Genomic DNA, 113,932 nt, shown 5'->3' with positions numbered 1-113,932 from the left:
GGGCAGCCGGATCCCTGGCGTCAATCCGGAAGGGCAGATCGCAACCGGCGTCATGGTCGCCTCCAACAGCCGCAAGATCACCCGCGATCAGCTGCAGAGTGCGGAAAATTATGAAACGCGGCCGGCCAAGGTGCCGGTGCCGTTGTCGGCAACCTCCTATGCCGGCTCGACGCCGAGCGCGCGCTCCAATGCGGCGCCCGGCCTTGCGCCGGCCGCCCATGTCCTAGTGGCGCCATCGGCTCCTTCCTCCGCCGCTGCGCCGGGCTTCGATCAGATGGTCGTGTTGCCGGAGATCGGTCCCGTGCCCTATGAGCGGCCCTATGGCGGGTCTCAGCCTTCCCTCGCGCTCGGCTACCAGAACGACGCGGTGAAAACGGTGACGGTCGATCTCGCATTCGACGCGGTGATGGCGCGCAATGATGGGCTGACGCAGGCCTCGATCCTTGCCTCGGCCAAACGCCAGCAGGCAAAATTCGCAGCGCGCTAGCATGGCGATTGCATCGGATTTCGCCGCGCTCTAACCTTCTCAATATGCCGTTGACCGATGGGAATTGCGATGCTGAGGCCTGTGCTTCGCCTGCTTGCATGTCTGATGCCACTCGCCGCCAGCGCGCATGCTGCCGACGGGGGCGCAGCCGGTTTTGCCACCAAGGCGGCGCAGGCTTATATGATCGAGGCCTCAACCGGCACGGTGCTTCTCGCCAAAAACGCGGATCAGGGCTTTTCGCCGGCATCGCTCGCCAAGCTAATGACGATGGATCTGGTCTTCGAGGCACTGACCAAGGGCCAGATCACGCTCGATACCGAATACCCCGTTTCCGAATATGCCTGGCGGACCGGTGGCGCGCCGTCGAGGACGGCAACGATGTTTGCCGCGCTGAAGTCGCGCGTGCGCGTTGAGGATCTGATCAAAGGCGTCGCGATCCAGGGCGCCAATGACAGTTGCATCATCCTTGCCGAGGGGATGGCCGGAAGCGAACAGCAGTTCGCTCAGTCGATGACCCGCCGCGCCCGCGAGCTCGGTATGGAGAACGCGGTGTTCGGCAATTCCACCGGCCTTCCCGACGGCAAGAGCAAGGTGACGGCGCGCGAGATGGTGACGCTTGCTGCCGCTCTCCAGCAATCCTATCCCAATCTCTATCCCTTTTTCGCGCAGCCGGATTTCGAATGGAACAAGATCTTCCAGCGCAACCGCAACCCGCTGCTCGGGCTCGATCTGGGCGCCGACGGCCTAGCGACCGGCTTTGCCGAGGGCGAGGGTTATTCAATCGTCGCTTCGGTCCAGCGCGACGGCCGGCGCCTGTTTTTGACGCTTGCCGGCATCGCCTCCGACAAGGAGCGGACAGAGGAGGCCAAGCGCGTGCTCGAATGGGGACTAACCGCCTTCGAGAACCGACAGATTTTCGGCGAGCATGAGGTGATCGGCTCAGCCAGCGTCTATGGCGGCATGGCGCGCACCGTCGATCTCGTCGCCAAGGTGCCGGTCAGCGTCTATATTCCAATCAGCAATCCCGACCGGCTGTCGGCGCGCATCGTCTATCGCTGGCCGCTGACGGCGCCGGTGAAGCCGGACTATCAGGCCGGCACACTCAGGATTTTCGCCGGCAGCCGGCTGCTCAGGGAAGTGCCGCTCTATACCGCGCAGGCCGTCGGAAAGGGCTCGCTCAGCAGCCGGGCGGTCGACGCCATGCTGGAACTCGGCGAATCGCTGTTCTTCTCCTGGCTCTGGGACAAGTCCGCCCCTGGCTGAACGCCTTATGCGCACCGCAATTTCTGCAGATCGGGGAGTTGCGCACGGCGCTTTCTTACACGCGTGTCGTTGCCGCACAGTCATCTCCAGACTTGAACGCCCGATCTTCTGATACAATTTGCGGGAAAGGTGATTGTGTCGCCGCGGCGAAAGGTTTTCCTTCCCGGTGTCTTCGGATAGATAGAAGAGGCAGGGCGCGCGTGCGTGCGGCGTCCGGAATGCGGGAAGTTGTCATTGTCATCCGGTACGGGACTGTTCGTTACGTTTGAAGGCGGGGAAGGCGCGGGGAAGTCCACGCAAATCCGCCGGCTCGCCGAGGCGTTGGAAGGCGAGGGGCGTGAGGTGCTGGTGACCCGGGAGCCCGGTGGGTCGCCGGGCGCGGAGGCCGTGCGCCACGTGCTCCTGTCGGGCGCTGCCGAGGCCTTCGGCACTCGAATGGAGGCAATCCTCTTTGCGGCAGCGCGCAACGATCATGTCGAAGAGGTGATCCGGCCTGCCCTTACGTCAGGTAAGATCGTGCTCTGCGATCGCTTCATTGATTCCTCCCGCGTCTACCAGGGCATCACCGGCAATCTCGAGCCCGATTTCATCGAAACGCTGCAGCGGGTGGCCATCAACGGCGTCATGCCGGATTGCACCTTGATACTGGATATTCCAGCAAAGGTCGGGCTGGAGCGGGCGCAGAAGCGCAGCGCTTCGGAGGGTCCGGACCGCTTCGAGAAGGAGCGGCTCGAAACGCATGAAAAACGGCGCGAGGCCTTTCTCGACATCGCGGCTCGCGAGCCGGAGCGCTGCCACGTGGTCAATGCCATGCAGACGGAAGAGGCGATCGCCGCCGAGATCCTGGCAATCGTCAAGCGGCTCATATCACCCGCAGACCGCGCGCGGATGCCCGAAGCCGCCCACCATGAGTGATGCCCATTATGAGTGAAGAAAGGCCGGGACTGCTGGACGGCGCCATCTGGCCCGCGGAAAATACCAGGCTGTTTGGCCATGAGGAGGCAGAGTCCTTCCTCGCGCAATCCTATCGATCCGGCAAGGGCCATCACGCCATCCTGATCGAAGGCCCGCAGGGCATCGGCAAGGCGACGCTCGCCTTCCGCTTCGCCAATCACGTGCTCTCGCATCCCGATCCCGACGCGGCGCCGGAGATGATCGGCGATCCTGATCCCGGTTCCGCCGTCAGTCGGCAGATTGCCTCCGGAGCCTCGCACAACCTCCTGCATCTCGCCCGGCCGGTGGACGAAAAGACGGGCAAGGTGAAATCGGCGATTACCGTCGACGAGGTGCGCCGTGCCGGCAAGTTCTTCTCGCAGACCTCAGGCACCGGCAACTGGCGAATCGTCATCATCGACCCGGCCGACGACATGAACCGCAACGCGGCCAACGCCATTCTGAAGATTCTCGAGGAGCCGCCGAAGCGGGCGCTGTTTCTGGTGCTGTCGCACGCACCAGGCCGGCTGCTGCCGACGATCCGCTCGCGATGCCTGCCGCTGAAGCTGGCGCCGCTTGCCGACCAGGCACTTGTTGCGGCCCTTGCCCATCTCGGCATATCAGGCGAGGGCGGCGTGCTTTCGGCAGCCAAGGGTAGCGTCGGCGAAGCCTTGAAGCTCTTGAACTATGGCGGCGGCGAAATCATCGCCTGTTATGACGAGGTGCTTTCGGCCGAGGGGCCTTCGGCGCGCAAGGCAATGCATCGGCTGGCCGAGGCACTTTCGAGCAAGGAAAGCGACACGATTTTCGATTTCTTCGTCAGCCACGTCGGCGACGACATCATGAGCCGCGCTCGCGCGGCTGCAGGCGAGGGGCAGATCGCCACGGCCGAACGACTGGCGCGGCTCTATTCGGAAGTTACCGAGCGGCTTACCATTTCCGACGCCTATAATCTCGACCGGAAGCAGACGATCATCGGTATTCTCGCGGATATCAAAAAGCCGGGTCCGTAGCCAAGATTTGGGCGGATCAGCCGGCCAGCAGCTTCCATGCGACGACGCCAAGCGTCACGGCGAGAACGATGCGGATGGTGCGTTCGTGCAGTTTCGGCGCCAGAAGGCTTCCCAGAATGATGCCGGGGATCGAGCCGACGAGCAGGGCAAAGAGCATCGGCCAGTCGATCTCGCCGATCAGCCAGTAGCCGGTGCCGCCGATCAGGGTGAGGGGTACGGCGTGGACGATATCGGAACCGACGATCTCGCGCACATCGAGCCTGGGATAGAGGACCAGCAGGATCGTCACACCAAGCGCACCGGCACCGACTGAGGTCAAGGTGACGAGCACGCCGAGACAGAATCCGAAAATGACGGTGATGGCAAGAATGGTCGCGGGTCCTGGCGGCGTTCGTTCGCCCATGGCGCGGCGCGCCAATTCGAGTATCGGACCGCGAAAGATCAGCATGATCGCGGTCATCACCAGAAGCCAACCGAGGGCTGATGTGATGGTGTTGGTCACGCCGATGCTCTTGCGATCGACGCCTGCCAGCAGCCAGAGCATCAGCAAGGCAGCCGGCACACTGCCGGCGGCGAGACTGCCGACGATCTTCCAGCTGACACGCCCATGCACGCCGTGAACGGCGGTGCCCGCCGTCTTGGTGATCGCCGCATAGAGAAGGTCGGTACCGACGGCGGTCGCGGGATGAACGCCGAAGAGCAACACCAGCAACGGTGTCATCAGCGAACCGCCGCCAACGCCGGTAATGCCGACAAGGGCGCCGACGAACAGGCCCGAAAGCGAATAAAGAGGCTCGAATGTCAAGCAAGCGCCTCCAACGGCGTCCGTCCACGACGATCGCGATAGATGAAAACTGGCACTTCGTTCGGTCCTGCCCCTCTTTCTGACGACCGGTAAATTGCGTGCGAAATGGAGTCAAGTTCACGAGCCCGTGTCTCGGAAATCATGGACGGCAGCAAAACTTGATGTTTCGCTTGACGGTTACATGCGCTAAGAGCGGCTGACCATTGATAGAATAAGCCGGACATTGGCCGCCATGACAGACAAGACACCCTTCTACATCACCACCGCGATTTCCTACCCCAACGGCAAGCCGCACATCGGCCACGCCTATGAGTTGATCGCGACGGATGCGATGGCGCGCTATCAGCGCTTGGATGGCAAGGACGTCTTCTTTCTGACGGGCACCGACGAACATGGCCAGAAGATGCAGCAGACGGCGCGTGCCGAAGGGATCACCGCACAGGCGCTGGCCGATCGCAACTCCGGCGAATTCGAGGCGATGGCGAAGCTGCTCAACGCCTCGAACGATGATTTCATCCGCACGACACAGCAACGTCATCACGAGACGTCGCGGAATATCTGGAACCTGATGGCCTACAACGGCGACATCTACAAGGACAGCTATGCAGGCTGGTATTCGGTGCGCGATGAGGCGTATTACCAGGAAAGCGAGACGGAGCTGCGCGCCGACGGCGTGCGCTACGGCCCGCAGGGCACGCCCGTCGAGTGGGTGGAAGAGGCGAGCTACTTCTTCAAGCTCTCCGAATATCAGGACAGGCTGCTTGCGCATTACGAGGCCAATCCCGATTTCATCGGTCCGGCCGAGCGGCGCAACGAGGTGATCTCCTTCGTCAAGTCAGGCCTGAAGGATTTGTCGGTCTCGCGCACAACCTTCGACTGGGGCATCAAGGTGCCGAACGACCCTTCGCACGTGATGTATGTTTGGGTGGACGCGCTGACCAACTACATCACGGCGACCGGCTATATCGAGGACCGCAACGGCCCGCGAGCGAAATACTGGCCGGCCGACGTGCACATCATCGGCAAGGACATCATCCGCTTCCACGCCGTCTATTGGCCGGCCTTCCTGATGTCCGCGAATCTGCCGCTGCCGAAGCGCGTCTTTGCCCATGGCTTCCTGCTCAACAAGGGCGAGAAGATGTCGAAGTCGCTCGGCAACGTCGTCGATCCCGTCAATCTCGTAAACCATTTCGGTCTCGACCAGGTGCGCTACTTCTTCCTGCGCGAAGTCTCCTTCGGCCAGGACGGCAGCTACAGCGAAGAGGCGATCGGCACGCGCATCAATTCCGACCTCGCCAATGGCATCGGCAACCTCGCCAGCCGGTCGCTGTCGATGATCGTCAAGAATTGCGACGGCAAGATCCCGGAATGCGGGCCGCTGACCGACGAGGACAAGGCGATGCTGGCCCAGGCCGACGCGCTGCATGCATCGACGCGCGAGGACATGGGAAAGCAGCTCATCCATCGTGCGCTTGCCTCGATCATTGCGGTGGTTTCGGAGGCCGATCGCTATTTCGCCGGTCAGGCGCCCTGGGCGCTGAAGAAGACGGATCCGGCGCGGATGGGAACAGTGCTTTACGTCACGGCCGAGGTGGTGCGCCAGATCGCCATCCTGCTGCAGCCCTTCATGCCTGATTCATCCGGCAAGCTGCTCGATCTCGTGGCCGCGCCGGCAGACAAGCGCGATTTCGCCGCCCTTGGCGAGGCGGGCCGCCTCGTTGCCGGTACGGCACTCGAAGCGCCGACGCCGGTCTTTCCGCGCTATGTGGCTCCGGAGGCCTGAGGCCGTGCTGATCGATACCCATTGTCATCTCGATTTCGCCGACTTCGAGGCGGAGCGCGATGAGATCGTCACGCGCGCCCAACAAGCCGGCGTCAAGCAGATAGTGACGATCTCGACGCGCGTGCGCAAGCTCGACGGGCTGCTCGCCATCACCGAAAGATATCCGTCGGTATTCTGCTCCGTCGGCACGCATCCGAACAATGCCGGCGACGAGCTGGACATACAGACAGAAGAGCTGGTGCGCCTTGCTAACGCTCATGAAAAGATCGTCGCGATCGGTGAAGCCGGTCTAGACTATTTCTACGATACGCAGAAGCCGGAGGACCAGCAGACCGGCTTTCTCCGCCATATCGCAGCGGCGCGCATCACGCAGCTGCCGCTGGTCATTCACAGCCGCAGCGCCGATGAGGACATGGCTGCTATCCTGACCGAGGAGGCGGGGAAGGGGGCCTTCCCTTTCATACTGCACTGCTTCTCGGCTGGTCCGGAGCTAGCAAAAACCGGTGTCGAGCTTGGCGGCTATGTCTCCTTCTCCGGCATCCTGACCTTCCCGAAGTCGGAAGAGCTGCGTGAGATCGCCAAGACCGTCCCGCATGAACGGCTGCTGGTGGAAACGGACGCGCCCTATCTCGCGCCGAAACGCTGGCGCGGCAAGCGCAACGAGCCGTCCTATGTCGTCAACACGGCCGAAGTGCTCGCCGAGACAATCGGCCTTTCCTATGCGGACGTCGCCCGGATCACGACGCAAAATGCGTTGCGCCTGTTCTCGAAAATGCCGAGGATCTAGCGGCGTGCTCTACCGGCGGCGTTTCACCATTCTCGGCTGTTCGTCGTCACCGGGGGTTCCGCGCATCACCGGCGACTGGGGCGCCTGCAATCCTGACAACCCAAAGAACCGGCGTACGCGCGCCTCTTTCATGGTGCAGCAATTCGGCCCTGACGGGGTGACAACGGTCGTTATCGACACCGGGCCGGATTTTCGCGAGCAGATGATCAGGGCAAGGGTCGACCATGTCGATGCGGTGCTCTACAGCCATCCGCATGCAGACCATATTCATGGCATCGACGATCTGCGCGGCTATTTTCACAATACGCGCCGCCGGGTGCCGATCTTTGCCGACCAATTTACGATGGACAGGCTTCGTGAAGCCTTCGGCTATTGCCTGGAAACGCCGCCCGGCAGCAATTATCCGCCGATCGTGCTGCCCGTTGTCATCGAAAATCTCGACGAACCCGTCGAAATCCGCGGCCCCGGCGGAAAGATCGATTTTTCACCGCATATCCAGCAGCATGGCGATATCCATTCGCTCGGCTTCCGGATCGGCGATGTGGCTTATTGCAGCGATATCAGCGATTTCCCGCCGCAGACCGTCGAGAAACTGCAAAACCTCGATGTGCTGATCATCGACGCTCTGCAATATAGCTATCATCCAAGCCATCTGTCGCTGGAACAGTCGCTCGACTGGATCGACCGGCTGAAGCCGAAACGGGCGATTCTCACCCATATGCATACGCCGCTGGACTACGATTCGGTGATGGATCAGACGCCGAACCATGTGGTGCCGGCGTTTGATCAGATGAGCTTCGAGACCGAGTTTCTCGTATAACTCAAGCGCTGCGGCGTCCCTTCTTATCAAATGACTGTCAAAGCGGGATCGGGGTTGAACCCGACCCCTGACGCAGCTCACTGCATATAGGGAAGAAGCTCGATCGCGCCGCGATAGATCATGTCAAGCGAGACGTAGAGGATGATCAGCAGACCGACATACGCGATCCAGCGATGGCGGCTGAGCAGCCGGGCGATAAAGTGCGCCGCGATGCCCATCAGCGCGATCGACAGGCCGAGGCCGATGACCAACACGCTCGGATGTTCGCGCGCAGCGCCCGCAACGGCGAGCACGTTGTCGAGCGACATCGAAACGTCGGCAACGACGATCTGGGTCGCTGCCTGAAAGAAGGTCTTTTTCGGAACCCCTTCGCCGCTTTCGGCGACCTCTTCCTCGTGGTGGCCGTTGCGAAGCTCGCGCCACATCTTCCAGCAGACCCAAAGCAGCAGCAGGCCGCCGGCCAGCAGCAGGCCGACGATCGCCAGCAGATAGACGGCGATACTGGCAAAAAGAATACGCAAAATCGTCGCGGCAAGAATGCCGATGACGATCGCCTTGCGCCGTTGCGTGGCCTCGAGGCCGGCTGCGGCCAGACCGATGACCACTGCGTTGTCGCCGGCGAGAACAAGGTCGATAGCAATGACCTGCAGCAAAGCCGTCAGACCGGCTGCCGTGAAGATATCCATATGAAATGTCCCCTATGCGTCAAGAGCCGTGCTAGCGTCTCGGCGGTTTGACGTCAACCGCTGAGGAATAGAACAGACGGTGCAATTCACTGCCCGGTGCATCCGAAAAGATAAGCGGCAACGTTATGGAACTGCAGGTGGAATAGCGCCAAGCCGTTGCCGTTGGGTGGAACATTCATCTCGGCTGCCGGTTCTTCAAGTCAGAAAACCAGGCGTCGGGTCGACGGCTGGAACGAGACATCGAGAGGAGCGTTCCGTGAGCAACATTCACAACGATACCAATCCGGCTTCTTCAGGCCCGATGGGCGGCGGCAGCCTTACCGCATTCTTCGACAGCCGGTCCGAAGCCGAATCCGCGGTCTCCCGTCTTGAGGATGCGGGCGTGCCGGTCGCGAGAATAAGATTGATGCCCGGATATGAGGCGGATGAAAAAAATGCGGGCGTCATCAGCGACGACCGTAGCGGCTTCTTCGACGCGCTGGCCGACTTCTTCTTCCCGGACGAGGATCGGGCGATGTATGCAGAAGGGCTGAGGCGAGGCGGCTTTCTCGTCCAGGTCAATGACATCGACGACGCGCTCTATGAAACCGTTCACGATATTCTGGACGACGAGGGCAGCATCGACATCGATGAGCGGGCGGATCTCTGGTTATCGGAAAGCGGCCGCCAAGGTGGGTCCAATACGGGTTTTGCAGGCTCGGCCCATGGCGGCAAAGCCGCGGAGGACCTGGCCGTGTCCGAAAGCGCGTTCGAAGGATCTCCCGCCGGCGATGCACGATGGGTCGCGGTGCGTGATACCGCGCACGGGAGCGCCAAGGTGCGTGCCTATACCTTCAGCGAAGGATCCACATCATCCAATGACCAGGATCGGCAATCACAGACTCAGTCGCAAGGCGGATCTCACCAGAGCCAAGGTTTCCGGCGCGACCATTGATATCTAAATTGCCGGCGCAATACCGGGCATCCTTTGCGCTCGCTTAATCGAGGAGATGTCCATGCAATCCTCCATCAACCGCGACGGCTTTCTTCCGCTCGACCCCGACGAACTGGTCGAGGAAGGCGAACTTCCTTTTCCCGATGCAGCCGCCGACACTGCACGTGAAAAGGCCGAACAAAGCCTGCACCACCTGCAGCGGGAGCTAAGACTGCTGCGCGCCCGCATGGGCCTGCTGCGTGAAGATGCGGAAGCGGCGCTGAAAGCCAAGGCAACATCAGTCGATGCAAATGCCCATGTGCAGCTCGGCAGCTATCCGTGGCTCAAACTTGCCGTCGCCACAGGTATGGCCTTCGTAGTAGTGCGGGCGATCAGAAGGATGCCATTCGGCGTGTTGCTGGGCGGTCTTGCCGGTCATGTCTCGCAGACGAGACGGTGGTGAACGATCTGACGAGTTCGAGTGAGACGGCGAAAAGCGAGATGTCGGAACGCGCAAGGACCGAAGTCTTTGGCGCGATTGGCAAAGGCTTTTGTTCCATAATCTGTCTTATGCCACTTTTCGCTGTAGCCGCAAAGTTAAAGTGTCCTGTTTCTGCAAAGTAAGAATGTCACTCTCCCCGGGTTTTGATGACCTGGGAGATTGCGGATGGGACTGATAGCGATGAGCGAGCGTGATGTGCAGCGGATCGAGATTTTGTCGAAGGTGATTGCCGGCCGCATGACGCTGGTGTCGGCGGCACATGTGCTTGATCTGAGCACACGTCAGGTGCGTCGTCTGCTGGAGCGGATCAAGACTGACGGCGCAGCGTCGATCCGGCACAAGGCGATCGGCCGGCCGTCGAACAACCGGATCAGTGATGGTGTGCGCGATTACGCGGTGACGCTGGTTCGCGAAGGCTATGCAGACTTCGGCCCGACGCTGGCGGCCGAGAAGCTTGCCGAGCGAGATGGATTGCGTGTGTCGCGCGAGACGTTGCGCAGCTGGATGGTTGATGCCGGGCTGTGGCTGTCGCGCAAGCAGCGCCGAACGTTTCATCAGCCGCGGTTGCGGCGCGAAGCCTGTGGCGAGCTGGTGCAGATCGACGGCTCCGAGCACCGCTGGTTTGAGGGCCGCGGTGATCCGTGTTCGCTGCTGGTGTTCGTCGACGATGCGACCGGCAGATTGATGCAGTTGCGCTTTGTCCGCTCGGAAAGCGCCTTCAGCTATTTCGAGGCATTGGCGCTCTATCTGAAGGCGCATGGTGCTCCGGTTGCCTTCTATTCCGACAAGCATTCGGTGTTCCGGGTGGCGAAGAAGGACGCCAGAGGCGGCCAGGGCATGACCCAGTTCGGGCGTGCACTCTCGGAACTAAATATCGAGATTCTTTGCGCAAATTCGAGTCAGGCCAAAGGCCGTGTCGAGCGGATGAACCGGACGCTGCAGGATCGGTTGGTCAAGGAACTGCGACTGGCCGGTATCGACACCATGGAGGCGGGCAACGCGTTTCTGCCTGGCTTCATGGCGGATTACAATGCGCGGTTTGCGATTGCCCCTGCCCGGTGCGATGACCTGCATCGGCCAATGAATCTGGCGCCGGATCGATTGCAAGAGATCCTGTGCAAGCGCGAGCAGCGCTATGTGGGATCGCAGCTGACGTTTTCGTTTGAACGCAAGCGGATCATGCTGGAGGAGACTGAGGTGACGCGCGGTCTGGCCGGTCGCTATGTTGAGACCTACGCCTATGCCGATGGCCGCCTGGATGTGCGCTGGAAGGGGCACTCCCTGCCCTACAAGACCTTCGACAAGGACCAGCGGGTGACGCATGCGGCGATTATCGAGAACAAGCGATTGGGGGATGTTCTGGCCTATATCAAGGAGCGCCAGGAGCAGCAGTCGAAGCCGGCTGTGAAGACCAACAGCGAGAAGAACGGCTATGTGCGACGTGCTCACGGACCGGGACGGCGGAAGGATTTCATGAACGATCCGGCGGTCCTTGCGCGGCGCCAGAAGGCACTGTCGCGGCTTGATGCTGCGGAGTGAATGGTCGATTGAAGAGACTCAAAGCTAAAGCCGAAGAGGTGTGCTTCACCCGCCCCCTCCTTCCCTTGCAACCCGGCCCAGCCGGTCCGGTCGGGGGCTTGCCTCAGTGCAAGTGGAGATGTCGAGTGTCGCATTTCTAAATGGCTGAAGACGCCCCAAAGTGACATTTCTACTTTGCGCAACAGCGGACATTTCAACCTAGCCGCCACATTCGCTGTAGCGGCTATTTAGCAATGCGACAGTTGGGCCACTTAGAGATGCGACAGTCTCGCCTCTCGACGTTCTGGTAAATGGCGTGCGGACTGAAATTCGATCGTACTCGGTTTCCCAATTGTCGCTGGTCGATTTAGCGTTGCCTTAAAGAAACTGTGCAAGGATGAGTTCTATCGCACACCGGCGATCTGATGAAGTTTCGAGGAGGTCCAAAGATATTGCGCAGCCGCGCGGGCTCCCTAACCAGCCATGTGAGCGCCTTCGCTCCGGCGATATTTGCGGCCATTATTGCAGTCATCGTCGTCTGGATGGCGACGAACTGGCGGCTGGAGCGCGCTCTGGCGAATGAACGGTCGATTGTCGCCGGTGAACTCGCCACCATATCATCTCGGCTGCAGACGAACCTCAACAGCAATGTGAAACTGCTGCAAGGGCTGGCGGCGGGCATCGCGGTCGATCCCGCGATGGGTCAAAACGAATTTTCCAAGCTTGCGGCACAGATCCTGCAGCCCGATTCACAATTGCGAAGCTTCGCTGCTGCGCCGGACATGGTGGTCAGGTGGGTTTATCCGGAAAAAGAAAATGAAAGAGCGATCGGGCTCGACTACCGGAAGAATGAGAAGCAACGAGCTGCCGCGATGCTGGCGCGTAACACCCACAATATCGTTTTGACTGGCCCAGTGGAGCTTGTCCAGGGCGGAACGGCTTTCGTGGTCAGGTGCCCAGTCTATATCAACGACGGAAACAGCCAGATCTTTTGGGGCCTGCTCTCGGGAATCATAGACATTCCGAGGCTCTACGGCGACAGCGGTCTCGCTTCGACCGATCTTGAGATTGCCATCGGCACTGTACCGGAGCCGACTTCGTCCAATCAGGTTTTTCTCGGCGGCCTGGAGACCTTTCAGAGGCAGCCGGTCGTGGCAAATGTGGATATGACCTACGGCCGATGGACCCTCGCCGCGCGTCCGAAGCACGGATGGGGCCAAGGAAACGGAATCGGTGCCTTCGAGCTCTATGCGAGCCTGTTGGCTTTCTGTGTCGTTGCACCCATCATCTGGGTCGGGTTCCTGACCAGATCGCGCCAAAGAACCATCGAAAAGCTTCGCCTGCACAAGAAGAAGCTGGTTCGCGCGCGGCAACGGCTGGAATACCTGTCGCTGCACGACGCGCTGACGGGACTTCCCAATCGGCGGTTCGTCGACCAGATGATCTCGCAACCGCCGCGACCCGCTCCGGAAGATTGCTTGATCCTCATTCATATCGACCTTGACCGATTCAAGGAGATCAACGACACCAAGGGGCATGCCGGAGGCGACGTCGTCCTGCAAACAACGGCTTCGCGGCTCGCCGATCTGACCGGTCCAAACGATGTCGCGGCCAGGATCGGTGGCGACGAGTTCATCTTCGCCAGCTGGAGCGCCAATCCCGGGCCTAAAGCAAGCGAGTTGGCCGAACAGATTGTCGATACGCTCCAGCGGCCCGTCTTCATCGATGAAGCAGCATATGTGGTCGGCGCAAGCGTCGGTGTCGCCTGGGAGGCTGAACCTGCTCGGCGGGACCTCGGCCAATTGCTTCTGAATGCCGATCTGGCTCTGTACGAGGCGAAAAAGGCGGGTCGCGGCCGCGCGGCCGTTTTCACCGAAGAGCTTCGCAGCGCCGCAATACGTTCGAAATATTTGGCGAATGAGTTCAACCAAGCGCTCGAACGCGATGAACTCGTTGCATTCTTTCAGCCGCAGTTCGATGCCAATACCTTGGCGATCGCAGGCGTCGAAGCCCTCGCCCGCTGGGATCATCCGCAAAGAGGTCTGCTCGGCCCGAGCGCGTTTCTTGATGCTGCGGAAAGGCTCGGGCGTAGCGGAGACATGGATAGGCTGATCCTTCACAAGGCGCTGTTCGAGCTGACGAGATGGGACAGCTTGGGAATACAAATCCCAAGAGTCTCGGTCAATATTTCAGCGCGCCGACTGGCGCAGGCAAGTCTGCTTGCCGAGCTTACTGAGCTTCGCGCAGCGAGGGGCCGCTTGTGTTTCGAGCTGCTTGAAACGATCTCGTTCGACGAGCTTCAGCCGGCTATGAACGAGGTGATTCCTGCAATCAAGGCGCTCGGCATCGAAATCGAAATCGATGATTTCGGCACGGAACATGCCAGTATCGTCAGCTTGCTTCGATTTGAGCCCCGAAGGCTCAAGATCGATCGAGAGATTGTGAAACCGATTATCGCCTCTCCTTCTCAACGCCGTCTGGTTTCCTCGATTATCGAAATCGGCCGGTCACAGAACATCGACATCGTCGCCGAAGGCGTGGAGACGATGGAGCACGCGAAGATCCTCAAAGATCTCGGTTGCCATCTGTTGCAAGGTTACGCTCTGGCACAGCCAATGACCTCGGAGCAGCTGATCGAATTTTGCCGTCGGACGAATAAAGGAACGGCAGAGGCTGGGAGATAAGGTGGGCCGCCGGCTGTTTGTGCTTGCGGGTCTTCGTCGTCAGGTTCATCCTATCTCTATTGTGAAGCCCGCCGGCTGCGGCTGCCATGGCCGTTGCACATCGGGTTGCGTGAGATGCCTGCGATGGAATGCGCCGGCTGCGGTTTCGATATTCAGAGTGGTTTTGCTTTCTGTCCGCGATGCGGCGCAAGGCAACCCCTCTCCTGCGCCGCCTGCGGCTACCCGTGTCAGGCGGATTTCGCCTTCTGCCCGAAGTGCGGCGCATCGATCTCAAGCAAAGCCCAGCCCGCCGCGAAGCCAGCCACCGCGGCAATACCGACTCAATCCGATGGTGATGCCGATCGACGGCCGGTGACGGTGCTCTTTGCCGATCTTTGCGGCTTTACGACACTGAGCGAGCAAATTGACCCCGAAACCATGCGGGTGCTGCAGAACGAATTGTTCGAAGAAATGACCCGGGCGGTGGAAGCCTATGGCGGCTTCGTCGACAAATTCGTCGGCGATGCACTCCTGGCGCTGTTCGGTGCGCCGTTCGCCCACGAGGACGATCCGGCGCGGGCACTTGGCGCCGCACTTGATATGATAGACCGGGCCACCGCCGTCGGCACACGCTGGCAGTCGCGCGCCGGCGCGCCGCTTCGCCTGCATATCGGCATCAATAGCGGCCCTGTCGTCACCGGCGGCTTCGGCGCCGCCAGTACAAAATCCTATTCCGTGACCGGCGACACGGTGAACACCGCCCAACGCCTGCAATCAATGGCCGGCGAGAACGATATCCTCGTCGGTCCGCTGACCTATCGCCTCACCCGCCACGCCTTTGCCTTCGACAATCTTGGCGCGCAGACCTTGCGCGGCAAGAGTGGAAACGTGCTCGTACATCGGCTAACCGGGCTGCTCGAAGCGCCGCATAAGGCGCGCGGGCTCGAAAGTTTCGGACTTCACGCGCCGATGGTCGGACGGGACGCGGAATTGTCGCGCCTGCTGACCTGCCTTGATCTTGCCTGTGGCGGCGCCGCCCAGCTTGTCCGCCTGATCGGCGAAGCGGGAATCGGCAAGTCGCGTCTGGCCAGCGAATTCGTCGGAGTCGCCGCCAATGTGGACCGTTTCCCCGGCCTTGCCATCCGCAGGGCCACCTGCTCTCCCCTCGGCGAACAGTCCTACGGCACACTTGCTGCGGTCGTGCGGAGCGCCTACGGCATCGGCGAGCGCGACGATCCAGACAGGATACGACAACTTCTGACGACTGGATTCCGTTCGCTCGATCTCAGGCCTGACGATGTCGAGGCGCTTTTGCCGTTCTTCCTGCATGTCCTCGGCCTTGGCGATCCCGATGGCGCGCTACGGCATATCGAACCGGAACAGTTGCGGCGCCAGATCTTCCATGCGGTCCGGACGGTTTTCGAGCGGCGGCTGGCGCAAGGCCCGCTCCTGCTTGTCATCGAGGATCTCCACTGGGCAGACTCCGCTTCGCTGGAGGTGCTCCGCTTCATGATGGACCGGCTGGAGCGCAGCCGGCTAATGCTGCTTGCCATCTATCGGCCGACGTCACAGACCGACCCGCTGAACTCCAATCGCGTCAGCGTCACCGTGCAGCGTCTCGGCCCCCTCCTCGCTGCCGATGGGCAGAAGCTGCTCGCCGCCTTTTTTGGCGAGGGTCAAGGCAAGTTGCCGGTGCCGATGCGCAAGCGCATACTCGAGCGTGCCGGCGGCAATCCGCTTTTCATTGAGGAAATCCTGCGCGGACTGATCGACATGGGCACGCTGCATCATGACGGCCAGCGCTGGCATGTTGCGGCCGAAGACACCGATGTCGATATACCCGTCAACCTGCAAGCCCTGTTGCTTGCGCGCGTCGACCGCTTGCCCCAGGAGATCAGGCGTTTGGCGCAGGAGGCGGCCGTCGTCGGGCCGAAGTTCGATACCGCCCTGCTCCGCACGGTCGCGACCGATCCTGCCGCCGTCGATGCGGCGCTGGACTATCTCTGCGATGCCAACATCATCGAGGAACTGCGCGGACCGGATGCCGTGATATCGCCGGGTTATCGCTTCAGCCAGACGCTGATGCACGACGTCATCTACCATAATCTTCTGCTGCAAAGGCGCATGGAGCTTCATCGACGGATCGGCCAGGCGCTGGAACACCAATATGGCGTGGCGCCGGATCGAGCAGAGCATATGGCGCAGCTTGGCCATCATTTCAGCCTGACCACCGAAAGGGCCAAGGGCGCCAGCTATCTGATGGCGGCGGGCGATATGGCGCGCAAGACTTACGCCAATGACGATGCCATGCGTCTCTATCGTCAGGCGCTTGCGGCCTTCGCCAACGAGCCACAGGTGACGCCGGAGCAATCGGCCGTACTGGAGCGCCTCGGTGATCTCTGCGGTCCCGCCGGCCGGCGCGACACCGCCTTGAACTACTATCAGCAAGCGCTTGCGGCCCATCGCGAGAAAGACGATCGGATCGCCGCTGCAAGGATCTTGCGCAAGATGGGCCGCCTCCATCTCGATGCGGGGCGCCGCGATCAGGCGGAGGTCCATTGCGCAGAAGCCGAAGCGATGATCGCCGCGATCGATGCGCCAGTCGAACATGCCCATCTCCTGCAGGAACGCGGCCACCTCGCCTTCCGCATGGGCGACCACGCCGCCGCCGCCGAGTGGGCGACACAGGCGCTGCAATGCCTGCAATCGCTGCCGGTCGACGGAACGACGGAGGCCGGGCGGGAGGCAGCGCGGGCGATGGCCGAGGCGCTGAACACCAAGGGGGCAGCGCTTGCGCGGCTCGGACGCCGCCGCGATGCCGTGCAGGAAGTAGAGCGCAGCCTCTCAGTCGCCGAAAAGGCCGATCTGCAAAGCGCCGCCTGCCGCGCCTATTCCAACCTCGGGGTTCTCTACACGATCGTCGATCCGGCCAATGCCATAAAGATCTGCCGGCGCGGATTGGAGGTTGCCACGCGTATCGGCGATCTCGGATTTCAAGCGCGTCTTCTCGCCAATCTCGCGGTCTCGTGCTGCACCTTCACCGATCGCTGCGGCGCCGAGGGGGTGCCGGCGGCGGAAAGGGCTGTGGAAATCGACCGGGCGCTCGATCAGCGCGACCATCTCTCCGTGCCGCTGATCGTGCTCGGGCAGATACATCAATGCCATGGGCAGCCGAAGCTAGCTCGTAAGTATTACGAGGAAGCCCTTGAGGTTGCGGAGGAAATTGACGAGCCGCAACTGCTCTTTCCGTGCTATGATGGCTTGGCGACACTGAGCCTTGAACACGACCACATGGATGAAGCGGAACGGTATTTCGCGCTGGCGCAGGACGTATGCATCCGCCACAAGCTAGACCCAGGCACATTCGTCGTCTTGCCGTTTCTCGACTAAAGGCTCAGCGTCTCATTGGTCGCTCTGCATCAATTAGGCTAAACATTCAGAGGCATAAAGGGAGAAGCTAACAATGCAGGAGAACCACGCCGATAGACCATTACAGCCTGGAGATCGCGCGCCCAACGTGGTGCTGGATGCGATTACCCGCCATGGCAAGATCGCCATCGATGATTTTCGCGGTCAGAAGCCGGTGCTCGTTGGCTTGTTTCGCGGCCTCCACTGCCCCTTCTGCCGCCGGCAGATCGCCGCCATGGCCGAACTCACCGATGCGTTGCAGGAGAAAGGCATCGACAGCCTGACGGTCGTCAATACGCCGATCGAACGAGCGCGCCTCTATTTCCGCTACCATCCGCTTCCCAATTTGCTGGCGGCATCCGACCCCGAGCGGGTATCGCACAGAGCCTTCGGTCTGCCCAATATCGAGTTCACCGAGTCCGAGAACGAATGGCCTTACAAGGTCAGCATGAGCACGATGTCGTCAATGCGGATCGACATGCCGGGCGAGCTGCCAGAGCCTATGGATGTGATGGCGGCGGTGGAATATCTCGACAAGGCCGATGGTTATGAATTCACCGAGGATGACACGCGGATGATCGCCACGGGCCATGGCCAGCTTGTCGGCGAATTCCTGCTCGACCGCGATGGCGTCGTGCGCTGGTGTTTCACCGAAGTGGAGGAAGGTGGCCGAAATCTCTTCGGCGGTCCCGCCCCTCGCGATGTGATGTCAGCCGCGGCGAACGTGGCTATTTGAACCGGACGCCAAGTCATCAGGAGATGCGACGCGAAGCCAGCCACTTGTGAAACGCCCGCAACCTCCTGCCGGCGCAGCGCCTTGGGTGCAGCAACGATGTAATAGGCCCCACTTTACCGGCCGGCGGATATCCGGCAACAGATGAGCCAGCCTGCCGCCGTCGAGTTCCTGGGCCACGAGCGCCTTCCGAACGAGGGCGACGCCCCTCGCCGCGAACGCCGCCTGGATCACGGCGGCGGTAGAATTGATCTTCAATTCGCGATCTCGTGGAGGCTGGTTTGCGCCGGATCTCGCCAGCCATTCCGCCCAAGTCGGAAAGTCCCGCCGGGATGTGGCGTGCCGTCATGAATCAGCGTCTGTTCGACAATCCATGCGGCGGTTACGTCTCGATCGCCCGGCAGCAGCTGATCGTGACAAACCGCGTTGATCTCCTCGCTCATCATGAATGTCGGCTTCACGCCTTCCAGGAGCCCGGACCGCAGCGCATCCGATATCGGCCTTACCCTGTCGCAATATAGGCAGACTGGCCTCAAATCATTCAAGCCGAAAGCCACGGCTTGTCGGCCAGTCACCGCTGCGGCGGTCTATTCCGGAAGGCCTGCCTTGCGGTAGCCGTCCATGAAATGGTGAAGGGTCTGGGCGTCGCGAAATGGTTCGGTCGCCGCCCAGTGGCGGCTGGAAAAGCCAGGGTTGGCGACAAGGAAGAGTTTTGTCTCCACCCGCGCCTCGTCGATCCGGCCGAGCTGCGCCAGGCTTGCCGCCAGGAAACGACGGGAGCTTGTTCGATAGGTTTCGTCGTGACGCAGCGTCTCGACAGCGGCCTCATATTGCCCGGCTGCATATTGCGCCTGTCCAAGCGCCAGATAATACCAGCTTGCAGGAAAGGGATTCAGCCGGAAAGCCTTGCGAGCATGCTCGAGACCTTCCTCAATTCGCCCGGCCAGGACCGTGACGTCGGATAATGCGGCAAATGTATCCGCTTCGTTCGGGTCGAGTTCGATTGCCTTGGCGAATTGCGCATCCGCCTCATCGAAATCGCGTGCGTAAGCAAGCAGGTAGGCGAGGACCCAACGGCAGCCGGCATCGTTGGGATCGATCGAGACGGCCTTTCGAGCCAGTTCCTGAGCAGCGTCGCGATCCAATTCCGTCGGGCCGCCGCTATGAACCCATCCCATCCAGTGGTTCATGGCAAGCCAGCGATAGGCCTCGGCATAGTCAGGGTCGAGGGTGACGGCGCGCGTCAGCATCAGATGCGCTTCCTCAGCCGCCTGCGGGGCATCGTCCATGAGCTTGCGCGCCCGCACACAAAGGTCGTAGGCATCGAGGCTCTTCGGCCGATTTCGCGGCGGCGGTGCGCGCAGTCGGCCGAGCAGCGCCTCGACGATCCTTGTCGTCACCTCGTCCTGAACGGCGAAGATATCATCCAGGCCGCGATCGAAGCGTTCCGCCCAGAGGTGATCCCCGCTTACGGCGTCGATCAGCTTGGCGTTGATGCGCACGCGCCCGGCGGCACGTCTCGCGCTGCCCTCCAACAGGTAGCGCACACCGAGCTCGTCGGCGATACCTCGGACCTCGATCGCCTTGCCCTTATAGGCAAAGACCGAGTTGCGGGCGATGACGAACAGACCGGGCATTCTGGAGAGGTCGGTGATCAGGTCTTCCGTCAACCCGTCCACGAAGGACTGCTGTTCGCGATCGTTGCCGATATTCAGGAAAGGCAGCACAGCGATCGACGGCTTGTCAGGCAGCGGCAAGGTTTTTCGCTTCAAGCCGCTGAGCCGATGCACCGCTCCAGTGAAGCGGTAGCCGATGCGCGGAACCGTTGCGATCCATTCACCGCCGCCGGTGGACGGGCCGAGCAGCTTGCGCAGCTGCGCGATCTGGACGGTGAGGTTGCCTTCCTCGACCGCCATGCCCGGCCAGGCCGCGTCCATCAGTTCGGTCTTGGCAAGGATTTCGCCTGTTCGCCCGACGAGCGCCGCGAGCAGCTTCAGCCCGCGGTGGCTAATGGCGATGGGATCATCGTTCCGAAGGAGCGTTCCCGCATCCGGATCAAGCACGAACGGACCAAAGGCAAAGCGCAATCCCTGCATGATGCGGATCTATAGTCCGTTTGGAAGTTTTTGAGAACGTTTTGGCTAGGCTTAATCACGGCGCTCCCCCGATTCCGCAGAATTCCCCACTTCAGCTCATGGCCCGGCCGTCCCGACCGAAGAGGAGATCTGCATGACCGCCGCAAGCACGACATCACCGGGCGAGGATCGGATTCCATGGGCGGCGATGATAGGCATTATAGCGACGGTGACAGTGTTTGCCGTGGCGCAGGGGCTGACCTATCCACTGCTGAGCTTCGTCCTGGAGCGGCAGGGACTGACATCAGGTCTGATCGGCCTCTCGGCAGCGATGACGCCATTGGGTTTCGTCATATCGGCGCCGCTCATTCCGGCGCTGTCGCGACAGCTAGGCGGATCGCGGCTTGCAGTACTCTGTTCGATCCTGGCCGCCCTTACCCTGATTGCGATCGCCTGGACCCAGCACGTCTTGGCCTGGATGCCGCTGCGCTTCCTGCTCGGCTTCTTTGCCAATCCGCTCTACGTGATCAGCGAAACCTGGCTGATCACGATCACGCCGGCGTCGCGCCGCGGCCGCATCATGGGCCTCTATTCATCGATCGTTTCGGCTGGTTTCGCCGTCGGCCCACTATCCCTTGGCCTCGCCGGTACCGAAGGCTGGCCGCCCTTCATGATTGGTGTGACGGCCCTCCTTGCCTGCGGCCTGATCGTGCTTGCCGTGGCCCCACGCCTGCCTGACATGCCTGTTGAAGGTGAGGCAACGTCGGTCGGCGGTTTCTTCCGGCTGGCGCCGCTGCTGCTGTTTGCGGTTTTCACGGCCGCCGCCTTCGAGCAGATCCTGCTTTCCCTGTTCGCCGTCTATGGAGCGGCCCTCGGCAGCGCCGAGGGGCGGATTGCTTCGCTCATCACCTGTTTCGTCGCCGGCAATGCCGTGCTGCAGATCCTGCTGGGGCGAGCGGCCGAGCGGTTCGGCGCGACTCTGACCATGTTGTTTTGTGTGCTGGCTTGCCTCAGCGGCTGCCTGCCGCTGGCGTTCATCTTCGACACCTGGCTCGTCTGGCCGCTGGTTTTCGTCTGGGGCGGCGTATCCTTCGGGCTCTACACCACGTCACTGATTCAGCTCGGCGAGCGCTTCACTGGCCAGACCCTGATCGCCGGCAATGCAGCCTTCGCCTTCGCCTGGGGCACCGGCGGCATCGCGGGCTCACCCGCGGCCGGACTGGCAATGCAGCTGATCGGGCATCAGGGCCTGCCATTATCCCTCGGCCTGCTCAGCAGTGTCCTGGCGGTGCTTCTGTGGACTGAGAAACGGCGCGGCTGATTGAACAGCCGCGCGTCAATTCACCGCTTTCGCCGCCGGTGATCCCCTGACCTTGAAATCGCACTTCCCGGATATATATAACGCGTTATATAACGCGCTATCCAACTGGAGGTCGGCATGGTCGAGGATGTGGTTCGAACGCTCGGCTTTTTGTGCCTTGGCAGCCGGCTCCGGCGCATCGGCGAAAGATTGCAGGCCGATACGCAGCAGATCATCGACGGCGCCGGGCTTGGAATTCAGGCCGGCCAATATCCATTCCTTGCCGCGATCGACCGCGGCGGACCGCTGACGATCGGCGAGCTGGCCCAGTCGGTGGGCATCACGCAACCCGGTGCGACGCGGACCATTGGCCAGCTTCTCGAACTCGGCTTCGTCGATATGCAGCCTGCGCCGGACGATCAGCGCCGCAGACTGGTGTCGCTGACCGACCAGGGGCAGGAACTTGTCGATTATTCGAAGACGACGATCTGGCCGCGCGTCGCGGCTGCCGTTGCGGATCTCTGCGGCGATCTGGACGGGCCTATCCTCGGGCAATTGGCAACAATCGAGGATGGGCTTGCGGCGGCGCCGCTCATTCGCCGGGGCACGACTGCTGCGTCGCGCGTCCTTTCAGACGCTGAGCAGGAGGAAGGACGATGAAACATGTGCTAGACCGGCCGATCTGGAGCGCGCTGCAGACGGCGCACGCCGATCTCGCCGAAGGCGGCAGATACGCGCGCCGTTATCCGCCGTCGATCGCTCCCTTCGCGGCCTCCGCGGACGATGGTCCGGAAAGCCTCGGAGCCCTCGAGAATCTACCTTCCGGCGATGAGAGAATGTTTCTCGTCGAGGCTGGACCAATCGCGCTTCCGTCAGGTCTAGTGGTCGTCATGGAGGCCTCGGTGACCCAGATGGTTGCCGAGCGCCCTCACGAGCGAATTTCGGATCCCCGCATCCAGCCACTGACCGAGGCTGATGCCGCTGAAATGCTCGATCTGGCGAGCTTGACCAAACCGGGGCCATTCACCTTGCGCGCCCAGAGCCTTGGCCACTTCTGGGGGATAAGGCATGAAGGCCGTCTCGTGGCCATGGCCGGTCAGCGTATGCGGCAGACGGGCTTCATCGAGCTCAGCGGACTTTGCACCCATCCCCATTTCCAAGGGCGCGGCCTCGGCAGCCTGCTCTTCCGTTTCGTTGCCGGTGAGATCGCATCCGGCGGCGACAAGGCCTATCTGCATGCCTACGCGGCGAACACGTCCGCCATTTCGCTCTACAAGGCGCAGGGCTTCGTGGTTCGGTCGGAGATGAACATGCGGGTGGTCAAACGTCGCCCTTGACCGGCCCTCCCCATCGTTCGCAACGCAGTGTCAGATCAATGTCATCGAAACCCTCTAAAGCGCGGGAATGAATTGACTGACGCGAGGTGCTTTCGATGGCGACATTGCAGCAGGTCGCATTCCGGGCAGGATGTTCGCTGGCGACCGCAAGCAGGGTTCTCAACCGCAACGGGCCAGCCAGCGATTTGATGGTGCGAAGGGTGCGCCGCGCTGCCGCGGAGCTCGGCTATCACGCCGCCGGGCGGTTCGGACGCAGGCCTGTGGTCGGCGTTTTAATCCCGAGCATCACCAATCCGGTGTTTGCCTCGTCGCTGGCAAGCATCCAGAACCGCATGCTGGTGGCCGGCCATGGCGTGTTGATCGCACAGTCGAACTACGATCCGGCGCTCGAGGCCGATGCCGTTGCCGCACTTCTGAACGACCGGCCGACTGGGCTCATCCTCACCGTCTGCGACCCGTCGACGAGCGAAGCGCTGCTCGCCAGGCTGCCACCGACCGTGCTTCTCAACAATCTGCCGACGGCGCAGTTTCCGGCCGCCGTAACCGCCGACAATCGTGGTGCCGGCCGCAGGCTCACGACCTTCCTGATAGGCATGGGCCACCGCCACATTCTCTTTCTCTCCGGCAATTTCGCCGCCTCCGACCGCGCCCGTCTTCGCTACCAGGGCTATCTCGACGCCATGGCCGAGAACGGCCTGACACCGCCTGATGCGATCCAGATCTCCTTCGTCGGCGACTATGACCAGCTCGATCTCAGCACCGCCATGAATTCGATTTCGCCGACGGCGATCATCGCCTCCAACGATCTGCTTGCGCTCGGGGTGATCGGCGCACTGAAGCGCGAAGGGCTTTCGGTGCCCGGCGATGTTTCGGTCGCCGGTTTTGACGGCATCGCCATCGGCCGGCTGATCGATCCGCCTCTGACAACGATCGAAATGCCGGATGCCAGCATGGGGGCGACGGCTGCCTCGCTACTCCTCGACATGGCGGAAAACGCCGCCCCTGCCCGCCACCTCGATGTCGCTTATACGCTGCGCCGCGGCGGCACGGTGCGCGCCATCTGAAGCCCGGCAAAACAAAAGGGCCGCCGCGCGCTCGGCATGGCGGCCCCTGCCATTCGGAAGAGGACTATCAGCTGCGCGGCAGCATGCCCTCGACGTCGGCGGCCGCGTCGTCGAGCGCTTCCTTCGGTTCAGCCGATTGATCGACGATGCGCGAGAGGTTGTCGACGATCGTCTGCGTGACCTTGACGCCATTCGAGCCGGGGAAGGCATACCAGGGGATCATCACCGGCATCTGGCTGAGGCCCGCCTGGAACAGCGGGTTCTGCTTGTAGAAGTCGCCGAGATATTCGGGCGACTTGGCGGCGAGCTCGTTGTTCGGCATATAGCCGGTGCCGGGGACGACGACGGAGGCGCCGTAGGGGCCGGCGGCGAATTTGGCGAACTTCCAGGCGGCATCCTGCTTGGCTGCGTCATGCGTCAGGATGACGACCGCGTTGCCGCCTGTGGGGAGACGGCCGTTCACCGGATCGATCAGCGGGATCTTGGCCGTGCGCAGATCGAACTTGTTGCCGACATTCTTGATCGTGTTGCGCAAGGCACCCGTTGTCTGGAACTCGAAACCGACTTTGCCTGCGGCAAAAGCCTGTTCACCGGCGGGCTTGGTGAAAACAGGCATTCCGCCTTCGGTGGCCATGCGATGCAGGACCTCGACGGCTTTCTGGCCCTCGGGACCGTTAAAGGCAACCTTGGTTTCGTCCTCGCTCAGCATCTTGCCGCCGGCGCCGAACAGCAGCGCGGAAAACATCCAGTCATCACCCTGCCAGCGGAAATCGATGCCATCGACGCCGTTGCCGAGCGCCTTGATCTTGCCGCCGAGCGCGATGGCCTCATCCCAGGTCTTCGGCGGATTGTCCGGATCGCCGCCGGCCGCCTTCACGAGATCGGCATTGTAATACATGATCGGGTTGGAGGTCGCGAAAGCGAGACCCACCTGCTTGCCCTTGACCTGGGCGAGCTTGAGGATCGTATCGGAGAAGCCCTGCTCAGCCATGTTGCCGTCCTTCTGGACGAGCGGGCCGAGGTCGACGGCGACATCGCGTTCGTCGAGCATGCGCAAGCGGTTCAGGCCGATGAAGGTGATATCGGGCATTTCGCTGGTGCCGACCTGGCGAAGGATCGTCTGGATGCCCTCTTCATAGGTTGCCGAGGGGCTGGCGAACTGGATCTTGATATCGGGGTTTTCTTCCATGAACTTCTTCGAGATCGTGTCCATCACGTCCTTGAAAAAGCCCGGCATCGGGTAATGAACCGTCAGCGTCGTCTCAGCACGCGCGGGAAGCGCGATTGCCAAGGACAGGGCCGCTGCGGCGAGAAGCTGGGTGACACGTTTCATCGCTCATTCTCCTTGATAAAAGCCGGTCAGCCTTTGAGACCGGTCATGGTGATGCCCTCGACAAAACGCTTCTGCGCAAGCAGGAAGGCGATGACGAGGGGAAGGGTAATGATGAGGGTCGCCGCCATCAGCGCGCCGTAGTCGTCGCCGGCCTCGGCGGCGCGGAAATACATCAGGCCAAGCGGCGGCGTAGCGTAGTCCTGCCGGCTGATGACAATCAGCGGCCAGTAGAGGTCGTTCCAATGGGCTACGACTGAGAAGATGGCAAAGGCGGTGACTGCCGGCCAGGCATTCGGCACGATGACACGGGCGACAATACCGAGCTCCGACATGCCGTCGAGACGCGCCGCATGAATGAGGTCGTCCGGCATGGCGCGAAAGAACTGCAGGAACATGAAGATTGCGAAGACTGAGATGGTAAAGGGTGCGACGAGAGCGGCATAGCTGTTGAGCAAGGCGGCGCGGTCGAAGGCGACATAGAGCGGCAGCGCCGTCGCATGGATCGGCACCAACAGACCGAGCATGACAAGCACCATCATGGTGCGGGCAGCAGCGAAACGCAGCTTCGCCATGGCATAGGCGCAGGGAATCGCCACCAGCACCTGAAAGACGAAGATCAGCCCGCAGACGACAACGCCGTTCCACAGCAACTGCGCCATCGGCACGCGGCTCAAGGCCTTGGTAAAATTCTCGGCAAAGGCGAGATGCGCCGGGATCAGCGACAAGGACGAGGTGAAGATATCGCTCTGCGTCTTGCCGGCCGCCGATATCATGAAGATGTAAGGCGCCAGGAAGACGATGGCCCCGAGGGAAAGCAGCATCAGGCGGATGATCCTGCCGAGGGAAAATGCGCTCATCGTCATGTGTAATGCACCCGCCGGTCGATAAGGCGGTACTGCAGGAACATCAGCACCACCAGGATGAGGAGGAAGACCACCGTCATCGCCGAGGCATAACCGACGCGCAGATAGACGAATCCCTCCTGGTAGATGGTAAAGAGCAGCACTTCCGATGCCTTGTTCGGGCCGCCCTCCGTCAGAGTCTTGACCGTCTCGAAGACCTTGACCGCATTGGTGGTGCTGATGGTGATGACGAAAAGGGTGGTCGGCCCGAGCATCGGCCAGGTGACCAGCAGGAAGCGGCCAAGGGAGGACTTGGCGCCATCTACCTCGGCAGCCGCGTAAAGCTCGCGTGGGATCGCCGTCAGCCCGGCCAGGAAAAGAACCATGTTGAAGCCGGTCGATTGCCAGACGCCGATGATCGAAAGGCTGTAGAGCACAGTTCCGGAACTGCCGAGCCAATTCGGGCCGGACAGTCCCGCAAGCGCCAGCAGCGCGTTGAGCGGGCCGATGGTCGGGTGAAACATGTATTGCCAGACGGTCGCCATGGCGACGATCAGCGAGGCGACCGGCAGGAAATAGGCGGTGCGGAAGAAACTGCGCGCCTCGGTCTCGCTTTCGATCAGCATGGCGATGCCGAGACCGAGAAGGATCGAGACGGGCGCGACGATTGCGGCATAGACCGTCGTATTCCAGAGCGACTTGCGGAATGTGCGGTCGGTGATCAGATGAGCGTAATTTTCGAAACCGATAAAGCGGAACTTGCCGTAACCGAGTTCGAAATCGGTGAAGCCGAGCAGAATGACCGCCGTGACCGGCAAAAGCACAAAGAGGAAAAGCAGCACGATCGCCGGCAGAACAAGCATCCACGCGATGCGGGCTTCGCTGCGCCTGTGCGCAACAGCGGAATCGCGGGGCACGGCCACGGAAATGACGCTAGCCATGCGCGCGCTCCCGCTGTGCTTTGTCGGCAATACTATCGTCCAGACCGGCATCGGCAGAGCCGAGCCCGGCATCGCCAGAGCCGAGCCCGGGATCCCCCGTCGCAACTGTACCGGCCAGCCGGCTGCCGTCCTCTGCAAAGATCAGCGTACGGCCAGGCGACAAGCGAAGTCCGACCGAATCGCCGGCGACAAGGCCTGCCGCTTCAGAGGGCTGAACCTTGGCGATGACGGTCTCGCCGATCGCTTCGAGCCGGCAATGGAGGATCACTTCGGAGCCCAGGAACTCGATGCGCTCAATTCGAGCGGCAAGGCCGTCATGCCGGCTCCTGGAAAGAAAGACGAATTCGGGCCGGATGGCGAGCGTGACCGGCATCTTGCCGGTGGGTGCATCGTCGAGCATCAACCGCAGGCCACCGCAGAGGATGACGCCGTTTTCGGAAAAGGCGGGAAGCAGGTTGATACGCGGCTGGCCGATGAAGCGGGCGACTTCGATATGGGCCGGATCGTCATAGATGACCTCAGGTCTTGCGATCTGCAGCAATCGGCCGCCCATCATCACGGCCACCCGGTCGGCCATCGACAGCGCTTCCGCCTGATCATGGGTGACATAAAGCGTCGGCACGCCCGCGCGCCGATGAAGGTCGACGATTTCGCCGCGGGCATGGACGCGCAGGTTGGCGTCGAGATTGGAAAGCGGCTCGTCCATCAGGAAGACGCTCGGCTGGCGCACCATGGCGCGGGCGAGCGCCACGCGCTGGCGCTGGCCGCCCGACATCTGGCCGGGCTTCCGGTCGAGCAGATGGTCGATCTTCAGCGAGGTCGCCATATCGCGGACGTCGCGGGCGATCGCCGCGCGCGTGGCACGCTGACCTGGCAGCAACGAACCGATGAATGGCAGCCGCTGCATCTTTGACAGCCGGCGCATCGCCAGGGGCACGGCAATATTCTGCGACGCCGTCAGATGCGGATAGAGCGCGTAGGACTGAAAGACCATGGCAATGTTTCGGTCAGCCGCGGCCACGCCGGACATATCATTCCCGCCGATCAGGATCTCGCCGCGGTCGGCATGATCGAGGCCGGCCAGGACGCGCAAGAGCGTGCTCTTGCCGCAGCCGGAGGGACCCACCAGCGCGATGAATTCGCCGGCATCGACATCGAGGCTGACGCCGTTGAGGATCTGATTGCCGGCGAAGGACTTCGTGATGCCGCGAAGCGAGAGCGCGCTCATTCCACCGGTTCTCGCTGCTTGACTGCCTGGGGATAGACCTCGTGGACGACGTCGTCGAGCACATGCGCGGTCATGCCCGGCACCGCGACGATCGTGCTTTCGACCGATGTATCGAAGTCGTGGACAACGGCGCCGATCAGGCGCTCGCCTGGCATTTCCCGCTCCATCTTATCGATGATGAAGGCGGCCGATGGCCCCCATGTCAGCCGAGTATTGCCGAAGCCGCCCTGCCAGGCCCAATGGAGGTGGCCGCTTGCGAAAAGAGCCACGTCATGGGCAGCGATCAGATCGTAGAGCCGCTGGCGCTGAACCGGCCGAACGCTCCAGTAACCGGTATCGCCTTCATCGGGTGCATCCACGAACAGCGGCTTATGAGCGAAAAGCGCCACGCACCGCCCGCCCCTGTTGGCAAGCGCTCGCTCGAGCCATTCGAACTGCGCCTCCTCCTCGTCGTCCTCGTGGCCGAGAAGCAGCGCGTTCAAGCCGATGAAGCGCCAGCCGGCTGCATCCTCCAGCCAGCGATCGGCGCCGGCAAGGCTGCGCCAGCGGGTCAGCCGCTCGGCGGTGACAGGCTGGTCGGAGCCCTTGAGGTGGCCGACATCGTGATTGCCGGGAACGATCAGCATCGGGATCGATACCTGGCGCATGAGATCCATTGAGAAGACGATGTCCTCGTCCTTGTCGGCGCCGTCTACGGTGAGATCGCCGGTATGGATGATCAGATCGGCGCCGGTGTCTTCGATCCAGGTCAGAAGCGGCGCCCAGTTGCCGTTGAAATGCGGCTTGCCGGGGCTGAAATGGGTGTCCGTAATCTGAATGATTTTCATGGGGGCGCGCGTCTCCGAGACCTTGGAAGCGTGTCATGGACGCTCCCTTCTCCGGCCCTCTCTAGAAGGCTCCCATGTCAATCAGACATCTCAGGTTTTCAGCTGTTTTTCAGTTTTGTCATCAATCCGTCATGCAGACGCAAGCCGGCCCCGGGAAGGAGCCGGCCAATCTGCGGGATCGGGCGAAGATCAGTGCCGCGGCGCGTTGGCGGGAATGGAGGACACCGTCGCCGAAACGGGGTCACTTGCCGGAAAGGTGTCTTCGAGGCCTTCGTTCAGCTCCTCTTCCAGCGTCTCGCTATCGTGGGTCGAACGTGCGCTCGGCTGCCCGACGAGACCCTTGCTGCCTTCGTCGAAGTTGCCGTTGCTCAAAGCGTCGTAACGGTTGATGCTGCCGTCTGCGTCACGGCCGGGAAAGGCGGTCAGCTGAACCATCATCACCTTGGCGCGGTCGAGCGCCGTCGAGTTGTCGAGCTCGCCGTGAGAATTGTCGATTTTGACGGCAATCGACTCCCCTCCCTCGCCCAGGAATTCCACGGTGAAGAAGTTGCCGGACTGTGTCACGCGCGTATCGATCAACTGCATGAGAACCTCCTGTGTTCATGCCAAGTCAACGGTGATCAGCATCAGGAGTTCCACGACAGCGGCATTTCAATGCGGATGCATGGCGCGTCGGTTTGCATGGGCTCGACACCCAACCGGCAGTTATGGTTAATTTATTAATAATTCCGGGTTTATGATCGGAACCATGCGGCCTTTCCGAGTGTTGATGCTGCGCCGTGGAGGAACCCCCGATGATCCTGAAAATCCTTGCTCCAAAAATCGACGCCGACTGCCATGATACCGGCACCTACCCCGACGGTATATTCGTCGAAAACCGAATCGACCTTTCGTCGCGCCGTGACGGCCGCCGTCGCTCGCCGCATGAACGCGACTACGGCGCCGACAGGAAATTGGAGAACCTGCCGCTGGGCTTCGTCTAAGCAGCATGCGAAAGGCCAGAACCTTCCCTTGCCGGCCGGATAGTTCCGGCCACATTCTCGTTTGACGCCACTCATACAGGCCGGAAGAAGCCTTTTCCCTGGATTGCCTACATCCCAATTTCATCGCCGCGCAATCCTAGCCAACGGCATGTAGCATTTCGTCAAAGGCATCAGCGACCGGCCCTTCCGCACGCCTGGCCTGGGCGAACTTCCTCACCGCTCTTCTCTTCGGCAATCGGGTCGCTCTATATCGGCACATCAGGCGAAAGGATCTTTGTCGCGGCCAGCATGCTCGCCACCGGCATCCTGCTCGCCCGCTTTTTCGAAGGCGGCGCGGCCTGGAGCTTTCTGGCCTAGGTGACTTGCATGATGATAGTTACTAATCTAGTGACATCCGCCATGCAGCGGACGAGTTTCAGCCAGTTCAAATGCCCGGCAGCGCGCGCGCTCGACAGCGTCGGCGACTGGTGGAGCATTCTGATCCTTCGCGATGCCTTCCAAGGGCTGTCGCGTTTCGACGAGTTTCAGAAAAGCCTTGGCGTGGCCCCGAACATCCTGACGCGGCGGTTGAAACATCTGACGGACCAGGGCCTGTTCGAACGGCGGCTCTACCAGCAGCGCCCCGCCCGCTATGAATATCTGCTGACCGAGAAGGGCCGCGATTTCTTCCCTGTGTTGATGGCGTTGTTTTCCTGGGGGAGCCGGCACATTCCGGAAGAGGATCTCGCCTTTCTGCTCAGCGACGCCGCTTCCGGCAAATTGCGCAAGACAGTGCTGGTCGATGCCGCAACCGGCGAAGAAGTAACGCCCGAAAACACCAGCCTGATTGCTGGCCCCGCAGCCGACGATGAGGTGCACGAGCGGATCGCCCGCATGCGTGCCTGGTATCTCGGCATCGACGCATAGAGAGGAGAATGCCATGGATCGCATCGTTGTCACCGGAATGGGACTTGTCTCGCCGCTCGGCACCGGCGTCGAGCCCGCCTGGAAACGCCTCATCGACGGCGCATCCGGTCTCAGGGTGCTGCCGGAGGATGTCGTCGGCGAGCTGTCAGCCAAGGTCGGCGGTATTGTTCCCCGCGCCGTCGAGGATGCCGAGGCTGGCTTCGACCCCGACCGTTACATCACGCCCAAGGACCAGAAGAAGATGGACCGCTTCATCCAGTTCGCCATGGCGGCGACGGAGGAAGCGGTGAAGCAGGCCGGCTGGATACCGACCGACGAAGCTGCGCGCGAACGCACCGCAACGATCATCGCCTCCGGGGTCGGCGGCTTTCCAGCGATCGCCGAAGCGGTGCGGATCGGCGAAGCTCGGGGCGTGCGGCGGCTATCGCCCTTTACCGTGCCCTCCTTCCTCGTCAATCTCGCCGCCGGACAGGTCAGTATCCGTTACGGTTTCAAGGGGCCGCTCGGCGCGCCGGTGACGGCCTGTGCCGCAAGCGTCCAAGCGATCGGCGATGCGGCGCGGCTGATCCGCTCCGGCGAAGCCGATGTGGCGATCTGCGGCGGTGCCGAGGCGTGCATCGACAAGGTGAGCCTCGGCGGCTTTGCCGCCGCGCGTGCGCTTTCCACCGGCTTCAATGAAACACCGGAGCTTGCCTCGCGTCCGTTCGACACGGCGCGCGACGGTTTCGTCATGGGCGAAGGCGCCGGTATCCTGGTGATTGAAACGCTGGACCACGCGCTGGCCCGCGGGGCTACACCGCTTGCCGAACTCGTCGGCTACGGCACGGCGGCGGATGCCTACCACATGACCGCAGGCCCCGAAGATGGCGACGGCGCGCGCCGCGCGATGGAGGCGGCACTCAGGCAGGCGAAGATTCCGGCTTCACAGGTCAAGCACCTCAACGCACACGCGACGTCGACACCGGTCGGTGACAAAGGCGAGATCGCTGCGATCGGGACGGTCTTCGGCCGCGCCGGCGGCATCGCCGTCAGCGCGACGAAATCGGCGACAGGCCATCTGCTCGGGGCGGCCGGCGGTTTGGAAGCAATCTTCACCATTCTTGCGCTGCGCGACCAGATCGCGCCCCCAACCCGCAACCTTGATGAAGCCGATCCGGTCACAGAGGGCATCGATATCGTCGGCAAGACGGCGCGGCCGCTGGCGATGGATTATGCCATCACCAACGGCTTCGGCTTCGGCGGCGTCAATGCCAGCGCGCTGTTCCGGCGCTGGTCTTAAGGCGTTGCCCAGTTTTGCTGGAATTACGCCAGAAATCGCCTACACTTCGCTGCCGTCGGGGATCTTCTCCGATAGAGCCGGAGATAATCCATGCGCGCCTTCTTCGCAGTTTTCATCCTGTGTGCCGCGTCCCTCCTCTGCACCGTCTCAGCCCGCGCCGACGACCCGATCGACACGACACGGACGATGATCGAGGAGCAGATCAAGGCCTTCCTTAAAGACGATGCTGAAACAGCCTATTCCTTCGCCGCCCCCGGCATCAAGGCCATGTATCCCGACAAGAACCTGTTCTTCGCCATGGTGAAGAAGAGCTACGAACCGGTCTATCATCCCGGCAATTATGCCTTCGGCCGCAGCCAGTCGATCGACAATGGCGCGCTGATCTATCACGAGGTGCTGATATCTGGCCGCGACGGCAAGGACTGGACGGCGATCTACCAGATCACGCGCCAGCCGGACGGCACCTACAGGATCAACGGCGTACAGATCATGCCCGATGCGGACAGCAAGGGTATCTGACGCGGTGTGTCGCCGTCAGAAGCCGGCCGGTTACACGGCGACGTTGCGCTAACAATTTCGAAATCCTCCCAAGGTAATAAGAGCCACCGGAGGGTCGTTACCGTGAACACTGGCAAGCAATTTTTCACAGCTCTTGAAGCGTTGCGGGGAATTGCAGCGATCATGGTCATGTTCCTGCATACGGGTGGCACCCTTGGCCCGCTGCCGGCAAATATCAGCTATCTAGGCGTAGACTTCTTCTTTCTTCTGAGCGGCGTCGTTCTCGCAAATTCATACGAAAAGCCATTGTTGGCGGGAGAGATTTCGCCTGCAGGATTTCTCCTGCAGCGCATCATTCGGCTTTATCCGCTCTATCTTCTTTCGCTTCCGATTGGCCTTCTCAGTTATGCGCTTCAATTCGGCCTGGAGCCGCTGGCAGGCCTTCTTCCGAGGGCGCTCCTGTTCATCCCAAACCCAAATCCAGAAGGGCCGTTCCCTTTGAACGGGCCTAGCTGGTCGCTCTTCTTCGAGCTCTGGGCCGGATTGCTGTTCGCCCTTGTTCTGATCAGACTATCGTTCAGAACCGTGCTTACCATCGTCTTGGGGGCTGCCTGCATCACCACATATGGAGCATCGATCGGAGGCAATTTCGATATTGGCCACCAGCCAGGCTACTTAGGATTTGGCTTTTCGCGAGTGCTGTTCTCGTTCTCGCTCGGGATCTGCCTCTGCAGGCTACATAATGTCGGGAAACCGACTGCTGCCAATGGCAACATGACCGGCCTCCTTGTCTGTGGTTGTTTGATTCTGATCACAAACATTCCGGCCAGCGCATTCCTCGGATTCCCGTATTTCGATCTCTTCATATGCCTTGTTATTTTCCCGGCAATCGTTTGGGTTGCAATGCGCACGACGCAGACGGGCTTCATCGAAATGATATTCCGCTGGCTGGGAAGGCTTTCCTATCCGATCTATATTCTGCATGGGCCTATCTTCAGCCTGCTGGATTCGCTGCGGCGGAGGGGCTTCGACCTTCCTGCCTCTCCAGCAGCCGGGATGGTCGTCGTCATGGCAATTTTCATTGTGGCTGGCATCGCCACCGTTTGCTTCGACGAGCCCGTGCGCAAGAAGCTCAAAATGATGGTTTCGCCGAATCCACCTTCTACGGCCCCGCAATCGGTGGGTTAGGCTATAACCCGGTCCAGATCGCCCCTCGGCCATTCCTCCATCGTGCCATGAACACGAGCTAGTCTATCATCCCGGCAACTGCGCCTTCGGCCGCAGCGCTCGTCCGATAATGGCTCGGTAATGAGGCGCTGATTTCAGGCCGCGACATAAGGACCGGAGCGCCATTTATCGGGGTCACGCGCCGGCCGGAGGGCAGCTACAGGATCAACGTGAGATCATGCCGGATCCGACAGCAAGGACATCTAGCTCTTTGCAGACTAAGGTTTTGTTCAACACCGCCGGAACATACAGAATTCATGTCTTTCTGTCGGGGTGATACTCAATGCCTATTTCATTCAAGCGGTTCCTCGCAGCCCTCATGATCGGCTTTGCCGCCAGACCGGGTGTTGCGCAGGCGGAATCCTTCTCAAGACTTGCACAGCAAAATTTCGCCGTCGGAAACTGACCAAGGGAAAGGCTGGTGGATACGGCTGGGTCGTTTCCAACGGCAGCAAGCGGTTTTTCTGCCGGCTGAATGCCAGCTTGGCTTACGTCAACAAGAAAGAAATGGTCGGCATTACGTCGAGCGGACGGCTTATCAAGGTGGACCGCGCGACGTTTGAGGCATCGATCGGCGGCCCTGACCCGTCAATACCGCAGTGGAGCGATCTTCAAGCTGGCCGCGTCAAGCCGGCTGATGTCGGGAGTTGTACAGCCGCTCGCTGACGAATCACCCGGGCGAAAAGCCGCAGCAAGATGCTAGCGCATCGGGCCGATGCGTTCATTCAAAGTGTTACAGCGTCCTTTGCGCGTCTGGCACGGTATGACAGCGCGGCCGATCAGACAGGGTCAAGATCGCCCCTCGCCCATTCCTCCATTGTTTCGGCCGTGAAATCGGCGAAGCGGCCCTCGGCGATCGCCTTGCGTATGCCCTGCATCAGTTCCTGGTAATAGGCGAGATTGTGCCAGGAGAGCAGCATGCCGCCCAGGGCTTCGTTGGCGCGGACGAGGTGATGCAGGTAGGCGCGCGAATAATCGCGCGAGGCCGGACAGTTCGACCGTTCGTCGAGCGGGCGCATATCTTCAGCATGGCGGGCATTGCGGATATTGACCTTACCGCGGCGGGTGAAGGCCAGGCCATGGCGGCCGGAGCGGGTCGGCATGACGCAGTCGAACATATCGATGCCGCGGGCCACGGATTTGAGGATATCGTCCGGCGTGCCGACGCCCATGAGGTAACGCGGCTTTTCCACAGGCAGCACGGGAAGCGTCTCTTTCAGCATATTCAGCATCACGTCCTGCGGCTCGCCGACCGCAAGACCGCCGACGGCATAGCCCTTGAGGTCGAGCTTGGTCAGCTCCTCGGCCGAACGGATACGCAGGGCCGGGATATCGCCGCCCTGAACGATGCCGAACATCGCCTTGCCGGGCTGCTCGCCGAAGGCGACCTTGCAGCGCTCCGCCCAGCGCAGCGACATTTCCATGGCTCGCTCGATCTCCCTCGGCTCGGCCGGCAGCGCCACGCATTCGTCGAGCTGCATCTGGATGTCGGAGCCGAGCAGCCCCTGGATCTCGATCGAGCGCTCCGGCGACATATGATGCAGGCTGCCGTCGACATGCGACTTGAAGGTGACGCCCTGCTCGTCGAGCTTGCGCAGGCCGGACAGCGACATGACCTGGAAACCGCCGGAGTCGGTCAGGATCGGGTGTTCCCAGCGGATCAGCTTGTGCAGGCCTCCAAGGCGGGCGACACGCTCGGCCGTCGGGCGCAGCATCAGGTGATAGGTGTTGCCGAGGATGATGTCGGCGCCGGTTTCGCGCACCTGATCGAGATACATGGCCTTGACGGTTCCGACCGTGCCGACCGGCATGAAGGCGGGCGTGCGGATCGTGCCGCGCGGCATGGAAATCTCACCGAGACGGGCGCCGGCATCGGTCTTCTCAAGCGTGAATTGGAAGTTCTTTGTCATCTAATCTATCCGGAAAAGAAGGCTCGCGTCGCCGTAGGAGTAGAAGCGGTAGCCCGTGGAAATGGCGTGTTCATAAGCCGCATGCATGGTCTCGAAGCCGGCGAAGGCCGAAACCAGCATGAACAGCGTCGAGCGCGGCAGGTGGAAATTGGTCATCAGCATGTCGACTGCCTTGAAGCGGTAACCGGGCGTTATGAAGATGCCCGTGGCGCCTGCCCAAGGCTTGATCTCTCCACTCTGCTCGGCGGCGCTCTCGATCAGCCGCAACGAGGTCGTGCCGACACAGACGATGCGCCCGCCTCTTTCCCGCACGGCATTCAGCCGCGATGCGACGTCGGCGCTGACATAGCCGCTTTCGAGATGCATCTTGTGATGGTCGGTATCATCAGCCTTAACAGGCAGGAAAGTGCCGGCGCCGACATGCAGCGTGACGAAATGGCGTTCGATGCCGGCCTTGTCGAGGGCCTCGAACAGGCCGGGCGTGAAATGCAGGCCGGCGGTGGGGGCTGCGACGGCGCCCTCCTCGCGGGCATAGATCGTCTGGTAGTCGGCCCGGTCGCGCTCGTCCTCGGGGCGCTTGGCGGCGATATAGGGCGGCAGCGGAATATGGCCGACGGCGGCGATCGCCTCGTCGAGGGCCGGACCGGAAAGATCGAAGGCGAGCATCACTTCGCCTGCTTCGCCCTTTTCCTCCACCGTCGCATCGAGCGAGCCGATCATGCAGCTTTCGCCGCTGTGGCCGAAGGCGATACGATCGCCCTCCTTGATGCGCTTGCCCGGTTTGGCGAAGGCTTTCCAGCGGCTGGGGCCGACGCGCATGTGCAGCGTTGCCGAGACCTGCTGCCCGCCGGCGCCGTCGCGATGGCGGATGCCCTCGAGTTGGGCGGGAATGACCTTCGTGTCGTTGAAAACGAGCGCGTCTCCGGGCCGCAAGAACGATGGCAGATCCGAAACGCGATGATCCGACAGCGCGCTTGCCGCTTTTGCATCAACGACGAGCAGACGAGCGCTGTCGCGCGGCTCGGCGGGCCGCAAGGCGATGCGCTCCTCGGGCAGATCGAAGTCGAAAAGGTCAACGCGCATAAGTGTACTTTCAGGCAAAGCGAAACCCGCCCGCGCTCTCGCGCAAGGGCGGGTTTCAGCAGAAATCACAATCAGACGTCGGCGGCAACCCGCATGGAGACGATCGAGTCCGGATCGGAGACCGGCTCGCCACGCTTGATCTTGTCGACGTTGTCCATGCCTTCGATCACCTGTCCCCATACCGAATACTGCTTGTTCAGCCAGGGAGCGTCGGTGAAGCAGATGAAGAACTGCGAGTTGGCTGAGTTCGGGTTCTGCGAACGCGCCATCGAGCAGGTGCCGCGAACGTGCGGGGTGGCGGAGAATTCAGCCTTCAGATCCGGCTTGGCGGAGCCGCCCATGCCGGCGCGGCCAGGATTGAAGGTTTCCGAACCCTTCTTGCCATATTCGACATCGCCCGTCTGAGCCATGAAATCCTGAATGACGCGGTGGAAGACGACGCCGTCATAGGCCTTCTCGCGGGCGAGTTCCTTGATGCGGGCGACGTGCTCCGGGGCGACCTGCGGCAGCAGTTGTATGACAACCTTGCCCTTGGTGGTTTCCAGAATGACGGTGTTTTCGGGATCCTTGATCTCGGCCATTGCCTTCTCCTCTTCTTTCTCTCGTAACCTACTTTTTGCCCAGGGTGACCTTGATCATCCGGTCGGGATTCTTGACTTCGCCGTTCTGGCCTTCGCCGCGCTTGATCTTGTCGACGTTCTCCATGCCGGAAACGACCTTGCCGACGACGGTGTACTGGCCGTTGAGGAAGGACCCGTCTGCGAACATGATGAAGAACTGCGAATTGGCGGAATTCGGATCCTGAGAGCGCGCCATGCCGACGGTGCCGCGCACGAACGGGGTCTTGGAGAACTCAGCCGGAATGTCCGGAAGGTCGGACGAGCCGGTGCCGGCGAGGCTGGCATCGAAGCCCTTTTCCATATTGCCGTATTTGACGTCGCCGGTCTGGGCCATGAAGCCATCGATGACGCGGTGGAAAGCGACGTTGTCATATTCGCCCTTCTTGGCGAGCGCCTCGATCTGGTCGACATGCTTTGGTGCTACATCCGGCATCAGCTGGATCACCACCGGGCCGTTCTTCAGCTGAATGGTGAGATAATGATCGGCCGATTGAGCCAACGCATCCCCCGCGAAGGAGGCGAGATACAGCACGCCGGCAAATGCGAGATAGAAGAGTTTCATGTGAGCTCCGTTGCGGCGTTATCCGCCTAGGCTTTGCGCTTGGATTTGAGGGCTTGCAAGACGGCGGCCGGCACGAAAGCACTGACATCGCCGCCCATGGCTGCGATCTGGCGGACCAATGTGGCGGTAATGGGCCGCGAAGCCGTGCCGGCAGGCAAAAAGATGGTCTGGATATCGGGGGCCATCGTTCGGTTCATGCCGGCCATCTGCATTTCGTAGTCGAGATCCGTGCCGTCCCGAAGTCCGCGTATCAGAAGCGTGGCGCCATGGGCGCGGGCGGCATCGACGACCAGATTGTCGAAGGCGACGACAGTGATGTTGCCGCTCTTTCCGGGCAATGCTTCGGCCAGCGAAAGGCGGATCAGCTCTGCTCTCTCTTCGAACGAAAAGAGCGGCGCCTTGCCGGGATGGATGCCGATCGCGACGATGACTTCTTCGGCGACGTTCAGCGCCTGGACCAGAACATCCACATGCCCGTTGGTGATCGGGTCAAAGGACCCAGGATAAAAAGCTGTCGTCATCTGGCCCGGCCGTTGTTTTGACGCCTTTTGTCACGGATGCGGACTTGCCGCAAGTGATTTACCCCGGCCGCGCCGCTTGGCTGAATAGCGGATGAACATGCCATTCAAGGCCGTTTCAGATGGGATCTGCTTAACTCGGATCATCAACCAAGCGGATGCCTTCCCTGCATCCGGCGCCCCCGAAAGACACCATATCCATGCTGATTGTGCTCGTTGCGCTTGCCGTCGTTTTCTCCCTCGCCGCCGAGATGGTCTATGGCTATTTCGCCGATCGCCACGAGGTGAGCTGGGTGCGGCCGGAGCTTGCCGAACATTCAGCAATCGTGCGCGCCCAACGCCGCCTGTGCGAAAAAAACCGGGCTTCGAATCTGAACGCCAGATGAACGAGACATTCAAGGAGGCTTCAGATCGCCATTGGTAAACACCCGCTCAACATCCGGCGGAACCATTTTTAAACGGATGCGTTCACTCAACCGACACAGAAATGCGTCAAGGCGCGGCAGGAAGGACTAAAAATGCCCGGCAAGATTACGATGATTAACGTGCTCTGGATGGTCATGGTCACGGGCATGCTCACCGCAACTGTCGCTCTTTATGATCAGAAGGTCGATACCTCCAAGGTTTATGGCCCCTATGCTTCGGCCCGAACGGCCGTGCTGGGTCAGTACTGAGGGGCGAGAACGCAACTCCCAGGAAAGGAATGCCTATGTTCACGATCTTGACAGTGCTCACCGCCCTCATCAGCGTCATGTTCATAGTGTCCGTGGCCTCGACGATTTCAGCGCTGCGGCGCGAAGGCGAAGAGTTGAAGGCGCTGAACGAAAAGCATAGCGCGTTCTGACATTCCTCTCTTTCCCTCCCATGAGCGGCACCCTTTCGCCGCCTGGGCCTTTCAAAGCCGGATGCTCTTAGCGTCCGGCTTTTTTATTGGGCATTGAGCCCGTTTGAGCCAACGGAATGCTTCGGTTCGGAGGCAAGGCTCTGACAGAAAAGGGCGGCTCGAAGCCGCCCTTTTCATTCGATTACTCCTCGGCAGAACCGCCCGGATCGCCATCGACGACCGGCGTCTCATCGGTGCCGGCGGCGCTTTCGGCCGCATCGACGGCCTCCTCGGTGTCATCCTCCTCCGGCTCGCTGATGCGCTCGACCGAGACGACCTTCTCGTCCTTGGCCGTCGAGAAGATGGTGACGCCTTTTGTGGCGCGGCTGGCGATGCGGATGCCGCCGACCGGCACTCGGATCAGCTGGCCGCCGTCGGAGACCAGCATGATCTGATCGCCGTCATCGACCGGGAAGGCTGCGACAAGTTCGCCGATCTCACCCGTTTTCGACGTATCGGTGGCGCGGATGCCCTTACCGCCACGGCCGGATATGCGGAAGTCGTAGGAGGAGGAGCGCTTGCCGAAGCCCTTTTCGGACACGGTGAGCACGAATTGCTCGCGCGCCTTCAGTTCTTCGTAACGCTCATCGGAAAGCTGCCCTTCTTCCGTGACCTCTTCGCCGACGAGAGCAATGTCCTCTTCATCAACGCCTATCGCCCGGCGTTCGGCGGCGGAGCGCTTGAGGTAGGCGGCACGTTCCCATGGCTCGGCATCGACATGGCCGACGATCGTCATCGAGATGATGCGGTCGCCCTCGCCGAGATTGATGCCGCGCACACCGATCGAGTTGCGTCCGGCAAAGACGCGTACGTCGTCAACGGAGAAGCGGATGCACTGTCCGAGCGCCGTGGTCAGGAGAACGTCGTCCCGATCGGTGCAAGTCTCTACGGAGAGGATTTCATCACCCTCCTCTTCGAGCTTCATGGCGATCTTGCCGTTGCGGTTGACCTGGACGAAGTCCGACAGCTTGTTGCGACGGACCGTTCCGCGTGTCGTCGAAAACATGACGTCGAGATTGTCCCAGCTCGCCTCGTCCTCGGGCAAAGGCAGGATGGTGGTGATGCGCTCGCCCGGTTCGAGTGGCAGCATGTTGATCAGCGCCTTGCCGCGCGATTGCGGGGTGCCGATCGGCAGACGCCAGACCTTCTCCTTATAGACGATGCCGCGCGAGGAGAAGAACAGGACCGGCGTATGGGTGTTTACCACGAATAGCCGGCTAACAAAATCCTCGTCGCGTGTCGTCATGCCGGAGCGGCCTTTGCCGCCGCGGCGCTGCGCGCGGTAGGTGGCCAGCGGCACGCGCTTGATATAGCCGAGATGCGAGACGGTGACGACCATGTCCTCACGGGCGATCAGATCCTCGTCGTCCATTTCAAGGCCGCCATCGACGATCTCGGTGCGGCGCGGCGTGCCGAACTCGTCGCGGACGGCGCCGAGTTCTTCCTTGACGATGGTCTGGATGCGCACGCGCGAGGAAAGAATATCGAGATAATCCCGAATTTCCTCGCCTATCTTATTGAGTTCATCGCCAATTTCGTCGCGACCGAGTGCGGTCAGGCGGGCAAGGCGCAGCTCGAGAATAGCGCGCGCCTGCTCTTCCGAGAGGTTGTAGGTGAGGTCCTCGTTGATGCGGTGACGGGGATCGTCGATCAGACGGATCAGGCTTTCGACATCTTCAGCCGGCCAGCGGCGCGTCATCAATTCCTCACGCGCCGACTGCGGATCGGGCGCCTGGCGGATGACACGGATGACTTCGTCGATGTTGGCGACGGCGATCGCAAGACCGACCAAAACGTGGGCGCGCTCGCGCGCCTTACGCAGCAGGAATTTCGTTCTCCGGCTAACAACATCCTCGCGGAAGGAGACGAAGGCGCGCAGCATGTCGAGCAGCGTCAGCTGCTCCGGCTTGCCGCCGTTCAGCGCTACCATGTTGCAGCCGAAGGACGTCTGCAGCGGCGTGTAGCGGTAAAGCTGATTGAGGATGACCTCAGCATTGGCGTCGCGCTTCAGCTCGATGACGACGCGATAACCCTGCCGGTCGGATTCGTCGCGCAGATCGGAGATGCCCTCGACGCGCTTTTCGCGCACCAGTTCAGCCATCTTCTCGATCATCGTCGCCTTGTTCACCTGGTAGGGAATTTCGGTGATGATGATCTGCTCGCGGTCGCCGCGCATCGGCTCGATCGTGGCAACGCCACGCATGATGACGGAACCGCGGCCGGTCTCGTAGGCCGAGCGGATGCCGGCGCGACCGAGGATTTTGGCGCCCGTCGGAAAATCGGGGCCGGGAATGATCTGCATCAGTTCCGGCAGCTCGATCGCCGGATCGTTGATCAGCGCGATACAGCCGTCGATGACTTCGGAGAGGTTGTGCGGCGGAATGTTGGTGGCCATGCCGACAGCAATGCCGCCAGCGCCGTTGACGAGCAGGTTCGGGAATTTGGCGGGAACCACGACCGGCTCGGACAGCGTGCCGTCATAGTTGTCGCGGAAGTCGACGGTTTCCTTGTCGAGATCGTCGAGCAGCGAATGGGCCGCCTTCTCCAAGCGGCACTCGGTGTATCGTTCGGCCGCCGGCGGATCGCCGTCAACCGAGCCGAAATTGCCCTGACCGTCAATCAGCGGCAGGCGAAGCGACCAGGGCTGCGCCATGCGGGCGAGCGCATCATAAATCGCGGCATTGCCATGCGGATGGTATTTACCCATCACGTCGCCGGTGACGCGGGCGCATTTGACGTATTTCTTGTTCCAGTCAATGCCGAGCTCGGACATGCCGTAGAGAATGCGCCGGTGCACGGGCTTCAGGCCGTCGCGCACGTCGGGCAGCGCGCGGCTGACGATGACGCTCATGGCGTAATCGAGATACGACCGCTGCATTTCCTCCATGATGGAGATGGGCTCGATGCCTGGCGGGAGCTTCCCGCCGCCGGGGGGTGTTTGCTCAGTCAAAACAGATCACGATCTCTTCTAGAATCACTTGAAGAATTTATAGCGGAAAGCCTGTTCCCGCGCCATTTTCTGAGTGCCTTTTTGAACAGGCTTTTGCGGCTTAAAGAGGGTAAAGCGTGCAGGTTTCGCGGCCGGACCGGGCAAATCCGCCGCTCGCCGTCGCGGGATATTTGCCGAATCGGAACCGGCGCTTCACAATCGTGAAAACCACGCATTCATATGATGTTTCGGAGAGACGATGGCAAGCGCCGACCAGTTGATCAACGCCTTCACGACGCTCATCGTCACCATCGACCCGCCGGGGCTCGCACCGCTCTTCCTCGGGCTGACGATCGGCATGAGCCGCGCCGAGCGCCGGCAGGTGGCGCTGCGCGGCTCGACCATCGCCTTCATCATCCTTGCCGTCTTCGCCCTGTTCGGTGCGGGCGTGCTCGGCGTGCTCGGGATCTCGATCGGCGCCTTCCGCCTAGCCGGCGGGCTCTTGCTCTTCTGGATCGCCTTCGAGATGGTGTTCGAGAAGCGGCAGGACCGTAAGGAAAAGACGACCGAGGTGGCGATCACCAGGGACCATATCGAAAATATCGCCGTCTTTCCCCTCGCCCTGCCGCTGATCGCCGGCCCCGGCGCGATCTCTGCAACCATCCTGCTTTCCGGTACGCTGGAAACCTCGGTCGAAAAAGCCCAACTGATCGGCGTCATCGCCGCCATTCTGCTGCTGACCTTCATGATGTTGCTGATCGCTGAGAGGCTCGACCGTTTCCTCGGCGTCACCGGCCGGGCGATCCTGACCCGCCTGCTCGGCGTCATCCTTGCAGCCCTTGCAGTGCAGTTCGTCGTCGATGGCGCGAAAGCGGCGCTCAATCTCATCAGCGCGACGCCTCGATGAAAACGGCGGCAGATGAACCGGGCGATCCGATTAGTTCATCTGCCTTGCCATCAAAGAAAAAGAGCATGACGCCGCGTGGACATCATGCTCTCAGATGCTCTCATAAAGCCAAGGCGGCCGATCAAAACGGAATATCGTCGTCGAGATCGCGCGAGAAGTTGCCGCCGCCACCGCCGCGGCTCGGCGCTGAGGACAGTGACGGGGCGCCGTAGTCGTCGCCGTAATCGTTATTGCTGCTGCCGCGGCCGCCGCCGAAGCCGGAGCTCGCGCCGCCGCCATCGCCGCGGCCGTCGAGCATCGTCAGCGTCGAATTGAAGCCCTGCAGCACCACTTCCGTCGAGTAGCGGTCCTGGCCCTGCTGGTCCTGCCATTTACGGGTCTGCAGCTGACCTTCGATATAGAGCTTGGCGCCCTTCTTCACATATTGCTCGACAACCTTGCAGAGGCCTTCGTTGAAGACGACGACGGTGTGCCACTCGGTCTTTTCGCGGCGTTCGCCGGAATTGCGGTCACGCCAGGTCTCCGAAGTCGCGATGCGGAGATTGGCGATCGGCCGGCCATCCTGAGTGCGGCGGATTTCGGGGTCTGCACCCACGTTTCCAACCAGAATTACCTTGTTCACGCTACCAGCCATGCTTCTCACCCTGCCTGCCGCCCTGCCCGGCGGCGTTTCAATCGATCGGCGCACCTTAAACCATCACGGACCGCCGATGCGCATGGGCGGCATTTAATCCACATGTTTATCCATCAGAAAGCCGCATGCATCCATCAGGAATTTTGTTCTTTATTTGTTCTAGTTTATCCGTATGATCCTGTCAACAGAATCGAAAACCTTGAGCCACCCAGGATATTCAGCCTCGACTCGCCCGTCGGCATCACTAAATAAGGGCTGTTATCCAGAAAACCAAAGCAGAGACGATGAGCGAACTGAAGACGATCTCCATCCGCGGCGCGCGCGAGCACAATCTGAAGAGCATCGATCTCGATCTGCCGCGCAACAAGTTGATCGTCATGACCGGGCTTTCAGGTTCCGGCAAATCTTCGCTTGCCTTCGACACCATCTATGCCGAGGGCCAGCGGCGCTATGTCGAGAGCCTGTCGGCCTATGCCCGGCAATTCCTCGAAATGATGCAGAAGCCCGACGTCGACCAGATCGACGGGCTGTCGCCTGCCATTTCGATCGAGCAGAAGACAACCTCGCGCAACCCGCGCTCGACGGTCGGCACCGTCACCGAGATCTACGACTATATGCGCCTGCTCTTTGCCCGCGTCGGCGTTCCCTATTCTCCGGCGACAGGCCTGCCGATCGAGAGCCAGACCGTCAGCCAGATGGTCGATCGCATCCTCGCTTTCGGCGAAGGCACCCGTCTTTATATTCTTGCGCCGCTCGTGCGCGGGCGCAAGGGCGAATACAAGAAGGAACTGGCGGAGCTGATGAAGAAGGGCTTCCAGCGCGTCAAGGTCGACGGCCAGTTCTACGAGATCGCCGAGGCGCCTGTTCTCGACAAGAAATACAAGCATGACATCGACGTGGTGGTCGACCGCATCGTCGTGCGCCCGGATGTGTCGGCACGACTGGCCGACAGCCTGGAAACCTGCCTGAAGCTCGCCGATGGCCTGGCGATCGCCGAATTCGCCGACAAGCCGCTGCCGCCAGAAGAGACCTCGGCCGGCGGTTCGGCCAACAAGTCGCTGAACGAGACGCATGAGCGCGTGCTGTTTTCGGAAAAATTCGCCTGCCCAGTCTCGGGCTTCACGATCCCGGAAATCGAACCCAGGCTCTTCTCCTTCAACAATCCCTTCGGCGCCTGCCCCACCTGCGACGGTCTCGGCGCCCAGCAGAAGATCGACCCCGACCTGATCGTGCCCGAACCGGAGCGGACGCTACGCGACGGTGCGATCGCGCCCTGGGCCAAGTCGACCTCACCCTATTACAACCAGACGCTGGAAGCGCTTGGCAAACATTACGGCTTCAAGCTCGGCACCCGCTGGAACGACCTGTCCGACCAGGCCAAGGATGTCATCCTCAACGGCACCGACGACAAGATCGAGTTCCACTACGCCGACGGCGCCCGCTCCTATACGACGCACAAGAATTTCGAGGGCATCATCACCAACCTCGAGCGCCGCTGGAAGGAAACCGATTCTGCCTGGGCGCGCGAGGATATCGAGCGCTTCATGTCGGCCGCCCCCTGCCCGGCCTGCAACGGCTTCCGCCTGAAGCCGGAGGCTCTGGCGGTGAAGATCAACAAGCTGCATATCGGTGAAGTGACGGGTATGTCGATCCGCGTCGCGCGCGACTGGTTCGAGGTGCTGCCGGCGACGTTCAACGCCAAGCAGAACGAGATCGCCGTCCGCATCCTGAAGGAAATTCGCGATCGGCTGCGCTTCCTCAACGATGTCGGCCTGGAATATCTGAGCCTGTCGCGCAATTCCGGCACGCTGTCGGGTGGCGAGAGCCAGCGCATCCGGCTCGCTTCGCAGATCGGTTCGGGACTAACGGGCGTGCTCTACGTGCTCGACGAGCCGTCGATCGGCCTGCATCAGCGCGACAATGCCCGACTGCTCGACACGCTGAAGCACCTGCGCGATATCGGCAACACCGTCATCGTCGTCGAACATGACGAGGATGCGATCCTGACGGCCGACGACGTGGTCGACATTGGTCCGGCCGCCGGCATCCATGGCGGCCAAGTCATCGCCCATGGCACGCCGCAGGATATCATGGACAATCCGAAGTCGCTGACCGGCAAATATCTCTCAGGCGAACTCGGCGTTCCCGTTCCCGAGCAGCGCCGCAAGCCGAAGAAGGGGCGCGAGATCAAGGTGATCGGCGCACGCGGCAACAATCTGAAGAACGTCACGGCATCGATCCCGCTTGGCGTCTTCACGGCGGTGACCGGCGTTTCCGGCGGCGGCAAGTCCACCTTCTTGATCGAGACGCTCTATAAATCGGCGGCGCGCCGCGTCATGGGCGCGCGCGAAATTCCGGCTGATCACGACCGTATCGACGGTTTCGAGCATATCGACAAAGTGATCGATATCGACCAATCGCCGATCGGCCGCACACCGCGCTCGAATCCGGCGACCTATACCGGCGCCTTCACACCCATCCGCGACTGGTTCGCCGGCCTGCCGGAAGCCAAGGCGCGCGGTTACCAGCCGGGCCGCTTCTCCTTCAATGTCAAGGGCGGTCGCTGCGAGGCGTGCCAGGGCGACGGCGTCATCAAGATCGAGATGCACTTCCTGCCCGATGTCTACGTCACATGCGACGTCTGCCACGGCAAGCGCTATAACAGGGAGACGCTCGACGTCACCTTCAAGCAGAAATCGATCGCCGACGTGCTCGACATGACGGTGGAGGAAGGCGTCGACTTCTTTGCGGCGGTACCCGCCGTGCGCGACAAGCTGCAATCGCTGAAGGATGTCGGCCTCGGCTACATCAAGGTCGGCCAGCAGGCCAATACGCTTTCGGGCGGCGAAGCGCAACGCGTCAAACTTGCCAAGGAGCTGTCGAAGCGCTCGACCGGACGCACGCTCTATATTCTCGACGAACCAACGACCGGCCTGCATTTCCACGACGTCGCCAAGCTGCTCGAAATGCTGCATGAACTGGTCAATCAGGGTAATTCCGTGGTGGTGATCGAGCACAATCTCGAAGTCATCAAGACGGCCGACTGGGTGCTCGATTTCGGCCCCGAGGGCGGTGATGGCGGCGGCGAAATCGTGGCCGTCGGCACGCCTGAGGCGATCGTCAGGGAAAAGCGTTCCTATACCGGCCAGTTCCTGAGGGAATTGCTGGAGCGTCGGCCGGCCAAGAAGGCGGTTGCGGCGGAATGACGATGAGGCTGGCGTCGCCCGGCGATCTTGAAACGATCGCGGCGCTGACGGCAGCCGCCTATCGGCCCTATACCGAACTTTTCGGCGCTCCGCCGATCCCTGTGACGGAGGACTACGGGCCGCGAATCCAACGCGGCGAGGTGTGGTTGCGGGAGGCCGGCGGCGAAGCGGCAGGCCTTGTCGTCGTCGAGCGACATCGCGATCACCTCATGTCGTTCAGCATCGCCGTCTCGCCGGCCTTTCAGGGGGCCGGGCATGGATTGGCGATGCTCAACTGGCTGGAGGGCAAGGCACTGGAGTGGGCACAGCCGGAGATCCGACTTTATACGAACGCGCTTATGGAACGGAACATCGCGCTCTACAGCGCCTTCGGCTTTCAGGAAACGGGTCGCCGGCCGAACCCTTATCGGCCAGGATGGGTTCTCGTCGACATGACGAAAGAGATCGTTGCGGCCTGAGCGGCTGCCAAAGGGAGGACGACATGACGAAATCCGGCACTATCCGCACCGGCATCGGCGGCTGGACCTTCGAGCCCTGGCGCGGGCATTTCTTTCCGGCCGAGCTCAAACAGAAGGAAGAGCTTCATTATGCCAGCCGCCAATTGAAGGTCATCGAGGTTAACGGCACCTATTACAGCACGCAAAAGCCCGCCGTCTTTGCCAAATGGGCGGCCGATGTGCCCGATGGTTTTATCTTTTCGCTGAAGGCGACCCGTTTCGTCACCAATCGGCGAGTGCTTGCGGAAGCCGGCGAATCCATGGAGCGCTTCCTCTCATCGGGCATCAGCGAACTCGGCGACCATCTCGGACCGCTGCTCTGGCAGTTCGCGCCGACCAAGAAGTTCGATCCGGAAGATTTCGAGGCTTTCCTGAAGCTGCTGCCGCAAAAGCAGGACGGACTGAAGCTCCGCCATGTGGTCGAGGTGAGGCATGACTCTTTCAAGGTGCCGGAATTCGTCGCCCTGCTTGCGAAGTATGGAGTCGCGCCGGTCTGTGCCGAACATTTCGAATATCCGATGATCGCCGATGTCACGGCCGATTTCGTCTATGCCAGGCTGCAGAAGGGATCAGATGATCTACCGACCTGCTACCCCGATAAGGAGCTGAAGGCTTGGGCAAAGCGGCTCGAGACCTGGGCCGAGGGCAAGGTCCCAGAGGATCTGCCGCTGATTGACGGGGATCGTCAGGTAAAAGCCGAGCCGCGCGACGTTTACGCCTTCATGATCCATGAGGGCAAGGTCAACGCGCCGCACGGCGCGATCGCCCTACAGAAATTGCTCGATCAATAAGCCCGGTTAAAGAGGCAATACCGCCGCCGGGAGATCTTCCGCCGTCAGCCCCTTGCCGGCGCGTTGACCTGCCGCTCCGTGCAGCCAGACGCCCGCGGCCGCGGCCTCGAAGGCCGGCAGGCCCTGAGCGAGCAAGCCGCCGATAATGCCTGCGAGCACGTCACCCGACCCGGCGGTGGCAAGCCAGGCAGGCGCATTGGTATTGATGAGCGCGCGCCCGTCCGGCGAGGCGATGACGGTATCGGCGCCCTTGTAGACGATCGCAGCATTGGCGCGGCGGGCGGCCGCTACGGCCTTGTCCACCTTTCCCAGCGCCTCGTCGCTGCCGATATCGGGAAAGAGCCGCGAGAATTCGCCCTCGTGTGGCGTCAGCACCAGACGCGGCTCGCCGCGGAAAAGGCCGAAAAGCTGCTGCGGATCGTCCTTGAAGGAAGAGATGCCGTCGGCGTCGAGCACAAGCCGGCGATCTGCAAGCGCGGTGACGAAGCCGCGGGCTCTCGCGCCGATGCCGAAACCTGGGCCGAGGACGAAGGTCTGCAACCGCTTGTCGGAGAGCCACTCTGCCAGGTCCGCCTCGTCCTCGACTGCACGCAGCATGACGGCTGTGAGATGCGCAGCATTGGCGGCCATAGCCGCTTCAGGGGCGGCGATCGTCACCAGGCCCGCGCCGGCCTTCAGGCCGGAGACCGCCGACATGCGCGCAGCCCCCGTCTTGTCGGCCTCGCCTGAAAAAACGACCAGATGACCGCGCTTGTATTTGTGGGTTTCCAGCTGCTCGGCCGGCAGCACGCCCTTCCAGGCGTCAGGTGTGTTCTCGGCGATGGCACCGCCCGCCCCGGCCCGGATGATGCGAGCGGGAATGCCGATGTCGAAGACCTCCAACTCGCCGCAAAGCTCCCTGCCCGGCATCAGGAGATGGCCGGGCTTGCGGGTCATGAAGGTGACGGTGTTGCGGGCCCGGAAGGCAGAACCTAGCACCTTGCCGGTGCGGCCATCGACGCCGGAGGGCAGATCAATTGCGAGCACTGCGATACCGGCCTCGGCGACGCGCCCGATCAAGTCAGCCACATCGGCCGGCACCGCGCGGCCGAGCCCTGCTCCGAACAGACCGTCGATGACGACGTCGCCGTCTTGCGGCCGGTAGAGGCCGATCTTTTGTCCCTCCAACAGGCAGCCGGCCCGGGCGCGGGCGGCATCGCCTTTCAGCTTTGCCGGATCGCCGAGATGAAAAAGCGCCACGGTCGCTCCGCTCTCCCGCAGATGCCTTGCCGCGACATAGGCGTCGCCCCCATTGTTGCCGGGACCGCAGAGAGCGACGAAACGCAGCGCACCCGGATAAAGCCTGAGCGCGGCGGCCGCGGCTGCAGCCCCTGCTCTTTCCATGAGGCTGAAGGAATCGATTCCGGACGCAGCCGCTGCAGCGTCGATGGCGCTCATTTCGGCAGGCTTCACCAGGAGGTCGGAGAGATAATTGCTCATCAGCCTATTCAATTCAAAAAACGCACAAAAAACAACCGTCCAGAGCGGCGCGCGAACGATCGAAAATTGTGCATATGCCTACCTTTTAACCGACTCGCAATGTTCTTCTGCAACTGGAGAAAAACCGGACTTTTTCGGCATCCGGGCGATTTTTCATTGATGATCGATGTTTTTCCACCTCTCTCTTCACCAAATCGACATCGAATTCCCCGCAGACGCGCCGGTTCGGCGAAAATCGACGTGTTTTTTCGACAAGATGGATTTTAAACTGGCACGATATCTGCATCATATCCGCGAGCGGGAACATCCCTGCCATAACAGGAGAAGCGGAGAGACATTTTCTCATGAAAAAGATCGAAGCGATCATTAAGCCTTTCAAGCTGGACGAAGTGAAGGAAGCCCTTCAGGAAGTCGGCCTGCAGGGTATTACAGTCACGGAAGCCAAGGGCTTCGGTCGTCAGAAAGGCCACACGGAACTCTACCGCGGAGCCGAATACGTCGTCGATTTCCTGCCGAAGGTGAAAGTCGAGGTGGTGCTGGCCGACGAAAACGCGGAGGCCGTCATCGACGCGATCCGCAAGGCGGCGCAGACGGGCCGCATCGGCGACGGCAAGATCTTCGTCTCCAATGTCGAAGAGGTTATCCGCATCCGTACCGGCGAGACCGGCATCGATGCCATCTGACCACTTTGCCGGGCGCGCAAAGTCCGATACCGTCACCGCGCCAACCTATTGTTATCACAAATTGGAGGAAGGTATTTAATGGCGACCGCAAGCGAAATTCTGAAGCAGATCCAGGAAAACGACGTCAAGTTCGTCGATCTGCGCTTCACCGACCCGAAGGGCAAGCTGCAGCACGTCACGATGGACGTTGCCAGCGTCGACGAGGACATGTTCGCTGACGGCGTGATGTTCGACGGCTCTTCGATCGGCGGTTGGAAGGCCATCAACGAGTCCGACATGGTGCTGATGCCCGACACCGAAACGGTGCACATGGATCCGTTCTTCGCTCAGTCGACCATGGTTATCGTCTGCGACATCCTCGATCCGGTCTCCGGCGAGGCCTATAACCGCGATCCGCGCGGCACCGCCAAAAAGGCCGAAGCCTATCTCAAGGCATCCGGCATCGGCGACACGGTTTTCGTCGGCCCGGAAGCAGAATTCTTCGTCTTCGACGACGTCAAGTACAAGGCCGATCCCTACAACACCGGCTTCAAGCTCGATTCGACCGAACTGCCGTCGAACGACGACACCGATTACGAAACCGGCAACCTCGGTCACCGCCCGCGCGTGAAGGGCGGCTATTTCCCGGTTCCGCCGGTCGACAGCGCTCAGGACATGCGTTCGGAAATGCTGACGGTGCTCGCCGAGATGGGCGTCGTCGTCGAAAAGCATCACCATGAAGTCGCCGCAGCCCAGCACGAACTCGGCATCAAGTTCGATACGCTGGTGCGCAACGCCGACAAGATGCAGATCTACAAATATGTCGTGCACCAGGTGGCGAACGCTTACGGCAAGACCGCGACCTTCATGCCTAAGCCGATCTTCGGTGACAATGGCTCGGGCATGCACGTGCACCAGTCGATCTGGAAGGGCGGCAAGCCGACTTTCGCCGGCGACGAATATGCCGGCCTCTCCGAGACCTGCCTGTTCTATATCGGCGGCATCATAAAGCACGCCAAGGCGATCAACGCCTTCACCAATCCGTCGACGAACTCCTACAAGCGTCTCGTGCCGGGTTATGAAGCGCCTGTCCTGCTCGCCTATTCGGCGCGCAACCGTTCGGCTTCCTGCCGCATTCCGTTCGGCTCCAACCCGAAGGCCAAGCGCGTCGAAGTCCGCTTCCCGGATCCGACCGCCAACCCCTACCTCGCTTTTGCGGCCATGCTGATGGCCGGCCTCGACGGCATCAAGAACAAGATCCATCCCGGCAAGGCCATGGACAAGGATCTCTACGATCTGCCGCCGAAGGAACTGAAGAAGATCCCGACCGTCTGCGGCTCGTTGCGCGAAGCGCTTGAGAGCCTCGACAAGGACCGCAAATTCCTGACAGCAGGCGGCGTCTTCGACGACGACCAGATCGATGCGTTCATCGAGCTGAAAATGGCTGAGGTGATGCGTTTCGAAATGACGCCGCATCCCGTCGAGTACGACATGTATTATTCGGCCTGATTGGCCGCGATACTGAAAGTCCCGGCTCGCCGGGGCTTTCACCTCCCCGGTCATGAACGGCAGAAGGAGGATATGACGTTCATGTGACGCCCTGGTGCAAAAATCTTGATTTGCACCGCACCAGTCACCAAATTTGGTGATGAAAGGAAGTCGTACCATGAAAGAAAGAGTAGCAAAGTTCAGTATCGGCGAAGTGGTCCGGCACAAGGTATTTCCGTTTCGCGGCGTCATCTTCGACGTTGATCCAGAGTTCGCGAATACGGAGGAGTGGTGGAATTCCATTCCTGCCGAGGTGCGGCCGAGCAAGGACCAGCCCTTCTACCACCTGCTCGCCGAAAATGACGAAAGCGAATATGTCGCTTATGTCTCCGAGCAGAACCTGGTGAATGACGAAAGCGGCACGCCGCTTCGCAACCCGCAGATTTACCAGATCTTCGATCAGGCCCCGTCAGGACAGTTCAAACCCAAGATGAGCTTCGCCCACTAGATCAGACGTGCGGAATCGATGAATCAAGGCCTCGCCTCTCCCAGCGAGGCCTTTTCTTTTAGCTTACGGTGGGGATGCACCTCATCCGCCTGCCGCCGGCGCCTCTTCCCGCTTGCGGCTGTTTACGGGGAGAGAGTTAGAGTGAGGGGCAACTCTCCGCGCAGAGCGCAGAGATTACCAACAAAAAACCCGGCACGAAGCCGGGTTTTTTGTTCAAGCCTGTCGGCCAAATCATTGCGCCTTGGCTGCCTTCTGGGCGTCTTCCAGCTTCTTGCGAGTTTCCTCGGCCTTCTTCTGCATGCTTTCCTGCAGGCTGCGCTGGGTGTCCGCGAGCTTGGATTCGGAAACCGGTTCGCCGTCATAAGCGCCGGTGAAGCCTTCGAGCGAGATCTTGATCGGGTTCGGAGCACGACGGAAGTTGATCGAAGTGAAGACCACGTCGCTGCCCTTCTTGAGGCTGGCGATCATCGCGTCGGTCAACGGAACTTCAGCCGTGCACTTGTCCGGAAGGCAGACGACATAATCGAGCTTCTGGCCCTTGCCGCCGTCGATCTGCATGCTGATGCCAGGCGGGATAAGGCGCGCGCTCTGGACCGAAACCTGCAGGAGCTTGCGGTTGATCTTGCCGGTAACCGAGATCAGGCCGACGGCCGTGACGAGCTGGCCGCCATTGGCGAGGATCAGGTTCTGGACGACGCAAACGTCATTATCTTCCTGCTTGCTACAGGTCTTGTACCAGCCGAGCTTGGGCGAGCCGACGCCCTGGGCTGGGCCCTGTGCCGCCGCATCCTGGGCGAAGGAGGAGACCGGAGCCGAAGCGGCGCCGAACATCACTGCCAGAACGGACAGTGCTGCCCGCATTTTCTTTTCAGACTTGAACATCATAACGAATTCCGTCTCCTGATATCCGTTCGGAGCAGCGACGTGCCGCCCCAACCATCGGGTCGTTCGGCACTCCACCTCACGGAAAAATAAGGCAAATGCATGACCCCGAAACTTCGGGTTCACCTGTTACATCGCAGCGTTCAAGATATCCAGCTTTTCTTTGGCAATTTAAGAGGCAATTTCACCGACAGGCCAAAGAAATCGCGCCTCCGTGTTGGAATCGGTCGACCCCATGCTAATCTCGCGATGAATCATGCACTTATTTTTCGCGGATCAAGGATTGCCGAATGCTCCGGATCATCGTCCCCCTCGTCCTCTCCTTGCTATGCGGCACCGTCGCCGCCGAGCCGCTGCACGGCATCGCGATGCATGGCGAGCCGGCCTTGCCGCCTGACTACAAGCACTTTCCCTACGTCAATCCCGACGTCAAAAAGGGCGGCAAGATCACCTATGGCGTCGTCGGCACCTTCGACAACCTTAACCCGTTCATCCTGAAGAGCATGCGCACGACGGCGCGCGGCATGTGGGATCCGGAATATGGAAACCTCGTCTACGAATCGCTGATGCAGCGCTCCCGGGACGAGCCATTCACGCTTTACGGCCTGCTTGCCGAAACGGTCGAATGGGAAGAGGACAGGAGCTTCATCCAGTTCAACCTCAATCCGAAGGCGAAATGGTCCGACGGTCAGCCGGTGACACCGGAGGACGTCATGTTCACCTTCGAGCTGATGCGTGACAAGGGTCGCGTGCCCTACTCCAACCGCCTCAACGTCGTTGCCAAGATGGAAAAGGTCGGCGAGCACAGCGTACGCTTCACGTTCAATGACAAGGCCGACCGGGAGACGCCGCTGATTTTCGGTCTCTTCCCGGTGCTGCCGAAACATGCGGTCGTTGCGGAAACGTTCGACCGCACGTCGCTGGCCCCACCGGTCGGCTCCGGGCCGTACAAGGTGAAGACGGTGAAGCCCGGCGAGAGCATCACCTATGAGCGCGATCCCAACTACTGGGGCAAAGAAATTCCGGCCAAGGTCGGCACTGACAATTACGACCAGATCACCGTTCAGTATTTCCTGCAGGACACGACGCTGTTCGAAGCCTTCAAGAAGGGCGATGTGGACATTTATCCCGACGGCAACCCCGGCCACTGGGCCAACGCGTATAATTTTCCCGCTGTCACCTCGGGAGCCGTGATCAAGGACGTGTTCACGCCGAAACTGCCGAGCGGCATGCTCGGCTTCGTGTTCAACACGCGCCGTCCGATCTTTGCGGATTCGAAGGTGCGCGAAGGCCTGTCGCTGGTATTCGATTTCGAGTGGGCGAACAAGAACCTCTACTCCGGCGCCTACAAACGCACGCAGAGCTTCTGGCAGAATTCCGAGCTTTCAAGCTTCGGCGTTCCCGCCGATGCGAGGGAGCTTGCCCTGCTCGGGCCGATAAAGAACAAAATCGCGCCGGATATTCTCGATGGCACCTATAAGCTGCCGGTCACAGACGGCTCCGGCCGTGACCGTAATGTGCTGAAACAGGCAGTCGGATTGTTGAAACAGGGCGGCTACACGATCCAGGGCGGCAGGATGCTTGACGCCTCCGGCCGCCAGCTCGCCTTCGAAATCATGACGCAGAACGCCGACCAGGAGAAGCTCGCCGTCGCCTATCAGCGTTCGCTGCAGGCGATCGGCATCGCCGCTTCAATCAGAACCGTCGACGATACGCAATATCAGAGCCGGACGAACAGTTTCGACTACGACATGATCATGAAGTCCTACACCTCGTCCTTGTCGCCTGGAAACGAGCAGCTCGGCCGCTGGTCTTCGGCTGCTCGCACACGCGAGGGTACCGACAGCTTTGCCGGCGCAAACGATCCCGATCTCGATACGCTGATCGACCATCTGCTCAGAGCGCGCTCAGCGGAGGATTTCACCGCGGCGGTCCGCTCCTATGACCGGCTGTTGCTCTCCAGCCATTACGTGCTGCCGCTTTATCATATGGACCAGCAATGGATGGCGCGCAGCAAACGCATCGGCCGTCCTGACAGCGTGCCACTCAGCGGCTATCAGCTGCCGGTATGGTGGGATGCGAGCGTGCAGTAAAAACCAGCGAACCGCCGCGCCTGATGGCAGCCGCGGAGGCGCACAGAGATAAGGAACATCATCATGGAGCGTATCACCATAGACGTCGTCTCGGATGTCGTCTGCCCCTGGTGCTATCTCGGCAAGGCGCGGCTGGAGCTCGCCATCGCCGAAGTGCAGGACGAGATCGGCGTCGACATCAACTGGCGGCCGTACCGGCTCAATCCCGAATATCCCAAGGAAGGTGTCGACCAGAAGAAGGCACTGGCAGAGAAGCTTGGCGGCGAGGAGCGCGTGGCGCAGGCGCACAAGATGCTCACCGATTACGGCCGCGAGGTCGGCATCGCCTTCGATTTCGAGGCGATCAAGATCGGTCCCAACACTCTTGACGCTCATCGGCTGATCCACTGGGCGATGATCGAAGGCCGCGAGAAGCAGGACAAGGTAGTTACGGCGCTGTTCAAGGCGAATTTCGAGGAGGGCCGCAATATCGGCGACCACGCAGTGCTGCTCGATATTGCCGAGAAAGCCGGTCTCGACCGCGCCGTCATCGCCTCGCTACTTGCTTCCGATGCCGATAGCAATTTGATCGTGGCGGAGATCGCGGCAGCGCAAGAGATGGGCGTCAACGGCGTGCCGTTCTTCATCTTCGACCAGCAATATGCCGTGAGCGGCGCCCAGACGCCTGATGTGCTGGCGAACGCATTGCGCGATATTGCCAAGGCGAAGGCCGAGGCGCGATCGGGCCTCAACTGAGTCCCGCAGTGCGGATCGAGATCGAGGCGCCGCAGCAAAGCTGGGTCGAGGAATTCACGACCCTCAAATCCGCAATCATGGGAGCAGCGCCCGTCGGGGCATATCTGCACCACATCGGCTCGACGGCGGTTTCCGGAGTTCCCGCCAAGAATATCATCGATATTCAACTGACGGTAAACGATCTCGCGGAAGTCGATCCCGACGCATTCGAAGAGGCGGGCTTCGAGCGCAGACCGATCGTCATCGATCACTGCCCTCCAGGACTTGATCTGGCGGGAGGCGAACTGCGCAAGGCCTTCTATCGCAGCAAGGGGCGTCCGGCGAATCTGCACATCCGCGAGAACGGCCGTTTCAATCAGCGATACTCTCTTCTTTGCCGCGATTTCCTGCGCGCCCATCCGATAGCGGCAAGCGCCTATGCCTTGATCAAGCAGCGGCTTGCCCAACGTTTTCCCGACGACGTCGATTTCTACTACGACATCAAGGATCCGGTGTTCGACATCATGATGGAGGGCGCCAATGAATGGGCAAAGCTGATCGGCTGGTCCGAACCGCCAGCGGATTGAAGCCGCCAAATCTGGTTTCACGCGATTTTGCGACAGCTCAGCCCAGAACCGGAACGCAGCGCACCTCGGTCTTCACCGAATTGGCGATGAAGCATTCGTCGTGAGCGCGATGATGCAGGGCCTCGAGCTCGCTCGGCGAAGGTTGCTTTTCGCCGCTGAAGACGACATGCGGCCTCAGAGTCACCACGGTCATGGCAAAACGGCCTTGGCCATTCTTCTCCATGACGCCCTCGGCGGCATCGGTGTAGCTGTCGACACAAAAGCCTTGCTTGGCGGCAATCGACAGGAACCAAAGCATATGGCAGCTGGAGAGCGAGGCGACGAAAGCCTCCTCCGGATCAACGGCGTCTTCGGCCGAATAGGGCAGCGGGACGACATGAGAGGATGAGGACGCCCTCACCTCGATACCGCCGTCGAAGGTCCAGCGATGGGCACGGCTGTAGCGGTTGTCGGTGAAAGTCTCGCCGTTCCGCTCCCAGGCGATCGTCGCGCCATATGTCGCCATACACATCTCCCTCTGTTTACTTCGCCATCTCGGCCAGTTGCGTCATGATAACCGCAGCGCCCTGAAGGCGTTTTTCCGGTGTCGGCAGATCGCGGGTCAGGAACAGGCTGTGATCGGGACGGATCTTGGCCATCGTGCCCTGCTTGCCGATATAGCCGACCAGATTTGCCGGATTGGGGAATTCCTTGTTGCGGAACTGGACGACGACGCCCTTCGGGCCTGCGTCGAGTTTCTCGACATTGGCGGTGCGGCAGAGCGACTTGATGTAGACGATTTTCAGGAGATGCTGAACCTCGATCGGCATCGGCCCGAAGCGGTCGATCATCTCGGCACCGAAGGCGTCGATTTCCTTGAGCTCGCCGATTTCGCCGAGGCGGCGGTACAGCGCCATGCGCAGATGTAGGTCCGGCACATAATTCTCGGGGATCATCACCGTCGTGCCGACGGAGATTTGCGGCGACCAGCCGGTATCGTGGATCTCGTCGACACCCTTGACCTCGGCGACCGCCTCTTCCAGCATCTGCTGATAGAGCTCGAAGCCGACCTCCTTGATGTGGCCGGACTGCTCCTCGCCGAGCAGGTTGCCGGCGCCGCGGATATCGAGGTCGTGGCTTGCCAGCTGGAAGCCGGCGCCAAGCGTATCGAGCGACTGCAGCACCTTCAGCCGGCGTTCGGCCGTCGCCGTCAGCACCTTGTTGACAGGGAGGGTGAAGAGCGCGAAAGCGCGCACCTTGGAGCGGCCGACGCGGCCGCGCAGCTGATAGAGCTGGGCTAGGCCGAACATGTCGGCGCGGTGGACGATCAGCGTGTTGGCCGTGGGCACATCGAGGCCGGATTCGACTATGGTTGTGGACAACAGCACGTCGTAGCGGCCTTCATAGAAGGCGTTCATGATGTCTTCGAGCTCGCCGGCCGGCATCTGGCCATGCGCGACGGCAACCTTCAATTCCGGAACATCGGACTGCAGGAAGGCGTGCACGTCAGCGAGATCGGCGAGCCGGGGGCAGACATAGAAGCTCTGGCCGCCGCGATAGTGCTCGCGCATCAGTGTCTCGCGGATGACCAGGCTGTCGAAGGGCGAGATGAAGGTGCGTACCGCCATGCGGTCGACCGGCGGCGTGGTGATCAGCGACAACTCGCGCACCCCGGTCATGGCAAGCTGCAGCGTACGCGGGATCGGCGTCGCCGATAGGGTCAGCACATGCACGTCGCTCTTCAGCTCCTTCAGCCGCTCCTTGTGCTTGACGCCGAAATGCTGTTCCTCGTCGATGATCAGCAGACCGAGATTGGCGAATTTGATGCCGGCGCCGAGCAGCGCATGGGTGCCGACGACGATATCGGTCTTGCCTTCGGCCACCTCCTTCTTGGTCAGTGCCAGTTCCTTCGAACCGACAAGGCGCGAGGCCTGCTGGATACGCACAGGCAGGCCGCGGAAACGCTCGGAAAAGGTTTTGAAATGCTGGCGGGCGAGCAACGTCGTCGGCACCACGACGGCGACCTGGACACCGTTCATTGCTGCAACGAAAGCGGCGCGCAGGGCCACTTCGGTCTTGCCGAAACCGACATCGCCGCAGACGAGGCGGTCCATCGGCCGGCCGGCGCCGAGATCGGAGCGCACGGCGTCGATGGCGTTGTCCTGGTCTTCGGTCTCGTCATAGGGGAAGCGGGCGGCAAACTCGTCGTACAGGCCGTCCGGCGCCGTCAGCATCGGCGCATGACGCGTCAGGCGCTCGGCGGCGATGCGGATCAGCGCACCGGCCATGTCGAGCAGACGCCGTTTGAGCTTGGCCTTGCGCATCTGCCAGGCGCCACCGCCGAGCTTGTCGAGCTGGGCATCGGTGCCCTCGCCGCCGTAGCGGGAGAGCAGGTCGATATTCTCGACCGGCAGGAACAGTTTGGCCTCGTCGGCATATTGCAGTTCGAGGCAGGCATGAGGGGCGCCCGCTGCTTCGATGGTCCTGAGCCCGATGAAACGGCCGATGCCGTGTTCGGCATGGACGACGATCGAGCCCTCGTCGAGACCGGCGACCTCGGAAATGAAATCGGCGGCGCGCTTGCGGCGCTTGGAGCGGCGCACCATACGGTCGCCGAGAATATCCTGCTCGCCGATAACGACGAGCTCACCCGCCTCGAAGCCGGATTCGAGATTGAGCACCGCAGCAGCGGCCTCGCCTTTCGAGAGCGAGCCGAGATCCTTCAGCGCCTCGACGGGCTTGACCTTTTCCAGGCCATGTTCGTTCAGCACCTGCAGCAGGCGTTCGAGCGAGCCCTCGGTCCAGGCGGTGACGAGCACTTTTGCGCCGGCCGCGCGTCGGTCGGCGATATGCTTGACGACGACGTCGAAGATATTGATGCGTTCGGCATCGCCGCCGCCCTCGGCATTCGAGCGGGCCCAGCGCTGACCCTGGCGGGCGTCGACATTGACGACACGCCTCGCCTCGCCCTCGACCTCGTTGAACGGGCTGACGCGGATCGCGCCGAGTGCGTCGAGAGTTTTGGTGAAGAGCTTGCTGTCGAGGTAGAGCTGGCCCGGCGCCACCGGCTTGTAGGGCGTGCCCTGCGCCATCTGGCCTTTGGCCGGCTGGCCGGAATTCAGGCGGGCATCGAAATAATCGAGGACCAGCTTGGAGCGCTCCTCCGCCGCCTCACGCACAGTATGGTCGGTAACGATACGGAAGCCGCTCAAATAATCGAAGACAGTATCGAGCTTCTCGTAGAAAAGCGGCAGCCAATGCTCCATGCCGGGGTATCGGCGGCCTTCGGAAACGGCGAGATAGAGCGCATCGTCGCGCGTCGTCGCGCCGAAAGCCGACAGGTAGTTCTTGCGGAAGCGACTGATCGTATCAGGCGTGAGCGTCACCTCGCTCATCGGGTTGAGGTCGAGGGACCGCACCTGGCCCGTCGTGCGCTGGCTAGCCGGATCGAAGCTGCGGATACTCTCCAGCGTATCGCCGAAGAAATCGAGGCGCACCGGCTCTTCTGAACCCGGCACAAAGACATCGAGGATGCCGCCGCGCACGGCATATTCGCCGACCTCGCGCACGGTCGCGACGCGGTCGAAGCCGTTGCGCTCCAGGCCGCCGGCAAGATCGTCCATGCGCAGTTGGTTGCCGGGACGGGCGGAAAAGCTCAGGCTCTCGATGACGTCGTGGGGCGCCACCTTCTGAAGCATGGCGTTGGCAGTGACCAGCACGATCGCGGCATGCGGCTTCTTGCGATGGGCGATGAGGCCGCCGAGCGCGGCAAGCCGGCGGGCCGAAGTATCGGCGCTCGGCGAGACGCGGTCGTAGGGCAGACAGTCCCAGGCCGGAAGGGTGAGGACCGGAATGTCGGGGGCGACGAAGCCGAGCATCTGTTCCAGATCGGCCATGCGGTGGCCGTCCGACATGACATAGGCGACCGGCTCGCCCGCCCGGGCCAGTTCGGCGAGCAGCAGCGGCTCGAGGCCCGCAGGCACATTGCCGATCGTCAGCGGCTCGGCAACGGCCGCAAGCTTCTTCGCATCGAAACCAGGGATCATTCCGGCGTCCTGAGGGGCTTGTCGAAATCGGGCTTATAGGCGGCAAGGCGGGCAAACATCGGAGTCTGGAAACGCTCCGGCACCGGCCATGTTCCCATGATCCAGCGAAGAAGATCATTATCCTCTTCCGCCATGATCGTTTCGAATTCGTCGAGCTCGGCGTCGGAAAGCTTTGTAATCTCGGCTTCGGCGAACTGACCGAAAACCAGATCCATTTCGCGGATGCCGCGGTGCCAGCAGCGGAAAAGGATTCGGCGGCGGCGCGGGTCGAGACCGGCACTCGTGAGTGTGACACCTGTCATGGCATTACCTTCCTGTTGATGCGCCTCTATAGACCCTCGAAAGCGGCTTGTCAGCCTTGCCAAGGCCGCATTGTTCGTCGCATTTTGGCCGCATGCGCCCCGCCGTTCTCGACCCTCTGTTTTCTCCCGTTTCGGGCCTTCCGGGCGTCGGCCCGAAGATCGCCGAGTTGCTGGTCAAGCTGCTCGGGCGCGACACGGCGGAGGATTGCCGGGTCATCGACCTTTTGTTCCACGCGCCCTTTTCGCTTATCGACCGGCGCAACCAGCCGGGGATAGCCCTGGCGCCGCAGGGCGCGATCGTAACGATCACCGCTCGCGTCGACCGCCACCAGGCGCCGCCGCGCGGCAAGAGCAATATCCCCTACCGCGTGTTCCTGCATGACGAGACCGGCGAATTGACGCTGGTGTTCTTCCGTGGGCAGGCGGCATGGCTGGAAAAGCAACTGCCTGTAGACGCCGAGGTAACGGTCAGCGGCAAGGTCGACTGGTTCAACGGCCGCGCCTCGATGGTTCATCCCGACTATATCGTCAGGGCCGAGGAGGCGGAGAGCCTTCCGCTCGTCGAGCCGATCTATCCGCTGACGGCGGGGCTTTCGCCGAAAACGCTGCGCAAGATCATCGACGCCGCCCTGCCGCGCTTTCCCGAACTGCCGGAATGGATCGACCCTGCGCTGACACAGCGACAGGGCCTTCCGTCGATCCGTGACGGTTTTCATATGCTGCACGAGCCGCGCGATCCCGCCGATATCGACCCGCAAGCCCCTGCCCGCCGGCGACTCGCCTATGACGAATTTCTGGCCGGTCAGCTATCGCTCAGCCTGGTGCGCCAGAGGCTGCGCAAAGTGGCGGGTCAGCCGGTGCATGCGACCGGCTCCGTCAGCAGCATGATCCTGAAGACGGTGCCCTTCTCGCTCACATCAAGCCAGAACGAGGCGATCGCCGACATTTTGAAAGACATGGCCGGAGCCGAGCGGATGCTGCGGCTGCTGCAGGGCGATGTCGGCTCCGGCAAGACTCTGGTGGCGCTGATGGCGATGGCGGCGGTGATCGAGAGCGGCGGCCAGGCTGTGCTGATGGCGCCGACCGAAATCCTCGCCCGTCAGCACCACGCGACGATCTCGAAATTCGCCGCCTCCGCCGGGCTCGGCATCGAGGTGCTGACCGGGCGCACCAAGGGACGCGAGCGCGAGGAGATCCTCGAGCGCATCTCCTCCGGCGCCGCACAGATCATCATCGGTACGCACGCCCTGTTCCAGGAGAGCGTCAGTTACGCCAATCTGATGCTTGCCGTCGTCGACGAGCAGCACCGTTTCGGCGTGCATCAGCGCCTGCGGCTGACCGCCAAAGGCATCTCGCCGCATATGCTCGTCATGACGGCGACGCCGATCCCCCGCACCCTGGTGCTGGCCGCCTTCGGCGATATGGATGTTTCCAAGCTGACCGAGAAACCGGCCGGCCGCAAGCCGATCCAGACGATCACCGTGCCGATGGAACGGACCGGAGAGATCGTCGGGCGGCTGCAGAGCGCGATCGCCGAGGGCAGGAAAGCCTACTGGATCTGCCCGCTGGTCGAAGAATCCGAGGAGCTCGACCTGATGTCGGCCGAAGAGCGGCATGCGACGCTCGTCTCCGCGCTCGGCCCGGATATCGGCCTGATCCACGGTCGCATGAGCGGCGCGGAAAAGGATGCGGCAATGATGGCCTTCAAGAACGGCGAGACCCGACTTCTGGTCGCCACGACCGTCGTCGAAGTGGGCGTCGACGTGCCGGATGCGACAATCATGGTGATCGAACACGCCGAACGCTTCGGGCTGGCGCAGCTGCATCAGCTGCGCGGCCGTGTCGGGCGAGGCGACGAGGCCTCGACCTGCATCCTGCTCTACAAGGGACCGCTCGGCGAGACCGGTCACGCCAGGCTTTCGATCATGCGGGAAACGGAGGATGGTTTCCGAATCGCGGAGGAAGATCTGAAGCTGCGCGGCGAAGGCGAGTTGCTCGGCACGCGGCAATCCGGCACGCCGGGGTTCCGCATCGCCAGCCTCGAGGCACATGCCGATCTACTCGAGATCGCCCGCAAGGACGCTGCCTATCTGATCGAGCGCGATCCGGAATTGACCAGCGAAAGAGGACAGGCGGTCCGCACCCTGCTCTATCTCTTCCGCCGCGACGAGGCGATCCGTTTCCTGAGAGCAGGCTAGTCTGCCTTTGAAACCGCCACCGGCTTCGGCCGCGGCAGATGTTTCTGCTTCGGCTCGGACGGTTTATGGTCCGGGGCGACGAGACCGCCCGAAATCAGGAACTTGGCGGCGTCTTCCGGGCTCATGTCGAGCATGACGATCTTTTCGCGCGGCACGAAAATGAGAAAACCGGCTGTCGGCACGGGCGTCGGCGGCAGGAAGACGGCGACCATGTCCTGACCCATGGCATTGAACTTCGAGGCAATCTCGCCCTTGGCGTCGGTGGCAACGAAGACCAGCGCCCAGAGGCCGGGACCGGGATATTCGATCAGACCGACCTTCTTGAAGGAATTCGACTGCTCCTTCAGCACGGTTTCGAAAATCTGCTTCACGCTTCTGTAAATCGTGCGCACTAACGGCATGCGCTGGACGACCGATTCGCCGAAACGGACGATGCTCTGGCCGATGAGGTTCTTGCCGAGGAAGCCGACGACGGTGATCAGGACGACGGCAATCAGCAGGCCGAAACCGGGGATGGCGAAATTGAGATAGCTTTCCGGGTTCCACCGCGCCGGAATATACGGCCTGACCCAGCTGTCCGACCAGTGGATGAAGGTCCACGTCAGCCAGATGGTAATCGCGATCGGCGCGCAGATGATCAGACCTGCGAGAAAATTGTTCCTCAGCCGGGTCGCGACCGGCATTCTGGGGGCATTGTCGGCCATCGCTTCCTGATGAACTCCATCTCAGTCGTGGACAGGCCGGAACTCCGGCCCTTCCCCCTTGTCCGCATACCAAAATTGCCAGAATTCGATCCGCCGCACAATACGTTTTGGCGCGGAGACCCGGCTCCCGCAGGCTTATTCCACGGTCACGGATTTCGCCAGGTTGCGCGGCTGATCGACGTCGGTGCCCATGAATACGGCGGTGTGATAGGCGAGCAGCTGGATCGGCAGAGAGAAGATCATCGGCGCGATGATTTCGTCGACGACAGGCAGGACGATCGTCGCCATGGTCGGCAGTCTCGAGGCCGCCGCACCGGCTTCATCGGTGATGAAAATGATGCGGCCGCCGCGCGCCGCGACCTCCTGCATGTTCGAGACTGTCTTTTCGAAGAAGCGGTCATAAGGGGCGATGACAATGACCGGCATGTTCTCATCGATCAGCGCGATCGGGCCGTGCTTCAATTCGCCGGCGGCATATCCTTCGGCGTGGATATAGGAAATTTCCTTGAGCTTCAGCGCGCCTTCCATGGCGAGCGGGAAGCTGGTGCCGCGGCCGAGATAGAGCACGTCCTTGCACTTCGACAGTTCGCGCGACAGGCTTTCCATCTGTGGCTGGATGAGGTTCAGCACGCGGCTCATGATCCGCGGCATTTCGGCGAGATGGCGAACGAGAGCCCTCTCCTCATCCGCGTTCACCGTGCCGCGCGCCTTGCCGGCGCCGATCGCCAGCGACGCCAAGACGGCAAGCTGGCAGGTGAAGGCCTTGGTCGAGGCGACGCCGATCTCGGGCCCGGCCATGATCGGGAACACGGCGTCGGATTCGCGGGCAATCGTCGATTCGCGGACATTGACGACAGCGCCGATCTTGAGGCCGTTGTCCCGGCAATAACGAAGCGACGCCAGCGTGTCGGCGGTCTCGCCGGACTGGGAGATGAAGAGTGCGGCCTGCGATGGCGAGAGCGGCATTTCGCGGTAGCGGAATTCGGAGGCGACATCGATTTCAACAGGCAGCCGGGCGTAACGTTCGAACCAGTATTTGCCGACAAGGCCTGCGAGATAGGCAGTGCCGCAGGCCGAAATCGCAAGGCTGCTTGCCGCCTTGAAATCGATCGCGGCGGCATTGGCGCCGATCGTGTTTTCCGCAAAATCCACGTAGTGGCTGAGCGCATGGGAGATCACCTCCGGCTGCTCGTAGATTTCCTTTTCCATGAAATGGCGGTGATTGCCCTTGTCGACGACATAGGCAGTCGCCTGCGAGATCTGGCGCGCGCGCTTGACCGGTTTGCCAGTGAAATCCAGGACGGAGACGGCGTCGCGAGTGATGATGGCGCAGTCGCCGTCGACGAGATAGGTGATCTCGTTGGTGAAGGGCGAGAGGGCGATCGCATCCGAGCCGAGGAACATTTCGCCGCGACCATAGCCGACGGCGAGCGGCGGGCCGGAACGAGCGGCCATGATCGTGTCGGGAACGGCCTTGAGCATGACGGCCAGCGCATAGGCGCCGGTCACCCGATTCAGCATCTTGAGCATGGCTGCGCGCGGCTCAAGACCCTCACGCAGGTATTTCGCCATCAGGTGCGCGACCACTTCGGTATCCGTCTGGGTATCGAAGACCGCCCCTTCTCCGGTCAGTTCGTCGCGAAGTTCGGAGAAATTCTCGATAATGCCATTATGGACGACCGCAACCCCTTCGACAAAGTGCGGGTGGGCATTGGTCTCATTGGGGACCCCGTGCGTAGCCCAGCGCGTATGGGCGATGCCGACGGTGCCGGGCAGCGGCTCTGCATCGAGGCGCTTTTCAAGGTTGAAAAGCTTTCCCTCGGCGCGGCGGCGATCCATCATCCCCTCATAGATCGTGGCGACACCGGCGGAATCGTAGCCGCGATATTCGAGACGCTTCAGCGCATCCACCAGGCGCCCGGCAACAGGCTGAGTTCCGACGATCCCCACAATGCCGCACATGCAATATCCCCATAAAGGCTTCAATAATGAGGCCAGTCCTAACAATTCCGGCTTATTTCTCAATGGCCTCGGCGGTCACTTTCAATTTCCGCCGGTTACGGAAAACAGCCTCAGCCTTTCCCCTTCTTTGCGGCCTTGATGGCGAGCGCGCGCTCGCGCAGCAACGTCGCGCGTCCGGGCTTGATCTCCTGGCGGGCGCGGCCGAGCGCCAGCGCATCGGCCGGCACGTTGGCTGTTATAACGCTGCCGGACGCGATATAGGCGCCGTCGCCGATGGTCACCGGCGCGACCAGCGAGGAATTGGATCCGATGAAGGCGTTTTCGCCGATCACCGTTTCACTCTTGTTGACGCCGTCATAATTGCAGGTGATCGTGCCTGCGCCGATATTGCTGCCGGCGCCAACGACCGCGTCGCCGATATAGGTGAGATGGTTGACCTTGGCGCCCTCACCGATCCGGCCGTTCTTGACCTCGCAAAAATTGCCGACCTTCGAACCGCTGGCGAGATCCGCACCCGGCCGCAGCCGCGCGAAGGGGCCCACGGTCGCGCCTTCGCTGACATGGGCGCCCTCGATATGCGAGAAAGCATGAATGACGGCGCCGCTGTCGATCACCGAGCCGGGCCCGAAGACGACGTTCGGCTCGATCAGCGCATCCCGGCCGATGACGGTGTCATAGGAGAGGAACACCGTTTCCGGCGCGATCATGGTAACGCCTGATAGCATCATCTCGCGGCGGCGACGCTCCTGCCAGAAGCGTTCGATAACAGCGAGTTCGGCGCGGTTGTTGCAGCCGGTCATCTCGATTTCAGGGGCATCGACGGCTGTGACGCGACCGCCAAGCGAACGGGCAATCTCGACGAGGTCGGTGAGATAAAATTCGCCCTTGGCATTGGCATTGCCGATGCGCGAGAGGAGATCGAGCGCCTTGCTGCCGTTGATTGCCATCAGTCCGCTGTTGCACCAGGTCACAGCGCGCTCGGCGTCGGTGGCGTCCTTCTCCTCGCGGATGGCGATGAGCTCCCCGTCCTTGACGAGCAGGCGGCCATAGCCGGTCGGACGGTCGGTGTGAAAGCCGATGACGACGACGTCGCTGCCTTCGGCGAGGCCCTGGCGGGCGGCTTTCAGCGGTCCGTCGGTCTGCAGCGGCACGTCGCCGTAGGTGACGAGGATATCGTCATAACCCTTGGCGATGGCCTCGCGTGCCGCCAGCACCGCATGGCCGGTGCCGAGACGCTCTTGCTGCAGATATGCTTCGATGGCGACACCGTCGATGCTCGCGGACTTGGCGACGTTCTCGGCGTCGCGACCGACGACCAGTGCTACGGAGGAGATATCCGCGGAGGCGACCGCCTCGACCACATGCGCGATCATCGGCCGTCCGGCGACCGGATGCAGCACCTTAGATTTCGAGGATTTCATCCGCGTGCTGTCACCGGCGGCTAGGATGACGGCAAGACAAGTGCGTTCCATGATGTGCTCCGCGAATCCGCGCGATGAGGCGGCTTTTCTGCCTCATACTGCATAATTCCCGAAATCGGAAATCCATTTCAGGACGAAATTGCGCGGCAGTTTAAGGTGCTACGACGTCCATTGAGTGGCTAAAAAGCTTGAATGCGCCGCGTGGTCAAAGCGTCACTAGGATGAGATTGCCGGCGAAATCGGTCCCAAGACAACAGGAGAACCGTGGGCCGCGAAGGCCTCATGCACGTGGTCGCGTCCGTCTAGGATGACGACTTCCATCGCACGCCGAGCGGCGGCGCTGTCGCCGGAGACGATGGCATCGACGATGCGCATATGGGTATCGGCGATATTGGCGAATCCGTTTTCGGAGGGGGGCGTGCTGATGCGGAACATGCCGACCAGGGCCGCTTCGATCAGGCTGCCGAGGGTGCGCATGAAGGGATTGTGCGAGGCTTCGGCAATTGCCAGGTGGAAGCGCAGGTCGGCGAGTGCCAGGCTGTCGGCCGTATGCCCGCTCGCCGCCATCTCCTGAGCCAGCCCGCGCAGCATTTCGATCTCCTCGGCATCGGCGCGCTCGGCGACCAGACCGGCGGCGAAGGGTTCGACGGCAAGGCGGATATCGTAAAGCTGCAGCAGAAATTCTTCGGTCACGCCATTGTCGAAGTGCCAGGCGATGATTTCGCTGTCGAACATATTCCAGAGGTTTTTCTCGGTCACACGCGTGCCGACCCGCGCCTTGGCAACCACCATGCCCTTGGCAGCAAGCGTCTTCATCGTCTCGCGCAGCACCGTACGCGATACCTTGAAGCGTTGCGCCAGTTCCGTATCGCCCGGCAGGATCGAGCCGACGGGATAGGTACCGGCGACGATCGCCTTCCCGAGCTCGTCGACCACCTGTGCGTGGCTCGTACGGGCTCGGCGCCCTGTCTTGCGTGTCTCGATCAGTTTATTGCGCAAACGATCACCCCCTCAGGCATACCTCTTGTTCAGGCTTGAAAGGAACAGGATCGCCTTCTGCATCAGTATGAATGCAAACAGCAGCAGGCCAATCAGAATCTTCGTCCACCAGCTCGACAGCGTGCCGTCGAAGGTGATGTAGGTCTGAATGAGTCCCTGGATCAGAATGCCGATCAAGGTTCCCGCCACGAATCCCGCTCCTCCGGTCAGCAGCGTCCCCCCAATGACCACCGCAGCGATGGCGTCGAGTTCGACGCCGACTGCAGCAAGAGAATATCCGGCAGAGGTGTACAGCGAAAAAACGATTCCGGATAGACCGGCGAGAAAGCCCGACAGCGCATAGATCTGGATCGTCGTGCGTCCGACCGGCACACCCATCAGCCGCGCCGTCTGCGGCCCTCCCCCAAGCGCATAGACGTTGGTGCCGAAGCGGGTCCGGTGGGCGATGAAGATGCCGGCGGCAAAGACCAGAAGCATCACGGCGCCGATCAGCGTCAGCCGCCCGCCTCCGGGCAGCCGCCAATAGAGGCTCGTCAGCGTCGAATAATAATCGTGGTTGATCGGAATGCTGTCGATCGACAGCACAAAGGCGATCCCGCGCGCCAGGAACATGCCGGCAAGCGTCACGATGAATGCCGGCATTTCGAGATAGTGGATGATGGCGCCCATGACGGCGCCGAAGGCGGTGGTGATGACGAGGACCAGCGCGAAGGCGAGGAGCGGATGGATCGACGTATTCTGCAGGATGACCGCCAGGAAGACGCCGGTAAAGGCGATGATCGAACCGATCGACAGATCGATGCCGCCGGAGATGATCACGAAGGTCATGCCGACGGCGGCAATACCGAGAAATGCGTTATCGGTCAAAAGGTTGCCGATAACGCGGGTCGACAGCATGTTCGGATATTGAAGCGTGCAGCCGGCATAGGCGAGCACGAAGATTACGATGGTCGCGAGCAGCGGCAGGTATTTGGAGTTCATTTCGGCTACTCCCTTCCGCCCTGCCCGCGGCTGGCGAAGATGGCGAGCGATTGCACCGCCGGCGACTGGATGATGAGGATGACGATAATGATGACAGCCTTGATGATCAGATTGAATTCAGGCGGGAATCCCGAGGACAGGATGCCGGTGTTGACCGCCTGGATGATCATCGCGCCGACCAGCGAGCCGACGATGCTGAATCGTCCGCCGAGGAGCGAATTGCCGCCGACGACGACGGCGAGGATGGCGTCAAGCTCCAGCCAGAGACCGGCATTGTTGGCATCCGCGCCCTTGATGTCGGCCGCGACGATAATGCCGGCGATCGAGGCGCAGAGCCCGCTCAGCATATAGACGGCCATCAGCAGCACCGGCGTTTGAATCCCGGAGAGCGTGCTGGCGCGGCGGTTGATGCCGACAGCCTCGAGCAGCATGCCGAGCGCCGTGCGGCGAACGAGCAGGATGACGAGCAGACCGACAAGCAGCCAGATGACGACGGGCATAGGCAGCAGAGCCATCGAGCCGCTACCGAAGAAGATCAGGCCGTCATCATTGAAGGTCAGGATGGCGCCTTCGGTGATGAGCTGGGCGATGCCGCGGCCGGCGACCATCAGCACCAAGGTGGCGATGATCGGCTGGATGTTGAGGACCGCCACCAGGAAACCGTTCCAGACGCCGCAGGCAAGCCCGATCGCCAGTGTCAGGAATATCGTGTAAGTGACGGAATTTCCAGAAACGACGGATGAAGCAGCAACAGCGCCGCAGATGGCGATGACCGCGCCGACGGACAAATCGATGCCCTTCGTAGCAATAACCAGCGTCATGCCGATCGCCAGCAGCGCCACCGGCGCACCGCGATTCAGCACGTCAATCACGCTGCCGTAGAGCCGCCCATTCTGAACCACCACATTAAAAAACTGAGGTGACGTTATGAAATTCAGCAGAAGAATCACAATGAGCGCGATCAATTGCGGCGCCAGGCGATAGCCCAGCGCATTCGAGGAGGACTTCATGCATCCTCCTTCTTGTGCTCGGCGGCCGCGATGGCATCGACTATACCGGCGGCAGTAATTCGCTCGCCCGTGAGTTCGGCGATATGCTGCCTGTCGCGAAGTACGATGACACGTGAACTATAGGCGACAAGCTCTTCAAGTTCCGAGGAAATTACGATCAATGACATGCCTTCGGCGCAAAGCTGCTCGATGAGCCGGATGATCTCGGCATGGGCGCCGACATCGATACCGCGGGTTGGTTCATCGAGGATGAGAAACTTGGGATTGGTTGCCAGCCAGCGAGCGAGGATCGCCTTCTGCTGGTTGCCGCCGGAAAGCAGCCGGATCGGCTTTTCACGGTCGGTCGTGCGGATGTCGAGCGCCTTGATGTAGCGGTCGGCGAGCGCATTCTGCTCGGCGCGCGACAGCGGCCTGGTCCAGCCGCGGCGGGCCTGCAGCGCAAGCGCAATGTTTTCCCGGATCGACAGGTCGCCGACGATGCCGTCGGTCTTGCGGTCTTCAGGGCAGAATCCGAAACCCTTTGCGATCGCGGCGCGCGGGCTGGAAAGGGTCACGGGCTGGCCATCGATCGTTGCACTGCCGCTGTCGGCATGTTCGACGCCGAAGAGCAGTTCGGCGGTTTCGGTGCGCCCGGAACCGAGCAGCCCGGCCACGCCGACCACCTCGCCGGCCCGGACGTCGAGATCGAAAGGCTTGACCTTGCCGCGTTTACCGTAGCCGGAAAAGCGGTAGCGGACCTCGCCCGCGGCGATGCTGTGTTCCCTGACCGTCTCTTCGGCCTGGGCGAGTTCCCGGCCGAGCATCATCGCGATCAGACCCTGGCGCGGCAGATCGGCGGCGTCGCGGGTGCCGACGAGTTTGCCGTTGCGCAGCACGGTGATGCGGTCGCTGATCGCATAGACCTGCTCGAGGAAATGGGTGATGAAGACGATGCCGAGGCCACGCTTTTTCAAGTCCTCGATGATGCGGAAGAGCAGCGCCACTTCCTGATTGTCGAGGCTCGCCGTCGGCTCGTCCAATATCAGGACCTTGCCCGAGAGATCGACGGCGCGCGCGATGGCGACCACCTGCTGGACGGCGACGGAGAAACGTCCAAGTTCGGCGGTGACGTCGATATCGATGCCGTAGCCGGCGAGCAGTTCGCGCGCCTTGCGGTTCATCGCGCGGACATCAGTCATGCCGAAACGCCGCGGCTGGCGTCCGAGAAACAGGTTTTCGGCCACACTTAGATTGGCCAGGAGGTTGACTTCCTGATAAACGGTGCCGATGCCCAGCTTCTGGGCGGCGAGCGTATTGGCCGGATTGATCTCCTGGCCGTCGAGCGTCAGGCTGCCGCCATCGCGATGGTAGGCCCCGGTGATGCATTTGATCAGCGTCGATTTGCCGGCGCCGTTCTCGCCGAGAAGCGCATGAACCTCCCCGCGGCGCAACGTAAAATCGACCTTGTCAAGGGCGACGGCGCCGGGAAAGAACTTCGATATGGCCGAGGCTGCGAGAATATTCTCGATATTGTGAACCATGAGGGCTGCTGTTTCCTGATATTGCGCCTTGCGCCTGCGCCAAGGCCGGGCAAGTCGCCCGGCCGGCACCGGCAGTTCCGTACCGGCCCATGATGGGCCAGTACGGTTCCAGGTTCAAATCAGTAGCCCTGACCCTTCTTCTCTTCGTACACCTTCATCGGCTCGTCGGCCGGCGTGTAGAGCTTCGACTCGGTCTGGATCCACTTCGGCGGAGCCTTCTTGTCCTTCAGATAGGCTTCGAGCGCATCGAAAGCGGGACCTGCCATGTTCGGCGTCAGTTCGACCGTAGCATTGGCCTCACCTTCGGACATCGCCTTGAAAATATCCGGCACGGCGTCGATGGAAACGACGAGGATATCCTTGCCGGGCTTCAGGCCGGCTTCCTTGATCGCCTGGATGGCGCCGACAGCCATGTCGTCGTTGTGGGCGTAGAGCGCGCAGATATCCTTGCCGCCATTTTCAGCCTTCAGGAAGCTTTCCATGACTTCCTTGCCCTTGGTACGGGTGAAGTCGCCGGTCTGGCTGCGAACGATCTTGAGATTGTCGTGGCCGGTGAGGGCCTCTTCGAAGCCCTTCTTGCGGGCGATGGCCGGCGATGAGCCGGTCGTACCCTGCAGTTCGACGACATTGCACTTCTTGTCGCCGACGGTCTTGACGAGCCAGTCGCCGGCAACCTTGCCTTCATGGACGAGGTCGGAGGTGACAGCCGTCAGATAGAGATCGTCCGGAGCCTTGACGGTGCGGTCGAGAAGGATAACCGGGATATTGGCTTCCTTGGCTTCCTTCAGAACGTCATCCCAGCCGGTCTCGACGACCGGAGCGATCAGAATGGCATCGACGCCCTGGGCGATGAAGGAGCGCAAAGCCTTGATTTGGTTTTCCTGCTTCTGCTGCGCATCGGCAAACTTCAGATCGATGCCGCGCTTCTTGGCCTGCTCCTTGGTCACGGTCGTTTCAGCCGCGCGCCAGCCCGATTCCGAACCGATCTGCGAGAAACCGACGGTCAAGCCGTTGGCCGAAGCCGAACCGAACATGCAGGCAGCCAGAATCGTGGCACTCAAAAGTGCAGTCTTCAATTTCATGATATCCTCCCAATGCCGCTCCTTCGCGGCGCAGGGTCAAAAAATCATATAGTATTACTTTTGTAAATCGCTTTTTTAGCGTATGAGCAGAAAAAAGGGCGTCGCCAGGACGCCCTTTGAATTTGGAAACTGGCTGCAGAAGTTATTGCGCCGGCAGCTTGTCGTCGACGCCTTCGACATAGAAGTTCATGCCGAGCAACGTCCCGTCATCGGCCTTCTCGCCAGCCTTCAGCCAGGGCGTGCCGTCCTGCTTGTTGATGGGGCCGGTGAAGGGATGCAGTTCGCCTGACTTGATCTTGGCTTCGGTTTCCTCGGCAAGCTTCTTCACGTCATCGGGCATGTTGGTATAGGGCGCCATTGTCAGAATGCCGTCCTTCAGGCCATCCCAGCTCTGTTCCGACTTCCAGGTGCCGTCGAGAAGCGCCTGGACGCGCTTGACGTAATAATTGCCCCAAGTGTCGATGATCGCTGTGAGCTGTACGTTTGGACCAGCCTTGATCATGTCGGACGCCTGGCCGAAGGCCTTGACGCCGCGTTGCTCGGCAACCTGCATCGGAGCGGTCGTGTCCGTGTGCTGGGTGAGAATGTCGACGCCCTGGTCGAGCAGCGCCTTGGCGGCATCGGCTTCCTTGCCGGGGTCAAACCAGGTGTTGACCCAGATGACCTTCATCTTGAAGTTCGGGTTGACCGACTTGGCGCCGGTTTCGAACGCATTGATGCCCATCACCACCTCGGGGATGGGGAAGGAGGCGATATAGCCTGCCGTGCCGGTCTTCGACAGCTTCCCGGCGATAATGCCGCTGATATAGCGGCCTTCATAGAAGCGCGAATTGTAGGTCGCGACATTGTCGGCGGCCTTGAAGCCGGTCGCATGCTCGAACTTCACCTTCGGGAACTTCTTGGCGACGGCGACAGTCGCGTCCATGTATCCGAAGGATGTGGTGAAAATAAGCGAGCAGCCGGAACGGGCCATGCGCTCGATGGCGCGTTCGGCATCAGGACCCTCCGGAACGCTTTCGAGGAAGGATGTTTCGACCTTGTCGGCGAATTCCTTCTCGACCTGGAGGCGGCCGTTTTCATGGGCCTGCGTCCAGCCGCCATCGGTGCGGGTGCCGACATAGACGAAGCAGACCTTGGTCTTTTCGGCAGCCTCGGCGGCCGAACCGATGCTCAGGACAAGGGCAGCTGTCGCTGCGAGAGCAAGTGCAAGTTTTTTCATTTTGATCCCTGTTGGTTGGAAGTTTGAAACCCGTCTTTTTTGTTGTTGCTCACCGGTCAGGCACGAAGGCTTTGCCAAGCGAGGCCGGCGTGTTGATCATCGTCGTGCGCCGATTATGCGAGATCATTATGAGGACCACAACTGTCGCCGCATAGGGCAGCATCGACAGGAACTGCGACGGAATGCCGATGCCGAAGGCCTGCGCGTGCAACTGCAGGATCGTCACAGCTCCGAATAGATAACCGCCGGCCAGCAGCCGCCAAGGCCGCCATGAGGAGAAGACGACAAGCGCCAGCGCGATCCAGCCCCGCCCGGACGACATATTCTCGGTCCACTGCGGCGTATAGATCAGCGACAGTTGCGCCCCTGCAAGGCCGGCACACGCACCACCGAACATAACGGCGAGATAGCGCATGCGGATGACGTTGATGCCGAGCGCATGGGCGGAGGCGTGATTATCGCCGATGGCGCGTATCTTCAGGCCGGTGCGGCTTCTGAAGAGGAACCAGTTGACGCCGACAACAAGCAGGATCGACAGGTAGAAGATCAGATCCTGCTTGAACAGGACGGTTCCGACATAGGGAATGGCCGAGAGCACCGGGATTTCGATCGGCAGAAGCCGGATGCCAGGCGCGCCGACGAAGGCTTCGCCGAGCATGCCGGAAGCGCCAAGGCCGAGGATCGTCAGGGCAAGGCCCGTCGCCACCTGGTTGGTGACGAGCGTCAGCGTCAGGAAGGCGAAGAGCAGTGAGAACAGCGCGCCGCTGACGATGCCGCCGACAATGCCGATATAGGCCGATCCGGTAAGCTGGGCGGCGGCGAAGGCGCCGACGGCGCCGATGATCATCATGCCTTCGACGCCGAGATTGAGAACACCGGAGCGCTCCGTCACGAGTTCGCCGAGGGCTGCAATGACGAGCGGCGTCGAGGCGGTGATAACCGTCAGCAGGATGGCTTCGAAGATGCTCATACCGCCCCGCCCCTGGCCCGCGACCAGACAATGCGGATTTTGTAATAGATCAGCATATCGCAGGAGAGCACGAAAAAGAGCAGCAGACCCTGGAACACGCGCGTGACCTTGTCGGAAATGCCAATCGAAAGCTGTGCGGCCTCGCCGCCGAGATAAGTCAGCGCCAGCACCAGGCCTGACGCGATGATCCCGAGCGGGTTGAGGCGGCCGAGGAAGGCAACGATGATGGCGGTGAAACCGTAGCCGGGAGAGATCGCCGGCTGGAGATGGCCGATCGAGCCGGAGACCTCACTGATGCCGGCAAGGCCGGCAAGCGCGCCTGAGAAGAGAAAGCTGAACCAGATCATCTTCTTCGCGGAGAAGCCGGCGAAGCGCCCTGCCCTTTCCGATTGGCCGAGCACGACGATCTCGAAGCCTTTCAACGTATAGCGCAACATGAACCAGACGCCGATCGCCGCAATGATGGCGAAGACGAACGCCCAATGAGCGCGGCCAGATTCTTCCCAGATCGCCGGCAGCACCGCCTCAGGCGCGAAATCGCGCGAAACGGGAAAGTTGAAGCCCTTCGGATCGCGCCAGGCGCCCCGAACCAGCCAGTCCAAGAAAAGCTGGGCGATGTAGACAAGCATCAGTGACGTCAGGATCTCATTGGTGTTGAAATGCGCCTTCAAAAGCGCCGGAACGGCGGCGAAAAGCGCACCACCAAGCGCGCCGAGCACCAGCATCAGCGGCAACACGAGCGGCGAGTGCCAGTCGTAAAAGACGATCGGCAGATAGGAGCCGGTGATGGCTCCGATGGTGAACTGTCCCTCGGCGCCGATATTCCAGTTGTTCGAGCGGTAGCAGACGGCAAGGCCGACGGCGATCAGGATCAGCGGCGCGGCTTTGATCGCCAGTTCGTGCAGCGACCAGACCTCGAGCAGCGGCTCGACGAAGAAGGCGCTCAGCGCCGCGGCCGGGTCCTTGCCGAGCATGGCGAACATGATGGCGCCGAAGGTGAGCGTCAGGACGAGGGCGAGGAGCGGCGAAACGAAGCCGAAGAGCTTCGAAACGTCGGGGCGTTTTTCCAGTTCAATGCGCATGGGCTGCCTCCGCGGCGGAACCGCTCTCGTGCAGGCCGCCCATCAGCAGGCCGATATTTTCGCGCGTCAGTTCACTCGCCGGGAAAGGCCTGGAAAGGCGGCCCTCGGAGATGACGGCAATATCTGTCGCGACCTCGAAGATCTCGTCGAGATCCTGGCTAATGACGACGACGGCGGAGCCGGCCTTTGCAAGGTCGACCAAAGCCTGGCGGATGCGGCTTGCCGCCCCGGCATCCACGCCCCAGGTCGGTTGATTGACGACAAGCACCGCCGGCTGGCGGTCGAGTTCGCGGCCGACGATGAATTTCTGCAGATTTCCGCCGGAAAGAGAGCCGGCGGCCGGATCGTCGCCGCTCTTGCGGACATCCATCGCTTCGGAAATGCGCCTGGCGGCGGATTTCACAGCCCTGCGGCGGATCATGCCGAGCAGGCCCAGAAAGGCCTTGCGATCCGACTGGCTGCGGGCAAGGACGAGATTATCCGACAGTTTCATGGCAGAGACGGCGGCGTGCCCGTGGCGTTCCTCCGGCACGAAGCCGGCGCCGAGCAGGCGGCGCACGGTAATGCCCTGATTGCCGACGTGTCTCTTGCGAATGACGATCGCCTCGGGCGAAGCGACCGGATATTCGCCCGAGAGAACGTCGAAGAGCTCGCTCTGGCCGTTGCCCGCCACACCGGCAATCGCCAGGATCTCACCGGAACGCACAGTCATAGACACCTCTCGCAACGGCATGGCGAAAGGCGTGCGGGCGGCGACGGAAAGGTTGACTACCGCCAGTTGCACCTCGCCTTTGTCGCTGCGCTCAGGATGCGTAACGGCGGCAACCTCGCTGCCGACCATCATGCGGGCGAGCGATGCGGGTGTTTCCTGCTTCGGATCACAGGCGCCGGTTACACGGCCATGGCGCAGCACCGTTGCTCTATCGCAGATGCGCTGCACCTCCTCCAAACGATGGCTGATATAAAGAACCGAACGGCCCTCGGCGCGCAGCTTGAACAGCGTTTCGAACAGCTTGTCGGCTTCCTGCGGCGTCAAAACCGAGGTCGGTTCGTCGAGAATGATGAGCTTTGGATTCTGCAGCAGCGCCCGGACGATCTCGATGCGCTGGCGCTCGCCCACCGAAAGATCGGCGACATGAGCATGCGGATCGAGCGGCAGGCCGTAGGCTAGCGACAGGGCCCTCGCCTCCTCGGCGATCCTGTCGATCGGGATGGCGTCGTCGAGCGACAGCGCTATGTTTTCGGCGACCGTCAGCGCCTCGAACAGTGAAAAGTGCTGGAAGACCATGCCGATGCCAAGCTTGCGGGCCTCGCCCGGCGAGGTGATGGCGACCTCTCTTCCTTCCCAGAGGATGTGCCCGTGCGTCGGCTCGAGAACGCCGAACAGCATCTTGACCAAAGTGGACTTGCCTGCGCCATTTTCGCCGAGAAGTGCATGTATTTCGCCCGGCGCTATGTCGAGATCGATGTCATTGCAGGCGGCAAAGCCACCGAAAAACTTCGTCAGCTTCTGGATGGATAACAACGCACCGGAATCCGGCACATTCAATGCAGACACGTTCCCTCATTTCTTCTGCCAACCGGTCCGTTCGGATCTCATGGAATCAGCAGCGTCGTTCCCGTAGTTTTTCTTGCTTCCAGATCCGCGTGAGCCCGCCCGACCTCACGCAGCGGATAGGTTTGGTTGACATTGATACGCACTTTGTTGCTTTGCACAACATCAAATAGCGCTTGTGCACTATCGACCAATTCCTGGCGCGCGGCGATATAGGTGAAGAGCGTCGGACGCGTCGCAAAGAGTGACCCCTTCTGCGCCAGCTGGGATAGAGTGAAGTTCTCGATCGGCCCGGAGGATTGGCCGAACGAGGCGAACAGACCGCGCGGCTTCAGGCAATCGAGCGACTGTGGAAAAGTATCGCGGCCGATCGAATCATAGACGACATCGACGCCCTTGCCGCCGGTTATTTCGCGGACGCGACCGACAAAGTCATCGCTCTTGTAGTTGATCACGTGGTCGTAACCATGGGCGAGCGCCAGCTCGATCTTGTCTTCGGAGCCCGCGGTACCGATGATGGTGGCGCCGAGCGCCTTTGCCCATTGGCCGGCAATCAGACCGACGCCGCCGGCGGCGGCATGAAACAGGAGCGTTGTCTCAGGCCCGACCTTGAAGGTGCGGTTCAAGAGATATTCGGCAGTCATGCCTTTCAGCATCATCGCCGCCGCCGTTTCCAGCTCTATGCCGTCTGGCACATGCACCAGATGGCGCGCCTCGATATTGCGTTCGGCGCTATAGGCGCCGTCGGCGCTGGCATAGGCGACACGGTCGCCAAGCTTGAAATCGGCAACATCAGGCCCGACCGCCGTCACGGTTCCGGCGCCCTCCTTGCCGGTGACAAAGGGAAGGTGCGGCGCCTTATAGGTACCGTTGCGGAAGTAGACATCGATGAAGTTGAGGCCGATCGCTGCCTGCCGGATCTGCACCTCGCCTGCCGCGGGTGGCGCAAGATCGATGTCGACATAGTCGAAAACCTCAGGTCCGCCCGTCTTCGAGAATGAAACCGCATGCGTCTTCGTCATCTTGCCTGTCCTAAGCTTCGCGTCCAAGGGAGGGGAAGAATTGCAGCACCGCGCCGATGACGTAAAGATAGAGCCCGGTCACGATGAAGAGAATGAGCGCCCATTCCGGCATCTCGAAATGCATCAGCAGCGAATAGACGCCGAGCGCCGACCACAGGAAGAAGACGCCGAGGTTGAGCGGGCGCAGCCTTTTCACGCGAACCGGATGCAGGAAATTGATCGGCAGGAAGGTCAGCACCACCGATATCGTGACGACGATCAGCGCGGTCGTGGCGCTCGCATCGATGACGAACAGTGTGAAGACGATCATGTTCCAGACGACGGGAAAGCCGGAGAAGAAATACTCCTCCGTCTTCATGCCCATGTCGGCATAATAGATGGCGCTGGAGACGACGATCATGCCGGCGGCGACGAACGACCAGGGCTCACCGATCATGCCGCTCTGATAGAGCGCAAACGCCGGCAGAAGCACATAGGTGACGTAATCGATGATATTGTCGAGCGTATCGCCAGACCAGTTCGGCAGAACTTCCTTGACGCGAACTTTGCGGGCAATGGGCCCATCGATGCCATCGACGAGAAGAGCCAGACCCAGCCACCAGAACATGTCGATGAAGCGGTGCTCAGCGGCGGCAACGACGCCGAGAAAGGCCAGGAAGGAGCCGGAAGCCGTCAGAATATGAACGGAAAAGGCGCGCATTTCCGCGTAAGGAACACGCTTGTAATTGAAAATCTTCATAACCCCCGACCGCCTGTCGCGCTCGCCCTGGGCAAGCGTGTTTTATTGCCATCATCACCTGACCCTGTTTCTGAATCGGGTTCGACGCCGTAGGTCTTTGTTGTCGCAATGCTTTTGCCAAAATCAGCATCTGATTGCGGCGCGCCGCTCTAATATGCATCCTTTGGCGGGCTTCGCCAGCGGGAAATATGACATTCCCCGCCAACCATTGAATCCTGACAAGGACACGCATATTTCCTTTGATGAGCGCTGCGTGGAATGGAATGCCTTTAATTCTGGCCGGATATGTAATATCTGCCTCGCATCCGATGGTTCATCCGACGAAACGGGATCCTCTACCGCAATGAACGCGCCTGCAAAGACCGAAGACTTCGCATCGTCCATCCCCGCCGGCGTCTACGCCGAGACGGTGCTCAGCGTGACGCATTACACCGACCGGCTCTTCCGCTTTACGATGACCCGGCCGCAGGGCTTCCGTTTCCGTTCCGGCGAATTTGCGATGATCGGCCTGATGGTCGCAGGCAAGCCTATCTTCCGTGCCTATTCGATCGCCAGCCCTGCCTGGGCCGAAGAGCTTGAATTCTTCTCGATCAAGGTACCGGACGGCCCGCTGACCTCGCATCTGCAGGCAATCAAGCCCGGCGACCAGGTGCTGATGCGCAAGAAGCCGACGGGCACGCTGGTGCTCGATGCGCTGACGCCCGGCCGTCGCCTCTACATGTTCTCGACGGGAACCGGCGTTGCGCCTTTCGCGAGCCTGATCCGCGATCCCGAAACTTATGAGAAGTTCGAGGAGGTCATCCTCACCCATACCACACGCGATGTCGCCGAGCTGAAATACGGCTTCGACCTCGTGCACGAGATCCAGAACGATGAGCTGCTGAAGGAAGTCGTCGGCGACAAACTGCGTCATTATGCGACCGTCACACGCGAGGACTTCGAGTATCGGGGCCGCATCACCGACCTGATCTCGTCAGGCAAGCTCTTTACCGATCTCGGCGTGCCGCCGCTTGATCCAGCAATCGACCGCGGCATGATCTGCGGCTCCTCGGCCATGCTGAAGGACACCAAGGAACTGCTTGAGAAGGCGGGCCTCAATGAGGGCGCCAACAGCAAGCCGGCCGAATTCGTCATCGAGCGCGCCTTCGTCGGCTGACGCTTTTTTGACGAGCATATCTGCAAGCGGCTCCGGAAACGGGGCCGTTTCTATTTGCATGCGAGATAGTCGATCAACGCCGCCATGGCCGCACTGGCATCATCGGGCCTGCCCTGCTGAATGGACCGGATGACGGTGACATGCAGCGCGATGGCGCGGTCCATGCGCTCGGGGCTTGCGGTGGAATACCAGAGGCGACGCGAATGCGTCTGCACCGGGGCGAGCGCGGCCGTGATGAAGCCATTCGGACAGACATCCTCGAGTATCTCGTCAAAGGCCTTGTCGGCGGCGAAGAAGCCAATGAGATCGCCGGTGGCGGCGCATTTTTCCATGGCGTCGGCGCAATCGCTGAGGCGGAGGCGCTGCTCGTCCGTTGCATGTTCGGCAACGAGGCTTGCCGCGATCGGCTCCAGCTCACGGCGCACCTGCATGACATTGCCATGATCCTCCGGCGCGATCTCGGCAACCTGCAGCCCAACCCGCGGCTTCACCAGGATCAGCCCCTGCCAGGCGAGTTTCTGAATCGCCTCGCGCACCGGCGTTCGCCCGTGGCCCGCCATGTCGATCAGTTGCTTTTCGGTGACAAGCGCGCCGGGTTTCAAGACAAGCGTGACGATCAGATGCTCGAGCGCGAGATAGGCACGGTGGCTTTGTGACGTCTGCATGCCGATAATCCCGCCGCCAAACTGATATATCACATTGTGGCACGGTGAAGAAACGAAGACAAGGCGCCGCCAGGAATCCAGGGAGTGACAAATAGATGCCGAGGCCGCATGGCTGAACCGCAATTGTTACAGCTACGCTTTCTCGAAGCACCACCGGAGCCGACCAACCAAAGCCGCCATACACCGAGCCCGCCATTCACTCGTGCCGCAGCGCCTCGATCGGATTGAGCTGCGCTGCTCGTCTCGCCGGGAAATAGCCGAAGATCATGCCGATTGCCGCGGAGAAGAGGAAGGCGACGGCGACCATCATCGGGCTGAAGACGAAGGGAACTTTCAGGAGGGTGACCGCCACCAGACCGAGGCTCAAGCCGAGCACAATGCCGGTGATGCCGCCGAACAGCGAGAGCGCAACCGCCTCGACGAGGAACTGGGTGAGCACCTGGCTTTCGAGCGCGCCGATCGCCAGGCGGATGCCGATTTCCCGAGTTCGTTCGGTGACGGAAACCAGCATGATGTTCATGATGCCGATGCCGCCGACGAGCAGGCTGATTGCAGCGACGGCGCCCAGCAGGCCGGTCAGGAGCGTCGTCGTTCCGGTCATCGCCTCCGCGATCTGCGTCATGTCGTTGACGTTGAAATCGTCCTGCCGGCCGGGAATGATCTTGCGGCGCTCACGCAAAAGATTTTCGACATCGGCCTGCACCTTGGCGGTGGACACGCCGTCGCGCGCCGAGATGATGATCTGCGGTACGTTGCTGTTGCCGCTGATGCGCCGCTGGAACACCTTGACCGGCATGATGACGACATCATCCTGATCGGTGCCCATGCCCGACTGGCCGCGCTTGGAGAGCACCCCGATGACCGGGCATGAAACCTTGCCGACCCGAATCTGCTGGCCTATCGGATCGCCAGCGCCGAAGAGCTCCGAGCGGACCGTCTCGCCGACGATGCAGCGGGACTGGCCGCGCTCCTCGGCTGGAGTGAAAATGCGGCCGAGCGCCAGGTTCCAGTCCTGCGCGACGAAATAATCGTTCGTGGTGCCGGAGACGCTGGTCGAATGGTTCTGTCCGCCAAAGATCACTGTAGCCGTCGACTGGTTGAGCGGCGCCACGGCCCTCAGGCCGCCGATCTGGTCGCGGATGGCGGCGACATCCTTGACGCTGAAGCGTTTCGCCTCGGAACTCGCCCGGCCGGGGCCGAACTGGCCGGGCCGGACGAACAGCATGTTGGTGCCGAGACGCGACAGTTCGGTGGAGACCTGGGCGGTCGTGCCGTTGCCGATCGTGACCAACGCGATGACGGCGGCAACGCCGATGACGACGCCGAGAACGGTGAGGAACGAACGCAGCATGTTGCGGCTGATGGCGCGCAGGGCGAGCTTCAGCGTTTCAAAGAACATGATCCGCCCTCCTGCGATGCTCGACCTCAGTCTCGAGCTTACCGTCGACGAAGCGCAGCAGCCGCCCGGCATAGGCGGCGATATCGGGCTCGTGCGTCACCATGACGATGGTGATGCCCTGCTCGCGATTCAGCCGCGTCATCAGGTCCATGATCTCGACGCTGGTCTTCGTGTCGAGATTGCCTGTGGGTTCGTCGGCCAGCAGCAGCGCCGGCTCGGTGACGATGGCGCGGGCGATGGCGACGCGCTGCTGCTGGCCGCCGGACAGTTCCTGCGTCTTGTGATGTTCTCGGCCGGACAGACCGACCAGGGCCAGCGCCTCGCGCGCCCGTTCGCGCCGCTCGCGCACCCCCATGCCGCGATAGATCAGCGGCAGTTCGACATTCTCGACCGCTGACGTGCGCGACAGGAGATTGAAGCCCTGGAAGACGAAGCCCAGCATGTGGCGGCGCAACAGCGTTAGCTGGCTTCGGTCGAAGCCGCTCGTCGGGATGCCCTGGAAGATGTAATCGCCCGATGTGGGCACGTCGAGGCAGCCGAGAATGTTCATCGCCGTCGATTTGCCGGAGCCCGATGGCCCCATGATCGCCACGAATTCGTGGGCGTCGATCGCAAGATCGACATGATCGAGAGCGCGGATCGCAGCCTCGCCCGCGCCGTAGACTTTCGAGACCTTCCTGAATTCGATGAGCGGCGGGCTTGCCATCCGTCTCTCCGCCTAATTGGTCCGCACGGCGGCGTCGGTCACCAGCGCATCATCTTCCTTGAGTTCGCCGGAGATCACCTGGGTGAACTGGCCGTCGGAGGAGCCGACCTCAATGACGACGGGCGTGGCGCGGCCGTTGCGCACGACCCAGACGCGGCGCTGAGCTCCCGTCAGCGCCTGGCCGGTATCGCCCCCGCGTCGGCGTGGCGGGCCGAAGATCCCGAGAATGCCGCGGCCGCGTCGTTCCGCCTGCGGCGGGGCATAACGCAACGCGGCGTTCGGTACCATCAGCGTATCCTTGACAGCCTCGACGGTGATGTCGGCGGTGGCCGTCATCCCGGGGCGCAGCAGCAGGTCGGCATTGTCGACCGAGAGTACCGCCTTATAGGTCACCACATTATTGACCACTTCGGAGGCGAAGCGGATCTGCTCGATCTCGGCTGGGAAAGACCGGTCGGGATAGGCATCGACGGTAAACTTCGCCTTCTGGCCGACGGCGATCTTGCCGACATCGGCCTCGTCGACATCGACCTGAAGCTCCATCTTCTTCAGGTCGCCGGCAATGGTAAAGAGGATGGGCGCCGAAAGCGAGGCTGCGACGGTGGCGCCCGGGTTGACCGAACGGGTGAGGATCACGCCGTCGATTGGCGAGACGATCTTTGCCTTGGCGAGATTGACTTCGGCAAGCTGCAGGTCGGCCTCTGAGGCGAGAACCTCGGCTTCGTTGATCTGTTTGGCGGCGACGGCGGAATCATATTTATAGGTGGCGTCGTCAAGGCTCTGCTGGGTGGAGACGTTGCTCCTGACAAGGCTCTTCAGCCGTTCGAGCGAGGTGCTGGCTGATTCGAGATCGGCATTGGCCTTGGCGACATTCGCCTTGGCCGAATTGACCTTGGCGCGCGAGCTCTTCACATCCGCCTCGAGCTTGTTGGTGTCGAGCAGCGCCAGCACATCGCCCGCCTTGATGGTGCTGTTATAATCGACGTTAACGTCGCGGACAGTGCCGGAAAGCTCGCTCGATATATCCACCTGCTCAGTCGGCTGCACCGAACCGGTGGCAGTGACGAGCACCGTCAGCGCGCCGCGTTTTGCCGGCTGCGTGGTGTAGCTCACTTCGCTTTGCCCACGGCCGACGTAGAAATAAGCAGCAGCCGCAGCAGCAGCGAGAAGGATCAAGAGAACCAGGAGGCGTCCGCGCCAGCGGCCCCGCTTGTTCTGCCTTGCCGACGCGGCAAGAACCGTTGCGAGGTCGGGCGTCGCGCCGGCCTTTGCTCCGGTTTCGTCGCCGCTTACGATTTTGTTCATGTCATCCTCGATCGGTCAGTGGCCGCCTCGGCCCTGCAATGAACTAATCACACTGCAGATGAACCGGGAATTAGCGTTGCCGCCGAAGTGGCACGGAATTACGGACGGGTGAAATGAAATATTGGTAAGAAAAGTCAAGTTTGTCGCGGCGGAGCCTGTCGCCCTAAAATCTGCAGCGTTTTCGCGCTCCGGACAGGCAGAAATCATCGCCCGTCAGTCGGTGTCCTCTGTGTATTGTCTGGCATCCGGCAGTGGATGCAGCCACGATTCGCGCCGCTTGATCCAGACTTCATGGTTCGGCTCAAGATCCGTCGGGGGATTGTCGAGCGAGCCGAGACGGATTTCCACCGCCTGCTCCTGAAGGCAGAAAAGCCTGCCGCCGCAGGCGGGGCAGAAGCTGCGGCCGGCGAAAGTTGAAACCTCGCCGCTATGGGAGAAAGCGGAGCGAGGCCAGAGCGCGAAGAAGACGAAGGCGGAACCGCTCGATTTGCGGCAATCAGCGCAGTGGCAGAGGCCGACGCGAAGCGGCTCGCCTTCCACCCGATAGGCGACCGCTCCGCAAAGGCAGCTTCCCGTTCTGAGCCTCATTGTCCGCCGTCAGGAGTCGAGTTTGGTGGGGAGCCGCGGGGGACGGCGCTTTGCCGCCATCAGCAGATCGAGCTCCGTGGCCGAGGGGCCAAATTTCTCGTAGAGGCGCTTGGCCTCCTTATCGTCCAACCGGTATTTCCGGGCAAATTCGCTCATACTGTAGGGGCGGCCGCGCAACACTCTTCGCGCCGGGGTCGCCGTTTTCGGTGCGTCGGTCATGGTTTTCTCCTTTCATCAGATCCCATTTAAGCTAGAGCGGTCCGTCCATTTGAAAAGAGTCGAGGGGCCGTCTCGGGGGCCGTGAACGAGCACGGATGCGGCTGATTTTCCTGGAACCTTTTTGCTGAAGGACGGTTTTCGAAGCGAGGTTGCGGGCCGCGCCAGGCGGACGCGGCGGTGCTGGAGAACATCGGAATTTCTCCGCCTTCTTCCGATGGCCAACGAAATGGCAGACGAGCTCCCTACCCGCCCGGCCCGCCTCCTCATCCTCTTTTCCGGCGAGATCACGAAATGTTAAAATGCGGAACGCATGCGCCGGGGCGAGGTTGTAACACGAGGTCGACGTGGCCTCAGTTCAAAACCAAGGAGAAACCAAATGGCAAACCAAGGTGGAACCCATGAACAGCACGTCAAGGCTGGGCAGCAGAGTCACAAGAACGACTCCAATACCCGCAGCGCCTCTTCAGGCGGCCGCGACGCGCAGTCCAGCGGAACCCGCGGCGGCAGCCATGAGCAGCATGTGGAGGCTGGTCAACAAAGCCACAAGAACAGCCACTAAGCTGTCGTGACCGTAAAACTCAGCCCGCGCCCTCCATTCCGGCGCGGGCTTTTTCGTGACCTTGAAGCTGGGCTGGCATTTGGATAGCATCATAGACTATAACGCGACCCGAAAGCGAATATGAAGAAGTTCAATCTCGGAATGCCTCAGAGAGGCCTGCTCTTTCAATCCTATTTTGTGGGCATGACTTTGGCCCATGTCCCTATGTTCTTTGGAGACATCGGACTGATAGCACTTTTTTTAAAGTTTGTTTTTTCCATACCAGTCATGGTCGGGATATATTTCTTATATATTTTTAAATATAAGCAAGTACATTCACGTCCATTTTTCTGGTCTGCGCTAACATTTGTTTTTTCTTTGTTCCTTGCCATGCTGATTTACGTTTTGTTATTTTTCGATGGAGGCCGGATGCATCTTCGTCTTTTATCTGTTTTTTTCATTTTTGCTGTCCCGTCATCGTTAATTGCCTGCGCTTACTTCGCTCTGAGACTTTGGCTACAGATAAGATTTTCTTGCGGACGGCAGAGCGAAGCTGCGATTTGACGAATGGCGCCGTTGTGGATGGACGCTGAGGGCTCAAGACAGACGCCGGCCGTCCTCGCCGAAAAGGTGCAGAACCTCGGGGGCGAGATGGAGCGGCAGGCTGTCGCCTCTCTTCATACTCTGCTGGCCGGCGAAGACGGCAATCAGCTTCTTGCCGGCGGCTTCAGTGTGGACCACGGTTTCAGAACCCAGTCCCTCGACAAGGGTGACCCGCGTGTCCAGCCTGCCTAAGGCGGCTGCATCCGCAAGTGTGATGTGCTGTGGCCGGATACCGATGCTGACCCTTTCGCCCACCGGGCGCTGCTCCCTGGCAATGACGGAAAGACGGTGGCCGCCGACGGTTTCGACCTCGGTGAAGTCGCCCTCGTGGCCGACGATCGAGGCTTCCAGGAAATTCATGTGCGGCGCGCCGATGAAGCCGGCGACGAAGCGATTGGCCGGCTTGTTGTAAAGTTCCAGCGGTGTTCCCACCTGCTCGATCCTGCCGCCTCTCAAGACGACGATGCGGTTTGCGAGCGTCATCGCCTCGACCTGGTCATGGGTGACATAGATCATCGTCGCCTTCAGGCGGGCGTGCAGGGCGGCGAGTTCGGCGCGCATGCTCACCCGTAGCTCGGCGTCCAGATTGGACAGCGGCTCGTCGAGCAGGAAGGCATCCGGCCGGCGCACGATGGCGCGGCCGATTGCGACGCGCTGGCGCTGGCCGCCGGAGAGCTGGCCCGGGCGGCGCTGCAGAAACGGGTCGATCTCCAGCATCCTGGCGGCATCAGCGATGCGGGTTTCGATCTCGGCCTTGGCCACCTTGGTATTCTCCAACCCGAAGGCCAGATTCTCGCGCACGCTCATGTGCGGATAAAGCGCATAGGACTGGAAGACCATGGCAAGGCCGCGGTCGGCCGCGCCGATCGCGGTGACGTCCTTGCCGTCGATGGCGATACTGCCGCCCGTGGGTTTGTCGAGGCCGGCGATCAGCCGCAGCAGCGTCGATTTCCCGCAACCGGACGGGCCGACGAAAGCGACGAACTCGCCGTCATTGACGGCGAGCGAGACATCGCGGATGACCTCGACGGCGCCGAAATTCTTGACGATGTTCCTGAGCTCGAGACCGCTCATGCACTCTCCTGTTTCATTTCTAGATCGGCCGGCCTATTTCAGTCCGGAACCGGCAATGCCCGTTGTGATGAAGCGCTGCAGGAAAACGAAGATCAGCACAACGGGGATCATCGAGACGACGGTCATGGCGAGGATATAGTGCCATTGCACATTGAGTTCGCCGGCATAGACGTTGAGGCCGACCTGCAGCGTGTAGAGCTCCTTGCGCGACAGTACGATCAGCGGCCAGAGGAAGTCGTTCCAGCGCCAGACCACCGAGAAGATCGCCAGCACCGCCAGCGCCGGGGCCGATAGCGGCAGGATGATGCGCCAGTAGATCTGCCATTCGCTGGCCTTGTCCATGCGCGCCGCGTCGATCAGCTCGTCGGGTATCGTCAGCATGTATTGGCGCAGCAGGAAAACGCCCGTGGGCGTGGCGACGGTCGGCAGGATGACGCCCCAGAGGCTGTCGAAAAGGTTCAAGCTGCCGATGACGGAATAGAGTGGCACCACGATCACCGAGAGCGGCACCATCAGCGTTGCCAGGATCATCAGCATGACGGCGGTGCGGCCGGGGAACTGGTATTTCGACAGCGCGAAGGCGGCCATCGAATTGACCAGCAGCGTGATTGCCGTCGCCACAACAGTCACGAAGACGGAATTGCGCAGGAACAGGAAGAAATCGAAGCGCTGGAAAGGCTCTGTGTAGTTGCCGGCGGCGAATTCGACCTTACGCACCGGCGCGCGGTCCTTGATGTTGACCTTGACGATTTCGCCGGGCTGTTTCGGATCGATCATCTGGCCCATGATGCCGATGCGGCGGACTTCGGCGAGCACGTGGGTGCTGCCATCCGGCATCGTCACGTTGTAGAGCGGCAATGGTTTGTCGTAACCCGGCACCACGGCCTGCTCGGTGACATAGGGCAGGAAGGACGGCGGGAACTCGGCAAGGGCGGCCGGCGTCTTGAAGGAGGAGAAGACCAGCCAGACGGCCGGGCCGAACATCAGGAAGACGCCTGATATCAGCCAGATCCAGGTGACGACGTCGGTCCAGTGCCAGCCGCGGCCGCGGCGGCGAAGCAGGAAGGTGGCGACGGCGCTCATAGACGTTTCCCCTTCTTCTCGTTGCGGCCGCTGGCGGCGAGCTGCACCAGCGTCAGGATGACGAGCACGATGCCCATCAGGATCGAGGCGGCCGAGGCGAGCCCCGGGTTGCGCAGCGAACTCGCAAAGCCGGTCTCGTAAATAAACTGGGTGATGTACATGGTGCTGGTTCCGGGCCCGCCGCCAGTGAGCACGAAAACCTCGTCGAAAATCTGCACGGCGCGGATCAGCGCCAGGACCAGGACGACAATGAGATTGGGCATCAGCAGCGGCAGGGTGATGCGCCGGAAGATACGGGTTGGGCTTGCCTTGTCCATAGCCGCCGCTTCGTAGAGATCCCTCGGGATCGCCTGAAGGCCGGCGAGCAGGATCAGCGCATAAAAGCCCATATGCGCCCAGACCGAGACGAAGACGGCGAAGAAGAAGGCCCAAAAACGGTCGCTCAGCCAGGAGAAGGGTTCGAAACCGAAGGGGCTCAGCGCATAGTTCAACAGGCCTTCACGCTGCAGGATCCACTTCCAGATCAGGCCGACGACGACGGGCGACAGCAGCACCGGAAAGAAGAAGACTGCGCGCCAGAAGCCACGATTGGAAAGTTCGCGATTGAGGATCAAAGCCGTCGCGAGCGCGGCGATCAGCATCGCCGCCACTTGGAAGACGACGAAGACGGCGGTGTTGCGCACGGCCGCCCAGAAGGTGTCGGCAGCACAAGTGGACGGGTCGAGATAGGAGCCGCAATCGAACAGGATGCGGTACTGCTGATCGCCGACATAGGTCCGGTTCTGAAGGAAGATGGCGCCGCCGCTCGTCGTCGAATAGAGGAAGTTGATGACCAGCGGCAGGAGCACGAAGACGGAAAAGATCAGCATGTTAGGCGCCAGGAAGACGCCGGCCATGCCATTCAGGCCCGTCAGCTTCTGCCAGGCGCGCATGGGAATGTCGATCATCCCCATGAAGAGGCGGACAGGCGCATTGAGCGCCTGCCGCAGACCGGCTTTCGCCGGCGGTTCGGAAGAAACCGTCTTCTCCGCCATCCGCTCTTCCGTCAGTTGCCGGCGACCTTGGCCTTGATGTCCTCGTCGATGCGGGCATAGGCGTCGTCGAGCTTCATTTCGCCGGCGATGACCTGGCTGATGCGGGCGACGATGGCGCTGTAATAGGCGTCCGACCATTTCCAGCCCGGCAGCTTCACCGCAGGCGCGGCCGTCTGACCGGCCGATTCGACGAAGGCCTTCAGCGCCGCCTGCACATGCGGATTGTCCGTCTTGAAGTCCACCTGGCCGGCGGCCACCCCCTTATGCGCCGGAATGAACAGGCTGCGCTCGGCAAATTCCTTCTGCACGTCGGCACCTGCCAGGTAATCCATCACCTTGGCGACATCCTTCGGGTTCTTGGTGTACTTGACGGCGACGAGGCCGGCGCCGCCCTGCATGCCGCTGCAGGCGACCGTGCCGCACGGGCTTCCGGCCATGACCCAGTCGAAACTGTCGCCGATCTTCTGGGCGAAGGCAGAAACCTGCCAGCTGCCCGAATAATAATAGGCAAGACCGCCATTGATGAAGTCTTCGGCGGCAGAGCGATAGGTGGTGCCGGCAGCGCTGACCCAGACGTCCTTGTTGACGGTGCCGTCCTCGTTCCATTTGACGAAGCGGCTGAGGAACTCCTTGGCGCCCTGATCGATGGGCGCCGGCTTGCCGTCGGCGGCGATATAGTTGGCGCCGTAGGAGATGTTCGGGCCGGAAACGCGGTGCCCAGAGCGGTCGATCGCCATGGCGAAGACCTTCTGGCTGTCGGCTACCTTCCGGGCTGCCGCCGCCCAATCGTCCCAGGTCGCCTTCGGGCCGGGAATTTCGACACCGGCCTGATCGAACAGCGTCTTGTTGACGAAGCCGCCGGTGAGCGTCAGCTGCGTCATGAAGCCGGTGATGGCGTTCGAACCGTCGGGACGCATCCAATCGGCCTGGGCGCCGAAATTATCGTCCCAATATTTCGCGTCGGCGAGGAGCGGGCGAAGATCGAGCCAGTGCTGCGCCTGCGCCTTCAGATTGGTGACGCGGGCGATATCCGGTCCCTGCCCGGCTTCCAGCTGGACCGGCAGCTGCTCCTTGACGACGTCATAGGAGACTTCGTCGAGAATGACGTTGACGTCGGGATTGGCTTTCGAGTAGCGTGCCAGCAGGTCCTTGATGACGGCGCCTTCGCCGCCATCGGAATACCACATGATGCGCACGTCGCCGGCTTGGGCGGCAACCGAACTCAAGAGAACCGCAGCCAAAGCCGCGCCTATCGATTTCATTCTGGTCATTTTCTCCTCCTCTTGACCGATGAATTCCTGCGCCCGGCCGGTCCTCCACCTGCCGGACATGTCGTCTACGAGGCGGCGCGCCGAGGCTGGCTGCCCGGTATCTCCAGATGTATCGCTTCCCCCCGCACAGACCAGTCCGACGGCCTGAGAATACGGCCCTCGGCGCGCACCGTACCATCCTCCTCGAAGACCACCTCTCCATAATCCGGATCGAGGATGATCAATGCGCCGGCTGCGTCCCGGCGTGCTGCGAGGGCGGTGAACCGCGACCGCATTCTGCCGATATCACCCTCGCGCTCGAGATCGGAGAGACGGACGATCCAGCGGCCTTTGCGGCCGGCCAGGCGCAGCTCGACATCCGTCGTAGGCCCCAGCTTCACCGGCTCAAGCGGTCCGTTGCCGATCAGCATCGCAAGGCCGCTGCCGCAACGGGCAAGCGCCAGATTGCCGCCGACGGCCGTCTCGTCGAAGGCTTCGAGCGGGAACCAGGCATGGGTGAAATCCGGCTGCCCCTCGTGGATATCGAAATCGAGGATGGCCAGATCGCGGTACTGATGCACGCGCGGCAGGGTTCCGCAGCCGCCCCAGAAGCTCGGCCGGCCGTAGCCGAACTGGATGGTTTCACCAGGATGGTTGATCCAGATCTGCGCCTCCGGCCGGCGGCCCAAGCGCAAATGCAGCACCGTCTCCTGATAACCCCAGGCACCGGGGCGATAATGGGCGATAGTGCCAAGCGCAGTCTCGCGCGTCTTGTAGTGATAGAGGGCGGCGAAACGGTTCTCGCCCTGGGAAAACGTCCATTCCTGCGCGTCGTCGGATTGGTGCGCAGCGATCGCCGCGAGCTCTTCCGGAAAACGCAGGCCGTGATCGCGGATGCAGACGGCAAGCTGCGGCAGCGCGTGGACGCGCCGGCCGTACCAGCCACGGCCCCAGAGCAGCCGGGCGATGGCCGACAGCTCAACCGAGCGGCCGGGGCGTAGCGTATGTTCATAGGAGCGGCCCTGGCTGCCAGTCAGCATGCCGTGATGGGCCGAGCGGGCGACGATTTTCATCAGGCGGATGATGCTGGCATTTGCACGGTTGCGGATCGTCTCATCCGGGGCGCAGGCAGCAAGCGCCGTCAGCCCCTTGAGGTCGATCGGGAAATAGGGAACCGAATTCCACTCAGCCATTTCCCAGCGCTCGAAATGATCGAGCCAGGCGCGAACCCGCTCTTCGCCGACCCTCATCTGCTCGGCGCCGGTACGGCCGGAACGGACGAAGACGGCATCGGGGAACAGCCTGCCGCCGAGATAGGCGGCGGTGTGAAAGAGCAGCGCGTGATTTTCCGAAAAATACCACTGCACGTCGTTGCCGGGCTCGTCCATCCAGTAGCGGTAATTAAGAACGGCGCGCTCGATCTTCTGCCGCAGATCCTGCGACAGCAGATCGCTCCAGCGCGTATAGGCAAACAGCAGTGGCACCAGCACGAAATCGGCGCAGTCGTGACAATCCTCGATAACAGGCAGCATGGCCGCGATCATCGCCTCGGTCTCCTCGCCGCTCTGCCCGAGTGCAAGGCGCGCGAAGGCGCAGACCGTATCGGGTTCAGAATGGGAGGCAACCTCGGCAAGCGCCTCGGCGATGCGATCCTCAAGCGTGGCGGGTGCCTGCCCCTGACGCTGGGGGTGACAGATTTCAACGCCGAGCGTGCGGCCGAGCGAAAATTCGCCTGTTTTCAATGTGATCCGGAAATGGCGAAAATCGGCGGGCATATCAGCCGAGGCGCCGAGCTCCAGTTTCGTTGCTCCCGCTTCCAATGCAAAATCATAATCGAAGCGCTCGACCGACATGAAGTCGCCTTCGATCTCGACATGGCAGGTCAGCGCCACCGGCAGCGGCGCGGGAAAAAGGATCGTCACGTCCTCGCCGAGATAGGCGGTGCGGTCGAAGCGCATGCCTTCGAGAACCGCTTCCAGCCCGTCCGCGTCATCGGCGGTGATGGGAACAGGCACCGATGTGTCAACGTCAGGCCCCTCGAGATAATCGAGCTGGAAATAGAAGCGGGCGTCGCGCTCGGCGAGATCTTCGAAATAGATGCGGACCTCGTTGAGGCCTTGGGAAAGCTCAACATCGAAAGTCTGCTGGCTTTCCAGATTGCGCTCGTAATGCGCCATGAAGCCCTGCTCGCGGCCGTTGACGAAGAGAATGGCGCCGCCGCAGGTCGAGAGGCGAAGCGTGGCGGACCCGGCCGCGCGGGCGTCGAGGAAAGTGCGCGCCCAGCAGCCGATGCGCGTCGGACGAAACCAGAAGCCGGAGAGGTCGACGCGCGGCGATGAAAAGGGAAGCCACCAGCGGGCAGCCTCGAATTCGGCGGCCGGCTGCGGTCTTCGGCCGGAGAAGGATGCCTTGAATTCGGTGCGGCAGGGATATTGGTGCGGAATGAAGTTCTTCGTCTTGGTGACGAAGAAGAACGGATCCATGCTGCCTTCCATTGGGCGATCGGCGACGTCATAGCGCGCCTCCAAGAGATGGCCGAGCTGCCAATAGACGATCGGGCCATTCTTTGCCGTTTCGCGACGCAGATGGGATTGCTGCTCAGCAGTCATCTCAAACCCGCTCTGACCTTGGACTTTCCGAGAAAACGCCGACGCATGGATGGCGGTCAAGCCGCATCTTCAAAGCCTCCCTGCTCTGCCGCTTGTCGCGGACTCCTCGGCGGCAATTGTGCACAGGCATTCCATTTGCGCAATCTGAAAGATTTTTGCATAACAGCAGGGGAGCGAGGAGATGTCATGGCCGCGGAGCAGAAAAAGGGCAGGCGCACACGCCTCGACGACATTGCCGCGCGATGCGGCGTGTCGATCAGCACAGTCTCGCGCGCGCTCGCCGGCGAAAAGGGCGTGAGGCCTGAGATCCGCAAGCTGGTGCTGGAAACGGCAAGCGCAGTGAGCTATGCCGTTCCGGCGAGCGTGGCCGGCAAGAAAGTCATGCTCGTAGCCTCCGGCGCGGCGATGATCGACTTTGTCCGCAATCAGTTCACGCTTCACGTGCTCGAAGGATTGAATGCGCGCGCCGCCGCCCTCGGCATCGAGGTCGCCATGCGCCCCATCGCCGGCAAGGCGGACGAAGCCCGTGTCATTGCCGAGATGCGCAACGATGCAAGTTTCGGCGGCATGCTGATCCTGACCGTCGACGACGAGGACATGCTCGCTGCAGCCGCCAGCTTGGGAAAACCGGTCGTGCTCGTCAACAGCGACGATCCCTATATGCGGCTTTCGAGTGTGACGCCCTGCAACCGCTCGGCCGCCTTCATCGCCGCCGAGCGGCTGATCAAGGCCGGGCATCAGCGTATCCTGTTCATGCTGCGGCCGGGACGGCGAACGATCGAGCGGCGCCTGGAGGGCTGGCGCGACGCGCTGCAGCATCATGGGCTGAAGGCCGATGCCGATCTGGTGCTCGAGGTCGACGACTGGCTGCCGGAACTCGGCGCCGAGGCGATCACCCGCCTCGTCCGCGACAAAGACCTCTTCTTCACCGCAGTCCTGACGGCGGGCGACAGCCTTGCCAACGGCGCCGTGCGCGGATTGCAGGCAATGGGTTATAACGTGCCGCAGGACGTCTCCGTCATGGGCATCGACGACCTGCCGCAATCGGCCTTCCTCAACCCGCCGCTCTCGACGGTGCATATTCCGATGCGCGAACTCGGCGCCACCGCGCTCGATCTGCTGCGCGACATGATGCTCGGCCTTGCCTTGCCGCGTCGCCGTGTCGAGCTGTCCTGTCATCTGGTCGAAAGGGGCAGCGTCGCAGCCGTCCGCCGCACCCATGCCGCAGCGACCGACCGGTGATGATCAAGCGGTCAGGCTTCCATGAAGCTCGCCTCGAACAACTCGCGCGCATAGGCGTCATGCGTGGTGCCGGCCTGCAGATCCTCTTTCGTGAGTTCGTCGACGAAGCGCCCGTCCTTCATGATCAGTACCCGGTCGCACATATGAGCTATCACTGCGAGATCGTGGCTGACAAGCAGATAGGTCAGTCCCTTCTCCTCGCGCTGGTCGGCAAGCAGGTTGAGGATTTCGGCCTGGACGGAGACGTCGAGCGCCGATGTCGGCTCGTCGAGCAGCAGGATGGGCGGTGACAGGATCAGCGCCCGGGCGATCGCCACGCGCTGGCGCTGGCCGCCGGAAAGCTCGTGCGGGAAACGGTTTGCGAAGCTTGCCGGCAGGCCTACCTGGATCAACGCCCTCTCGACCTTCGACCAGATGTCGGAGTGACGCATGGCGCGTAACGGCTCGGCGAGCGCCGTGCCGATGCGATGTCGAGGATGCAGCGATCCGTATGGATCCTGAAACACCATCTGGGCTGACGTCAGCTCCTCGCGAGAGCGCTTCTTGCCGATCGGCTTTCCACGAAGCTCGATCTGACCGGTCCAATCGGCCTCCATACCGGCGAGGCAACGCAGCACCGTCGACTTGCCGCAGCCGGATTCGCCGACAATGCCGAGCGTCTCGCCCTGCCCCACCTGAAAACTGATGCCCCTGACGACATGGTTCCTGTTCTTGCCGGAGGAAAAGACGACATCGAGATCACGGACATCGATCATTGCGCCGCCTCCAGATCGAGTTTCGCCCGGTCGAGAACCGCAAGCCTGCGAACCGGATTCTTGGGGTCGGGCAGCGCCGAGATCAGCCCGCGTGTATAGGGATGACGGGCCTCTTCGAGGCTGGTCAGCGTTTCGACGATGCGGCCGGCATACATGACGATGATGCGTTCGCAGAATGCAGCCACCATACGAATGTCGTGGCTGATCAGCAGCAGACCCGAATTGTTCTCGCGCACCAGTTCATCAAGCAGCAGCAGCACGTCCTTTCGCACACTGACATCGAGAGCCGAGGTCGGTTCGTCAGCGATGACGAGCTTCGGCCGCGCCAGCAGCATCATGGCGATCATCACGCGCTGGCCCATGCCCCCCGATATCTGATGGGGATAAAGCGCCATCACCCGATCAGGATCGGTGATGCGCACGCGCTCCAGCATGGAGCGGGCCGCATCCTGCGCCGGCTTGCCGCGCAGGCTGAGGTGAAGGCGGGCGGCCTCGGCGATCTGCTTGCCGATCGACAGCACCGGATTCAACGAATAGCGGGGATCCTGCATGATCAGCGCGATGTCCTTGCCGCGCAGCGCGCCCATCTGACGTTCGGTCTTTGCAAGCAGCGAACTGCCGGCAAGGTCCAGGCGCTCGGCCGAGACCACTGCGGCCGGTGGCAGGAGGCGCATGATAGCGCGCCCGGTCGTCGATTTACCGGAACCGGATTCGCCGACAATGCCGACACGTTCCCGCCCGACGTCGAAACTGACATTGGAGACGGCGGGCACAGCGCCTTGCCCGAAACGGACGCTCAAGTCCTTGACGGAAAGGACCGGCTGCCGATCCCGATCTTGCATGTCACGATCTTTCATTTCACGATCTGGCATGGCGGGGATCCAGAATGTCGCGCAGAGCATCTCCGGCGATGTTGAAGGCAAGGCTGCTAAGCAGGATGGCAATACCCGGCATGACGGCGACCCACCAGTAATCGAGCATGAACTTGCGGCCGTTGGAAATCATCGCGCCCCATTCCGGCGCCGGCGGCTGGGCGCCGAGGCCGAGGAAGCCGAGCGAGGCCGCCGTCAGGATGATGCCCGCCATGTTGAGGGTCAGACGGACGATGACCGACGGAATGCACATCGGTGCGATGTAAAGAAGCAGGATGCGGATCGGCGAAGCGCCGTAAAGGCGGGCGGCGACCACGTAATCGGCGTTTCTGACGACAAGCGCTTCCGCGCGTGCCAACCTTGCGATCGGCGGCCATGCCGTGAGCGAGATGGCGATGATCGCCGTGCCGAGGCCGGCGCCGAGGGCGGCGGCAAAGGCAAGCGCCAGGATCAGCGACGGGAAGGACAGCACGATATCGGTGGCGCGCATCAGGAAAGCATCGGTATTGCCGCCGAAGAACCCGGCGACGACGCCGATCAGCAATCCGATCGGACCGACGATCAATGATACCGACAGCACCGTCTGGATGGTGATGCGCGTGCCGAAGATCAGGCGGCTCAAAATATCCCGGCCGAACTCGTCCGTGCCGGCGAGATGGGCAAGGCTCGGCGGCTGCAGGGCATCGCCGAGCGACTGGATAGTCGGATCGTAAGGGGCCAGGAGCGGCGCGAAAATGGCGACCACGCAAAGGAGACCGAGAATAACGAAGCCGGCAAGGCCAAGCGGCTCGTCGGCCAGTTTTCGGCCGGCGCGCCCGAACGAAGCGGCAACGCGGCTCGGCATGCTTGGCGGACGGATCCGGATCTCGCTGTGGACGGCGTCACTCATCGGACCGCCTCCCGCATGCGCGGATCGAGCAAGGCGTAAGCGACGTCGGCCAGGAAATTCAGGAACATGAAGATGAATCCCACGATGATGGTGGCAGCGACGATGGCGTTCATATCGCCGATCATCAGCGCGTTCGTCATATATTGGCCGATGCCCGGCCAGGAGAAAACGATCTCGGTGACGACAGCGCCTTCGAGCAGCCCGCCATAGGAAATTGCGAGAATGGTGATGAGCTGCACCGCGATATTCGGCAGGACATGGCGCAGGATCGTGCCGGCCGGGCTGACACCCTTGGCACGCGCCGCGATGACATAATCCTGGCTCAGCTGCTCGAGCGTGAAGCTGCGGGTCATGCGGGCGATGTAGGCCATCGCCGCATAGGCGAGGATGATGGCGGGAAGAATGATATGGCCGAGCGCATTCCAGAAGATTTCCGTCTCGCCCTGCAGGAGGCTGTCGACCAGCAGCAGGCCTGTCTGCGGGGTGACGAGTCCCTCGTAGAAGACATCGACCCTGCCCGGTCCGCCGACCCAGTTCAGGCCGGCATAGAAGATGACAAGCCCGACGATGCCGAACCAGAAGACCGGGATCGAATGGCCGACGAGCGCGACAACACGTGCGATCTTGTCGATCAGGCTGTCGCGAAACAGTGCTGCGACCAGCCCGAGCGGAACGCCGACGAAGGTGGAAATGATCACCGCCAGCGTCGCAAGTTCGAATGTCGCGGGAAAGGCCTGAGCGAGATCCGAAGAAACGGGATTGCCGGTGAGCACAGCCGTGCCGAAATCACCATGCGCCAGCCCGTTCAGATAAAGGAAGAACTGCTGATAGATCGGCAGATCAAGCCCAAGACGCATCCGCATCGCCGCATAGGCGGCGGGATCGGCGAGTTCGCCGACGATTGCGCCGACGGGATCCGTGGGCAGGACGCGGCCGATCACGAAGGTCACACATAAGAGGATGAAAAGGCTGACGAGCAGATGCGCCAGGCGTCGGCCAAATTCGGCTACAGAGAGTTCCTTCATGATCGGCTGCCTCGGGAGTATTACTGGGCTTCAGACTTCGTGACGCTCTCGAGACGCGTCAGCTGGGTCGGATGCCCCACATATCCTTGCACCTTGCTCGACAGCACAATCGGCTCGAAACGCTCGAACATCGGCAGCACCGCCGGCTTCTGTTCCACGAACAACTTCTGCATCTCGACATAGAGCTCGCCGCGCTTCTTGGCGTCCGGCTCCATGGATGCCTTGGCCGTCAGAGCCGTCAGCTCCGGGATGTCCCAGGCCGAGCGCCAGACGAAGTTGCCGGCATTGTTGGCTTCTTTCGAGTTGTCGGGATTGGACGAGAACTGCTCCATCGAGCCGAGCACGTTCGGCATATAGGCGCTGGTCTGCGGGATCAGCAGATCGAAATCCCTGGCGCGATGGGCGGCGATGATTTCCGAGCCGTTGCCCTGCTGGATGTCGATCTTGATGCCGACCTGGGCGAGCGACGCCTGGATCGCCGTGGCAAGGTCGATGCGCGGCGTCTGCGCGATCGTCTTCAGCGTCAGCGAGAAGCCGTCCTTAAACCCTGCTTCGGCCAACAGCTGCTTGGACTTTTCGACATCGAGATGCCAGTCGGGGTTCGGGATCGCAGCTTCGAAATTCTCCGGAACCGGAACGTTTCTCGCCCGCCCGTATGGACCCATGATCGTCTTCTCGATGCCCTTATAGTCGATGCCATAGGCAATGGCCTCGCGAACCTTCGGATTGGACAGGTACTGGTTGCCGGCATTCATCGACAGCACGTAGAAGCCTCCTGTCGGAATGCGCTGGATCGTAAAGCCCTGCTTGTCCTTGAAGGTCGCGAGATCGGCTGCGGTCATGGCGCTGGCGACATCGATGTCGCCGCGCTCGAGCATCAGCCTCTCGACCTGGCTTTCCGGAACATGCCGGACGATGACGCGCTTCATCTTCGGAGCGCCGGTGACATAATCCTTGTTGGCGTCGAGAATGACAAGTTCGTTCGGAGACCAGCGGTTCAGGGTGAACGGACCGGAGCCGGCCGAGTGCGTGCGCATCCATGCATTTCCCCAGTCGTTGTCGGAGACATGCTTCTGCACTTCTACGCTGTCGACAATACTGGTGGTCGATGCCGCGAGCCGGTAGAGCAGCATCTCGGCCGTCACCTGGCCGGAAAAGTCGATGCGCACGGTCTTATCGTCGACTGCCGTAACGAGCTTGTCGACATTGTTCTTGTCATAGCCGACGCGCTTGAGGTTCGCCGCAGCAGCCTGGTCGAGCTTCAGAAGCCGCCCAATTGAATAAACGACATCTTTCGCCGTCACCGGATTGCCGGAGGCGAACTTGGCCTGGCGCAGCGTGAAGGTGATGCCCTTGTCGTCAACCTTCCAGCTTTCGGCCAGCTGCGGCACGATCTTGCCATCCGGCGTGCTGTTGACCAGCCGGTCGTAAAGGTTCGACATGATCTCGACGGCCTTGCCCTCGGTCGCCTGATGCGGATCAAGCGACAGGACCTGTGCCAGCGATGTCCCGATCACCAGCTGGTCCTTCGGCGTAGCGGCATAAGAAAGCGGCGCGGCGATCGTCAGAGCGCCGACGAAGGCTCCGACGAACAGGCCCTTAGAAAAATGCTTCATTGTAACTCCTCCCTGGATTACTATGAGAGACATATTATGTCGTCCGTATGTCGTATTATGATTTATCGAAGTCCGGTACGATTTGCAAGACCCGTGCGGAAGACTTGAGGCAAAGGAACTGGGGAAGCGAGAATGACGACACTCGGCCGTGGTCGGCAAAGACTGGCGCAGCAGGTCATCGATCAGTTGCGAGCGCAAATCGAGACAGGGAAATTGCGTGTCGGCGACCAGTTGCCGACCGAGCCGCAGCTGGAATCGACTTTCGGCGTCAGCCGCACCGTCGTGCGCGAGGCGATTGCCGATTTAAGGGCCGCAGGTTTCGTCAGGCCGATCCAGGGCAAAGGTGTCTTCGTCGCCGATCCGAAGATCCATTCGGTCATGTCGCTGACGCCGGTGGAGATCAAAAGCATCCCGGAAACCTTGGAATTGCTGGAGTTTCGCATGGCCGCCGAGGGTGAAGCGGCGGCGATTGCCGCCTATCGCCGCACGGCCGAGCAGGAAGCAGCAATCCGAGAGGCCAACCGCCGAATGGCGCAACTGATCGAGTCGGGACAGCAGACGGTCGAGGCCGACTATGCCTTCCACATGGCGATCGCGGCCGCCACCAACAACCGTTTCTATGTTGACGTGTTGCGCCATTTCGGCCCACGCGCCATTCCCCGCGGGCAGTTTCCGACGCTGCCGGAGGCCAATGACCGCGAGTATCTTCAAAAGGTCCATGCCGAACATGTGGAAATCCTCTCGGCGATCGCCGATCAGGATCCCGACCGCGCCCGCCAGGCGATGCGTGCCCATTTGATGGCCAGCCAGCGACGCTATCGGATGCTGGCCGAACAGCAATAGGGCTCGACACCCTCTAAGATTCATATTATGTCATATGACATCGATGATTTTTGAGAGGTCTCTGATGTATCTTGGAACACAGGTGGCAGCGCGCGACGATGACGACTATCGGATCTTCGCCCAATTGGGCGTGAAGCATATCAGCGCCGATCCGCCGGGAAAGCCGAGCAGTTGGACGCTTGCCGACATCGAACGCCATCGAGACAAGGTCGAAAGCTTCGGCCTGATCCTCGACATGATTCAGCTGCCCCTGCCCTCGCAGCCGATCGAGAAAGCCTCCTATCCGGACATCCTTCTTGCCGGGCCTGACCGCGACCGGCAGATCGATGCGGTCTGCCAGATGATCGAGAATGTCGCGGCGGCCGGCATTCCGGCGGTAAAATACAATCTGAACCTGATCGGCATTCCGCGCACGCCCGACGAACCGGGACGCGGCGGTTCGATGAATGCGAGCTTCCGATGGGACAAGACCGACCAGCAGGCCGCGCCCGGCCTTGCCGGCGTGCTCTCCGAGGACGAAAATTGGGAGCGGATCGATTACTTCCTCGAACGCGTCGTTCCGGTCGCCGCAAGCAATCGCGTCAGGCTCGCCTGCCATCCCCACGATCCCTATACGCCGCCCGGCTATCGCGGCGTCACGCGCGTGCTGGGGACGGTGGAAGGGCTGAAGAAATTCGTGCAGATGCGCGAAAACCCTTATCACGGCCTCAATTTCTGCCAGGGCTCGATCGGCGAGATGCTCGAAAATCCCCGCGAAGAGATCGACGACATCATTCGCTGGTTCGGAGAGCGCAACAAGATCTTCAATGTCCACTTCCGCAACATTCGCGGCGGCAAGCTGTCCTTCATGGAGACTTTCCCCGATGAGGGCGACATGGACATGGCCCGCTCGGCCAGGATCTACAAGGAAGTCGGCTACAAGTACATGTTGATGCCCGACCATGTGCCGACCGTCAGCGGCAGGGACCCGTCCGCCACCGCATTTGCCTTTTGTTACGGCTATATCGCGGCACTTCTGCAAGTGCTCGAGAGCGCCTGAGACGATCGATTTTCAACACCTAAGCAATAGGACGTCATGATGAACCCGATTGAATTGAAAAAGGCCGTCGGCAGCGGTCTGCTGTCGTTTCCGGTGACGCATTTCAACGATGAACTGAAGTTCGACGAAGCGAAGTACCGCCGTCATGTCGAGTGGCTTGCCGGTTACGACGCCGCTGCGCTCTTTGCCGCCGGAGGCACCGGCGAATTCTTCTCCCTCAATCCGAGCGAAATTCCCGCCGTCATCCGGGCTGCCAAGGCCTCGGCCGGCAATACGCCGATCATCTCGGGATCCGGCTACGGCACATCGCTTGCCATCGAGATCGCGAAGGCGGCCGAACGGGCCGGCGCGGACGGATTGCTGCTGTTGCCGCCCTATCTGATGTTTGCCGAGCAGGCCGGCCTCATCGCCCATGTGAAGGCTGTCTGCCAAGCGGTTGGCGTCGGCGTCATCGTCTATAATCGCGACAACGCCATTCTGACGGCCGACAGCATCGCTCGGCTTGCCGAGGAATGCCCCAACCTGATCGGCTTCAAGGACGGCGTCGGCGATGTAGACAAGGTCATCGAGATCACCACGCGGCTCGGCGACCGTCTCGTCTATGTCGGCGGGATGCCGACCCATGAGGTCTATGCCCAGGCCTATTTCGCCGCCGGCGTTACCACCTATTCCTCTGCGGTCTTCAACTTCGTCCCCGCACTGGCCCAGCGCTTCTATGGCGCCCTGCGCAGCGGCGATCAGCCGACCGTCGACGAAATACTGAAAAGCTTCTTCTTCCCCTTCGTCGCCCTGCGCAATCGCAAACGGGGCTATGCCGTCTCCATCATCAAGGCCGGGCTTCGTGTCCTAGGCCAGAACCCCGGCCCCGTTCGTCCGCCTCTGACGGATCTCACGCCGGAAGAGCTGGCACTGCTGGAGAAGATCGTCCAGGCCAACGGCGTCGAACGGATTGCGGCCGAATAATGGGCGGAGATGTTCGCGCCAGTCGGTTGCCCCTCACCCTAACCTTGCCGGGGTCGTGCCACTGGTCTCGACCCCGGCAGGTGGCGGCAACCGTATGAGGGCATGCGCCAGGTTCATATATCTAGCCGGAGAGCAGCGCCCTTACGCCGAGGCTCCGGCTTATAGCGCCACACCAGTTCCGCGGTCGAAAACATGCACCTGGTCGCTGGCGATGCTCGCTTCAAAGACGGAGCCGTAACGGGCGGGATATTCGCCATCGACGATCGCCGTCACCTGTTGTCCGGCAAGGTCGAAGACCACATGGGTCTGGGCGCCTGTGGGTTCCACCAGCATCGTGCGGCCGGCAAGCGGCGTGCCGGCTGATATGCCGGGAATGAGATGCTCCGGGCGCAGGCCGATGGTGATGGCCTGGCCGCGCCTGACCTTCCGGTCGGGCGCGATGCGGATCGCCGTGCCGTCGTCGAGACGGGCGGCCGGTTCGCCGTTTTCGCCATCCACCGTGCCTTCGAGCATGTTCATCGCCGGTGAGCCGATGAAGGCGGCGACGAAGAGATTGGCGGGTTTCTTATAGAGTTCGAGCGGTGTCCCCGCCTGCTCCACCCTGCCCTGGTTGAGCACGACGATGCGGTCGGCAAGGGTCATCGCCTCGATCTGGTCGTGGGTGACATAGATCGAAGTTGTCCTGACCTTCTGGTGCAGTGTCTTGATTTCCGAGCGCATCTGCACGCGCAGCTTGGCGTCGAGGTTGGACAAGGGCTCGTCGAACAGGAAGACGGCCGGGTTGCGCACGATGGCGCGGCCCATTGCGACACGCTGGCGCTGGCCGCCGGAAAGCTGGGCCGGCTTGCGGTCTAGCAGCTTGGCGAGATCGAGCATGCGGGCGGCTTCGGCGACACGGGCTTCGATCTGAGGTTTGGCGACGCCGGCGAGCTTCAAATTGAAGCCCATGTTTTCGGCCACCGTCATATGCGGATAGAGCGCGTAGGACTGGAAGACCATGGCAATGTTGCGCTCGCGCGGCGTCATACCGTTGACGACTTTGCCGCCGATGGCAATCTCGCCGTCAGTGATCTCCTCAAGGCCGGCGATCATCCGCAGCAGCGTCGATTTTCCGCAGCCGGACGGGCCGACCAGCGCGACGAATTCGCCATCGTCGATCGCAAGCGAGATGTCGTGGATGACGTCGACCGCGCCGTAGGCCTTGCTCACATCCATCAATTCAACGGATGCCATGGTTGCACCTCCAATGGTTCAGCTCAGGACTTCACGGCGCCGGCCGTCAAGCCGGCGATGATGTGCCTCTGGGCGACGAAAAAGACGATGATCGTGGGAAGGATAGTCAGCGTGATGAAGGCGAGCACCAGCTGCCATTCCGTCCCGAATTCGCCGCGATAAACCATGATGCCGAGCGGCCAAGGGTATTTGGATTCCGAGTTCAGCATGATGAGCGGAAGGATGTAGCTGTTCCAGCTGCCGACGAAGGAGATGATGCTGACGGTGGCAACGATCGGACGCGATAGCGGCAGCGAGATGTGCCAGAAGAACCTGAGATAACCGCAGCCGTCAACGAAGGCCGCCTGGAACAACTCCTCCGGGAGATTGCGGAAATAGTTCCTAAACAAAAGGATGCTCATGCCAAGGCCGAAGGCCACCTGCGGCAACACCACGCCCCAGTAGGTATTCAACAGCCCGAGATCACGAATGCGGATGAAGAGCGGCAGGATCGCGGTCGCCGCCGGAAACATCAGCCCGAGCAGGAAATAGTTGAGCAGGAAGGACGAGCCGAAGAAACGGACATGGGCAAAGGCGAAGGCCGCCATGGACGAGACGATCAGCGTCAGCAGAACGGTCAGCGCTGCGATGACAAGCGAATTGCCGATCTGCATCCAGTAGCGCTCGCCAAAGAGGATGTCGGTATAGTTCGCCCATTGCCAATCCGTCGGCAGGCCGAAGGGATTGGTGCGCAGGTCACCCAGTGTCTTGAAGCCGCCGAGCGCCGTCGTCAGCAGCGGCACCAGTACGATCGCAGCGATCAGGCTCAGCGACACGTAGAGATAGATACGCGTTGACGTGCTCATGCGGATGGAAGAGCTCATATCAGTCATGGCGCATGAAAATCCTTTTGTAACCGAAGGCGAGCGTCACGCAGATGATGAAGAGCACCACGCCGACGGCGCTGCCCAGGCCCACCTGCATGCGCATGACGCCATAGGTATAGAGGAAGGTGACCATCGTCTGGGTGGAGTTGGACGGGCCGCCGCCGGTCAGCGGCATGATCATGTCGAAGAGCTGCAGCGAGCCTACGACGGCGAAGAAGATGGAGAGACGCAAGGTGGAACCGAGCAGCGGCAAGGTGACGTAACGGAACTTCTGCCAGCCGGTGGCGCCGTCGATTTCGGCCGCCTCCAGCACGTTCTTATCGACCGATTGCAGGCCGGCGATGAACAGCATCATGTGAAAGCCGAAATACTTCCAGACGACGACGCCAAGCACGGCGTAAATCGCCACATCCTTGTCTGCGAGCACGTAAGGATTGGCGAAACCGAAGAAGTTGGAAACGGCGGCGAACAGACCGTAATCACCATCATAGACGAAACGCCAGATAAGGCCTGCGGCAACATCGGCCAGTACATAGGGCAAGAAGAAGATCAGGCGGAATCCGACAACGCCGGGAATGCGGTGGGCGAGCATGGTGGCAAGCCAGATGGCCAGGGGTACCTGGATGCAGATCGAGATGACGATGATCAGGCCGTTATTGATGAGCGCCTGGGTGAAGGCCGCATTGCGGAACAGAACCTGGAAATTGCGCAGGCCGATGAACTCGCTCGGCGTGCCGTAGCCATTCCACTTGTAGAGGCTGTACCAGGCCGCCTCACCCATCGGCAAGATGACGAAGAGCGTGAAAAGCAGCAGCGCCGGGGGCAGGAAGAGCAAAAGCACGGCTAACCGATCGTGGGCGACCGAACTTCTCCTGTTTGACGCTCTTATTGCCGGCCTCGCGGCTGATGTCATCGTTGGGACTGAAATATTGGCCATGGTTCCTGCTTTCGCATCTCATCGGCAGCAATGCTGGCGCCCCGCTTTGACGGAGCGCCAGGGAGGGTCCGCAGGCGCTGGTTACTGTTCCAGCTCAAAAGCGTCCTGGATCATCTGGGCGCCGTCCTTGGAGTTCATCTGGCCGGAGACAATCTCCACCGACACATCGTTTACGACACGGCCGACTGCCGCGCCGAGATCCTGGTCGAAGAAATTCTGATGCCAGGTCGAGCCCGCAAGCTGCTTTGCCGATTCGGCAAGCAGCGGGCTCGTGACGCCGTCACCGGCGCCGACGGCAACGGGTAGGAGCATACCGGCTTTCGCCATCGCCCGCTCGTTCTCTGCATTCGTCAGGAACGCAAGGAAATCGATCGCTTCCTTGGAGGCCTTCTTGGTGACGGCCCAGCCGTTCAGGCCGCCGAGCGTATCTGTCGCCTGGCCGGCGCCGCCCTCGACCGTCGGGAATGCGAAACGCCCGATATTGTCAGTCGCGAGCCCCTTGCCGTCGCCGGCATTCTTGCGTTGGTTGGCCTCGGTATTTTCAAAGCCGAGGATCATCGCGGCCTTGCCGTCGCCGAAAACGCCGAGCGTCTGCGGCCAGGTAGCGCCGAGATAGCCGGGCTGGAAAGGCTCGAGTTTGCCGAGTTCGGCGAGGTCATCGCCAGCCTTGATGATCGCGGGATCAAGGAAACCTTCGCCTTCGCCGTTCTTGGCCGCTTCGAAGACCTTCTGGCCGCCCTCGCGCATGACGAGATAGCTCCAGTAGAAGTGGATCGGCCACTTGTCGCCGCCGCCGCCGGCAATCGGGACAATTCCCGCCTCCTTGATCTTCTTTACCGCCTCAAGAAAATCAGCCCAGCTCTTGATCTCCTCGGCCTTCACGCCGGCCTTGGCGAAGAGCTCCTTGTTGTAGAAGAAGCTGACCAATCCGACCTTGTAAGGAATAGCCCAGGTCTTGCCGTCGAAGGTCAGGCCGCTGACTGATGAAGGCGTGTAGGCGTTGCGCAGCTTGCCGCCATCGGCGTCGAGTGCCGCCGTCACGTCCTGAAGCGCGCCCGTCTCGGCCTGTTGCTTCAAGACGCCGCCGCCCCAGCTGTAAAAGAAATCCGGTACGTCGTCGGACTGCAGCAGCGTGGGAAGCTTGGCCTTGAATGCCTCGTTTTCGAGGAACTGCATCTGGATGTCGACGTCTGGATGCTGAGCTTCGTATTTCTTGACGATGTCTTCCCAAGCCGCGACGAATTTCGGGTCGAGCTCGAGGTGTAGCCACTTCACCACGGTTGTTGCCGAGGCAGCGCCAGCTCCCAGGAGCAACATGCCGGCTGCTGCGGCCATGGATGCGAAGCGCCTGCCGCCGAAAATGGCGCCCTTGTTTGCAAAGTTCATGATTTCCTCCCTGGGGACTTTCCTCACAATTTTTCCCCAATGCGGATTAATTCACCGGAGCTTTCGCCCGATGTCAACCCAATTGCCTCTATTTTTGTCAAATGCGCTTGACAGCGGCACAGGATTGCCAGTTATTTATTTCGTAACCCGTTAAAAATACTAGCTTCCGCTCCACGAAACGACCGCCGGCTCATTCTCATGAAGACTGCAGATCCAGAATTGATGCGCGCGATCAATCGCCTGAACGTGCTCGATACCATCAGGCGCCATGGGCCGATTTCGCGCATCGAGATCAGCGAGCGGACCGAACTGTCGACGACAACCGTTTCCGCCATTACCGCCTCCCTGCTCGACGACGGACTGATCCTGCCGCGTCATGAAGGCGATATCCGCAATGAGGCCGTGCGTGGCAGGCCGCGCGTGGCGCTGGAGCTCAATCCTGATGCCGCCCGTGTCGTCGGCGGCAAGATCGCCGCCAACCGCATGGTCTTCGTCGTCACCAATTTCCGCGGCGACGTGCTGTCTAAGCTCGCCTTGCCAATTCGCATCGACCGCCAGCCGATCGGCGTCATCGCTGATCTGGTCGAGGATGGGGTCAGGCGCTGCGTCGTCGATGCCGGGCTGTCGCTCGAAGATGTCGACAGCATCTGCCTCGGCTTTCCCGGCGTCATCGAGCATCGTACCGGCTACATAAGAAGCAGCCCGATCTTTCGCGACATCAATGTCGATTTCGCCGCCGAGATGTCAACGCGGCTCTCAACGCCGACCATTGTTGAAAGCGACGCCCATGCCATCACGCTCGGCCATCATTGGTTCGGAAGAGCGAGGGATCTCGAGGATATGGTGCTGATTTCGCTGGAACAGACGCTGGGGCTCGGCGTGTTGCACGGCAACCGCCTGTTTCGCGGCGCCGGCGGCCTCAGCCACAATCTCGGCGATCTCGTGCTCGGCATGGGGCCGAATGGCGTAGTGCGGCTTTTCAGCCAGGCCGGTGAAAGCGCGATCCTTGGCGAACAGCAGGCCGACGGACGTTTTGCCGAAGCGATCCGCCTCGGGCGCGGCATGACCCATGCCCAGGCGCTGATCAAGGCCGATGACGACCGGCTGATCGCCTCCGCCATCCGCGCCGGCGAAGCGGTGGGATTGACCATCGCCAATATCGTCACGCTGTTTGCGCCGCCGCGCGTCATTCTCGTCGGCTCCAGCCTGGCTCTCGGCGAACCGTTTTTGAACAGCCTGCGCGATGCCTATGCGCTTGCCATCCCACCGTCGCTACGCGGCGTGAGCGAACTCGTCTTCGACGATTCGAGCGACGACTTCTGGGCGCAGGGCGCTGCCGCGGTGGCGCTCTACGAACTCTACGAATCGCCCTGGAGCACTACGGGGCCGGCCCTTTGACGGGCGAGACAAGCAAGATCAAACGGAGGAATTCATGGACAAAGTCGGTATCGGCATCATCGGATGCGGCAATATTTCAGGCGCCTATCTCACGGCGATGGCCTCCTTTCCCATTCTCGATATCCGCGGGGTCGCCGACCTCAACCGGCAGCTCGCAGAAGCCAAGGCTCGCGAGTTCAACGTTCCCGCCAAGACAGTCGAAGAGCTCTTCGCCGACCCCAAGGTCGAAATCATAGTCAATCTGACCATCCCGAAAGCCCATGTCGCCGTCGCGCTCCAGGCGCTCGGGGCCGGCAAGCACACCTATTCGGAAAAGCCGCTCGGGATTAATTTCGCAGAAGGGAAAAAATTGGCGGACGCCGCCAAGGCGAGGAATTTGCGCATCGGCGCGGCGCCCGATACCTTCCTCGGCGGCGGCCACCAGACGGCGCGCGCCCTGATCGACCAGGGCGTCATCGGCCAACCGGTCGGCGGCTCGGCGAGTTTCATGTGCCCGGGCCATGAACGCTGGCATCCGAACCCGGCTTTCTATTACGAAGTCGGGGGTGGGCCGATGCTCGACATGGGCCCTTACTACATTACCGACCTCGTCAATCTTCTCGGACCGGTATCACAGGTCGCCGGCTTTGCAACGACGCCACGCGCCGAACGGCTTGTTACCAGTGAGCCGCGCAATGGCGAGCGTATTCCCGTGCACGTGCCGACCCATGTCGCCGGCATGATGGCTTTTGCCAACGGCGCGGTCGTTCAGATCGCCATGAGCTTCGATGTCGCCGGCCACAAGCATGTGCCGCTCGAAGTCTACGGCACCGAAGGCACGCTTATCGTCCCGGATCCCAACAAGTTCGGCGGTCCGGTGGAATACCTGAAGAAGGGCGGCGCTTTCGAGGACCAGCCGGTCACCGCGCCCTATGCCGAAGGCAACTTCCGTTCGCTCGGCGTTGCCGATATGGCGCATGCGATCCGCTCGAACAGGCCGCACCGAGCCAATGGCGATCTGGCGCTGCACGTGCTCGAAGTCATGGAAGCCTTCCATACAGCGTCCGAGACCGGACGGACGGTGACGATCACCACGGTGGCGGAGCGCCCTGCCCCCTTGTCCGAGTCCATCGTCGACGGACGGCTGGCGAAATAATTTCAGGAGGAATGAGAATGCGTGAAGCACTGATTGTCTGGGGTGGCTGGAGCGGGCACGAGCCGCAGGAATGCGCCGAAATCATCAAGACCATGCTCGAGGAAGACGGCTTCAAGGTCTATCTCGAACATGGGACCGAGGCGCTCGCCGACCCTTCCGTCCATGATCTCAGCCTCGTCGTGCCGATCATGACGATGTCGAAGATCGAGAAGGAGGAGGTCAAGAACCTCGCTGCCGCCATCGAAAGCGGCGTCGGGATTGCCGGCTATCACGGCGGCGCGGGCGATGCCTTCCGCGACTCTGTCGACTATCAGTTCATCATCGGCGGCCAGTGGGTCGCCCATCCCGGCAACATCATCGACTATACCGTCAACATCACCCGCCCCGACGATCCGCTGATGGAGGGAATTGCCGATTTCCCCTATAGGTCGGAGCAATATTACATGCATGTCGACCCCTCGAACGAGGTTCTGGCGACGACCAGGTTTACGGGCGAACACGCCTACTGGATCGACGGCGTCGTCATGCCAGTCGTCTGGAAGCGCAAATACGGCAAGGGCCGCGTCTTCTACTCATCGCTCGGCCACCAAGCCAAGGAATTCGACGTGCCGGAGATGAAGACGATCTTCCGCCGCGGCGCCAATTGGGCGGCGCGGTGAAATAGGATTGTTCGCACGTGCCAATGGGCTGCCCCTCACCCTAACCCTCTCCCCGCTATGACGGGGAGAGGTGCCGGCCGGCGGATGAGGGGCAAGCGTCAAACTCAGCGCAAAATCAACGCCGTGCCGTAAAGCCCCAGCGCAAACACCGTATGCGCAAGGAGGTTGAAACACCGGACCTTGTTCGGCTTCGGATGTCTCGAGGCGGCCCAGCCGAGGCCGAGGCCCGGCTGCAGCAGGAACCACCCTGCCCCGACGGTGATGATGCCGAAAATCCAGGCGGGAAGAAATGTGGGTGCGGCGAGCCATCCCTCTCCCATGATGAGTGCAAAGATAACGCCATAGAGAATGCCGACGGCGTAGTGGCTGAACCAGCCGAGAGCGAGTTCTTGAGCATAGGGCTCGGCATCGGCGATGTTCTCATGAAAGACCTTGCCGCGGCCGAGATGCCAGAACCAGCGGCCGACCGGCGCCCAGTTCGGCGGCGTCTGGCCGAAGACCTTCGTGAGCACGATTGCCCAGAGGTCCATGAGGATGGTTGCGCCGGCGCCGATCGCCAGGCCGCGCCACAGAATATCGAACATCGGGAATCACCGGAAAGCGTTGACGTGAAGAAGCGCCAGAAGATCATTGCAGGCGTTTGAGCGCAATGGAGTTGGTGCAAGCTACCTGTTCTGTTGCAGTCGGCAGGTCAGCGGATTGTCCTTATACCCACCATAGCTCTATCATGAGACGCGAGGTCAATGGCGATGCCATTCTACTGGAACGAGCTGAACAGCGCGGATTTCGCCGGACTTTCGCCCGATGGCCGTCGTCTCCACGCAATGTCCCATCGGCCATCCCAAAGTAGGATCAGCGGCATCCATGGCCGCCGACATGCTTGATGGCGAAGCCGCGAGAAGGATGCGGTAGCGCTTGGCGCCAGGGGACTTGCACTTCCCTAAATTTCGGCCAAAAATACTGATCGTAATACTCGGGCACCTCAGAGCAAATGCGGCGATCCCGGAAGTATTCATACAATAAATCAAAGTTGATTGCAGATTGCCGGCAGCGCGACACGGCAACCTGCCTGCCGAGACTGAACAATTCGAATTGATATCTATCTTCACGGCGTGGATGCGACATGTCTTTGGTAGAATCGCAGGGGGACAGAAAGTATCGGACCAGCGAGCGAGTGGGTGGGCTCGTTGATTGCTCATCGTTGCAGGTCGAACTCAGGCATTTCGATCCGGGCTGGCAGGTCGACCTTACACTCGAGTGTACGGAAATTGCCGTCCTGCTCTCGGGTCAGTCGAAGATCCGGTGGACTGGTGATGGCCACAGGCGAGAGGCAATCGCTCGCCCCGGCGTCGCTTGGGTATGTCCGGCGGGTGTCCATGAGAGCGCGGTGGAAATCATGGGTACCATGCCCGAGTCCCTGCACATCTTCCTACCGCCGTCGCTCGTCGGTGAGAGCGCGCTTTCAAACTTCGACATCGACCCGGCCAAGGTGCAACTCGCCTATGCGGGTGGCGTCCCCGATCCCATGGTGCTGCAGATCGGCCAGCTCTTTCGGGGCTTGTTGAACAGAAGCCTTGAGCCTACTGATCGCCTCTTCCTCGACGGCGTGCAAATGGCGCTGGCGGCGCACCTGCTCAGCACCTATTCGTCTGTTCGCTGGCAACCGGCCGCACGGGCGCCGACTGTCAGCCCAAGAAGGTTGCAACGCGTGTTCGATTTCATCGAAGCCCGCATCGCAGCAGAAATCTCGCTGGATGACCTTGCTGCGGAGGCTTGCCTCAGCCCCTTTCATTTTGCCCGCATGTTCCGCAAGGCTACCGGCCTGACCCCGCATCGCTACGTCACGGAGCGACGGATGGAGGCGGCCAAGGAAAAGCTGCGGCTCGCACGGTCCTCGCTCGTGGAGATCGCGCTCGATACCGGCTTCGGCTCACAGGCAAATTTCACCCGCGTCTTCCGCAAGATGACCGGCTTGACGCCCGGCCAATACCGCGCGCTCTTCACCCGCTAGCGGGTTTCGCCCGCCGGAAATGGGTTCGCCGTTCGTGCATGCCGACACGCCGGACCGCAAGATATGCACATAGCGCAGCAAGAGCTGAAAATACTGCAAAACCGGTTTCGCCTATACACCTGTCTCATCGAGCGGGGAGCGCTCGCCCCTGAACGAAAAAGGGAGACAGGAGATGATTACCATTGACGAAGCTCGCAGGATCATCGCCGCAGGTGAGGCGCGGGCTAATGAGATCGGTGTGCCGGTCAATATCACCGTCCTGGACGCCGGAGCGCATCTCAAAGCGTTCAGCCGAATGGACGGCGCAGTGCTCGGCTCGATCGACCTGGCTATGGGAAAGGCCCGGACGGCCGTATTGTTTCAAACGACAAGTGAGGCCGTCTGGGAGTATTGCAAGCCCGGCGCTCCCGCCCATGCCCTCGAATTGTCCAACGGCGGCCTAACTCCGTTTGCCGGCGGCATCTCGCTCTTTGCCCGCGACGGTACTGTGATAGGCGCCGTTGGCGTTTCCGGCGGAGCGGTTCCACAGGATCTCGAAATTGCACAGGCAGCGGCTGCGGCCGTCACGTGATGCCGTGCCAACACTTGACTTCGACCAACCTGAAACCATCGAAAGGAATGTCTCATGACCAAGACCATTTTGATCACTGGTGCAGGCTCCGGCTTCGGCAAGGGCGCCGCCATCGGCATGGCCAAGAACGGCCACAGCATCATCGCGACCACGCAGGTTTCCTCGCAGGTGACGCCTCTGCGTGAGGAGGTCGCCGCCCTCGGTCTGAAGAACGTCCGTGTCGAGCGTCTCGACCTCACCGACCCCTACGACATCAAACAGGCGCAGGGATGGGATATCGACGTTCTTTGGAACAATGCCGGCATGGGCGAAGCCGGCCCGGTCTGGGAAATCCCAATCGAACTTGTTCGCAAGAACTACGAAGT

106 protein-coding genes and 1 pseudogene (2 of these 107 running past the window's edge) are annotated in these 113,932 nt (G+C 61.4%); 49 read left to right on the top strand and 58 right to left on the bottom strand.

What is annotated here, in order from left to right; all coding sequences use genetic code 11:
• From J2J98_RS10770 to J2J98_RS10755, 4 genes are all read left to right on the top strand, one after another.
• Positions 1-487 carry the final stretch of a septal ring lytic transglycosylase RlpA family protein gene (locus J2J98_RS10770; protein ID WP_207601033.1) on the top strand. It extends 620 nt beyond the left edge of the window, so 487 of the gene's 1,107 nt are visible here — the last part of the coding sequence; the start codon falls outside the window, past its left edge; it ends in the stop codon at positions 485-487.
• A 69-nt stretch (positions 488-556) separates the two neighbouring features.
• Complete coding sequence (locus J2J98_RS10765; RefSeq protein ID WP_207601032.1) at positions 557-1,750, top strand: D-alanyl-D-alanine carboxypeptidase family protein; 1,194 nt, start codon at positions 557-559, stop codon at positions 1,748-1,750.
• Positions 1,751-1,984: 234 nt separating this feature from the next.
• Complete coding sequence (tmk, locus tag J2J98_RS10760; protein WP_138395182.1) at positions 1,985-2,665, top strand: dTMP kinase; 681 nt, start codon at positions 1,985-1,987, stop codon at positions 2,663-2,665.
• A gap of 8 nt (positions 2,666-2,673) precedes the next feature.
• Positions 2,674-3,696 carry a DNA polymerase III subunit delta' gene (locus tag J2J98_RS10755; protein ID WP_207601031.1) on the top strand — a complete coding sequence of 341 codons (1,023 nt, stop codon included), beginning with the start codon at positions 2,674-2,676 and terminating at the stop codon, positions 3,694-3,696.
• Positions 3,697-3,712: 16 nt separating this feature from the next.
• Here J2J98_RS10755 and J2J98_RS10750 read toward each other — a convergent pair whose 3' ends face one another.
• Positions 3,713-4,501, bottom strand: a complete 789-nt coding sequence (locus tag J2J98_RS10750; RefSeq protein ID WP_207601030.1) for a sulfite exporter TauE/SafE family protein — start codon at positions 4,499-4,501, stop codon at positions 3,713-3,715.
• A 232-nt stretch (positions 4,502-4,733) separates the two neighbouring features.
• On the opposite strand from J2J98_RS10750, the gene metG reads away from it, so the two are divergent.
• The 3 genes from metG to J2J98_RS10735 are packed head-to-tail and all read left to right on the top strand — an operon-like array spanning position 4,734 to position 7,891.
• Positions 4,734-6,284 (top strand): methionine--tRNA ligase, encoded by a 1,551-nt coding sequence (gene metG, locus J2J98_RS10745; protein ID WP_207601029.1) that lies wholly within the window; start codon positions 4,734-4,736, stop codon positions 6,282-6,284.
• 4 nt (positions 6,285-6,288) lie between these two features.
• Positions 6,289-7,071, top strand: coding sequence for a TatD family hydrolase (locus tag J2J98_RS10740; protein WP_207601028.1), 783 nt, complete (start codon positions 6,289-6,291; stop codon positions 7,069-7,071).
• A 4-nt stretch (positions 7,072-7,075) separates the two neighbouring features.
• Positions 7,076-7,891 carry an MBL fold metallo-hydrolase gene (locus tag J2J98_RS10735; protein WP_207601027.1) on the top strand — a complete coding sequence of 272 codons (816 nt, stop codon included), beginning with the start codon at positions 7,076-7,078 and terminating at the stop codon, positions 7,889-7,891.
• A gap of 77 nt (positions 7,892-7,968) precedes the next feature.
• Here the strand turns inward: J2J98_RS10735 and J2J98_RS10730 are convergent, their stop codons facing one another.
• Entirely contained in the window at positions 7,969-8,577 is a 609-nt protein-coding gene (locus tag J2J98_RS10730; protein WP_064710580.1) for a TerC family protein, read from the bottom strand.
• A 256-nt stretch (positions 8,578-8,833) separates the two neighbouring features.
• Here J2J98_RS10730 and J2J98_RS10725 point away from each other — a divergent pair, with 256 nt between their 5' ends.
• The 6 genes from J2J98_RS10725 to J2J98_RS10700 all read left to right on the top strand — a co-directional run bounded on the left by J2J98_RS10725 (position 8,834) and on the right by J2J98_RS10700 (position 18,317).
• Complete coding sequence (locus J2J98_RS10725) at positions 8,834-9,511, top strand: hypothetical protein (protein WP_138395175.1); 678 nt, start codon at positions 8,834-8,836, stop codon at positions 9,509-9,511.
• A 61-nt stretch (positions 9,512-9,572) separates the two neighbouring features.
• Positions 9,573-9,953 carry a hypothetical protein gene (locus J2J98_RS10720; RefSeq protein ID WP_207601026.1) on the top strand — a complete coding sequence of 127 codons (381 nt, stop codon included), beginning with the start codon at positions 9,573-9,575 and terminating at the stop codon, positions 9,951-9,953.
• A 204-nt stretch (positions 9,954-10,157) separates the two neighbouring features.
• On the top strand, positions 10,158-11,531 hold the full coding sequence (locus tag J2J98_RS10715) for an ISNCY family transposase (protein WP_207601025.1): 1,374 nt from the start codon (positions 10,158-10,160) through the stop codon (positions 11,529-11,531).
• Positions 11,532-11,935: 404 nt separating this feature from the next.
• A complete protein-coding gene (locus J2J98_RS10710; RefSeq protein WP_207601024.1) occupies positions 11,936-14,194 on the top strand; it encodes a bifunctional diguanylate cyclase/phosphodiesterase in 2,259 nt (752 codons plus the stop codon).
• Positions 14,195-14,317: 123 nt separating this feature from the next.
• Complete coding sequence (locus J2J98_RS10705; protein ID WP_207603113.1) at positions 14,318-17,563, top strand: adenylate/guanylate cyclase domain-containing protein; 3,246 nt, start codon at positions 14,318-14,320, stop codon at positions 17,561-17,563.
• A gap of 73 nt (positions 17,564-17,636) precedes the next feature.
• Entirely contained in the window at positions 17,637-18,317 is a 681-nt protein-coding gene (locus J2J98_RS10700) for a peroxiredoxin-like family protein (RefSeq protein WP_064708906.1), read from the top strand.
• Here J2J98_RS10700 and J2J98_RS30310 read toward each other — a convergent pair.
• From J2J98_RS30310 to J2J98_RS10690, 3 genes are all read right to left on the bottom strand, one after another.
• A complete protein-coding gene (locus tag J2J98_RS30310; protein ID WP_246569422.1) occupies positions 18,291-18,614 on the bottom strand; it encodes a hypothetical protein in 324 nt (107 codons plus the stop codon). The genes J2J98_RS10700 and J2J98_RS30310 overlap by 27 nt on opposite strands.
• Positions 18,569-18,760 carry a type 2 periplasmic-binding domain-containing protein gene (locus J2J98_RS30305; protein ID WP_246569359.1) on the bottom strand — a complete coding sequence of 64 codons (192 nt, stop codon included), beginning with the start codon at positions 18,758-18,760 and terminating at the stop codon, positions 18,569-18,571. Before J2J98_RS30305 ends, J2J98_RS30310 begins: the two co-directional genes overlap by 46 nt.
• Before the next feature lie 141 nt (positions 18,761-18,901).
• On the bottom strand, positions 18,902-20,410 hold the full coding sequence (locus J2J98_RS10690; RefSeq protein WP_207601023.1) for a winged helix-turn-helix domain-containing tetratricopeptide repeat protein: 1,509 nt from the start codon (positions 20,408-20,410) through the stop codon (positions 18,902-18,904).
• Positions 20,411-20,543: 133 nt separating this feature from the next.
• On the opposite strand from J2J98_RS10690, the gene J2J98_RS10685 reads away from it, so the two are divergent.
• The 4 genes from J2J98_RS10685 (at position 20,544) to J2J98_RS10670 (ending at position 24,090) form a co-directional block, all read left to right on the top strand.
• Complete coding sequence (locus tag J2J98_RS10685) at positions 20,544-21,710, top strand: MFS transporter (RefSeq protein ID WP_207601022.1); 1,167 nt, start codon at positions 20,544-20,546, stop codon at positions 21,708-21,710.
• A gap of 117 nt (positions 21,711-21,827) precedes the next feature.
• Positions 21,828-22,349, top strand: a complete 522-nt coding sequence (locus J2J98_RS10680; protein ID WP_207601021.1) for a MarR family winged helix-turn-helix transcriptional regulator — start codon at positions 21,828-21,830, stop codon at positions 22,347-22,349.
• Positions 22,346-23,026, top strand: a complete 681-nt coding sequence (locus J2J98_RS10675) for a GNAT family N-acetyltransferase (protein WP_092747793.1) — start codon at positions 22,346-22,348, stop codon at positions 23,024-23,026. The genes J2J98_RS10680 and J2J98_RS10675 overlap by 4 nt, the downstream gene beginning before the upstream one ends.
• Positions 23,027-23,121: 95 nt before the next feature.
• Positions 23,122-24,090: a substrate-binding domain-containing protein gene (locus J2J98_RS10670; RefSeq protein ID WP_207601020.1), complete on the top strand. Its 969-nt coding sequence runs from the start codon at positions 23,122-23,124 to the stop codon at positions 24,088-24,090.
• 67 nt (positions 24,091-24,157) lie between these two features.
• On the opposite strand, the gene J2J98_RS10665 is transcribed toward J2J98_RS10670, so the two are convergent.
• The 6 genes from J2J98_RS10665 to J2J98_RS10640 form a co-directional block, all read right to left on the bottom strand.
• The gene (locus tag J2J98_RS10665) at positions 24,158-25,423 is read right to left on the bottom strand and encodes an ABC transporter substrate-binding protein (protein ID WP_207601019.1); all 1,266 of its coding nucleotides are present in this window, start codon (positions 25,421-25,423) and stop codon (positions 24,158-24,160) included.
• Positions 25,424-25,449: 26 nt separating this feature from the next.
• Positions 25,450-26,286 carry a carbohydrate ABC transporter permease gene (locus J2J98_RS10660; RefSeq protein WP_207603057.1) on the bottom strand — a complete coding sequence of 279 codons (837 nt, stop codon included), beginning with the start codon at positions 26,284-26,286 and terminating at the stop codon, positions 25,450-25,452.
• On the bottom strand, positions 26,283-27,206 hold the full coding sequence (locus J2J98_RS10655; RefSeq protein ID WP_207603056.1) for a carbohydrate ABC transporter permease: 924 nt from the start codon (positions 27,204-27,206) through the stop codon (positions 26,283-26,285). Before J2J98_RS10655 ends, J2J98_RS10660 begins: the two co-directional genes overlap by 4 nt.
• On the bottom strand, positions 27,199-28,434 hold the full coding sequence (locus J2J98_RS10650) for an ABC transporter ATP-binding protein (RefSeq protein WP_207603055.1): 1,236 nt from the start codon (positions 28,432-28,434) through the stop codon (positions 27,199-27,201). The genes J2J98_RS10655 and J2J98_RS10650 overlap by 8 nt, the downstream gene beginning before the upstream one ends.
• Positions 28,431-29,261, bottom strand: a complete 831-nt coding sequence (locus J2J98_RS10645) for a metallophosphoesterase family protein (protein ID WP_207603054.1) — start codon at positions 29,259-29,261, stop codon at positions 28,431-28,433. Before J2J98_RS10645 ends, J2J98_RS10650 begins: the two co-directional genes overlap by 4 nt.
• 189 nt (positions 29,262-29,450) lie before the next feature.
• Positions 29,451-29,846 (bottom strand): hypothetical protein, encoded by a 396-nt coding sequence (locus J2J98_RS10640; RefSeq protein WP_064708917.1) that lies wholly within the window; start codon positions 29,844-29,846, stop codon positions 29,451-29,453.
• Positions 29,847-30,055: 209 nt separating this feature from the next.
• Here J2J98_RS10640 and J2J98_RS10635 point away from each other — a divergent pair, with 209 nt between their 5' ends.
• The 5 genes from J2J98_RS10635 (at position 30,056) to J2J98_RS10615 (ending at position 34,115) form a co-directional block, all read left to right on the top strand.
• Positions 30,056-30,244: a hypothetical protein gene (locus tag J2J98_RS10635; protein WP_064712789.1), complete on the top strand. Its 189-nt coding sequence runs from the start codon at positions 30,056-30,058 to the stop codon at positions 30,242-30,244.
• 399 nt (positions 30,245-30,643) lie between these two features.
• Positions 30,644-31,150, top strand: coding sequence for a winged helix-turn-helix transcriptional regulator (locus tag J2J98_RS10630; protein ID WP_138394248.1), 507 nt, complete (start codon positions 30,644-30,646; stop codon positions 31,148-31,150).
• 13 nt (positions 31,151-31,163) lie between these two features.
• The gene (gene fabF / locus J2J98_RS10625; protein ID WP_207603053.1) at positions 31,164-32,429 is read left to right on the top strand and encodes a beta-ketoacyl-ACP synthase II; all 1,266 of its coding nucleotides are present in this window, start codon (positions 31,164-31,166) and stop codon (positions 32,427-32,429) included.
• A 90-nt stretch (positions 32,430-32,519) separates the two neighbouring features.
• Positions 32,520-32,948 carry a DUF4864 domain-containing protein gene (locus J2J98_RS10620; RefSeq protein ID WP_207603052.1) on the top strand — a complete coding sequence of 143 codons (429 nt, stop codon included), beginning with the start codon at positions 32,520-32,522 and terminating at the stop codon, positions 32,946-32,948.
• Positions 32,949-33,050: 102 nt separating this feature from the next.
• The gene (locus tag J2J98_RS10615) at positions 33,051-34,115 is read left to right on the top strand and encodes an acyltransferase family protein (RefSeq protein ID WP_207603051.1); all 1,065 of its coding nucleotides are present in this window, start codon (positions 33,051-33,053) and stop codon (positions 34,113-34,115) included.
• 818 nt (positions 34,116-34,933) lie between these two features.
• Here the strand turns inward: J2J98_RS10615 and tgt are convergent.
• The 5 genes from tgt to coaD all read right to left on the bottom strand — a co-directional run bounded on the left by tgt (position 34,934) and on the right by coaD (position 38,850).
• Positions 34,934-36,064, bottom strand: coding sequence for a tRNA guanosine(34) transglycosylase Tgt (gene tgt, locus J2J98_RS10610; protein ID WP_207603050.1), 1,131 nt, complete (start codon positions 36,062-36,064; stop codon positions 34,934-34,936).
• A complete protein-coding gene (queA, locus tag J2J98_RS10605; protein WP_138394221.1) occupies positions 36,065-37,147 on the bottom strand; it encodes a tRNA preQ1(34) S-adenosylmethionine ribosyltransferase-isomerase QueA in 1,083 nt (360 codons plus the stop codon).
• Positions 37,148-37,218: 71 nt separating this feature from the next.
• Positions 37,219-37,728: a peptidylprolyl isomerase gene (locus J2J98_RS10600; RefSeq protein ID WP_064708924.1), complete on the bottom strand. Its 510-nt coding sequence runs from the start codon at positions 37,726-37,728 to the stop codon at positions 37,219-37,221.
• Between the two features lie 28 nt (positions 37,729-37,756).
• Complete coding sequence (locus J2J98_RS10595) at positions 37,757-38,329, bottom strand: peptidylprolyl isomerase (RefSeq protein WP_064708925.1); 573 nt, start codon at positions 38,327-38,329, stop codon at positions 37,757-37,759.
• Positions 38,330-38,355: 26 nt separating this feature from the next.
• Entirely contained in the window at positions 38,356-38,850 is a 495-nt protein-coding gene (gene coaD / locus J2J98_RS10590; protein ID WP_138394220.1) for a pantetheine-phosphate adenylyltransferase, read from the bottom strand.
• 91 nt (positions 38,851-38,941) lie between these two features.
• Between coaD and J2J98_RS10585 the strand changes: the two are divergent.
• From J2J98_RS10585 to J2J98_RS30675, 3 genes and pseudogenes are all read left to right on the top strand, one after another.
• Positions 38,942-39,233 (top strand): annotated as a pseudogene (locus J2J98_RS10585) (hypothetical protein).
• A gap of 132 nt (positions 39,234-39,365) precedes the next feature.
• The gene (locus tag J2J98_RS10580) at positions 39,366-39,521 is read left to right on the top strand and encodes a hypothetical protein (RefSeq protein ID WP_003539654.1); all 156 of its coding nucleotides are present in this window, start codon (positions 39,366-39,368) and stop codon (positions 39,519-39,521) included.
• Positions 39,522-39,556: 35 nt separating this feature from the next.
• Positions 39,557-39,691 (top strand): hypothetical protein, encoded by a 135-nt coding sequence (locus J2J98_RS30675; protein WP_259663786.1) that lies wholly within the window; start codon positions 39,557-39,559, stop codon positions 39,689-39,691.
• A gap of 181 nt (positions 39,692-39,872) precedes the next feature.
• On the opposite strand, the gene gyrA is transcribed toward J2J98_RS30675, so the two are convergent.
• Complete coding sequence (gyrA, locus tag J2J98_RS10575) at positions 39,873-42,680, bottom strand: DNA gyrase subunit A (protein WP_064708927.1); 2,808 nt, start codon at positions 42,678-42,680, stop codon at positions 39,873-39,875.
• Between the two features lie 238 nt (positions 42,681-42,918).
• On the opposite strand from gyrA, the gene J2J98_RS10570 reads away from it, so the two are divergent.
• The gene (locus J2J98_RS10570) at positions 42,919-43,566 is read left to right on the top strand and encodes a MarC family protein (RefSeq protein ID WP_064708928.1); all 648 of its coding nucleotides are present in this window, start codon (positions 42,919-42,921) and stop codon (positions 43,564-43,566) included.
• Positions 43,567-43,687: 121 nt separating this feature from the next.
• Here the strand turns inward: J2J98_RS10570 and J2J98_RS10565 are convergent, their stop codons facing one another.
• Complete coding sequence (locus J2J98_RS10565; protein ID WP_207603049.1) at positions 43,688-44,200, bottom strand: single-stranded DNA-binding protein; 513 nt, start codon at positions 44,198-44,200, stop codon at positions 43,688-43,690.
• A gap of 284 nt (positions 44,201-44,484) precedes the next feature.
• Between J2J98_RS10565 and uvrA the strand changes: the two genes are divergently transcribed.
• Genes uvrA through J2J98_RS10550 form a run of 3 tightly spaced genes read left to right on the top strand, consistent with a single transcriptional unit; the run spans position 44,485 to position 48,694 of the window.
• Positions 44,485-47,406, top strand: coding sequence for an excinuclease ABC subunit UvrA (uvrA, locus tag J2J98_RS10560; RefSeq protein WP_207603048.1), 2,922 nt, complete (start codon positions 44,485-44,487; stop codon positions 47,404-47,406).
• Complete coding sequence (locus tag J2J98_RS10555) at positions 47,403-47,864, top strand: GNAT family N-acetyltransferase (RefSeq protein ID WP_207603047.1); 462 nt, start codon at positions 47,403-47,405, stop codon at positions 47,862-47,864. Before uvrA ends, J2J98_RS10555 begins: the two co-directional genes overlap by 4 nt.
• 23 nt (positions 47,865-47,887) lie before the next feature.
• Complete coding sequence (locus tag J2J98_RS10550; RefSeq protein WP_207603046.1) at positions 47,888-48,694, top strand: DUF72 domain-containing protein; 807 nt, start codon at positions 47,888-47,890, stop codon at positions 48,692-48,694.
• A gap of 6 nt (positions 48,695-48,700) precedes the next feature.
• On the opposite strand, the gene J2J98_RS10545 is transcribed toward J2J98_RS10550, so the two are convergent.
• Entirely contained in the window at positions 48,701-50,173 is a 1,473-nt protein-coding gene (locus tag J2J98_RS10545) for an NAD(P)H-hydrate dehydratase (protein ID WP_207603045.1), read from the bottom strand.
• Between the two features lie 344 nt (positions 50,174-50,517).
• On the opposite strand from J2J98_RS10545, the gene J2J98_RS10540 reads away from it, so the two are divergent.
• The 3 genes from J2J98_RS10540 to hspQ all read left to right on the top strand — a co-directional run bounded on the left by J2J98_RS10540 (position 50,518) and on the right by hspQ (position 52,831).
• Positions 50,518-50,856, top strand: coding sequence for a P-II family nitrogen regulator (locus tag J2J98_RS10540; RefSeq protein ID WP_003539626.1), 339 nt, complete (start codon positions 50,518-50,520; stop codon positions 50,854-50,856).
• A 78-nt stretch (positions 50,857-50,934) separates the two neighbouring features.
• Positions 50,935-52,344 carry a type I glutamate--ammonia ligase gene (gene glnA, locus J2J98_RS10535; protein ID WP_064708933.1) on the top strand — a complete coding sequence of 470 codons (1,410 nt, stop codon included), beginning with the start codon at positions 50,935-50,937 and terminating at the stop codon, positions 52,342-52,344.
• A gap of 157 nt (positions 52,345-52,501) precedes the next feature.
• Entirely contained in the window at positions 52,502-52,831 is a 330-nt protein-coding gene (gene hspQ, locus J2J98_RS10530; protein ID WP_064712799.1) for a heat shock protein HspQ, read from the top strand.
• 231 nt (positions 52,832-53,062) lie between these two features.
• Here hspQ and J2J98_RS10525 read toward each other — a convergent pair whose 3' ends face one another.
• A complete protein-coding gene (locus J2J98_RS10525; RefSeq protein ID WP_011425368.1) occupies positions 53,063-53,716 on the bottom strand; it encodes an invasion associated locus B family protein in 654 nt (217 codons plus the stop codon).
• Between the two features lie 287 nt (positions 53,717-54,003).
• Between J2J98_RS10525 and J2J98_RS10520 the strand changes: the two genes are divergently transcribed.
• The 3 genes from J2J98_RS10520 to J2J98_RS10510 all read left to right on the top strand — a co-directional run bounded on the left by J2J98_RS10520 (position 54,004) and on the right by J2J98_RS10510 (position 57,107).
• Positions 54,004-55,806 (top strand): extracellular solute-binding protein, encoded by a 1,803-nt coding sequence (locus J2J98_RS10520; protein ID WP_207603044.1) that lies wholly within the window; start codon positions 54,004-54,006, stop codon positions 55,804-55,806.
• Between the two features lie 63 nt (positions 55,807-55,869).
• A complete protein-coding gene (locus J2J98_RS10515; RefSeq protein WP_207603043.1) occupies positions 55,870-56,541 on the top strand; it encodes a DsbA family oxidoreductase in 672 nt (223 codons plus the stop codon).
• Positions 56,542-56,549: 8 nt separating this feature from the next.
• Complete coding sequence (locus J2J98_RS10510) at positions 56,550-57,107, top strand: GrpB family protein (protein ID WP_207603042.1); 558 nt, start codon at positions 56,550-56,552, stop codon at positions 57,105-57,107.
• 37 nt (positions 57,108-57,144) lie between these two features.
• Here the strand turns inward: J2J98_RS10510 and J2J98_RS10505 are convergent, their stop codons facing one another.
• From J2J98_RS10505 to J2J98_RS10495, 3 genes are read right to left on the bottom strand one after another with little or no spacing between them, the layout of a single operon-like run.
• Positions 57,145-57,612, bottom strand: coding sequence for an OsmC family protein (locus J2J98_RS10505; RefSeq protein ID WP_138394212.1), 468 nt, complete (start codon positions 57,610-57,612; stop codon positions 57,145-57,147).
• 16 nt (positions 57,613-57,628) lie between these two features.
• Positions 57,629-61,132 carry a transcription-repair coupling factor gene (mfd, locus tag J2J98_RS10500; RefSeq protein ID WP_207603041.1) on the bottom strand — a complete coding sequence of 1,168 codons (3,504 nt, stop codon included), beginning with the start codon at positions 61,130-61,132 and terminating at the stop codon, positions 57,629-57,631.
• Positions 61,129-61,434, bottom strand: a complete 306-nt coding sequence (locus tag J2J98_RS10495) for an FAD assembly factor SdhE (RefSeq protein ID WP_064708940.1) — start codon at positions 61,432-61,434, stop codon at positions 61,129-61,131. The genes mfd and J2J98_RS10495 overlap by 4 nt, the downstream gene beginning before the upstream one ends.
• Positions 61,435-61,526: 92 nt before the next feature.
• Here J2J98_RS10495 and recG point away from each other — a divergent pair, with 92 nt between their 5' ends.
• A complete protein-coding gene (recG, locus tag J2J98_RS10490; protein ID WP_138394210.1) occupies positions 61,527-63,632 on the top strand; it encodes an ATP-dependent DNA helicase RecG in 2,106 nt (701 codons plus the stop codon).
• On the opposite strand, the gene J2J98_RS10485 is transcribed toward recG, so the two are convergent.
• The 14 genes from J2J98_RS10485 to pcsA form a co-directional block, all read right to left on the bottom strand.
• Positions 63,629-64,336, bottom strand: a complete 708-nt coding sequence (locus J2J98_RS10485) for a DUF502 domain-containing protein (protein ID WP_138394209.1) — start codon at positions 64,334-64,336, stop codon at positions 63,629-63,631. The two genes, recG and J2J98_RS10485, sit on opposite strands and share 4 nt — an antisense overlap.
• Positions 64,337-64,471: 135 nt before the next feature.
• Entirely contained in the window at positions 64,472-66,298 is a 1,827-nt protein-coding gene (gene glmS / locus J2J98_RS10480; RefSeq protein WP_207603040.1) for a glutamine--fructose-6-phosphate transaminase (isomerizing), read from the bottom strand.
• Between the two features lie 110 nt (positions 66,299-66,408).
• Positions 66,409-67,770, bottom strand: a complete 1,362-nt coding sequence (gene glmU, locus J2J98_RS10475; RefSeq protein ID WP_138394207.1) for a bifunctional UDP-N-acetylglucosamine diphosphorylase/glucosamine-1-phosphate N-acetyltransferase GlmU — start codon at positions 67,768-67,770, stop codon at positions 66,409-66,411.
• 165 nt (positions 67,771-67,935) lie between these two features.
• On the bottom strand, positions 67,936-68,718 hold the full coding sequence (locus J2J98_RS10470; RefSeq protein ID WP_064708945.1) for a FadR/GntR family transcriptional regulator: 783 nt from the start codon (positions 68,716-68,718) through the stop codon (positions 67,936-67,938).
• A gap of 12 nt (positions 68,719-68,730) precedes the next feature.
• Positions 68,731-69,699 (bottom strand): galactofuranose ABC transporter, permease protein YjfF, encoded by a 969-nt coding sequence (yjfF, locus tag J2J98_RS10465; protein WP_064708946.1) that lies wholly within the window; start codon positions 69,697-69,699, stop codon positions 68,731-68,733.
• A gap of 5 nt (positions 69,700-69,704) precedes the next feature.
• The gene (locus tag J2J98_RS10460; RefSeq protein WP_138394206.1) at positions 69,705-70,709 is read right to left on the bottom strand and encodes an ABC transporter permease; all 1,005 of its coding nucleotides are present in this window, start codon (positions 70,707-70,709) and stop codon (positions 69,705-69,707) included.
• Entirely contained in the window at positions 70,706-72,229 is a 1,524-nt protein-coding gene (gene ytfR / locus J2J98_RS10455; RefSeq protein WP_138394205.1) for a galactofuranose ABC transporter, ATP-binding protein YtfR, read from the bottom strand. The genes J2J98_RS10460 and ytfR overlap by 4 nt, the downstream gene beginning before the upstream one ends.
• A gap of 119 nt (positions 72,230-72,348) precedes the next feature.
• Complete coding sequence (ytfQ, locus tag J2J98_RS10450) at positions 72,349-73,311, bottom strand: galactofuranose ABC transporter, galactofuranose-binding protein YtfQ (protein ID WP_064708949.1); 963 nt, start codon at positions 73,309-73,311, stop codon at positions 72,349-72,351.
• A 142-nt stretch (positions 73,312-73,453) separates the two neighbouring features.
• The gene (locus tag J2J98_RS10445; protein ID WP_064708950.1) at positions 73,454-74,530 is read right to left on the bottom strand and encodes a BMP family ABC transporter substrate-binding protein; all 1,077 of its coding nucleotides are present in this window, start codon (positions 74,528-74,530) and stop codon (positions 73,454-73,456) included.
• A gap of 49 nt (positions 74,531-74,579) precedes the next feature.
• Positions 74,580-75,500 carry an ABC transporter permease gene (locus tag J2J98_RS10440; protein ID WP_207603039.1) on the bottom strand — a complete coding sequence of 307 codons (921 nt, stop codon included), beginning with the start codon at positions 75,498-75,500 and terminating at the stop codon, positions 74,580-74,582.
• Entirely contained in the window at positions 75,497-76,582 is a 1,086-nt protein-coding gene (locus J2J98_RS10435; protein WP_207603038.1) for an ABC transporter permease, read from the bottom strand. Before J2J98_RS10435 ends, J2J98_RS10440 begins: the two co-directional genes overlap by 4 nt.
• Positions 76,572-78,140 (bottom strand): ABC transporter ATP-binding protein, encoded by a 1,569-nt coding sequence (locus tag J2J98_RS10430; protein WP_207603037.1) that lies wholly within the window; start codon positions 78,138-78,140, stop codon positions 76,572-76,574. The genes J2J98_RS10435 and J2J98_RS10430 overlap by 11 nt, the downstream gene beginning before the upstream one ends.
• 38 nt (positions 78,141-78,178) lie before the next feature.
• A complete protein-coding gene (locus J2J98_RS10425; protein WP_064708954.1) occupies positions 78,179-79,159 on the bottom strand; it encodes a quinone oxidoreductase family protein in 981 nt (326 codons plus the stop codon).
• Between the two features lie 10 nt (positions 79,160-79,169).
• Complete coding sequence (gene pcsA, locus J2J98_RS10420) at positions 79,170-79,898, bottom strand: phosphatidylcholine synthase (protein ID WP_064712893.1); 729 nt, start codon at positions 79,896-79,898, stop codon at positions 79,170-79,172.
• Positions 79,899-80,241: 343 nt separating this feature from the next.
• Between pcsA and J2J98_RS10415 the strand changes: the two genes are divergently transcribed.
• A complete protein-coding gene (locus tag J2J98_RS10415) occupies positions 80,242-81,054 on the top strand; it encodes a ferredoxin--NADP reductase (protein ID WP_064712809.1) in 813 nt (270 codons plus the stop codon).
• A gap of 50 nt (positions 81,055-81,104) precedes the next feature.
• Here the strand turns inward: J2J98_RS10415 and J2J98_RS10410 are convergent, their stop codons facing one another.
• From J2J98_RS10410 to J2J98_RS10385, 6 genes are all read right to left on the bottom strand, one after another.
• Positions 81,105-81,719 (bottom strand): GntR family transcriptional regulator, encoded by a 615-nt coding sequence (locus J2J98_RS10410; RefSeq protein WP_207603036.1) that lies wholly within the window; start codon positions 81,717-81,719, stop codon positions 81,105-81,107.
• A 196-nt stretch (positions 81,720-81,915) separates the two neighbouring features.
• Entirely contained in the window at positions 81,916-83,118 is a 1,203-nt protein-coding gene (locus tag J2J98_RS10405; protein ID WP_207603035.1) for an ABC transporter permease, read from the bottom strand.
• The gene (locus J2J98_RS10400) at positions 83,108-83,824 is read right to left on the bottom strand and encodes an ABC transporter ATP-binding protein (protein ID WP_064708961.1); all 717 of its coding nucleotides are present in this window, start codon (positions 83,822-83,824) and stop codon (positions 83,108-83,110) included. The genes J2J98_RS10405 and J2J98_RS10400 overlap by 11 nt, the downstream gene beginning before the upstream one ends.
• A 12-nt stretch (positions 83,825-83,836) precedes the next feature.
• Complete coding sequence (locus J2J98_RS10395; protein WP_207603034.1) at positions 83,837-85,129, bottom strand: efflux RND transporter periplasmic adaptor subunit; 1,293 nt, start codon at positions 85,127-85,129, stop codon at positions 83,837-83,839.
• 213 nt (positions 85,130-85,342) lie between these two features.
• Positions 85,343-85,717 carry a GFA family protein gene (locus J2J98_RS10390; RefSeq protein WP_207603033.1) on the bottom strand — a complete coding sequence of 125 codons (375 nt, stop codon included), beginning with the start codon at positions 85,715-85,717 and terminating at the stop codon, positions 85,343-85,345.
• Between the two features lie 9 nt (positions 85,718-85,726).
• A complete protein-coding gene (locus J2J98_RS10385) occupies positions 85,727-85,936 on the bottom strand; it encodes a hypothetical protein (RefSeq protein WP_138394197.1) in 210 nt (69 codons plus the stop codon).
• 376 nt (positions 85,937-86,312) lie between these two features.
• On the opposite strand from J2J98_RS10385, the gene J2J98_RS10380 reads away from it, so the two are divergent.
• Together J2J98_RS10380 and J2J98_RS10375 are read left to right on the top strand one after the other, a co-directional pair.
• On the top strand, positions 86,313-86,495 hold the full coding sequence (locus J2J98_RS10380; RefSeq protein WP_207603032.1) for a hypothetical protein: 183 nt from the start codon (positions 86,313-86,315) through the stop codon (positions 86,493-86,495).
• Between the two features lie 120 nt (positions 86,496-86,615).
• Complete coding sequence (locus J2J98_RS10375) at positions 86,616-87,038, top strand: hypothetical protein (RefSeq protein ID WP_207603031.1); 423 nt, start codon at positions 86,616-86,618, stop codon at positions 87,036-87,038.
• Positions 87,039-87,071: 33 nt separating this feature from the next.
• Here J2J98_RS10375 and J2J98_RS10370 read toward each other — a convergent pair whose 3' ends face one another.
• The 5 genes from J2J98_RS10370 to J2J98_RS10350 all read right to left on the bottom strand — a co-directional run bounded on the left by J2J98_RS10370 (position 87,072) and on the right by J2J98_RS10350 (position 94,127).
• Positions 87,072-88,151 (bottom strand): ABC transporter ATP-binding protein, encoded by a 1,080-nt coding sequence (locus J2J98_RS10370; RefSeq protein ID WP_207603030.1) that lies wholly within the window; start codon positions 88,149-88,151, stop codon positions 87,072-87,074.
• Positions 88,152-88,184: 33 nt separating this feature from the next.
• Entirely contained in the window at positions 88,185-89,234 is a 1,050-nt protein-coding gene (locus J2J98_RS10365; RefSeq protein ID WP_138394194.1) for a carbohydrate ABC transporter permease, read from the bottom strand.
• Complete coding sequence (locus J2J98_RS10360; RefSeq protein WP_064708968.1) at positions 89,231-90,268, bottom strand: carbohydrate ABC transporter permease; 1,038 nt, start codon at positions 90,266-90,268, stop codon at positions 89,231-89,233. The genes J2J98_RS10365 and J2J98_RS10360 overlap by 4 nt, the downstream gene beginning before the upstream one ends.
• Positions 90,269-90,279: 11 nt before the next feature.
• The gene (locus J2J98_RS10355; protein WP_207603029.1) at positions 90,280-91,539 is read right to left on the bottom strand and encodes an ABC transporter substrate-binding protein; all 1,260 of its coding nucleotides are present in this window, start codon (positions 91,537-91,539) and stop codon (positions 90,280-90,282) included.
• Between the two features lie 65 nt (positions 91,540-91,604).
• Positions 91,605-94,127, bottom strand: a complete 2,523-nt coding sequence (locus J2J98_RS10350; RefSeq protein WP_207603028.1) for a hypothetical protein — start codon at positions 94,125-94,127, stop codon at positions 91,605-91,607.
• A gap of 186 nt (positions 94,128-94,313) precedes the next feature.
• Between J2J98_RS10350 and J2J98_RS10345 the strand changes: the two genes are divergently transcribed.
• Complete coding sequence (locus tag J2J98_RS10345; RefSeq protein WP_207603027.1) at positions 94,314-95,369, top strand: LacI family DNA-binding transcriptional regulator; 1,056 nt, start codon at positions 94,314-94,316, stop codon at positions 95,367-95,369.
• 11 nt (positions 95,370-95,380) lie between these two features.
• Here J2J98_RS10345 and J2J98_RS10340 read toward each other — a convergent pair whose 3' ends face one another.
• The 5 genes from J2J98_RS10340 to J2J98_RS10320 are packed head-to-tail and all read right to left on the bottom strand — an operon-like array spanning position 95,381 to position 100,526.
• The gene (locus J2J98_RS10340) at positions 95,381-96,124 is read right to left on the bottom strand and encodes an ABC transporter ATP-binding protein (RefSeq protein WP_207603026.1); all 744 of its coding nucleotides are present in this window, start codon (positions 96,122-96,124) and stop codon (positions 95,381-95,383) included.
• A complete protein-coding gene (locus J2J98_RS10335) occupies positions 96,121-96,966 on the bottom strand; it encodes an ABC transporter ATP-binding protein (protein ID WP_207603025.1) in 846 nt (281 codons plus the stop codon). The genes J2J98_RS10340 and J2J98_RS10335 overlap by 4 nt, the downstream gene beginning before the upstream one ends.
• 16 nt (positions 96,967-96,982) lie before the next feature.
• Positions 96,983-97,885, bottom strand: coding sequence for an ABC transporter permease (locus J2J98_RS10330; RefSeq protein ID WP_207603024.1), 903 nt, complete (start codon positions 97,883-97,885; stop codon positions 96,983-96,985).
• The gene (locus J2J98_RS10325; RefSeq protein WP_207603023.1) at positions 97,882-98,910 is read right to left on the bottom strand and encodes an ABC transporter permease; all 1,029 of its coding nucleotides are present in this window, start codon (positions 98,908-98,910) and stop codon (positions 97,882-97,884) included. Before J2J98_RS10325 ends, J2J98_RS10330 begins: the two co-directional genes overlap by 4 nt.
• Positions 98,911-98,930: 20 nt before the next feature.
• On the bottom strand, positions 98,931-100,526 hold the full coding sequence (locus J2J98_RS10320) for an ABC transporter substrate-binding protein (RefSeq protein ID WP_207603022.1): 1,596 nt from the start codon (positions 100,524-100,526) through the stop codon (positions 98,931-98,933).
• 132 nt (positions 100,527-100,658) lie between these two features.
• Between J2J98_RS10320 and J2J98_RS10315 the strand changes: the two genes are divergently transcribed.
• The 3 genes from J2J98_RS10315 (at position 100,659) to kdgD (ending at position 103,371) form a co-directional block, all read left to right on the top strand.
• Positions 100,659-101,369 carry a FadR/GntR family transcriptional regulator gene (locus J2J98_RS10315; protein WP_207603021.1) on the top strand — a complete coding sequence of 237 codons (711 nt, stop codon included), beginning with the start codon at positions 100,659-100,661 and terminating at the stop codon, positions 101,367-101,369.
• Positions 101,370-101,433: 64 nt separating this feature from the next.
• Positions 101,434-102,408 (top strand): mannonate dehydratase, encoded by a 975-nt coding sequence (locus J2J98_RS10310; RefSeq protein ID WP_207603020.1) that lies wholly within the window; start codon positions 101,434-101,436, stop codon positions 102,406-102,408.
• 36 nt (positions 102,409-102,444) lie between these two features.
• Positions 102,445-103,371 carry a 5-dehydro-4-deoxyglucarate dehydratase gene (gene kdgD, locus J2J98_RS10305; RefSeq protein WP_138394185.1) on the top strand — a complete coding sequence of 309 codons (927 nt, stop codon included), beginning with the start codon at positions 102,445-102,447 and terminating at the stop codon, positions 103,369-103,371.
• Positions 103,372-103,530: 159 nt separating this feature from the next.
• On the opposite strand, the gene J2J98_RS10300 is transcribed toward kdgD, so the two are convergent.
• From J2J98_RS10300 to J2J98_RS10285, 4 genes are all read right to left on the bottom strand, one after another.
• The gene (locus J2J98_RS10300) at positions 103,531-104,586 is read right to left on the bottom strand and encodes an ABC transporter ATP-binding protein (protein ID WP_425504997.1); all 1,056 of its coding nucleotides are present in this window, start codon (positions 104,584-104,586) and stop codon (positions 103,531-103,533) included.
• A 41-nt stretch (positions 104,587-104,627) separates the two neighbouring features.
• Entirely contained in the window at positions 104,628-105,476 is an 849-nt protein-coding gene (locus tag J2J98_RS10295) for a carbohydrate ABC transporter permease (RefSeq protein WP_064712815.1), read from the bottom strand.
• Entirely contained in the window at positions 105,469-106,407 is a 939-nt protein-coding gene (locus tag J2J98_RS10290; RefSeq protein WP_138394183.1) for a carbohydrate ABC transporter permease, read from the bottom strand. Before J2J98_RS10290 ends, J2J98_RS10295 begins: the two co-directional genes overlap by 8 nt.
• Before the next feature lie 81 nt (positions 106,408-106,488).
• Positions 106,489-107,793 (bottom strand): ABC transporter substrate-binding protein, encoded by a 1,305-nt coding sequence (locus J2J98_RS10285; protein WP_064712816.1) that lies wholly within the window; start codon positions 107,791-107,793, stop codon positions 106,489-106,491.
• A gap of 198 nt (positions 107,794-107,991) precedes the next feature.
• On the opposite strand from J2J98_RS10285, the gene J2J98_RS10280 reads away from it, so the two are divergent.
• From J2J98_RS10280 to J2J98_RS10270, 3 genes are read left to right on the top strand one after another with little or no spacing between them, the layout of a single operon-like run.
• Positions 107,992-109,191: an ROK family transcriptional regulator gene (locus J2J98_RS10280; protein WP_138394181.1), complete on the top strand. Its 1,200-nt coding sequence runs from the start codon at positions 107,992-107,994 to the stop codon at positions 109,189-109,191.
• Positions 109,192-109,225: 34 nt separating this feature from the next.
• Positions 109,226-110,326: a Gfo/Idh/MocA family protein gene (locus J2J98_RS10275; protein WP_207603018.1), complete on the top strand. Its 1,101-nt coding sequence runs from the start codon at positions 109,226-109,228 to the stop codon at positions 110,324-110,326.
• Positions 110,327-110,343: 17 nt separating this feature from the next.
• Entirely contained in the window at positions 110,344-110,985 is a 642-nt protein-coding gene (locus J2J98_RS10270; RefSeq protein ID WP_138394179.1) for a ThuA domain-containing protein, read from the top strand.
• A 104-nt stretch (positions 110,986-111,089) separates the two neighbouring features.
• Here J2J98_RS10270 and J2J98_RS10265 read toward each other — a convergent pair whose 3' ends face one another.
• Positions 111,090-111,569 (bottom strand): DUF2938 domain-containing protein, encoded by a 480-nt coding sequence (locus J2J98_RS10265; protein ID WP_207603017.1) that lies wholly within the window; start codon positions 111,567-111,569, stop codon positions 111,090-111,092.
• A gap of 539 nt (positions 111,570-112,108) precedes the next feature.
• Between J2J98_RS10265 and J2J98_RS10260 the strand changes: the two genes are divergently transcribed.
• The 3 genes from J2J98_RS10260 to J2J98_RS10250 form a co-directional block, all read left to right on the top strand.
• Complete coding sequence (locus J2J98_RS10260) at positions 112,109-112,996, top strand: helix-turn-helix domain-containing protein (RefSeq protein WP_138394177.1); 888 nt, start codon at positions 112,109-112,111, stop codon at positions 112,994-112,996.
• Between the two features lie 172 nt (positions 112,997-113,168).
• Positions 113,169-113,567, top strand: a complete 399-nt coding sequence (locus J2J98_RS10255) for a GlcG/HbpS family heme-binding protein (protein WP_064712817.1) — start codon at positions 113,169-113,171, stop codon at positions 113,565-113,567.
• 54 nt (positions 113,568-113,621) lie between these two features.
• Positions 113,622-113,932: the 5' portion of an SDR family oxidoreductase gene (locus tag J2J98_RS10250; protein ID WP_207603016.1), read on the top strand. 493 nt of this gene lie beyond the right edge of the window; the window shows 311 of its 804 coding nt (coding positions 1-311); the start codon lies at positions 113,622-113,624; its stop codon lies off the right edge, out of view.

This window comes from Rhizobium bangladeshense, from assembly GCF_017357245.1.
GTDB lineage: Bacteria > Pseudomonadota > Alphaproteobacteria > Rhizobiales > Rhizobiaceae > Rhizobium > Rhizobium bangladeshense.
The sequence above is the reverse complement of the archived record's forward strand: the minus strand, read 5'-3'. Positions and strand labels throughout refer to the sequence as shown.

Bases quoted from the DNA above. Each gene is read 5' to 3' on its own strand.
- J2J98_RS10390 (WP_207603033.1), bottom strand. From the start codon at position 85,717: ATGAGGCTCAGAACGGGAAGCTGCCTTTGCGGAGCGGTCGCCTATCGG.
- J2J98_RS10365 (WP_138394194.1), bottom strand. From the start codon at position 89,234: ATGAGCGCCGTCGCCACCTTCCTGCTTCGCCGCCGCGGCCGCGGCTGG.
- J2J98_RS10485 (WP_138394209.1), bottom strand. From the start codon at position 64,336: ATGGCCGACAATGCCCCCAGAATGCCGGTCGCGACCCGGCTGAGGAAC.
- glnA (WP_064708933.1), top strand. From the start codon at position 50,935: ATGGCGACCGCAAGCGAAATTCTGAAGCAGATCCAGGAAAACGACGTC.
- J2J98_RS10290 (WP_138394183.1), bottom strand. From the start codon at position 106,407: ATGGCCAATATTTCAGTCCCAACGATGACATCAGCCGCGAGGCCGGCA.
- J2J98_RS10635 (WP_064712789.1), top strand. From the start codon at position 30,056: ATGATCCTGAAAATCCTTGCTCCAAAAATCGACGCCGACTGCCATGAT.
- J2J98_RS10710 (WP_207601024.1), top strand. From the start codon at position 11,936: ATGAAGTTTCGAGGAGGTCCAAAGATATTGCGCAGCCGCGCGGGCTCC.
- J2J98_RS10540 (WP_003539626.1), top strand. From the start codon at position 50,518: ATGAAAAAGATCGAAGCGATCATTAAGCCTTTCAAGCTGGACGAAGTG.
- J2J98_RS10630 (WP_138394248.1), top strand. From the start codon at position 30,644: ATGCAGCGGACGAGTTTCAGCCAGTTCAAATGCCCGGCAGCGCGCGCG.
- J2J98_RS10405 (WP_207603035.1), bottom strand. From the start codon at position 83,118: ATGTTCTTTGAAACGCTGAAGCTCGCCCTGCGCGCCATCAGCCGCAAC.
- J2J98_RS10680 (WP_207601021.1), top strand. From the start codon at position 21,828: ATGGTCGAGGATGTGGTTCGAACGCTCGGCTTTTTGTGCCTTGGCAGC.
- J2J98_RS10275 (WP_207603018.1), top strand. From the start codon at position 109,226: ATGGACAAAGTCGGTATCGGCATCATCGGATGCGGCAATATTTCAGGC.
- J2J98_RS10295 (WP_064712815.1), bottom strand. From the start codon at position 105,476: ATGACTGATATGAGCTCTTCCATCCGCATGAGCACGTCAACGCGTATC.
- J2J98_RS10620 (WP_207603052.1), top strand. From the start codon at position 32,520: ATGCGCGCCTTCTTCGCAGTTTTCATCCTGTGTGCCGCGTCCCTCCTC.
- J2J98_RS10550 (WP_207603046.1), top strand. From the start codon at position 47,888: ATGACGAAATCCGGCACTATCCGCACCGGCATCGGCGGCTGGACCTTC.
- metG (WP_207601029.1), top strand. From the start codon at position 4,734: ATGACAGACAAGACACCCTTCTACATCACCACCGCGATTTCCTACCCC.
- J2J98_RS10445 (WP_064708950.1), bottom strand. From the start codon at position 74,530: ATGAAAAAACTTGCACTTGCTCTCGCAGCGACAGCTGCCCTTGTCCTG.
- J2J98_RS10355 (WP_207603029.1), bottom strand. From the start codon at position 91,539: ATGACCAGAATGAAATCGATAGGCGCGGCTTTGGCTGCGGTTCTCTTG.
- J2J98_RS10440 (WP_207603039.1), bottom strand. From the start codon at position 75,500: ATGAGCATCTTCGAAGCCATCCTGCTGACGGTTATCACCGCCTCGACG.
- J2J98_RS10690 (WP_207601023.1), bottom strand. From the start codon at position 20,410: ATGCAGGGATTGCGCTTTGCCTTTGGTCCGTTCGTGCTTGATCCGGAT.
- J2J98_RS10505 (WP_138394212.1), bottom strand. From the start codon at position 57,612: ATGGCGACATATGGCGCGACGATCGCCTGGGAGCGGAACGGCGAGACT.
- J2J98_RS10320 (WP_207603022.1), bottom strand. From the start codon at position 100,526: ATGAAGCATTTTTCTAAGGGCCTGTTCGTCGGAGCCTTCGTCGGCGCT.
- J2J98_RS10340 (WP_207603026.1), bottom strand. From the start codon at position 96,124: ATGATCGATGTCCGTGATCTCGATGTCGTCTTTTCCTCCGGCAAGAAC.
- J2J98_RS10255 (WP_064712817.1), top strand. From the start codon at position 113,169: ATGATTACCATTGACGAAGCTCGCAGGATCATCGCCGCAGGTGAGGCG.
- ytfQ (WP_064708949.1), bottom strand. From the start codon at position 73,311: ATGAAATTGAAGACTGCACTTTTGAGTGCCACGATTCTGGCTGCCTGC.
- J2J98_RS10705 (WP_207603113.1), top strand. From the start codon at position 14,318: ATGGAATGCGCCGGCTGCGGTTTCGATATTCAGAGTGGTTTTGCTTTC.
- J2J98_RS10380 (WP_207603032.1), top strand. From the start codon at position 86,313: ATGGCAAACCAAGGTGGAACCCATGAACAGCACGTCAAGGCTGGGCAG.
- mfd (WP_207603041.1), bottom strand. From the start codon at position 61,132: ATGATCCCTGGTTTCGATGCGAAGAAGCTTGCGGCCGTTGCCGAGCCG.
- tgt (WP_207603050.1), bottom strand. From the start codon at position 36,064: ATGACAAAGAACTTCCAATTCACGCTTGAGAAGACCGATGCCGGCGCC.
- glmU (WP_138394207.1), bottom strand. From the start codon at position 67,770: ATGGAACGCACTTGTCTTGCCGTCATCCTAGCCGCCGGTGACAGCACG.
- J2J98_RS10665 (WP_207601019.1), bottom strand. From the start codon at position 25,423: ATGAAACGTGTCACCCAGCTTCTCGCCGCAGCGGCCCTGTCCTTGGCA.
- J2J98_RS10350 (WP_207603028.1), bottom strand. From the start codon at position 94,127: ATGACTGCTGAGCAGCAATCCCATCTGCGTCGCGAAACGGCAAAGAAT.
- recG (WP_138394210.1), top strand. From the start codon at position 61,527: ATGCGCCCCGCCGTTCTCGACCCTCTGTTTTCTCCCGTTTCGGGCCTT.
- J2J98_RS10345 (WP_207603027.1), top strand. From the start codon at position 94,314: ATGGCCGCGGAGCAGAAAAAGGGCAGGCGCACACGCCTCGACGACATT.
- J2J98_RS10370 (WP_207603030.1), bottom strand. From the start codon at position 88,151: ATGAGCGGTCTCGAGCTCAGGAACATCGTCAAGAATTTCGGCGCCGTC.
- J2J98_RS10640 (WP_064708917.1), bottom strand. From the start codon at position 29,846: ATGCAGTTGATCGATACGCGCGTGACACAGTCCGGCAACTTCTTCACC.
- J2J98_RS10700 (WP_064708906.1), top strand. From the start codon at position 17,637: ATGCAGGAGAACCACGCCGATAGACCATTACAGCCTGGAGATCGCGCG.
- J2J98_RS10315 (WP_207603021.1), top strand. From the start codon at position 100,659: ATGACGACACTCGGCCGTGGTCGGCAAAGACTGGCGCAGCAGGTCATC.
- J2J98_RS10260 (WP_138394177.1), top strand. From the start codon at position 112,109: ATGTCTTTGGTAGAATCGCAGGGGGACAGAAAGTATCGGACCAGCGAG.
- J2J98_RS10425 (WP_064708954.1), bottom strand. From the start codon at position 79,159: ATGACGAAGACGCATGCGGTTTCATTCTCGAAGACGGGCGGACCTGAG.
- glmS (WP_207603040.1), bottom strand. From the start codon at position 66,298: ATGTGCGGCATTGTGGGGATCGTCGGAACTCAGCCTGTTGCCGGGCGC.
- J2J98_RS10660 (WP_207603057.1), bottom strand. From the start codon at position 26,286: ATGACGATGAGCGCATTTTCCCTCGGCAGGATCATCCGCCTGATGCTG.
- fabF (WP_207603053.1), top strand. From the start codon at position 31,164: ATGGATCGCATCGTTGTCACCGGAATGGGACTTGTCTCGCCGCTCGGC.
- J2J98_RS10685 (WP_207601022.1), top strand. From the start codon at position 20,544: ATGACCGCCGCAAGCACGACATCACCGGGCGAGGATCGGATTCCATGG.
- J2J98_RS10580 (WP_003539654.1), top strand. From the start codon at position 39,366: ATGCCCGGCAAGATTACGATGATTAACGTGCTCTGGATGGTCATGGTC.
- J2J98_RS10565 (WP_207603049.1), bottom strand. From the start codon at position 44,200: ATGGCTGGTAGCGTGAACAAGGTAATTCTGGTTGGAAACGTGGGTGCA.
- J2J98_RS10755 (WP_207601031.1), top strand. From the start codon at position 2,674: ATGAGTGAAGAAAGGCCGGGACTGCTGGACGGCGCCATCTGGCCCGCG.
- J2J98_RS10570 (WP_064708928.1), top strand. From the start codon at position 42,919: ATGGCAAGCGCCGACCAGTTGATCAACGCCTTCACGACGCTCATCGTC.
- J2J98_RS10645 (WP_207603054.1), bottom strand. From the start codon at position 29,261: ATGAAAATCATTCAGATTACGGACACCCATTTCAGCCCCGGCAAGCCG.
- J2J98_RS10335 (WP_207603025.1), bottom strand. From the start codon at position 96,966: ATGCAAGATCGGGATCGGCAGCCGGTCCTTTCCGTCAAGGACTTGAGC.
- J2J98_RS10715 (WP_207601025.1), top strand. From the start codon at position 10,158: ATGGGACTGATAGCGATGAGCGAGCGTGATGTGCAGCGGATCGAGATT.
- J2J98_RS10325 (WP_207603023.1), bottom strand. From the start codon at position 98,910: ATGAAGGAACTCTCTGTAGCCGAATTTGGCCGACGCCTGGCGCATCTG.
- J2J98_RS10670 (WP_207601020.1), top strand. From the start codon at position 23,122: ATGGCGACATTGCAGCAGGTCGCATTCCGGGCAGGATGTTCGCTGGCG.
- J2J98_RS10595 (WP_064708925.1), bottom strand. From the start codon at position 38,329: ATGAAACTCTTCTATCTCGCATTTGCCGGCGTGCTGTATCTCGCCTCC.
- J2J98_RS10545 (WP_207603045.1), bottom strand. From the start codon at position 50,173: ATGAGCAATTATCTCTCCGACCTCCTGGTGAAGCCTGCCGAAATGAGC.
- J2J98_RS10415 (WP_064712809.1), top strand. From the start codon at position 80,242: ATGAACGCGCCTGCAAAGACCGAAGACTTCGCATCGTCCATCCCCGCC.
- uvrA (WP_207603048.1), top strand. From the start codon at position 44,485: ATGAGCGAACTGAAGACGATCTCCATCCGCGGCGCGCGCGAGCACAAT.
- ytfR (WP_138394205.1), bottom strand. From the start codon at position 72,229: ATGGTTCACAATATCGAGAATATTCTCGCAGCCTCGGCCATATCGAAG.
- J2J98_RS10400 (WP_064708961.1), bottom strand. From the start codon at position 83,824: ATGGCAAGCCCGCCGCTCATCGAATTCAGGAAGGTCTCGAAAGTCTAC.
- J2J98_RS10285 (WP_064712816.1), bottom strand. From the start codon at position 107,793: ATGAACTTTGCAAACAAGGGCGCCATTTTCGGCGGCAGGCGCTTCGCA.
- J2J98_RS10385 (WP_138394197.1), bottom strand. From the start codon at position 85,936: ATGACCGACGCACCGAAAACGGCGACCCCGGCGCGAAGAGTGTTGCGC.
- J2J98_RS10720 (WP_207601026.1), top strand. From the start codon at position 9,573: ATGCAATCCTCCATCAACCGCGACGGCTTTCTTCCGCTCGACCCCGAC.
- J2J98_RS10410 (WP_207603036.1), bottom strand. From the start codon at position 81,719: ATGCAGACGTCACAAAGCCACCGTGCCTATCTCGCGCTCGAGCATCTG.
- J2J98_RS10375 (WP_207603031.1), top strand. From the start codon at position 86,616: ATGAAGAAGTTCAATCTCGGAATGCCTCAGAGAGGCCTGCTCTTTCAA.
- J2J98_RS10515 (WP_207603043.1), top strand. From the start codon at position 55,870: ATGGAGCGTATCACCATAGACGTCGTCTCGGATGTCGTCTGCCCCTGG.
- J2J98_RS10310 (WP_207603020.1), top strand. From the start codon at position 101,434: ATGTATCTTGGAACACAGGTGGCAGCGCGCGACGATGACGACTATCGG.
- J2J98_RS10330 (WP_207603024.1), bottom strand. From the start codon at position 97,885: ATGAGTGACGCCGTCCACAGCGAGATCCGGATCCGTCCGCCAAGCATG.
- J2J98_RS30305 (WP_246569359.1), bottom strand. From the start codon at position 18,760: ATGATGAGCGAGGAGATCAACGCGGTTTGTCACGATCAGCTGCTGCCG.
- pcsA (WP_064712893.1), bottom strand. From the start codon at position 79,898: ATGAAGATTTTCAATTACAAGCGTGTTCCTTACGCGGAAATGCGCGCC.
- yjfF (WP_064708946.1), bottom strand. From the start codon at position 69,699: ATGAACTCCAAATACCTGCCGCTGCTCGCGACCATCGTAATCTTCGTG.
- J2J98_RS10520 (WP_207603044.1), top strand. From the start codon at position 54,004: ATGCTCCGGATCATCGTCCCCCTCGTCCTCTCCTTGCTATGCGGCACC.
- J2J98_RS10280 (WP_138394181.1), top strand. From the start codon at position 107,992: ATGAAGACTGCAGATCCAGAATTGATGCGCGCGATCAATCGCCTGAAC.
- kdgD (WP_138394185.1), top strand. From the start codon at position 102,445: ATGATGAACCCGATTGAATTGAAAAAGGCCGTCGGCAGCGGTCTGCTG.
- J2J98_RS10300 (WP_425504997.1), bottom strand. From the start codon at position 104,586: ATGGATGTGAGCAAGGCCTACGGCGCGGTCGACGTCATCCACGACATC.
- J2J98_RS10655 (WP_207603056.1), bottom strand. From the start codon at position 27,206: ATGGCTAGCGTCATTTCCGTGGCCGTGCCCCGCGATTCCGCTGTTGCG.
- J2J98_RS10435 (WP_207603038.1), bottom strand. From the start codon at position 76,582: ATGCGCATTGAACTGGAAAAACGCCCCGACGTTTCGAAGCTCTTCGGC.
- J2J98_RS10675 (WP_092747793.1), top strand. From the start codon at position 22,346: ATGAAACATGTGCTAGACCGGCCGATCTGGAGCGCGCTGCAGACGGCG.
- J2J98_RS30675 (WP_259663786.1), top strand. From the start codon at position 39,557: ATGTTCACGATCTTGACAGTGCTCACCGCCCTCATCAGCGTCATGTTC.
- coaD (WP_138394220.1), bottom strand. From the start codon at position 38,850: ATGACGACAGCTTTTTATCCTGGGTCCTTTGACCCGATCACCAACGGG.
- J2J98_RS10265 (WP_207603017.1), bottom strand. From the start codon at position 111,569: ATGTTCGATATTCTGTGGCGCGGCCTGGCGATCGGCGCCGGCGCAACC.
- J2J98_RS10270 (WP_138394179.1), top strand. From the start codon at position 110,344: ATGCGTGAAGCACTGATTGTCTGGGGTGGCTGGAGCGGGCACGAGCCG.
- J2J98_RS10360 (WP_064708968.1), bottom strand. From the start codon at position 90,268: ATGGCGGAGAAGACGGTTTCTTCCGAACCGCCGGCGAAAGCCGGTCTG.
- J2J98_RS10395 (WP_207603034.1), bottom strand. From the start codon at position 85,129: ATGAACAAAATCGTAAGCGGCGACGAAACCGGAGCAAAGGCCGGCGCG.
- J2J98_RS10730 (WP_064710580.1), bottom strand. From the start codon at position 8,577: ATGGATATCTTCACGGCAGCCGGTCTGACGGCTTTGCTGCAGGTCATT.
- J2J98_RS10495 (WP_064708940.1), bottom strand. From the start codon at position 61,434: ATGACAGGTGTCACACTCACGAGTGCCGGTCTCGACCCGCGCCGCCGC.
- queA (WP_138394221.1), bottom strand. From the start codon at position 37,147: ATGCGCGTTGACCTTTTCGACTTCGATCTGCCCGAGGAGCGCATCGCC.
- J2J98_RS10525 (WP_011425368.1), bottom strand. From the start codon at position 53,716: ATGATGTTCAAGTCTGAAAAGAAAATGCGGGCAGCACTGTCCGTTCTG.
- J2J98_RS10460 (WP_138394206.1), bottom strand. From the start codon at position 70,709: ATGAAGTCCTCCTCGAATGCGCTGGGCTATCGCCTGGCGCCGCAATTG.
- J2J98_RS10600 (WP_064708924.1), bottom strand. From the start codon at position 37,728: ATGGCCGAGATCAAGGATCCCGAAAACACCGTCATTCTGGAAACCACC.
- J2J98_RS10765 (WP_207601032.1), top strand. From the start codon at position 557: ATGCTGAGGCCTGTGCTTCGCCTGCTTGCATGTCTGATGCCACTCGCC.
- J2J98_RS10650 (WP_207603055.1), bottom strand. From the start codon at position 28,434: ATGAGCGCGCTCTCGCTTCGCGGCATCACGAAGTCCTTCGCCGGCAAT.
- J2J98_RS10555 (WP_207603047.1), top strand. From the start codon at position 47,403: ATGACGATGAGGCTGGCGTCGCCCGGCGATCTTGAAACGATCGCGGCG.
- hspQ (WP_064712799.1), top strand. From the start codon at position 52,502: ATGAAAGAAAGAGTAGCAAAGTTCAGTATCGGCGAAGTGGTCCGGCAC.